Source organism: Agrobacterium rubi TR3 = NBRC 13261, from assembly GCF_000739935.1.
In the GTDB taxonomy this organism is placed as follows: Bacteria; Pseudomonadota; Alphaproteobacteria; order Rhizobiales; family Rhizobiaceae; genus Agrobacterium; species Agrobacterium rubi.
The window spans coordinates 1-112,203 of record NZ_BBJU01000025.1 but is presented as its reverse complement, the minus strand read 5'-3'; the positions used below and the strand labels follow the sequence as shown (position 1 = coordinate 112,203).

The window sequence follows — 112,203 nt, the reverse complement described above, 5'->3', positions numbered from 1 at the left end:
GCACCACTTTCAGGCCAAAAACCAGCCCGGCGCCAAAATCCATATTGCCGTAATAAAAGGTAGCCAGCACACCGCAGATGGATGCGAAGAGCGCTGCTGCGCAATAGGACACCAGAAACACACGTCCCGCATTGATGCCGAGAAGTGACGCAGCGGAAGCGTCTTCCGACACAGCCTTCCAGTACCGCCCTGCGTTGGATTTTTGCAGGACCATATATCCGCCAGCGACCATCATCAGAAAAACCGCCGAATTGATGAGCTGCATCGGCGTCGTGGTAACGATGAAATCCGCGCTTCGCCAAACGTAAATCGGATCGTGCAAAAAGGGCGGTAGCCACAGGGAGCGTGTATTTGCGGCAAGCCGTGCGCTTTCCATCAGCGCAATCAGCGCACCAATGGCAGCGACCGTCACAGCATTGGGCGAGGCGCTGGCAAGCGGGCGCATAACGGCCCGTCCGATAAAGACCCCGGCCCAAAGCCCACCGAAAATGCCAGCCGCCGCCCCGAGCGCCAAAGTCGCAGGCAGAATGAGCCAAAGCTGGTTCCAGCCAAAATCGGCAAATAACAGGCATGTGAGACCGGCGAAGGCGAAGATAGCTCCGTAGGTAATGTCGGCCCGCTTGGTGATGGAGAAGGCGATGGCGTACCCGAAGGCCAGAGCCGCATAAAGCGTCGCTATCGGAACCGCGTTCAAAAACTGTTGCAGAAAGTAAGCCATGCCCACCGCTCTCCCGCCTTAATATAACTGGTAAAATTGATTTTGATAGTTATAATCGCAGCATGGTTTTTAGCTGGACACCACATCGTTTCGTCGGAGGTGCCTTGGCGCTGGATGTCGCCAACAGCGTCATTCTGCGCTTCGACCACGAGAAATCCGTGGATCGATTTGCTGTACCGGAACAGCTGGACAGTTTTTGCGACGCGGCGACCCGCCTTTCGGCTGAGTGCGACAGATTTTCTCTTCTTTCGCCGCCATCTCCTGAAAACCTGGGTCACCTGATCGAACTACGCGAAGCGACCGACCGGTATTTCCGCCAGTTGATCGAGACCGGACAGGACGAAAATGACCTATTGGCCAGGCTTCTCGACGCCTGTGCGGCTGCACTCAAAAACGTACCTGCCAAACACAGCCTTGAGGCTGCAACTGCCCGTTCGGTGTTGAGCCTCATGGCATGCCCCGATCGTACACGCTTACGGATCTGCGGCCATTGTGGCTGGCTGTTCATAGACCGCAGCAAGAACCGCAGCCGCATCTGGTGCGATATGGCCGTGTGCGGCAATCGCCAGAAAGCGGCCAAGCACTACCGGCGCAAAAAGGAGATTGCATCGTGAAGACGGTTGCCATTCTCATCGCTGCGTCCTTCCTCCTAACCGCCTGTCAGCGAGACGAGCAAAGAGAAATCGTCAGCGTGTCCGGCCGCATGTTCGTTTTCAATTATCGCGTGGCAGCGGCAACCTATCTCATCACCCTGCAACCCACAGCGCCGATCAGAGATGGCAGCACCATCGAAGCCAGCTTCGAAAATCCGCGTGGCGGAGATGCGCTTACCGTGACGGAACGGCTGTTTCCCGAAAGCCCGAAAATCACGTTGCAAAGTCCGCCGGTGGAGTGCGTGAAAGAAGGCCGCCCGTATAAAGTCACGATCCAGGTGAAAGCGCCGGACGAGCATGTGATGCAGACGATAGACACAAGCATCATATCGGACACGGATCAGTCGATGCTACCAGCAAAGCCGTTGGTCGTGGGACCGCTTTATACGCCAAACCCGGAGGTGTTTAGGGCGGATGGGAGTATGGATATGAGGTCTCTTGCGGGGTGTCCTGCTCGCTAACTCTTTAGCGTTTTGCCGTGTGGCTCACCCCCTCTGATCTGCCGGCCATCTCCCCCACAAGGAGGGAGATTGGCTGGGCGCGCTGGCGTTGCCTCAATATAAACCGTCAGAAGTGATCGAGGGGGTTGCCACGAGTCGATCACCCCACCTGTGGGGGAGATGGCCGGCAGGCCAGAGGGGGGCAGCCACACGGCACAACACACACAAAAAACGGAGCCTCTCGGCCCCGTTTTCCAATTCATTTCATCACTTTAAGGCAGCGGCCTCACAAACCGATTCCGCCGCTTCAAAAACTGAATCAGCCGACGATTTCGGTTTCTGCGAACCAGTAAGCGATTTCCTGAGCTGCCGTTTCAGGAGCATCCGAACCGTGAACGGAGTTTTCGCCGATGGACAGAGCAAAGCTCTTGCGGATCGTGCCCTCGTCAGCGTTGGCTGGGTTGGTGGCGCCCATGATTTCGCGGTTCTTGAGGATGGCGTTTTCGCCTTCCAAAACCTGAACGATGGTCGGGCCGGATGTCATGCCGTCTACCAGTTCGCCGAAGAAAGGACGTTCCTTGTGAACGGCGTAGAAGCCTTCGGCTTCGCGCTTGCTCATCCAAACGCGCTTGGAGGCGATGATGCGCAGGCCGTTGTCTTCAAATACCTTGGTGATCGCGCCTGTGAGATTACGCTTGGTTGCGTCCGGCTTGATCATCGAAAATGTGCGTTCAATCGCCATGTGTCCGTTTCCTTATTCTTGAAGAAAGTGGGCGGTGTTTAACCGCCCGAAGACCTGAAAACAAGGGGGATGGCTGGATTTGCGCAACAGGCTGTCACATTTCACGCCGCTGTCACACTTCGCCCGCGTGCGCCATGCAGATCGAGGCAGCGCTCGAACCAGTCGCGCACCGGATCGTTTTGGGCAAACAGGTCGACACCGGAAATGACCCGTACCCATTGCAGCGCGCCGAAAACAATATAGTCAGCAAACAGTGGGCTATCGCCGCCGATGAAGGGCTGAAAGCCCAGCATGCGACGGATCGGCTCAAGCTTTGCCGGAAAGGCTGCGATCTCGGCGTCACGATTGGCTGTTACCTCCTCAATCGTTCGTCCAAACAACTTGGTGCGACTGTTACGGAAATAGACCCTGTCCGGCTCATCGAGTGTATCGTGAATATCCACAATTGCGAATTTGGCGATTGCGGGATGAAGTGTCGTCTGCGACCAGCTTTCGACAAAGCGGGCGAGCGACTTTCCGCCCTCGCCGTTGAACAGCGACGGCGCGTCCGGATAGGCATCTTCCAGATACAGCGCGATGTCGAAACTGTCTTTCACCAGTTGATCGCCATCGCGAAGGATCGGCACGGTTTTGGAAAAGCCGTTCTCCACGCCCGGAATGGCCGTGAACGCCAAAGGACGCTCTTCGAAATCCAATCCCTTATGCGCCAGCGACAGCACCGTCTTCCAGCAATGGGGCGAAAACGGGCGGGCATCATCACTGCCGCAAAGCGAATAGAGGGTTCTGGAGGTCATGGTCGGTCCTTTCGAAGCATCTGGATGAGATGCATTCAAACAGGCGATTCCGGCATAATCAAATGATGAAAATTGATGGGACGTATTAATCGTAGACCGGCTGCGCGTCCAACCTTCAGCCTCAGTTGGCGTAAACAGCGCACAAACCTTGGAAACTGTGGCTTTCGCGCTCTTGCCTTCAGACATGAGTTCGGCCAAAACGGCGCCATGATTACCATTTCAGACGTTTCCGCCCGTATTGCCGGGCGCCTCCTCCTTGATCACGCCAGCGTGTCGCTTCCAGCGGGCACGAAGGCTGGCCTCGTTGGCCGCAATGGCGCAGGCAAGTCCACGCTGTTTCGCATCATCACTGGTGACTTAGGCGCCGAGACCGGCGAGGTATTTATCCCCAAGAATTCCCGCCTGGGACAGGTGGCGCAGGAAGCACCGGCAACGGAAGAAAGCCTGATCGACATCGTGCTGGCCGCCGACAAGGAACGTGCCGCCCTGATGCTGGAATCGGAAACGGCAACCGATCCGGGCCGCATCGCCGATATCCAGATGCGCCTCGTCGATATCGATGCCCATTCCGCCGAAGCCCGTGCGTCTAGCATTCTGGCCGGTCTGGGTTTCGATCAGGATGCGCAGTTGCGCCCGGCCTCATCCTTCTCCGGCGGGTGGCGCATGCGTGTGGCACTGGCCTCCGTGCTGTTTGCAGAGCCCGACCTGCTGCTGCTAGACGAACCGACCAACTATCTCGATCTTGAAGGCACCTTGTGGCTGGAAGATTACATCCGCCGCTACCCTTACACCGTCATCATCATCAGCCATGACCGCGACCTGTTGAATAACGCCGTCAACGCCATCGTGCATCTGGACCAGAAGAAGCTGACCTTCTATCGCGGCGGTTACGACCAGTTCGAGCGCCAGAAGGCCGAAGCCGACGAGTTGCAGACCAAGGCCAAGGTCAAGAACGATGCGGCCCGCAAGCATCTGCAAAGCTTCATCGACCGCTTCAAGGCCAAGGCATCCAAGGCCAAGCAGGCGCAGAGCCGTGTGAAGGCGTTGGAACGCATGGGAACGGTGTCTTCCGTTATCGAAGATCACGTTCAGCCGATCACCTTCCCGGAGCCGGAAAAGCAGCCTGCCTCGCCTATCGTTGCCATCAATGGCGGTGCGGTTGGTTACGAGCCGGGTAATCCGATTCTCAAGGGCCTCAACCTTCGCATCGACAATGACGATCGCATTGCCCTGCTGGGCTCCAACGGTAACGGTAAGTCCACCTTCGCCAAGTTCATCTCGGGCCGCCTTGCGCCTGACAGCGGCGACCTGCGGCTAGCCCCATCGCTTAAGATCGGCTTCTTTGCGCAGCATCAGCTGGACGACCTCGTGCCGGAAGAAAACCCCGTCGAGCATGTGCGCAAGCTGATGCCGCAGGCACCGGAAGCCAAGGTCCGCGCCCGCGTGGCGCAAATGGGTCTGGCGACGGAAAAGATGGCCACACCCGCCAAGGATTTGTCGGGTGGCGAAAAAGCACGTCTGCTGATGGGTCTCGCCGCGTTCCACGCGCCGAACCTGCTCATCCTCGACGAACCGACCAACCATCTGGACATCGACAGCCGCCGCGCGCTGATCGAAGCGCTGAACGACTATAATGGCGCCGTCATCCTGATTTCGCATGATCGTCACCTGATCGAAGCCACAGTCGACCGCCTCTGGCTCGTCAACAACGGCACAGTGACGACCTTCGAAGGCGATATGGATGAGTATCGCGACCTGATTGTCTCCTCGGGTAAAAAAAAAGACGAAAAAATTGAAGTCGTAATCGACGGCGCTTCGAAAGCGGATCAACGCAAAGCGAATGCCGAAAAGCGCGCCTCGCTCGCCCCGTTGCGCAAAAAGATCAACGAAGTCGAATCCTTGACGGCAAAGCTTGAGAAACTGATTCAGGCGCTTGATAAGGAACTCGGCGACCCTGCCCTTTACGAAAAGGCACCTGCCAAGGCCGCACTGAAGGTTAAGGAGCGCGGCGAAGCCGCCAGCAAACTGGTCGATGCCGAAGAGCAATGGCTGGCTCTTTCCAGCGAATATGAAGAGGCAATGGCGGGCTAAGTCCCGCCATTGTTTTTAGTTCGAAGCCATCACAATGCGGCCCGATCGCGCAAGCTTGGTCCAGTGCACTTTCTGTCCCACGACATATCGGTAGAGTGCCTTGAGCATGGCGTAGTAAAGCACCTGCCGATAGGCAAAACGTTGCGACAGGTAGGTGACGAGAGGCAAGCGGCTCTCCCGATCATCCAATCCATAGGCGAACTTTCCATATATTATTTCTATTAAAAGTTGCAATGCTAGACAAAAAAAGACGAGCTGGTAGCTGAAGATGTATCCAGAACCGTCTGTTATCCAATTGGCAATGGAGACGCTTAAAACGATCAGGACCGCCACATCTGTCAGCGGCGCTGTTATGGAAGCCGCCACCTGAAACAGCCAGGCCTGTGGGACGGCGATCCATGCGAGACCCCGCGCATATCGGCTGCGATAAAGGCCTCGATGCTTCAACAGACATTGCAGCGTTCCAAATGACCACCGCAAACGCTGCCTGATGAAATCGGCCAAGGTTTCTGGAGCCTCTGTCCAGGCGATTGCCGCCGGTTCATATGCGACGTGCCAGCCAAGACGCTGAATAGCGATGGTCAGATCCTGATCTTCCGCCATCGTCTCTTCGGAAAATCCGCCCGCCTCTATCACCGCCTGTCTGCGCCAAGCGCCCGCTGCACCGGGAACCACCATCATCGCCCCCAATCTGGAAAAAGCGATGCGCTCCATATTCTGCGACGTAACATATTCGACGGACTGCCAGCGGGTGAGAAGATTGTGCGGGTTTCCCACCTTCGCATTGCCTGCGACGGCTCCGATGGCCGGGTTGTCAAAGTGCTTTACCAGGGCGGCGGCAGTCGTTGGCTCGAAATGGGTATCGGCGTCGAGCGCGACGAGAAGATCGGACCGCGCCACGGTCATGGCGAAGTTGAGGGCAGAGGCCTTGCCGCCATTGGGTTTGGAGAACAATCTGACACGTTGATCGCCAGAAAAATCCCGCTCCACACATCTTGCCGTGTCGTCGGTCGATCCGTCATCGACAACGATGATCTCGAAGGACACGTCCCTGCTATCCAACAAGCGCCGGATCGTCGCGGAAATCACCTTTTCCTCGTTGTAGCAGGGCACGAGAACACTAATGGAAACCGGCAACTGTTCCGTCTTGCGCAGTTTTCTGGCCAGCATTGGAGCACTGTATGACCCCTTAGCGTGTGACCACAGACCAAGGGCTGCCATAACGAGAAGCCGACCTGTGCCCAGACCGACAGTCACAACAAAAAACCACTTTAGAACGGTTGCTGCCGATACCAGCGATATGGCTGATGTCTCCACACCAATGCCGTTGCCATCAGTTGCAAAGGCGAGTTCTTTTGCAGCGAGGAAATCGAAGGGCGGTATCGCCAACGCTTTTGGGCTGAAATAGAGTGACGGCGGAATCAATGCTGGCAAAGACCGCGTGATTGATACAGTCATCAACGTCACATAAAGCGCCAACGCAATGAACAATAGAATAGGAAGAGAGAGGATGGATTTCTCCATCCTCAATTTGAAAAAATGCATTTTTAAATACCTTTACTTGATAAAATCTATTTTTAAAAAAATTTATCGGTATCGATCGCACTGTTTCTAAAATACTTACTGTGTGCGTATTCTCTTAAAATCAGTCTATGCTTCAAGTGACGGCAGAAAATTACCGTCACCAAAACCCTACACCCTAAAGGTATAAATATCAATTTTACCCTCTTAAGTTGTATCTATCGATAAATCCTTACGATTCAATAATTTAAGATTTCGTTCATATAAATTTGTTAACCATAAATCCACTAAGGTACAGAAAAGTAGCAGCAATGGCAGGCCGGAAGCGCTTCCATTCGAGCTCAGATTTCGGACGAAACTGGCACGATCTGGCGCTCTGCCTCGTCGTCAGATCCCCCGAAGATATCCCCTATCTGTCGGCTTGCCGCCCATCGGGTTTCTGCTACAAAGATTGAAATCAAGCCCTTTTCAGTGAATCAGCCAAACGGATTTCTTCATGTCAGCCACAAAGCTCGCCATCGTCGGCGTCGGCAAAATCGTTCGCGACCAGCATCTTCCAGCCATTGCCGCTAATCCGGATTTCGATCTGATCGCCACCGCCAGCCGCCACGGCACCGTGGATGGCGTGCCGTCTTACGGCACCATCGAGGCGCTTTTGGAAGCCGTGCCGGATGTCGAGGCCGTGTCGCTGTGCATGCCGCCGCAATATCGTTACACGGCCGCTTATGCCGCGCTGAATGCTGGCAAGCATGTGTTTCTGGAAAAGCCACCGGGTGCGACGCTGTCGGAAGTGCAGGATCTGGTACGCCTGGCCGATTCCAAGGGACTGTCGCTGTTTGCCAGCTGGCATTCACGTTATGCGCCTGCCGTCGAAGCGGCCAAGAGCTTCCTTGCCGCAACCAAGATCAACAGCGTTCACGTCATCTGGAAGGAAGACGTGCGCCATTGGCATCCGAACCAGGACTGGATCTGGCAGGCGGGTGGTCTTGGCGTGTTCGATCCTGGTATCAACGCATTGTCAATCATCACCCACATTCTGCCGCGCGCGCTGTTCATCACAAATGCAACGCTGGAGTTCCCTGAGAACCGCGACGCGCCGATCGCTGCTGACATCCAGTTCTCGGATGTAACGCAGATGCCGGTTCATGCAGAATTCGACTGGCGCCAGACCGGCAAGCAGAGCTGGGATATCGTGGCCGAAACCGAAGCCGGTCAGATGGTTCTGTCGGAGGGCGGCGCCAAGCTTTCCATCGCTGGCGAGCAGAAACTGGCCGAGCCGGAGCGCGAGTACCCTGCCCTTTACGAACGTTTTGCCGAAATCATCAAGGCCAAGACCTCCGATGTCGATCTGGCTCCGCTGATGCATGTCGCCGACGCATTCCTGCTCGGCCGCCACAAATTCGTGGATTCATTCTTCGACTAGCGTCTAAATGGCGCGGCTGACGAACCGGTCGCGCCCGTCTTTCTTGGCCTGATACAGCGCCTCATCCACACTTTGCAGAAGCGTGAGGCAATCCTGGCCCGCTTGCGGTGCAATGGCACCGCCAATGCTGAGCGGTGCATGGACCAAACGCCCATCGATGTTGAACGGTTGGCGGAAGGCTTCCAGCAAGCGCTCTGCCAGGATCGAGAGTTCCTGCGAACCGGCTGGTCGCGGCACGAACACCGCAAACTCGTCTCCACCCATGCGCACGGCAATGTCTTCGGCGCGGATGACATCACGAATACGGCTTGCGGCTTCGTGCAAGACACGGTCGCCAACGCCGTGGCCCAACGTATCGTTGATAGTCTTGAACCCGTCCATATCGAGATAAAGCGCACCGAATGTTTCGTTGGACTGCAAGGCTGCATACATCTGCGAGTCGACCAGCGCGCTCAGCGCCTTGCGGTTATAGAAGCCCGTCAACGGATCAGTCATGGCCGCATCGCGCAAGGCGCGCTCGGCAAGGCTCATGGTGAAGTTGGCCTTTTGTAGCCGCAGGAGCGCCGCCGCAAGGACCGCAAAACGCTTGAGGCTTTCCACTTCGCCTGGCTGCAACTGGCGTGGAGATGTATCGAGAATGCAGAAGGCGCCGACCGTCAGTCCCGGCTCCAGCTCGATGGGTGCGCCAGCGTAAAACCGGAATTTAGGACCGCCTTCGACATAGGGAAAACCGCGCATGTCGGGATGGGCGCTCAAATCCGGAACGATCAAGACATCGTTGGACAGAACAACACGGGTGCAGATCGAAATATCGCGGGAGCACTCGCTAACCTGAATACCGGCCTGATGCGCAATCCGCAGCCAGTCCTCATCGACGATATGGATCGCCGCACGGTCCATATCGAACACGCCTTTCGCGAGTTGGGAAAGCGCGGCCAGTTCCGGCGTCGGGCCAGACGCCAGAGACAAAATGGACCGCACTGCCACAAGACGCTCTGTTTCATTAACAGGCCACGGGGCGGATTGACCCATGTCTCTCTCCTTTATGTCGCGTCCGACGCATCGCTAAACATTTGCTGCATACAGCATTTTCGTTAATGCACCACACTTCAAAGGCCGAACACGCGGTTCGCGGCAGTCTGCACGCGACGTTTTCGGTCTCGGCATTTGTTCGAATGTCCACCATTCGCCCGGTGCGTTCACGCGCAAGCCACTTCACCACGGCCTTTTTCAAACAATCGTGACCACCATTAAACTCAACCGAAAGAATCGCTTAACGCCGCCTTTTGAGACCTGACTTTGCGTTTTTCAGCTTGTTAACATCGCCGGTGCGGCGTATTCACGCAGGGATTGGCGAAAGCCAGTTACCCGTACCAATCCGTTGGAGGAGTGGGGTTGCGAGGGACACTCGGATCTTGACGGGACCTATCGCCGCCTGAAGCCATCATGTGGCTCGCCAGGCATATCGATAGAACCCTTTGCGGAAAGTCATCATGGACAGCATTTCTCTAAGCTCGGCCGATTTTCTTCTGCAGCAGCCTCACCTGGGCTCAAGACACCGTGTCATCTGTCAGCACGGAATCCCTTTCTGCTCGCCAAGAGCGCAATGGCGTTTTGTCTGACTGCCAAATTTAAAACAGGCAGGAACTCTTGATGGTTTACCAACCGAAACCCTTATCCGCACTTTCAAAGATATGGCTGGCATTTCTCGGCCTCGTCATTCTCGCTGCCGGCCTCTTCTTCGCCTATTTTGGCGGCAAGCTCGCCATGGAAGGCGGCAGCCTTTACTTCATCATTTCCGGTGTCGCCCTTGTTCTCGGCGGCCTGCTCATCGCGCTGCGCAAACCGTTTGGTGCCACGCTGTTCGGCCTCGTTTTCATCGGCACGATTGCATGGTCCCTTTGGGAAGTTGGCGTTGACTATTGGCCGCTGATCTCCCGCCTTCTGGCATTGACGGTCGGCGCGACAGTCGTTGCGCTTTCCGTTCCCCTGCTGCGCCGCGCCGCCGGAAAGACACCGGCCTATGCCGGCTCGTTCATTCTGGCCATCCTTCTCGGTGCCGCGTCTGCGGCCGGAATGGCAGGCATGTTCGTGGCGCACCCGACTGTTGTTGCAAGCGGCGACGCCCCGGCGCTGACGCCTGTTTCGGCTGAAACAGAACAGAAGAACTGGGAACATTACGGCAATACCGCAGGCGGCAGCCGCTTCGTGGCGCTGGACCAGATCAACCGCGACACCATCAAGAACCTCGAGGTAGCCTGGACCTATCACACCGGCGACACCCCCATCAGCCCCGGTGGCGGCGGCGCCGAAGACCAGCAGACACCTTTGCAGGTCGGCGACCGTGTGTTCCTTTGCACACCGCATAATAACGTGATTGCGCTGGATGCCGATACAGGCAAGGAAATCTGGAAGAACGAGATCAACGCCAAGTCATCCGTCTGGATGCGTTGCCGTGGCCTTGCCTATTTCGATGCCACCCGTCCGCTCGAGCAGCCCAACCTTCCCGGCTCCACGCCTGTCACCGCAGCAACCGTTGCCGAAGGCGCACTGTGCCAGCGCCGCATCCTGATGAACACCATCACGGCAGAACTCATCGCTCTTGATGCCGACACCGGTGCATTCTGCCCAGATTTCGGCACCAATGGTCGCGTCAATCTCAAGGACGGCCTCGGCAATGCGCCCGACCCAAGCTATGTGCTGACATCGGCACCGACGCTTGCTGGCACCACCGTCGTCATCGGCGGACGCATCGCCGACAATGTGCAGGTGGATATGCCAGGCGGCGTCATGCGCGGTTTCGACGTCATCACCGGCCAACTGCGCTGGGCGTTCGATCCGGGCAATCCCGACATCACGCTGCTCCCGCCTCCGGGTCAGACCTATACCCGCTCGACGCCAAACGTCTGGGCCTCCATGTCCTATGACGCGGCGTCCAACACGGTGTTTATGCCGGTCGGCAGCCCATCGGTCGATCTCTATGGCGCAACACGCACAGAGCTCGATCACAAATACGGCGCATCCATGCTGGCGCTCGACGCCACCACGGGCCGTGAAAAATGGGTCTACCAGACGGTTCACAACGACCTCTGGGACTTCGACGTCCCGATGCAGCCAAGCTTCATCGACTTCCCCAAGGCAGACGGTTCCACCGTTCCTGCTCTGGTGTTCGGCACCAAGGCTGGCCAGCTCTATGTGTTGGATCGCGCAACGGGCAAGCCTTTGACAGAAGTCAAGGACGTTCCCGTCAAGCCGGGCAACATCAAGAACGAGAAATACGCGCCGACACAGCCGCTTTCCGTCGGCATGCCGCAGATCGGCGCGCAGACGCTGACCGAAAGCGATATGTGGGGGGCAACCCCGTTCGACCAGCTTCTGTGCCGTGTTGCTTTCAAAAGCATGCGGTATGACGGTGTCTACACCGTTCCAGGTACCGATCTGGCGCTGAACTTCCCAGGCTCACTGGGCGGCATGAACTGGGGTGGTATCTCCATCGACCCCAACACCAACACGATCTTCGTCAACGACATGCGCCTTGGCCTGTGGATCCAGATGCAGGAAGCGGCACCGACAACGGCCGTCAACAGCGGGTCGGAAGCCACCAACACCGTCATGGGCGTCGTGCCGATGAAAGGCACGCCGTACGCGGTCAACAAGAACCGCTTCCTCTCGGAACTCGGCATTCCCTGCCAGAAGCCTCCGTTCGGAACGCTGACCGCCATCAATATGAAGACGCAAAAGATCAACTGGCAGGTTCCGGTCGGCACGGTTGAAGACACCGGCCCGCTCGGCATCAAGATGGGACTTCCAATCCCCATCGGCATGCCGACACTGGGCGGCACTATGACCACCCAGGGCGGTCTCGTCTTCATCGCAGGCACACAGGACTACTACCTGCGCGCCTTCAGCACGGCGACCGGCGAAGAAGTCTGGAAAGCCCGCCTGCCAGTCGGCAGCCAGGGTGGCCCGATGAGCTACAAGTCACCCAAGACCGGCAAGCAATATGTCGTCATCTCCGCAGGCGGCGCACGGCAATCTCCGGATCGTGGAGATTACGTTATTGCGTATGCGTTGCCTGGTCAGAAGTAAGACTGCGTAGCATCAGGAATGAAAATGGCCGGGGATGACCCGGCCATTTTTTTATGGGGAGTACCTGATTTTTCCAGAAGTCCTCGCATTTGCAATATAATCAAGGTTCAGCGCCGGAGGCCACTTCAGTCACTGATGATCAACTAAAATAAGTTTCTGTCGTCGCTTCTTGGATCACCTTCTATTTGATGAGAAGCATAAAGATTGCTGCGAGCCTTACGCCGCCACGGCCGCGCAAGACTTTCCGGATTGGTTTTGATGTCAGCGATGGCGATAGCAGGCAAACCGCTAGACGGACACTGCGCCTCCCACTGACCATCCGGCGCAGCTATACCCGAGGGAACGGCCGTGCTTTGAGGCACGAGAGTGGAATAGCTGACCCAATAAGTATTGCTTGCGGCATGCCCCAGCACTTCAGCGCCAAATGCCGAAGCGTGAGAGGGACTATCACCTGCCGTAGAGAAGAGGACACAATCAACATTCAGTTTCTCGTACTCGATAAATATTTCGGGGTAGTGTGCTTCCATGCCGAGGGCACAGCCAAAAAGAAGGCCATCCACCTCAAAAGTCACGGCCTTCTTCCCTGGAGAATACATGAACGAGATTTTCGTATTCGATAGAAGTCGCTCATCGTAGCGTGTCACCACCTCTCCACGATTAGAGACGACGTATAAGCTGTTGTGTGGTCGGTGCGGAGGGGTGAGCGGATGGACCGAACCGAATATCGTCCAGAGGCTGAGCTCGCCTGCAAGTCTTCGGATTTCTTCCTGTTCCTCGCGCAAAGTACTCCATTCGAACCGTGTCCAATCGGAAGGCCCGATGTCTCGGGGACCAGTTTCGGACATGATCCGTTTATGTGGCCAGCAGGTTGTACCCTCCGGGAAATGCAAAAGACGAGCACCGGCGTGATGGGCGTCACGCATGAGGCCGCGCATTTCCGTTCCACTAGCACGAAGCGCCGAAACGTCGCGGGGATCATCGAACAAGGATGTTTGGGCCACCGCCATCCGTATCGAACGGCTCACAGGCCGGTCGGTCACCTTGCGAATATGTTGAAGAGCTGCGGTATAAGACTCGCCAGTTTTGGCGGCACGGGCACGCACTCGGCGTTTAAGGTTTCCGTTTTCGGTCATAATCTGGCCTTTCACGTCCCGAACGCAGTCCCCCAGCAACCCGCCCGAAACGATCGGACCAAGACAAGCAGCCTGAGACGGAAGTCCCTTTGCCTCCGTTGAAGACCATGCTGAGGAAGGTCTGGGAGGTTAGGCGATGGCTGCGCCGACGTAAAATTGGCTAGTAGATATTGATTCGTCAAGCGGTGCCCGATGCAACGAAGAGTTACTACCTTGGAACGATCGGCCAGGTAACCACGGCCAAACAAGTGATAACACAGCCCTCAAGCCTTCTTCTGCCAGCGCCCTTCCGGCGATTGCTGCCAATAGGTTAGCGTATGCCCCTCGCCTTTCAGCTTTTTCCACTGCGCGCGTGCGCCTTCCAGCTGGCTGGCATCATATCCATCGAACATGAAGACGATGCGCTCGTAGGGATCGACCGGTGGCGGCTCTGCGCCGTCAACGATGAAGCGGACGTTGGCGGCGTTGGCGTTTTCGGCCGATGTCGTCAGCATCACCGGTTGGACGGCGGTGTTGTCTGATGCGTCTGTGGCATGGGGCATGAAGCTGTCGTCGCGGAAGGTCCACAGGTGGACATCGAGCGCATCACGGCGCTCTTCCGTCACAGCCTGGACCGCGACCTTCCAGCCGCGTTCCAGGGATTTTTCCAGAAGTGGCGGCAGGGCGTCTTCCAGTTTCGATTCCGTCAGATGGTAAAACAGTATCTCTGTCATCGAAACGCCCGTACCGACTTGCTCGTCAAGTTTCAATCCTCATAATGCGCGCGAACGAGTTCGTTGAGCAGACGCACGCCGTAACCAGAACCCCATGACTGGTTGATTTCGGTGAGCGGCGAACCCATCGCAGTTCCGGCAATATCCAGATGCGCCCACGGCGTTTCGCCCACGAAGCGCTTGAGGAACTGCGCGGCGGTGACGGAACCGGCCAGACGACCCGAGCTGTTCTTCATATCAGCAAACTTGGAATCGATGATCTTGTCGTAATCCTTGCCCAGCGGCATGCGCCACAGCTTTTCCTGTGTCGTATTGCCCGCGCTTGTCAAGCGTTCGGCCAGTTCGTCATCGTTGCAAAACAGGCCGGCCTGGAGATTGCCGAGTGCCACGGTGATCGCACCCGTCAGCGTTGCCAGATTGATCATGAACTTTGGCTTGAAACGATCATTGGTGTACCAGAGCGCATCTGCCAGAACGAGACGGCCTTCGGCGTCGGTGTTGATGATTTCGATGGTCTGGCCTGACATGGAGGTGACGATATCGCCTGGGCGCTGGGCATTGCCATCCGGCATGTTTTCGACCAGGCCGATCACGCCGATGACGTTTGCCTTGGCCTTGCGCGCGGCCAGCGTGTGCATGAGGCCCGTCACGGCGGCCGCGCCACCCATGTCGCCCTTCATGTCTTCCATGCCTGCACCGGGCTTGAGCGAAATGCCGCCGGTGTCGAAGACGACGCCCTTACCGATGAAAGCAATCGGCTCGTCTTTCTTCGCGCCACCCTTCCACTGCATGATGGCCAGACGTGGCGGGCGAACGGAGCCCTGAGCAACGCCGAGAAGAGCGCCCATGCCCAGCTTCTTCATCTCCTTTTCGCCAAGGATTTCAACCTCGACGCCGAGTTTCTTCAACTCTTCCGCCTTTTCGGCAAATTCCACGGGGCCGAGAACATTTGGCGGCAGATTGACGAGATCACGCGCCAGAATGACGCCCTGGGCTTCGGCCTCTGCCGTTTCGAAAGCCTTTTTCGCCTCACCATGAACAGCCGTTACGATGGTGACCTCGACGCTTTTTGGTGTCTTGTCGTCGTCGGACTTCTTTTTCGTCTTGTAGGTATCGAAGCTGTAGGCCCGCAGCAGAAGGCCGAGTGCGAAATCGGCTGCTGCCTTGCAATCGACCTCAATGCCGAGCGCGTCGAGATAGACGACGACCTTTTCAGCCTTCTTGAACTGCGCAGCCGCCGTTCCACCCGCGCGCAGCCAGTCATGCGCCGTCAGCTTGGCGGGCTTGCCCAGACCGATCACGACGATTCTGTCGGCATCGGAACCTTGTGGTGCCAGTACATCCAGCACGCTCATCGACTTGGCGGTAAAGCCAGCGACCTTGGTTGCCTTGGCAAGCACACCAGCGGGATCGACCTGCGCCTGGCCGGCGGGCGCATTTTCGCCTGATACCTGCAGCAGAACAGCGCTGGCATTTTCCAGGGAAGCGGAATTGGTAAAGGATATATCGAATTTGGCGGACATGTTCTCGCTCATCACTCTCATTTCAGGATGCGGCGGATCATGGCTCTTTCCGGCTCCGGCGCAAGTCTGCAATCCAATCCTTGCATGTCAATTTTGTGAATCACTTAGGCGAGGATGAGAAAAATCCGCATTAACAAAAAGACACAGGCGTCAGAAAAATTGTCGCACAAGACAGATTTGTGTGCGGTGCGGAGTCGCCATCCGCGATTGTTGCAGCTAGATAAGAGCAGTTCCCGCGGGGGGAACATGCATTGCGATTACGGCATCAGGGACTGAATGACGCTTCTTGAACGATACATATTGCGACGCTCGACGCAGATGTTTCTGGTCGCGCTGTTGCCCGTTCTGGCCATCATCTGGACGATTCAGGTTCTTCAAAGAATCAATCTCGTCACCGATACCGGCCAGTCCATGGGCTCGTTCGTCACGCTGGCAACGATGCTGTTGCCGACGCTCATTCCCGTCGTTCTGCCCTTCGCGCTGGTCATTGCCATCACGCAAACGCTGACGGCGATGAACACCGATTCGGAGTTGGCCATTATCGATGCGTCCGGCGCGTCGCGCTGGATCATCTACAAACCCATCCTGATTCTCGGCGCGGTCTTGAGCCTCGTATCGTTCGGCATCACCAATTTTGCAGAGCCACCCGCCCGCACGGCAGCGCGGCAGATGGTGGCTGCGGCCTATGCGGACCTCTTGTCGTCGGTGATAGAGGAAAAAACGTTCCGCACCATTCAGGACGGCCTTTATGTCCAGATCGGCGAACGCCAGGGGCGTATCCTGCGCGGCCTGTTCGTGGCGGACCGTCGTGATCCGAATTACGACCTCATCTATTATGCCAAGGAAGGCATGATCGATGAAGGCGGCACGTCATTGACCATGCGTGATGGTGAAGTGCAGCAGAAAACACCAGATGGCAAAGTCTCCGTCGTCAAGTTCCTGTCCTATGCCTTCGACCTGTCGACCATGTCTGAAAAGGGAGACGCCGAGCCGTCGATTTCGTCCAGCGATGCGAGTCTGGCTTTCCTGCTCTCGCCGGACGAGACGGTCGAAAGTTATCGGAAGGCACCCGGTGGCTTCCAATCGGAACTGCATCGCCGTCTCGTCGACTGGATGTTCCCGTTCGTCTTTGCGTTGATCTCGCTGGTGGTCGCCGCCGATGCGCGCTCCCACCGTGAGGCGCGGCTGCATCCCATGGTGGCCGCACTGCTCACGGCGTTCATGCTGCGCTGGCTCGGATTTTATTTCACCAATCAGGTCAAGCAGAGTGCTGCCTTCATTCCGCTGGTTTACGCCGTGCCGCTCGTCAGCGGCGGCATCGCAACGTTTCTTTTGATGACGGGCCAGAAACTGCGCATGCCCTGCGCGTTCAGCAATGCCTTGCAGAACCTCCAGAAGCGTATGTCGCCGTCCAAGACCTCCGGCTCGGGAGGGCAAGGCGCATGATGTTTGGGACCCTCGCCCGTTATTTCCTGCGACGCTACGCGATGACCACCTTCTGGTTTTTGCTGGGCGTTTCGGCCATCATTTTTCTGGCCGACTTCAGCGAAACAGCAAGACGTATGTCTGGCCTGCCGGGATATTCCGTTCCCGCCGCGCTCGGGCTGACCGCCTTGCGCCTTCCACTCATTTTGCAGCAAACCGTTCCCTTCATCGCGCTCTTCGTCGGCATGACGACGTTGATCTCGCTGAACCGTCGCTATGAACTGGTGGTCACGCGCGCCGCCGGCATCTCGGCCTGGCAATTCATTCTTCCCTTCGTCGGCGGTGCCATTCTTCTTGGCATTCTGTCCATCGTTGTCCTCAACCCGGTTGCCGCATGGGGCGAAAGCAAATCGCTCGCCGTTGAAGCCGGATGGCGCAACGAAGGTGGATCATCCCGCCAGCAGCAGGTCCTTCCCTGGCTGCGCCAGAGCAGCGGCGGGCAGGATACGATCATCGGCGCCAAGAGCTTCGAGGACAACGGTACCCTGCTCAAGGATGTGGTGCTCATACACCTCGACAAGGACGGCAATATCCTCCTTCGGCAGGATGCACAGTCGGCTAAGTTGGAAGATGGTTACTGGCTTCTTAACAACGTTGCAGAGATCAGGCCGGGCCATGTTCCAACCCGGGAATCGTCTGCTCGAATCAGTACCAATCTGAGACAGGAATTCGTTCAGGAACGCCTGACGCAGCCGGAAACCGTTGCTTTCTTTGATCTTTCTCACAAGATCGAGGTTGCGCAGTCCTTCGGCATCTCTTCAAAGGCGCTGGAAACACAGTACCACTTCCTGTTGTCCATGCCTTTTCTTCTCGTGGCGATGACCTTGATCGCCGCGACTGTTTCATTAAAGTTCAGCCGTTTCGCACAGTCTCGCTCCGTGATTCTGGGTGGAATCGTTTCCGGCTTCGTGCTTTATGTAGTAACCGTGCTCGTAAGGGCATTCGGGAGTAGCGGTGTTGTTCCTCCCTTCGTTGCGGTCTGGGTTCCAGTCGTCGTGGCGTTGGCATTGGGGGCAACTATTCTGCTTCATCAGGAGGACGGCTAGTGGCGGTATTTGACCGCGGGAATATCAGACGGCTTGCGACAGCCCTTCTGACTGGTGCTGCTGTGTGCGCATATGTGGCTACCGCTTCCAGCGTTTTTGCTGAAGACGGTGTCATTGTAGGCGACCCTCAAGACCAATCAAAACTCCTGCTTACAGCAAACGAACTTACCTATAATAAAGATTCCGAACGCGTCATCGCGACCGGCGGCGTGCGCCTGCATTACACCGGCTATCGCATGGTGGCGCAGCGTGTGGAATACAATCAGTCGACCGGTCGGGTGCTTGCCCGTGGCAACATCGAATTGATCGAACCGGGCGGCAATCGCATATATGCGGACGAGTTGGATGTCACCGACGACTTCGGTCAGGGCTTCGTCAACGCCTTGCGCGTGGAAACGACCGACAACACCCGCATCGCCGGCGAAAGCGCGGAGCGTCTTTCTCAAGACGTGATGATTTTGAACAACGGCGTCTACACCGCCTGCCTTCCCTGCGCCGAGCGGCCTGAAAAGGCGCCGTTGTGGCAGGTCAAAGCAGAGCGCGTCATTCAGGACGGCAAGACGCATACGATTCGCCTGGAGAAAGCTCGTTTCGAGTTGTTCGGCAAATCCATTGCCTACCTTCCCTTCATCACGGTCCCCGACAATACTGTAAAGCGTAAGTCCGGGTTCCTGTTCCCTCGCATGAGCGTGACCGACAATCTTGGCTTCGGTGTCGGCGTTCCCTACTTCCAGGTGCTGTCCGATACGTCGGACCTGACAATCACGCCGACCTATTACACCTCGCAGGGTTTGCTGCTGGAGGGTGAGCTGCGCCAGAAATTTGAGTCCGGTTCGCACACATTGCGTGCGGCTGGGATCAACCAGATGAACCCGCAAGACTTCGACCCCAATACAAGCGATTCACAAAACGATACACGTGCGATGATCGCTTCCAAGGGCGAGTTCAATATCAATCCGCGCTGGACCTTCGGCTGGGACGCCATGGTTCAGACAGACAACAACTTCTCGCGCACCTATGATTTGAAAGACTACAACAGCGACGTTCAGACCAACAAGCTGTACCTGACAGGCATTGGCGAGCGTAACCACTTCGATGCGAACGCCTATTACTTCAACGTGCAGGACACCGACGATTCGGAGTCTGAAGAGCGCAAGCAGGCAATCGTTCACCCGGCCGTAGACTACCGTTATTTCCTGCCGGATCCCGTTTATGGCGGTGAGCTTTCGCTGACGACCAACTTCACGAGCCTGACACGGCAAAAGCAGGACGCCTACAATCTGGGCGATTCCATTCGCTACAATGGTCTTGAAGGCAGCTACACACGCCTGTCCACGGAAGCGGAATGGAAGCGTACCTTTACCTTCGACAGCGGTTTGCTGCTGACTCCTCTTCTGGCTGCGCGCGGAGACGCGTTGTGGACGGATATGTCCGCAAACAGCTTTGGTACGTCTCTGAATTACGACGGTACCATCAACAATGATGCCAGCATGCGCGGAATGGCGACGTTTGGCCTTGAGGCCCGTTACCCAATTCTGTTCACCGCGCTTCACAGCAACCATGTGATCGAGCCGATCGCGCAAATCTTCGTTCGACCGAATGAAGGATATGCCGGTGAGCTTCCGAACGAAGATTCCCAGGCATTCGTTTTTGATGCGACCAACCTTTTCGAGCGCGACAAGTTTTCGGGCTTCGACCGCATCGAAGGCGGCACACGCGCCAATATCGGCTTCCGCTACAACGGCACCTTCGACAATGGTTATGGCATTCGCGCGATCGCCGGTCAGTCGTTCCATCTGGCGGGTCAAAACCCGTTTGCCCAGAACGATCTGGTGAATGTGGGTGCGGACTCTGGTCTGGAAACGGATCGTTCCGACTATGTTGCAATGGCCGCGATCGATGCGCCTATCGGCCTGTCGCTATCCTCAAGCCTTCGCTTCGACAAGGACAGCCTGGAAGTCAACCGATCTGAAACGGGCGTCGCTTACACCGACAACCGCGTTTCCGGCAAAGTCAGCTACACGCAGGTCGATGCGCAGCCTGACTATGGCTATGACAGAAAACGCGACATCGTCCAGGCCTCAGGCAAGCTGCGCATGGACGATAACTGGTCGCTGTTTGGCGCCATCAACTACGATCTGAACAACAAATTTTCGAGTGAACGCCGCATCGGCGTTCTCTATCAGGACGAATGCACGATCTTCACGGTCAGCTATTCGGACAAGGGTAACCTCGACACGGTTCGCGAGTCGGCCAATGACTGGTCCATCAACGCCCGCTTGGCCTTCAGAACTCTCGGAGATATCACCGTCGGATCAGCCGGCACCGACTGGGACGACGCCGATATCGGCTGGAAGCCCAACAATTACTAAGGTCTGCGCGCGGCGAAGTGAAAACTTCGCCGCTTTCGTTTTTACGCAAGTGTGAACGCAGGTTTCAACACCACGCCACCGTTTTGCCGCAACATATCTTCAGTGTCGCTTTGCTGTGACGATTGCCGTTCCAATCATTCCAATGATATAGATGTCCGCGTTTACGGTAAAACTGCAACAAAATACAGTTTGTCGGTTGACGGGCGGTGGTATCCGCTTCATCCGATAACCCAGATATTCAAAAAACACGGTCGTAGCGTTGCTCACCGACATATCGACAGGGAGAGAACAGGATGAAATTCGGAAAGACGGCGTTGCGCAGCGTAGCATTCGCCTTTGCGATTTTCGCGGTTCCCATGGTTATCGCGCTGCCGGCGCATCAGGCCTTTGCGGAAAGCGCCGTGAGGGTCGTCGTCAACAAGACGCCGATCACCAGTGACGATATCGCGCGCCGCACGGCATTTTTAAAGTTGCAGCGCCAATCCGGTAATCTGCCACAAAAGGCACGTGAGCAGCTCATCGACGAGGCGTTGAAGCGCGAAGAGATTGCGCGCGTCAAAATGTCCGTCAGCACATCGGATGTCGATGCGTCCTTTGCCCGTTTCGCGTCTACGAACAAGATGACTACCGATCAGTTGACCAAGGTTCTGGCGCAGGCAGGCGTTGGCGCTGAACACTTCAAATCCTTCATCGCCGTGCAGATGAGCTGGCCACGCCTCGTCAACGCGCGCTATGGCGGGCGCAACAAGATGTCGACACAGGATTTTGTGACCCGGCTGAAAGAGCGCGGTCAAAAACCCGTCACGACAGAATATTTCCTGCAGCAGGTTATTTTCGTCATTCCGGAAGCGAAGCGCAAATCCATTACCGGCAAGCGCAAGTCCGAAGCGGAAGCGTCACGCAAGCGTTACCCCGGCTGCGAGCAGGCAAAGACCTTCGCGGCGACCATGCTCGACGTTGCGATCAAGGATCTCGGCCGCATGCTTGAGCCGGAACTGCCCGCCGACTGGAAAGAGCTCGTCCAGAAAACACCTGAAGGCGGGACCACCGGAACGCGTGTCACGGAAAAAGGCGTGGAGTACCTGGCTGTCTGCAAAAAGCAACAGGTGTCGGACGACTATGCCGCTGAGGTGGTTTTCCGTGCTGAAGACCTGACGAAGGCCGAAAAGGGTGAAAACCCCAACGAAAAGAAGTATCTGGAAGAACTGCGTAAGAAAGCCCAGATCACCAGCACCTGATTGTGAAAGCCGAAGTTGTGACATTGCCTGACTTGCCCATCGCGCTCACCCAGGGCGACCCTGCCGGAATCGGCCCCGACATTACGGTCGGTGCCTGGGCAAAACGCCATGAACTCGGCTTGCCACCCTTCATGTTGATCGGCGACCCGGACGTCATTTCTGCGCGTGCGCATTTGCTCGGTCATGATATCACGGTTCAGGCCTGCGAGCCTGAGCAGGCGTTGTCGGTATTTTCAACCGCGCTTCCGGTGCTTCCCATTCCCGTTGGTTTTGAGGTGCAGATCGGCCAGCCGCATGTCGGGACGGCGCTCGCCACCATCAAGTCCATCGAAACGGCCGTTGCTCTCACGGTCGAAAAGCGCGCAGCCGCTGTTGTGACCAACCCCATTGCCAAGTCAGTGCTGTACGAGGCTGGTTTTGGTTTTCCCGGACACACCGAATTCCTGGCGGAACTCGCGCTTAAACTGACGGGACAAACGGTAAAACCTGTCATGATGATCGCGGGTCCAAAGCTTCGCGTCGTGCCGGTGACGATTCATATTCCGCTTAACGACGTGGCAGCCGCGCTGACCGAAGAGTTGATTATTGAAACATGCCGTATCGTGGCTACTGATTTGAGAGATAAATTCGGGCTGGAAGCCCCTCGTCTCGCAGTTGCGGGTTTGAACCCGCATGCGGGCGAAGATGGCACCATTGGCCTTGAAGATCGCGCCGTCATCCATCCTGCCACCATCCAGCTTCGAAAAGAGGGTATTGATGCATTCGGCCCTCTGCCTGCCGACACCATGTTCCATGATGGCGCACGCAAGCGCTATGACGTGGCTATCTGCATGTATCATGATCAGGCTTTGATCCCTGCCAAGGCGCTTGGCTTCGACGACTCGGTCAATGTCACGCTGGGCCTGCCCTTCATTCGCACGTCGCCGGATCACGGGACGGCCTTCGGGATTGCGGGACAGGGCATCGCCAACGAATCAAGCCTCGTCGCAGCCCTGAAGATGGCGGCTGACATCGCTGCGCGTCAGGTAAGCGCATAATGGCAGCCATTGACGGTCTACCGCCGCTGCGTGACGTTATTCAGCGCCACGGTCTTGATGCCAAGAAATCGCTTGGGCAGAACTTTCTGCTCGACCTCAACCTTACGCAAAAAATCGCGCGCACGGCAGGTCCACTCGATGGCGTGACTGTTTTCGAAGTTGGCCCCGGCCCCGGTGGCTTGACGCGTGCCATCCTCTCCTTGGGTGCGAAAAAGGTCATAGCCGTGGAGCGCGATAGCCGCTGCCTCCCTGCTCTGGCCGAAATCGCCGATCATTATCCAGGGCGTCTCGATGTCATCGAAGGCGATGCGCTGAAGACGGACTTCGAGACCATGGTTCCCAAGGGCGAACCGGTCCGCATCATCGCAAACCTTCCTTACAATGTCGGAACGCAGTTGCTGATCAACTGGCTGCTGCCGAAAGAGTGGCCGCCCTTCTGGCTATCGCTGACGCTGATGTTCCAAAGGGAAGTCGGGCAGCGCATCGTGGCTGAACAAGGCGACAATCACTACGGTCGCCTCGGTGTTCTCGCCGGTTGGCGCACCGTGCCGGAAATGGCTTTCGACGTCCCGCCACAGGCCTTCAGCCCACCGCCAAAGGTAACATCGACCGTTGTCCACCTGCTGCCGAGAGACAAGCCCCTGCCCTGCGATGTGGCCAATCTCGAAAAGGTCACCGAAGCCGCCTTCGGCCAACGCCGCAAAATGCTGCGCCAGAGCGTGAAATCCATCGGTGGTGAAGCGCTTTTGGAAAAGGCTGGTATTGATCCAACGCGACGGGCCGAGACCTTGTCTGTCGAGGAATTCGTGCGGTTGGCGAACAGCCTGTAGATAGGCACCCTACGCAACGGTTGATTTTCAGCGGCCACGCGACTATTTTGACCATATATAGTCAATTTGGAGTCACTCATGTCAAGTGTCAGCGTTGCAGAAGCCAAGGCTGGTTTTGCTGGCCTTGTTGACGAGGCTGCCAGTGGAGAATTCGTTACCATAACCCGTCATGGCAAACCCGCGGCGGTACTGGTATCCGTCGAAGCGGCAGATGCTGCCAAACGTATACTCAACAAGAGCCGCCCTAATTTTGGTGATCTTTTACTGAGTTATCCAGGCGGAGCGAACGTAAGTCGTCATCCGTCGGAAATGAGAGAAACCGATTTTGAGTAATGGTTTCCTGCTCGACACAAACATCATTTCGAAATTTGCCCCGGACAAGATAACGCCTTCTGAAGAGGTCCGCGCCTGGTTTCACGAAAAAGGTGAAAACGGAAGCCTCTACCTTTCAGCGATGACAATAGCGGAAATCGAGAAGGGAGCGCGTAGCCTTTACCGTCGGGGTGGAATTGAGCGAGCAGACAGATTGAATAGGTGGCTGGCCGCAATCACCGAAAATTTTTACGAACAAATATTGCCCATGGACATCGTCGTCGCTCGTATTGTTGGAGCCCTGGCCGATGCGGCCACCAGCGCGGGACACAACCCTGGCGTCAGCGACCTGATCATTGCTGCTACGGCAAAGGCGTATGATTTAACGGTCGTGACGGAAAACTTGAAGCACTTCCTTCCGCTTGCGATTAAGGTCGATCTACCGGAGTGCTTCAAATAACCAGTTGAACCGCCCTCACCGCACCGGCAATGCTGGCACCTCTTCCAACAACGCACGCACGAAGTCGAACATGCCATGACGGCGGTCGCGGCGGACGCGTTCGGCTTTGACGATGGCTTCGATGGCTTCGAATGCGGCCTGAAGATCATCATTGAGAATGACGTAATCGTAGTCGCGCCAGTGTTCGATCTCCGAGCGGGAATTGGCGAGGCGGGTCTGGATGACCTCCTCGGTATCTTCGGCGCGGCGGTGCAAGCGTGATTGCAGTTCGGTCATGGTGGGTGGCAGGATGAAGATGGAGACGACATCGGCCTTCATCTTGTCCTGAAGTTGTTCGGCGCCCTGCCAATCGATGTCGAACAGCATGTCCTTGCCCTCAGCCATGGCAGCTTCGACGGGTTCGCGTGGCGTCCCGTAGTAGTTGCCATGAACCTCTGCCCATTCCAGCAACTCTTCACCCTCGCGCATGCGCTCGAAATCGCGCTTGGAGATGAAGTGATAGTGAATGCCGTCGATTTCGCTCTGACGCCGCGCGCGAGTGGTGACGCTGACGGACAGGCTGATATTCTTGTCCTTTTCCAGCAGATTGCGGGCAATGGTGGATTTGCCTGCACCCGATGGCGAAGAGATAACCAGCATCAAGCCTCTACGGGCGATATGGACGGGAGGAATGCTGGCGGACGCCATGGGGTCTACTCCAGATTTTGGACCTGTTCGCGGAATTGATCGATCACGACTTTCAATTCGATACCAGCAGCGGTTACAGCACTGGCATTGGATTTGGAACAGATTGTATTCGACTCCCGGTTAAATTCCTGTGCAAGAAAGTCGAGCTTGCGCCCAACCGGCACACCGCTGGCCAAAAGCTCCCGCGCCGCAGCCACGTGGCCGATCAATCGGTCGATCTCTTCACGCAAATCGGCCTTGGTGGCGAGCAGCACTGCCTCCGCATGCAAGCGGTCGCGATCCAAACCATTGCCATCACCAATCAGCGCGATCTGTGCGGCGAGGCGCGCACGAATTTGCTCGGGTTGGCGAGACGGGTCGGCCTCGATGACTTTGGTCAGCTGCTCGATTTTATCAATATGGCCGGACAGAATGGCAAAAAGCGATGCACCCTCGCGCTCGCGCATGGTAGCAAGGGCTGCTATGGCCACACTGAAACCATCGATAATATCCCGGTTGCGTGCGTCCTGCGCCTCCGAACTTTCCTCCGGCTCTTTGAACTCGACCAGTCCGCGAATAGACAGCAATGTGTCTAGGCTCAAGGGTGCATCGCTGACCACGGCGCCGAGATCGCACTTCAGTGCCAGAACGGCGTCCAGAGCATCGCGGTTGATCACGGCTTCCTGCTTCGCCTCTGTGGCGGACAGGCTGAGGCCTGCCTGAATATTGCCGCGTGACAAGCTTTTCGACGCGATGTCCCTTAATTCTGTTTCGAGCATTTCCATGCCTGTCGGCAGGCGTAGACGCAAATCCAGTCCCTTGCCGTTAACGGAGCGAAGCTCCCACGCCCACCGGTAGCGACCGCACGAACCTTCGCTGCGCGCAAAGCCTGTCATGGATTGCAATGTCATCAAGCATGTCCCCAAACGACCACTGCCGCCTTTTGGGGCAGCAGTGGTATATGACGTCAATTGTTACCGGAAGGCTGTTCGGCCTGCGAACCTGAAGGCTGACCGTCCACCACACCTTCGGGTGTACCGCCCGCGGCAGCCTTTTCAGCTTCGATCTTGCGCCAGCGGCGAACATTGTTGTTGTGCTCATCCAGCGTCTTGGCAAAGGTATGACCGCCAGTGCCGTCTGCGACGAAATACAGGTCGTTGGTGCGCCATGGATTGGCCGTCGCTTCCAGTGCCGCCCGGCCCGGATTGGCAATCGGGTGTGGTGGCAAGCCGCGAATGATGTAGGTGTTAAACGGCGTCTCTTTCTGCAAATCAGACTGGTAGATCGGCCGGTCGGACGGCTTACCCTCGCCGCCGAACAATCCGTAGATGATCGTCGGGTCCGATTGCAGGCGCATGTTCTTTTTCATGCGATTGTAGAATACGGACGCAACATGACCGCGCTCGTCGTCCTTGCCGGTTTCCTTCTCCACGATCGACGCCAATGTAACGAATTCTTCGATGGTCTTGAGCGGCAAGTCCGGGTCACGACGCTCCCAGGTAGCCTCAACCAGACGTGACTGGGCGGCGCGCATCTGGTTGACGACCTCTTCGCGCTTGGTACCGCGTGTAAAGGGATATGTGTCAGGCCGCAGGGAGCCTTCCGGCGGCAGCTGGGCAGGAAGATCGCCCTCCAGCACGGGATCGGTGGCGAGGCGGGCAAACATCTGCTTGACCGTCAGCCCCTCCGGCATCGTCACCGTGTAGAGAATGGACTTGCCGGATTCCAGCAGGCCCAAAATATCCTTCATGGAGGTGCGGGCCTTGATTTCATATTCGCCGGGCTTTGGCGTCTGCCCACCGGCCAGATATTTATCGGCCATCAGACGGAAGATACGGGCGTTCGAGATCGCGCCACTTCTTTCCAGATTGCTGGCGATTTCTGCAAGCCCAGCACCGTTGCGAACGGTGATCGTGGTGTTGGTTTCAAGCGGCCCCGCCTCATGAAACGAATTGAGCATGTAGTAGAAGGCAGCAACGCCGATAATGCAGACGGCGACGATCAACGTCATCAGGAAGTTGAGGAAGATTACCAGCTGGCTATGGGCCTTACGGGAACGCTTGGGTGGAGACGGAACCCTCTCGGGTCTCAGAGCCTCTGTCGGAGATTTCGGAATGATCGGGCCGCCCTTGCTCTCAGTGGAGCCTTCACGTCCTTGAGGGGCCTGATTGTTCTCTCTCGTATCGCTCACCGGCGGTCCTTTTCAGTTCGGCATTACAGCGGCTTATTGAGCAGGCAATGCGGCAAAAACAGGTTCGGCAGGCCATTCTGCACTCGGTAGACAGGGAAACGCCCTACACATCTTCGTTTACAAAGATATCGATGTTTCCGCTCTCGAAAGCTGCCCGGACAGGCAACGTAGACGAATATCCCGGCTGTTACACCGGGAAATGAGAGGGTTTTCTGCGATTCTGGACCAAACGGCAAGAGCCGTTCAACTCAGCCTTCGAAACGACGCAACACCAGCGAAGCATTGGTGCCGCCAAAGCCGAAGGAATTCGACAGAGCGACGTCAACCTGACGTTTGCGGGCCGTATGCGGCACCAAATCGATCGCCGTTTCGACATCGGGATTGTCGAGGTTCAGTGTCGGCGGCACGATGTTGTCGCGAATGGCAAGCACGGCGAAAATCGCTTCGATGGCACCGGCCGCACCCAACAGGTGGCCTGTGGCCGATTTGGTGGACGACATGGAAATCGTGGATGCGGCATCACCGACGAGACGCTCGACTGCACCCAGTTCGATTGTGTCGGCCATGGTGGATGTTCCATGGGCATTGATGTAATCGATATCGGCGGGTGTGAGACCTGCGCGCTTCAGCGCCATGGCCATGCAGCGGTAAGCGCCCTCACCATCTTCGGATGGCGCGGTGATGTGGAACGCGTCGCCGGACAGGCCGTAGCCCACGACTTCGGCGTAAATCTTTGCGCCCCGTGCCTTGGCGTGTTCCAGCTCTTCCAGAACGACGATACCGGCACCTTCGCCCATCACGAAACCATCGCGATCGCGGTCGTAGGGACGCGAGGCCTTTTGCGGGTCGTCATTGTGCTGGGTGGAAAGCGCCTTGCAGGCGGCAAAACCGGCGAGCGAAATTCGGCAAACCGGCGATTCGGCACCGCCGGCTACCATCACGTCAGCATCGCCGAGCATGATCAGACGCGCTGCGTCGCCAATGGCGTGCGCGCCAGTGGAACATGCGGTCACCACGGAGTGGTTGGGTCCGCGCAGCTTGTGGCGGATGGAAACCTGGCCGGAAATGAGGTTGATCAGACGGCCTGGAATGAAAAATGGTGAGATGCGGCGTGGGCCCTTGTCGCGCAATGTGTAGCCGGCCTCGACGATGCCCTCGAGACCACCGATGCCGGAGCCGATCAGCACGCCGGTCATGATCTGGTCTTCGTCGGTGCCGGTCATCGGATGCCAGCCAGCATCGTTCAAAGCCATTTCGGCCGCGGCCATGCCGTAGACGATAAAGGGATCGACCTTGCGCTGTTCCTTGGGCTCCATCCAGTCATCGGCATTGAAGGTTCCGTTGGAACCATCACCGACGGGAATGCGGCAGGCGATTTTCGCAGGAAGATCTTCAACCTCGAACTCGGTGACGAGACGAGCACCATTGTGTCCGGCCAAAAGCCGTTCCCAGGTGACTTCCGTTCCGCATCCAAGAGGAGATACCATGCCGGTACCGGTGATAACGACACGTCTCATCGCCAATGCTCCGCCCTAATCCCAATCATCGCCAGCGCATCGGCCTGAAAATCGGAAGCGATTTCGAAAAGCGGGATGCGTAGATTAAACATATTAAAGCAACTCTTCGCGTGTGGTGGAAGCATGTCGCTCTATGCATCTTGCAGCCCCCGCGCGATGTCGAGTGCTGCAAAATAAAATATTGGCCCGGACAAGCCGGGCCATGTCGGGAAGGCAGAAGCCTTCCCTCATCAGTTCAAGCGATTAAGCCTGAGCCTTTTCGATGAACTTAACAGCATCGCCCACAGTCAGGATCGAGTCAGCTGCGTCGTCCGGAATTTCAACGCCGAATTCTTCTTCGAACGCCATAACCAGTTCAACGGTGTCGAGCGAGTCAGCGCCCAGATCGTCGATAAAGCTAGCGCCCTCAACGACTTTTTCGGCGTCAACGCCAAGATGATCAACTACAATTTTCTTTACGCGTTCTGCGATATCGCTCATGTCGGTTTCCTCGACCTTTATTTTGAAAGGAATGTCTTGTCAGACACCCTGCCCTGTTAAAACCCCCAAGCGCCGTTTAAAGCAAACGCCCTGGGCAAACCCGTTCAACCCGTCTCAAGCTAACCATCGCGCTCAGAAATCGCAACGGTCCCTTTGTTTCCGGGACGACTGTTCACAGTCTTCGCCCGCTTAACACGGTTTTCTGCGGGAAAAAAGCCTTAAAATAGTGCTAAGCATCTTGCTCTACAGGCATTTTTCCCGCCCCGCGTCACGCGGGACGCATATTAAATCATGGCCATACCGCCATTAACATGCAAGGTCTGGCCTGTCATATAGCCCGCTTCGTTGGATGCGAGATAAAGAACGGCCGATGCGATTTCGCTGGCGGTGCCCATACGCTTCATGGGAATGGCACCCATGATCGCATCTTTCTGCTTGTCGTTCAGCTTACCGGTCATCGCGCTTTCGATAAAGCCAGGCGCCACACAGTTGACGGTCACGTTGCGGGTGGCGATTTCCTGCGCCAGCGACTTGGAAAAACCGATCATGCCGGCCTTGGATGCGCAGTAATTCGCCTGGCCCGGATTGCCGGTTACGCCGACGATGGACGTGATGTTGATGATGCGGCCAAAACGGCGACGCATCATCGGGTGCGTCAGTTCGCGCGTCAGGCGGAAGGTGGAGGTGAGGTTCACCTCGATCACATTGTCCCAGTCCTCGTCGCTCATGCGAACGAACAGGCCATCCTTGGTGATGCCAGCATTGTTGACGAGAATATCGACGCCACCCAACTCAGCCTCGGCCTTTTCGCCCAGCGCCTTGACGTCTGCGCGGTCGGACAGGTTGGCCGGGAAAATCTTGACGCGATCGCCAAGTTCGGTGGCCAGTGCCTCCAGCTTTTCGACGCGGGTGCCGTGTAGGCCGACGATGGCGCCTTGGGCATGCAGCGTGCGGGCAATTTCTTCGCCAATGCCGCCAGTGGCACCGGTAACGAGAGCCTTGCGGCCAGTCAGATCAAACATGGTGTTCATCCTTTGCTATATCTCTTGGGCTCAGCCGATAAGGGTTTCAAGCACGGCATCGATATCGGCAGGCGTGTTGACCGCAATGCCGTTCACCGTCTTGTCGATGCGGCGAGCAAGGCCCGTCAGAACCTTGCCGGAACCGATTTCGTAAAGTGTCGTCACATCGTTTGCGGCAAACCATTCGACGGTTTCGCGCCAGCGAACCTGACCCGTGACCTGTTCTACCAGAAGCCTGGCGATTTCATCGGCATCCGATACCGGAGCCGCAAGAACATTGGCAACAAGGGGCACGACGGGGCTGTTCTTCTGCACGCCCGCCAATGCCTCGCGCATGGCATCTGCAGCCGGCGCCATCAGCGCAGAGTGGAAAGGTGCCGATACCGACAGCATCAGTGCGCGCTTGGCTCCCTTTTCCGTCGCCAGACGTGCGGCCTTCTCGACGGCTGGCTTGCCACCGGAGATGACCAACTGCCCACCACCATTGTCATTGGCGATCTGGCAGACGCTTCCCTGCGACGCTTCTTCACAGATGGCAGCAACGTCGCTGTGTTCCAGACCGATGATGGCAGCCATGGCGCCCTCACCCGCAGGCACGGCAGCCTGCATGGCATTGCCGCGAATGCGCAGAAGACGCGCCGTATCCGACAGCGAAAATGTTCCGGCAGCGCACAGTGCCGAATATTCGCCAAGCGAATGGCCAGCGACATAGGACACCTTGTCCGCCAGCTTCAGCCCGCGCGCTTCCAACACCCGCATGACGGCAACGGAAACGGCCATTAGCGCTGGCTGGGCATTTGCCGTCAGCGTCAGTGTCTCTTCCGGTCCGTCCCACATAATGTGCGAAAGCTTCTGGGCAAGCGCCTCATCGACCTCTTCAAAGACGGCGCGCGCCTCTGCGAAATTCTCGGCAAGTTCCTTGCCCATGCCGACGGCCTGGCTGCCCTGACCTGGAAATGTGAATGCAATAGCCATGGGATCCATCCCTTCTCTTCTGTATCGGAACTTCCATTCACACTCCGCCCAGCAGAGTCAAGGCTTTGAGGGGCGGAGGCGGAATGTGTCCACGTCTCACGACGGTGTTTCACGGCTTATCGGGTAAACAGGCCGATAACCTCGGTGATGCACAAAACGATGAACAGCAGCGCCGAAATGCCCAAAAGACCATTCGACAGCCAGCCGCTGCGCCACTCTTTCGGCACTCGCTTCGAATTGAGCAACCAGATCAGCGTCAAGGCCAAGAATGGCATGAAGAAGGCTCCGAGCGCACCATAGATGATAACGAGCAGGAAAGGACGGCCCAGGAACAGCAATGCCATGGGCGGTATTGTCAGCCAGAAGAGGTAGAAACGGAAGGCGGGTGTCTTCTCCAGCCCTTCGCGAGAGCCGGTTTCACCTTTGATGCCGCGGACGAAATCTGCAAACAACATGGACACGCCCTGCCAGACGCCCAGCACCGACGAAATCGCCGTGGCAAAGAAGCCGATCAGAAACAGGGTGGACATGGTACTGCCGAAACGTTCCTCCAGCACCCTGTCGAGATCGAGAAGGCCACGATCACCGGTGGAAAGCGCAATCTGCGATGCGTAGAGCAGTTCCGCACCGATGATGAGCATGGCGACGACGAACATGCCCGTGACGATATAGGCCACGCGGTTATCCAGCCGCATCACACCCATCCACGCAGGGGTACGCCAGCCCTTCGCATTCACCCAATAACCATAGGATGCCATGGTGATGGTGCCGCCCACGCCGCCGATCAGACCCAGCGTGTAGATAGCCGATCCCTCTGGCACGGAGGGTATCAGCCCCACGACAGCCTCTCCGACATTCGGCGAGACCATGATGGCAATGCCGATAACGATGACGAACATGATGCCGATGAAGATCTTCATCACCGTTTCGAACGCATCGTAGCGATTGAAAGCGACAAAGGCCGCGCAGGAAAGTCCCGTCAGCACGGCCCAAATCCAAAGTGGCACGGAGGGAAAAAACACGGCCAGTGGTAGTGCCGTAGCGCTCATCGCCGTCGCGCCGTACACGAAGCCCCAGACCATGATGTAGATGCCGAAATACCAGCTCGTCCATTTGCCAAGGGACCGCCAGCCTTCCAGCATGGTCGATCCAGTCGCCAGATGGTAGCGTGCAGAGCCCTCAGCCAAAGCAATCTTCACGATGCAGCCAAGAACGGCAGCCCACAGAAGCGCATAACCGAATCGGGAACCGGCGATCAATGTGGCGACGAGGTCGCCAGCCCCTACGCCCGTGGCAGCCGCTACAATGCCGGGACCGATCAGTTTCCATCGCCCAGTTGCCGGTGGTACCGCCTTGTCATCAGGAATTCCCTGTGGCGCACTTGCTGTGTTGTCTTTCATTCACGGTCCTCCGCGTCGGTTTGATCATCGAACCCTCAATGCCCAATGTTGAAGTCGGTTGCGCGCAAAAAGGGAAAAGCATCCCCGTTTCTGCAATAGTCAGAGCTGAATTACTACCCTTGGGCGTCAAAAGGGTATTCGTGAAATGAAAGCTGTAGATTTCAGGAATGTTTTTTCTTGCGCCTTCCGGATTCCGGGTTAGTGTCCCTCGCACTTCCCAAGCGATCAGACACAGCACCAGGATATTTCCATGAAACAGAACAGGTTGGGCCGCACGGATATGTCCGTGTCCGAAATCTGCCTCGGCACCATGACATGGGGCACACAGAACACCGAAGCCGAAGCACACGAGCAGATGGATTATGCCGTCGAGCACGGCGTGAATTTCTTCGACACCGCAGAACTCTATCCCACGACGCCGGTATCGGCTGAGACGCAAGGCCGTACCGAAGAACATATCGGTACGTGGTTTCAGAAAACCGGCAAGCGCAAGGATATCATTCTTGCCACCAAGGTCGCAGGCTCTGGCCGTGATTATATCAGGGGCGGTCGCGATATCGATGCTGCCGGCATTCGCGAAGCTGTCGATACCAGCCTTGCGCGCCTCAAGACGGATTATATCGATCTCTACCAGATTCATTGGCCAAACCGCGGTGCCTACGCCTTCCGTGCCTCCTGGACCTTCGATGCCTCGACGCAAGACAAGGTAAAGACGATCGCGGAAATCACCGAAAAACTGGAAACGCTCGGCGAACTCGTCAAGGCGGGCAAAATCCGCGCCATCGGCCTGTCCAACGAAAGCGCCTGGGGCACGCAGAAATTCATCGAGATTGCCGAGGCCAAGGGTCTGCCGCGCGTCGCCTCCATCCAGAACGAGTACAATCTTCTGTACCGCCCCTTCGATCTGGATCTGGCCGAAGTCTCGCACCACGAAGATGTTGGGCTTCTGGCCTACTCACCGCTGGCTGGCGGCATTCTGACCGGCAAGTATCAGAACGGCGCGCGTCCCGAAGGATCACGCGGCTCAATCAACGGCGATATCGGTGGACGCTTGCATCCTTTGCAGGAAGCACCAGTCAAGGCCTATCTGGAACTGGCCTATGAGCACAGTATCGATCCCGCCCAGCTCGCCATCGCCTTTACGCTAACGCGTCCTTTCATGGCGTCCTCCATTATCGGTGCGACCACCATGGAGCAGCTGAAGACAGATATTGCGGCGGCCGATGTCAAACTTTCGGACGAGGTCTTGAAGGGTATCGCCAATATTCACCGTCAGTACCCAATGCCGATCTAACAGCAAGCAAACCGTGCTTTTTCGGGCAGCGCGCTTGCATTACGGTCAGAAATCCGTATAAGCGCGCTGTTCACAACACCCGGTTCAATTGGCTGGTGGCTGAACGGAGGGCTGGTTTCGGCGACGAAACAGCAGGACCATAAGGTTTCCGGCCTCCCGTGTCTCCGCTCTCGACCGTCTCGAACAACGCTTTTCTTGCCCTTGGCTTTTGCCAAACAGGAGCAGTCGTTGAGGCTTAGCGCCGTTGCCGGGTGATGAATGAAACGCAAGAAAGGCAAAGCTTAAATGGCTCTTTACGAACACATCTTCCTTGCCCGGCAGGATATCACTGCCCAGCAGGTCGACGCACTTGTCGAGCAGTACAAGGGCGTTATCGAATCGTACGGCGGTAAGGTCGGACGCGTCGAAAACTGGGGCCTCAAGTCCCTGACATACCGCATCAAGAAGAACCGCAAGGCTCACTACGCTCTCATGGACATCGATGCTCCTGCACCGGCCATCCACGAAATCGAGCGTCAGATGCGCATCAACGAAGACGTTCTTCGTTACATGACCATTGCCGTTGACGCGCACGAAGAAGGCCCATCTGCAATGATGCAGAAGCGCGATCGTGACGACCGTCCTCGCCGCGATGGCGACCGTCCAGACCGTGGCCCGCGCGAAGGCGGCTTCGATCGTGGTCCTCGTCCACCTCGCGAAGGTGGCTTCGGCGACCGTGAAGACCGTCCGCGCCGTCCGCGCGAAGACCGTGCATAAGGAGAATTGACTATGGCTGACGCATCCTCTTCCCAGGCACGCCGTCCTTTCCACCGCCGTCGCAAGACGTGCCCTTTCTCCGGCGCGAATGCACCGAGAATTGACTACAAGGACGTCCGTCTTCTGCAGCGCTACATTTCCGAGCGTGGCAAGATCGTTCCTTCCCGTATTACAGCTGTTTCGCAGAAGAAGCAGCGCGAACTCGCCCAGGCGATCAAGCGCGCTCGTTTCCTCGGCCTGCTGCCTTACGTTCTGACCTAATCGACTAAGGCGAGGCTGCGCATTTGCGCGGCCTCGTTTTCTCCATGACGACATCCTTCCGCGTTGGGCGTGGATCGATCTTGAAATGAAATCCCATGTTGGGGATCGGGTTCTTAAAGAGCCATCCTCTAACTGCTACAGAATTCCAGCAGGACAGCGACGTGCCAAAACTGAACCAGACAGTGCTGATTTCCGGCATTCTTGCCGGCATATGCGCAGCGTTTCTCACGCTCGGCGCAACCGCACAGTCGTCCATGTCTTTCCTACTCTACGCTGCATCCGCCATGCCTGTGCTTGTCGCCGGTCTCGGTTGGGGCAACGCATCGGCCATTGTTGCCGTGCTGTCTGCCGCCCTTCTCGGTGCGCTTGCCGTCTCTCCTGTCTTTGCACTGACGATCTCGATTTTTACGCTCGTTCCGGCAGGCTGGCTTTCCCATCTTGCCAATCTGGCGCGTCCCGCCTCCGAACTCGGCGGCCCCGAAGACCTCCTGGCATGGTACCCGCTGTCCGGCATCGTTTTGCACCTGTGCGGTCTCATCACTCTTTCCGTCATCATTCTCGGCACGATGATCGGCTACGGCCCTGATCTCGTTTCGCAGCTGGTCGATGTGATGATGACCTCGGTTCAGGCGCGTGAAGCCGCGTTTACCCCGGATGCTGCGGCACTGGCGCAGACGAAAACTTTGCTGGTGTTGATGCTACCGATGATCCAGGGCGGTCTCTGGGTCATCATGCTGTTTGCCGCCTATTACTTCGCAAGCCGCATGGTGCGCTCGTTCGGCAAGGGTCTTCGCCCCCGTGAAGACATTGCAGCCGCACTGCGCATGCATCGCAACGCGATCTTCATCTTTCTTGGCGGCATCGTGCTTACCTTCGTCGGTGGCACTGTCGCCATGATCGGCGCGGTTGTCTGCGGCACTTTTGGCGCCGGCTTCCTGATGGCCGGTTATGCCTCGTTGCACCACAAATCCAAGGGCAAGGACTGGCGCTGGCCGGTTCTGGTTCTCAGCTACATTTCAGCGGTCTTCGTCTTTCCGCTGCTCATCATTCTCGTGTTGGGTTTGAGCGACGTGCGCAGCACGATCTCTCTCACGCCCACCCGGAAAACCGACAACAATAACGAAACCAAAAACTAGAAAGGATCAAGAAGATGGAAGTCATTCTTCTCGAACGTATCGCCAAGCTTGGCCAGATGGGCGAAACCGTAAAGGTTCGCGACGGTTACGCACGTAACTTCCTGCTGCCGCAGGGCAAGGCTCTTCGCGCCAACGCAGCCAACAAGACCCGTTTCGAATCCGAGCGTGCAACGCTCGAAGCTCGGAACCTCGAGCGCAAGTCCGAAGCACAGACGGTTGCCGACGCACTGGCTGGCAAGAGCTTCATCGTTGTTCGTTCCGCTGGCGAAACCGGCCAGCTCTACGGTTCTGTTGCAGCCCGTGACGTTGTCGAAATCCTCGGCGCCGAAGGCTTCAACATCGGCCGCAACCAGGTCGAACTCAACACACCGATCAAGACCATCGGTCTGCACAATGTTACGCTTCACCTGCATGCCGAAGTCGAGCTTCAGGTCGAACTGAACGTTGCCCGTTCTGCTGAAGAAGCCGAGCGTCAGGCAAAGGGCGAAAGCCTCACATCTGCCGACGCCATCTACGGCGTTGACGAAGACGCTCTTCGTCCAGAAGACTTCTTCGATCCAGACGCAGACCGTGACGACGAAGGCGACGACGAGTAATCGTCTCAAGCCTGACGGTCGAAAGACAAAACCCCGGGTGGCGACACCTGGGGTTTTTGTTTGTGAGTTTGAGAGATACGGCAAGAGCCATCTTTTAGAAAAGTGACCGAGAGAGCCGCTTGCTCCACCCTCATGCTGAGGTGCTTTGGCCGGAGGGCAAAGCCTCGAAGCATCCGTTGGTTGACGCCCTCCTTCCGCAGTCCTCGTCCTTCGAGGCCCCTGCGGGGCACATCAGGATGAGGACTGCTATCGCCGAGATTCCAGCCGCGCTCTCCCAACTCGAAAATCACCTCACCGCTACACCCTTATCAACCCGCACCACCACCGACATACCAGGAGAAAGCTCGGCCGCCAGTGGCTGGTCCGGATCAATCGATATCCGCACGCCAAGACGCTGGGCGATCTTCACGAAATTACCCGTCGCATTATCCGGCTTGATGACGGCGAATTCCGAACCGGCAGCGGGCGCAAAGCGCTCCACCTTGCCGGTCAGCTTCCTGCGATGCAGGGCATCCACCGAGATCGAAACCACCTGTCCTGCTTCCATTCCAGCGAGCTGTGTTTCCTTGAAGTTAGCAACGACCCAAATGTCATGCGGCACGACGGCCATCAACTGCGTTCCGGCTGCAACATACTGGCCGACGCGGACGCCGACTTCGCCTAGCTTGCCGTCTTTCGGCGCATGAATTTCGGTGTTTTGCAGATCGATCTTGGCCAGTTCGACGGCTGCTTCCGCATTGGCAACCGCCGCCTGTAGAGAGCCACGGTTGATGATGATGGTTTGCAAATCCTGCCGCGACACTTCAAGAGCGGCCTTTGATTGAGACAGACCGGCGCGGGCCTTATCAAGATTGGCCTGCGCCTCCTCCTGCACGCTGGAGGTTCCTGCGCCGCTGCGTACAAGGCTATCCTGACGGTCGGCAGCAAGCTGCGCCTGTTTCAGCGATGCCTGCGCGCCATCCACAGCCGCCTCGCCCGAGGCGATGTTGGCCTTGGCGGCGATTTCCTGCTGACGCGAATTGTCGAAGGCTGCTTTTTGGCTGTCCAGAGATGCCTGCGCCTGTGCCAGTTTCTGGCGGAAGATGCGGTCATCTATTTTCGCCAGCAGATCGCCCTGCTTGACCTCCTGATAATCCTTGACCGGCACATCCACGACATAGCCGCTGACCTGCGGGCTCATGGTCGTGACGTAACCGCGAACATAGGCATTATCGGTCATCTCCACCGAGCTGGAAAAGGGCGGCAGGCGCCATGCGTAAAGGACCAGCGCCACACCGGCGACGCCGCCCAGGAGAACGATGAGAGTAAGAGGCGTGAATGTTTTTTTCAGCATTTTTATATCTCTGGACAATCAGGATTGAGGCGCAGCCACGGTCTCGTCTTCGCCTTTCAGCGCAGACTTGAGACGTAACCATGCAAGATGAAGCAAAAGCATGACAAGAGCAGCAGCGGCGCAGACCGAAATCAGCAGGAACGTGTCGTTATACGCCAAAATATAGGCTTCGCGCGTGACCTGCGCGCCGAGCAGTGACAGTCCCTCGGCCTTCAACAGTGCGGTGTCGGTAATGACGTGGCTGTAACCAGCCGACAGTTGGCTGACTCGCTGCGCCACCTGCGGGTTCTGCAACAGAATGCTTTCCACCAGAATATTCGAGTGGAATTTCTCCCGCAGCGTCACGAAGGAACCGAGAATGCCTGTCGTCAGCATGGAGCCTGTGATCTGCGTGAACAGAAAGATGGTGATGAAGTTGACGAGGTAAGGCGGCCCCTTGGCCAGCGCTGCCCCAAAGCCCTTTGCCATCACGGGAGGCAGGAACATGGCCGCGCCAAACGCAATCATCGCCTGGCTCAAATACATCTGCTCCGGGCGCACCAGATTGGTCGACGTGCTGTCCATGTATGCACCCAGCGCAATCAGCGTCAAAGCGATGACATGCGCGGTATCGACATATTTCGTCAGCATCAGCACAGCACACAGTGCACCACCCAACACGGTCGCCAGAATGATCAGCGCGTAAAGCCCCATCGTCTGTTCATTCAAAATGCCAAGTTGCTGGTACAGGCCGACAGCGGTCGAGGACTGCTCCGAAGAAACTGCGCGGTAGATCAGCAAAATGGCGATGAGGTGCAGATTGGTCTTTGAGAAAATCCAACGCAAATCGAGCATCGGATTTTTCCGGGGAAGTTCGATGATGGTCATGATCGTCAGCAACGCCACCGAGCAGGCCAGCAGCACGCCGAGCCACCAAGTTTCGAACCACCAGTAAAAACGCCCCAGCGTCAGAAACACCGCCAGACATCCGAGGCCGCCTGCAAACAGCAGGTAGCTCAAGATATCGATGCGCTCGATGACCTTCGCCCGTGGCGGCGGCGTTAGCGGCAACAGATAGATGATGGGCAGAACGGCGAGCGACAGCCCGACCTCCATCGAGTAAAGCGCCTGCCAGCCATCAATTTGCAGCAAATCCGGCGACAGAATGCGGGCCAACGGCGATGACAGAAGCGTGCCGGTCAGCGCGATGCTGAGGCCCAGCGTCAGCTTGCGCTGCACGGGAAAAGCTTCGAGAATATAAAGAAACCCGAGCGAAGACAGCGGTGCCGCCGCCATGCCGCTGACGAAGCGCACAACGATGGCCGAGTGCAGATCGGTTACGAACAGGTTTAGGCACGATGCCAGCACGAAACAGATGATGCTGATTTCCGCAAAGGGCCGCAGGCCATATTGCTGGCGGATCTTGAACAGAGCGATGGAAAAGGTTGCGTAAGGCGCCATATAGGCCGCCGACAGCCACGCGACTTCCGCCACCGTCGCCGAAAACTCACCCTGGAGCTGGTAGATGTTGGCCATGACAATGTGCATGCCCATGCCCTGGGTCACGAAGAAGCAGAGTCCAGCGAAGATATAGAGCAGCTTTGCGGAAAATGATTTTTCGGGTGGAGGCGCGGGTGTAGCAGGTGTTTCCGGCACCTTTTCAACCACGTCGCCTGGCTCATCATGGATGTCTGCGATGGCGTTGCTCACGACGGCACCTTTTCGCCAGCAAGGTTTTGCAGATTTGCAGACAGGCGGCGAACCACGTCCAATGCGGCGCTGATATCATCCGTCGAAATATCGGCAGCGATGTCGGCCCGCATGGATTTTGCCTGCATATGCACGTCCTCGAATGTCGTTAAACCATCTGGCGTCATGTGAATGCGCTTTGCACGCCGGTCGATCTCGTCAGAACGCCGTTCGATGAGGTTTTGTTTCTCCATCGCATCCAGCACGCGCACCAGCGTCGGCGTCTCGATTTCCAGCTCTTCGGCAAGCTCCTTTTGCGTCAGCGGGCCGCGACGCGAGAGCGCGAAAAGTGCCCGGGCGCGCGCCAGTGTCAGCCCCTGCTCCGCCACTCTGGCATCGAAGAAGGATCTGAGCTTGCGGTTGAACGCCGCCATCTCATCGAAAAGCTGCTCTTTTTCAGTCGCCCGCGACAAAGTATCTACACCTTATAATTAGCACACTATCTATTTCATGCCTATTTATTTTCGAATGCGCTTAATTGCAAGATGCTTTGTCTGGATGGCAGCCATGACGTAAACTCATGGCGAACCAGAACCGATTCGCAGAACCGCCTATGGCGCTCACGAATCAGCCTGTGGATTACTGTTAACAACACAATTTGTGAGGCCACCTGCCACCGTTCCGGCAAGCCTGTCTGTTACTGTTGCTGCATTGTCCTTGACTGCCGCTGCCTCCAGCTTCAAACCGGCAGGCTTGCGAGAAACGAAGGCTTGGAACGAGCCTCAAGGGAGATCACAGAAAACCATGAACGACGCTGTGAGAAAAATCACCCCCGCCCCGGCTGCTGAACCGCTCTACCGCGAAGCGCCGAACAACATCGAAGCGGAACAGGCGCTGCTGGGCGCCATCCTCGTCAACAACGATGCCTACTATCGCGTTTCGGACTTCCTGAAGCCTGTACATCTCTACGAGCCGCTTCACCGCAAGATTTTCGAGGTTGCCGGCGATATCATCCGCATGGGCAAGACCGCCAACCCCGTGACGATCAAGACCTTCCTGCCCGCCGATGGCAAAATCGGCGACCTGACGGTGGCGCAATACCTTGCGCGCCTTGCCTCGGATGCCGTTTCCATCATCAACGCTGAAGACTATGGCCGCGCGATCTATGATCTGGCGCTGCGCCGAGCCCTGATCCAGATCGGCGAAGATGTCGTCAACATCGCCTATGACGCGCCGCTCGACATGCCGCCGCAGTCCCAGATCGAAGATACCGAGCGCCGCCTTTTCGAACTGGCGGAAACCGGTCGTTACGATGGCGGCTTCCAGTCCTTCAACGACGCCGTGTCGCTGGCCATCGATATGGCCGGAGCAGCGTTCGAGCGTGACGGCAATCTCTCGGGCATCTCGACCGGCATCCACTCGCTGGATGGCCGCATGGGCGGCTTGCAGCGCTCCGACTTGATCGTGCTTGCGGGACGTCCCGGTATGGGCAAGACCTCGCTTGCCACCAACATCGCCTACAATATCGCCGCATCCTACGAGCAGGAAGTGCAGCCGGATGGCTCGTTCAAGGCCAAGAATGGTGGCGTCGTGGGCTTCTACTCCCTCGAAATGTCGTCAGAACAGCTGGCAACCCGTATCATCTCCGAGCAGACCGAAGTCTCCTCCTCGAAAATCCGCCGTGGTGAAATCACCGAGGCCGATTTCGAGAAGCTGGTCGCTTGCAGCCAGATGATGCAGAAAGTGCCACTCTATATCGACCAGACCGGTGGTATCTCCATCGCCCAGCTTTCCGCCCGCGCCCGCCGTCTGAAACGCCAGCGCGGCCTCGATTGCCTGGTGGTGGACTATATTCAGCTGATGACCGGCTCCGGCAAGTCAGGCGAAAACCGCGTGCAGGAAATCACCCAGATCACAACGGGCTTGAAAGCGCTCGGCAAGGAACTCAACGTTCCCATCATCGCGCTCTCACAGCTCTCGCGTCAGGTGGAAAGCCGCGAAGACAAACGCCCGCAGCTCTCCGACCTTCGTGAATCGGGCTCCATCGAGCAGGACGCCGACGTGGTGCTGTTCGTTTTCCGTGAGGAATACTACGTCAAGAACATGGAGCCGCGCGAGATGTCCGACCCGAAATATGCCGAATGGGAAGCGCATTTCGACCGCGTCAAAGGCACCGCCGACGTCATCATCGCCAAACAGCGCCACGGACCGACCGGCACAGTAAAGCTCCAGTTCCAGTCAGAATTCACCCGCTTCGCGGACCTGGCCGACCCCTCGTTCACGCAATATGAAGAGCAATGATTTTCAGACATCCCCGTTTCATCCGAAGCGGGGATGTTTTGTTTTCAAGGCGATAGCGCAAGCAACTCAGAAACCGATTCCGCGTAATCCGGCCACGGATATCACACCGATGGTTGCGGCGGGCAGGAGTGAAAAGCGCGTGGCGGCCAAAGCTGCCACGGCGCACGCAATGGTTTCTGCGAAGCCGCTCGCCAACGCGGTCGGGGTGACGACTGCCATCAATATGGCCGGTGGAACGGCATTGAGCACCCTTTGTGCGCGTTTCGTCATCTGCACATGGCGCACGATAACCAGCCCACCAAAGCGCGTTGCAAGCGTTGCGACCGCCATGGCGAAAATGGCCAGCAGGGTGTTGATGTCGAGGCTCATTCGGGCTGCTCCGGGCTTTCCGTCGCAAACGCTGTTACCGCCAGCCCCGCCAGCGCGCCAGCCGCTATGTACCATGCACCCGGAACGTATTTGTGGGTAATGAAAGCAGCGGCAGCACTTGCCACAAGAACGAAGCCGGTCTCGCGGCCTTTCCAGAACCCCATGAGCAACACGATGAAGACTGCTGTAAAGGCAAAGTCGAGACCTATGACTGTCGTATCACCAATCACAGCACCCAAAAGTGCACCAGTCAGAGTCGATAGGTTCCAGACCACGTAAATCGATAGAGCAGCGGCAGCAAAAAACACTGGTGAGAGCTTTCTGCTCACGCTTCTAAACTCTGCCAACGCCCATGATTCATCCGTCAGGACTGACATGAAAAGCCAGCGCTGCCATGTCTTGAAGTTGCCCATCTTCGCGGCAATGGACGCGCTCATCAAAATATGCCGAAGATTGACGAGAAGTGCGGAAAAGCCTAGGGCGGTCCAACTTGCCGGATGTGTCCACAGGTCCATCGCTACGAATTGCGCACCACCGGCGAAAACGAAGAGCGACATGAGACACGCCTCAAGCGGCGACAGCCCTTTGCTCACGGCAACCGCCCCAAACACGCCGCCAATCGGCACCATGGCGACCAGCAGTGGGGATGCGGCTCTCAAGCCAGCGGTGAATTCTTTACGTGTGTTGGTAGGGGATGTCGTGTGCATGTCCATTCTCCTTGTCAGGAGATGCATCTATGCGGCGGTGACTGTGGCGTATTGAACGAAAGTGATGCGCTTTTCACGACGCTCTGAACTGGCCGGGCGTGATTCCAGTGCGCGATTTGAAATGCCGCGTAAAATGCGCCTGATCGGCAAAGCCGCATTCCAGGGCCACCGAGGCTGGACTATCGCCCATCCTTAAGAGATGGCGTGCGCGACGGATGCGTACGTCTGTCAGGTAAGCATGCGGTGTGATGTGGAACTCGCAGCGAAAAGCGCGGATGAGATGCGCGCGGCTCAAACCTGCAATGACGGCAAGCTCCTCCAGCCCGACATCCGTATCAAAATTGTCGTTCAGATAGTCGCGCGCGGTATAGACCGCCGTCTTTTCCCGCGTCTCGACGGGCAGAATAATAGTACTACCGTGCCGCAAGAAGAGTTTTGCGAGAACGCAGAACATACCTTCGTCCGCCTCCAGTGCCCCCACCCCGTTCTCGAGTCTGCGATGTGCAGATTGAAAGGCGAGCGCCATTTCTGGATCGTGTGGCAGAAAACGCGGAAAGGATGGCGTGCCATGGTAGACGCGACCCGTCACGTCTTCGATCACTTCGGACAAAAGTGCCACGTCCGGATATATCATGCGATAGCGATATCCATCACTACCTGGCGCACCGTCATGTACCTGGCCTGGGTCGATGAGATAGAGATGACCGGGGCCGGTCCGCTCAGTGGTGCCTTTTATGGTGGATATTTGCGAACCGTTTTCGATCGCACCTATGGAAAAGGTATCATGCGCATGGGGCGAGAACTCATGCGTCAAAAACGTCGCCGTCATGCACTCCATGCCTTTGAAGCGTCGATCACGCCAAAAACGAGTGATTTCGGCGCGCGAAAGCGGCATATGCTCGGTGGCCTGTTCTTGCGAAACATTGTGCATGGACAAAGTTTAGCCCACTCCGTCATGACCGTCTTGAACAAAAGTGATAGAGGATTGCTATCTTCTCCAGCGGTGCAGGACCATGACAGACGCGTTCGACGAAAGCTTTTACGATACTGAAACCGATGCGTTCGACACCGCGCCGCTCCGCGTCACCGTTGACCTCGGCGCGCTTGCCGACAATTGGCGTGATATGGCCAAACGCTCCGGCAAGGCTCGCACCGCTGCCGTGGTCAAAGCGGATGCCTATGGTATGGGCATCGAGGATTGCGGCGCGACGCTGTATCATGCGGGCGCACGGGATTTCTTCGTGGCGACCGTTGCCGAAGGCGCAACCCTTCGCCCGCACGCGCCGGAGGCCCGTATCTTTGTTCTCTCCGGCATCTGGCCCGGCCAGGAGCAACAGGTTTTCACCAACGACCTCGTTCCCGTCGTCGCTTCCGAAGAACAGCTTTCCTTCTGGATGCGGCTTATGGCAGAGCGTGGCGATCACCCTTTCGCGCTGCATGTCGATACCGGTTTCAACCGGCTCGGTCTGCCGCTGGACGACGCATTGTTTCTGGCCGATGACGTGACACGTCCTGCCAGTTTCGATCCGGTGCTGGTGCTCTCTCATCTGGCCTGCGCCGACACACCGTCCTCACCAATGAACAAGGCACAGCTTGAATCATTCCGGCAGGTTAGCGTCGCTTTCGAAGGCATCGAATCAAGCCTTTCGGCTTCCGCTGGCATTTTCCTCGGCCCCGATTATCACTTCGATCTAACCCGCCCCGGCATCGCGCTTTATGGTGGGGAAGCGGTCAACGGCATGGCAAACCCCATGCGCCCTGTCGCGAAAGCAGAAGCCCGCATCATCCAAATCCGCGAGGCGGGTGAAGGCCAGACTGTCAGTTATGGCGGCACCCACGTGCTGAAACGCGCCAGCCGGTTGGCAATCGCTTCCGTCGGTTATGCTGATGGCTATCACCGCTCGCTCTCCGGCTCCGGCATTCCGCTGCGCGATATGGGCAATGGCGGCGCATACGGCTTTATCAATGGTTACGAGGTGCCGGTTGCGGGCCGCGTGACGATGGACTTGACGATTTTCGACGTCACAGATGTTCCCACTGGGGCCATCCGCGCTGGCGACTACATCGAACTCTTTGGCCCCAACGTGCGCGTGGACGACGTTGCCCGCGCGGCAGGAACCATCGGTTACGAAATGTTGACCGGGCTTGGATTGCGCTATGAGCGACAATATCTGATCGAAGATGATTGACGCTTTTCTTGGCCCTTGGAAAGCGCTGAAGACCTGTGCTATACGAGAACAAAAGGAGATCGAAATGACCGAAATCCATCTCAGCGAGCAGGATCGCAAGTTTATTGATGAGCAGGTCGGTGCTGGCATTTATAAAAGTGCCGACGACGTAGTGGCCGCAGGCTTACGGCTTTTGGATAGCAAAGAGGGCAAGCTTGTTGAACTTAGGCGGCTTGTTCAGGAAGGACTAGATGATGTTGAGGCCGGGCGCCTTCACTATTATGAATCCGGCGATGATTTACTAAAAGACATCAAGCGTATGGCCGTAGAACGCAATATAAAGACGGGGACGGACAATTAAACCGCGCAAACCTTTCTGGACGACCGCTGCCCGTGAAGACCTTTTCGACGACCATATTTACATTGCTGTTGAAAACCCGGCGGCAGCTGACCGTTTCGTTTTCGATCTAGAAGCGAAGGTCAGAGCTTTTGCAGAGCGCGGCCTTACGGGCGTCAGACGCGATGAACTCGGGCGAGGCCTTCGAAGTTTTACATATCAGAAACGCATAGTTGTTTTTCAGGCAACCGAAGAAGAACTCATCGTGTTGCGCATTTTGCACGGCCATCAAGACCTTAGCGCGATAGACTTCAAACAAGAAGAAAACTGACATTTATGGCCAAAGCCAAGACACAATTCATCTGCCAGAACTGCGGCACGGTGCACACCCGATGGGCGGGAAAATGCGAGGGCTGTGGTGAGTGGAACACCATCGTCGAAGAAGACCCGATGGGCGGTATCGGCTCTGGTCCGGGCAAGACGCCGAAGAAGGGCAGACCCGTTACCCTCACCTCGCTGTCCGGCGAGATCGAGGAAGCACCGCGCATCCCGACCGGCATGAGTGAACTTGACCGGGCAACCGGCGGCGGCTTTGTGCGCGGGTCTGCGGTGCTGATCGGTGGCGATCCCGGCATCGGCAAATCGACGCTGTTGATGCAGGCGGCAGCGGCACTGTCGCGGCGCGGACATCGCATCGTCTACGTATCGGGCGAAGAGGCGGTGGCACAGGTGCGGCTGCGCGCGCAGCGTCTGGGGGCTGCCGATACCGATGTTTTACTTGCAGCGGAAACCAATGTCGAGGATATTCTGGCAACGATCTCCGAAGGCAAGCGCCCTGATTTGATCATCATCGACTCGATCCAGACGCTTTGGAGCGACACGGCTGATTCTGCGCCCGGAACCGTCACGCAGGTGCGCACCGGCGTGCAGGCCATGATCCGTTTTGCCAAGCAGACGGGCGCGACCATGGTGCTCGTCGGCCATGTCACCAAAGACGGACAGATTGCCGGACCGCGCGTCGTGGAACACATGGTGGATGCCGTGCTGTATTTTGAAGGCGATCGCGGCCATCACTATCGTATCCTGCGCACCGTGAAGAACCGTTTCGGCCCCACCGATGAAATCGGCGTGTTCGAAATGTCGGACAAGGGGTTGCGGGAAGTCTCCAACCCGTCCGAACTGTTTCTGGGCGAGCGCAACGAGAAATCACCGGGTGCCGCCGTCTTTGCGGGCATGGAGGGCACACGCCCCGTTCTGGTGGAGGTGCAGGCTCTGGTCGCGCCCACGTCGCTCGGCACACCACGCCGTGCCGTCGTCGGCTGGGATTCGTCGCGACTGGCCATGATCCTTGCCGTGCTCGAGGCCCACTGCGGCGTGAAGCTCGGCAGCCATGATGTTTATCTCAATGTCGCAGGCGGATATCGCATTTCGGAGCCTGCGGCAGATATGGCAATCGCCTCTGCACTGGTTTCATCGCTTGCCGGTCTTGCCCTGCCTGCCGATTGCGTCTATTTCGGCGAGGTCAGCCTTTCTGGCGCTGTCAGGCCTGTGTCTCACACCGGCCAGCGGCTGAAAGAGGCTGAGAAACTTGGCTTTTCCACCGCATTTCTGCCTTCGGCTTCTGCTGAGTTGCCGAAAGCCTCAAAAGGGCGCTGGACTGAAATCGAGAGCCTGCCGGATTTGGTCTCGCGCATTGCGGGGTCGGGCAACCGGTTCAGACAGGTTCAGGAAGACGAATAATGATCCTTTCGTTGGCTAAACGGCTAGTGTAAGAGGATCGCAAATTGGCACAGTGGCACGTTCAAAGGTGTCGCGACCTCCGGAGTTGGTAAATGCCCATCACGATTTTCGACGGCATCGTTATCGCCGTTGTCCTGTTCTCCGCCGTTCTCGCCATGGTGCGAGGTTTTTCGCGCGAGATCCTGTCTATCGCAAGCTGGGGTGGTTCGGTCGCAGCCGCTTATTATCTCTACCCGGTCCTGTTGCCCTATGCGCGCAACTACACGGATGATGACAAGATCGCGATTGCCGGTTCGGCTGGCGTCATCTTCCTTATTGCGCTGATCATCATTTCGTTCATCACGTCGCGCATTGCCGATTTCATCATCGACAGCCGCATCGGCGCGCTGGATCGCACGTTGGGCTTCCTGTTCGGTGCGGCCCGCGGCATCCTGTTGCTGGTGGTCGCGGTCGCCTTCTGGAACTGGCTGGTCGACGTTAGAACCCAGCCTGAATGGGTGACGCAGGCCAAGTCCAAGCCATTCCTCGACGGCCTCGTGGCCAAGCTTGAGGCGGCACTGCCGGATAATATCGAGCCGCAGATCAGGGCGCGCATCCTCGGCAAACCGCCTGAGGGCGCCACGGAACAAACCCCTGCCGACGATGCCCCGGCAACAAATTCGCCTGCACCGGCAAACTGACGTCAATGCGCGTCTTGCAATACATGCAAGGCGCGCTATTTGTGCTAGATATTCAATATAGGCAGCAGACAGACCCCACTGGCGCACCACCCGCCGGAGCGGTTTTTGTTTTTGGCAGTTAAGCAAAGGCAAGCCAGATGAATGAGCCGCTTTCGCAGTCCACCTTCAACGACATCATCGATGGCGACACTCTGCATGAGGAATGCGGCGTGTTCGGCGTTCTCGGGCACCCCGATGCGGCGGCCCTGACGGCCCTCGGTCTGCATGCTCTTCAGCATCGCGGCCAGGAAGCGGCGGGCATGGTGTCCTTCGATGGCAAGCGTTTCTACCAGGAACGTCATATGGGCCTCGTTGGCGATCATTACACCAACCCTGTCACGCTTGCCCGCCTGCCCGGCTCCATCTGCATCGGCCACACCCGTTATTCCACGACCGGCGAAGTGGCGTTGCGCAACGTGCAGCCGCTGTTTGCCGAGCTGGAAGAAGGCGGCATTGCCGTTGCCCATAACGGTAACTTCACCAACGGTCTGACGCTGCGCCGCCAGATCATCGCGACCGGCGCCATCTGTCAGTCCACGTCCGATACCGAAGTCGTTCTCCACCTCATCGCCCGCTCCCGTCATTCTTCCACGGCAGACCGCTTCATCGACGCCATCAGGCAGATGGAAGGCGGCTATTCGATGCTGGCGATGACACGCACCAAGCTGATTGCCGCCCGCGACCCCACGGGTATCCGCCCGCTGGTCATGGGCGATCTCGATGGCAAGCCGATCTTCTGCTCGGAAACCTGTGCGCTCGATATTATCGGTGCGAAGTTCGTTCGCGATGTGGAAAATGGCGAAGTCATCATCTGCGAAATCCAGCCGGATGGTTCCGTGACCATCGATGCGCGCAAGCCGGTCAAGCCGCTGCCGGAGCGCCTCTGCCTGTTCGAATATGTCTATTTCGCCCGTCCCGATTCCGTCGTCGGTGGCCGCAATGTCTATACGACCCGCAAGAATATGGGCGCCATCCTTGCCAAGGAAGCGCCGCTCGAAGCCGATGTCGTGGTGCCCGTGCCGGATGGTGGAACGCCAGCAGCGCTCGGTTTTGCGCAGGAAAGCGGCATTCCGTTCGAATACGGCATCATCCGCAACCATTATGTTGGTCGTACCTTCATCGAGCCGACGCAGTCGATCCGTGCGCTCGGCGTCAAGCTGAAGCACTCGGCCAACCGGGCGATGATCGAAGGCAAGCGCGTCGTTCTGGTGGATGACTCCATCGTGCGCGGCACGACCTCGGTCAAGATCGTTCAGATGATCCGCGAGGCCGGTGCGAAGGAAGTTCATATCCGCGTCGCCAGCCCGATGATCTTCCACCCGGATTTCTATGGCATCGATACGCCTGACGCAGACAAGCTGCTGGCCAACCAGTATGCCAACGTCGAAGACATGGCGAAATTCATTGGTGTGGATTCGCTGGCATTCCTGTCCATCAACGGTCTCTACCAGGCCGTTGGCGGGGTTGACCGCAACGATGCGCGTCCGCAGTTCACCGATCACTATTTCACCGGTGAATACCCCACCCGCCTGCTCGATAAGAACGGCGAGTCCATGGGCAACAAGATTTCCATGCTGGCCAGCAACGGCTGATCCACCCTCGCCCGCGCGTCCTGCGCGGGCTTTCGGTCGATTGCGGCACGAACACATCATTCTCGGGGGAGACAATGACGACAGACCTTAAAGGCCGCATCGCGCTCGTCACAGGCGCATCCCGTGGCATTGGCTATTTCACGGCGCTGGAACTGGCAAAAGCAGGCGCGCATGTCATCGCCTGCGCCCGCACCGTGGGTGGCCTCGAAGACCTGGATGATGCCATCAAGGCTGCGGGCGGCACGGCGACGCTGGTGCCGTTCGATCTGGCGGATATGAATGCCATCGATGCGCTGGGCGCTTCCATCAACGATCGTTGGGGCAAGCTGGATATTCTTGTCGCCAATGCTGGCGTTCTCGGCGTCATCTCCCCTGTCGGCCACATCGAGGCGAAGGTCTTCGAGAAGGTGATGACGATCAACGTCACCGCGACGTGGCGGTTGATCCGCTCGGTGGAACCGCTGTTGCTGAAATCCGATGCTGGCCGTGCGCTTATCCTCTCCTCCGGCGCGCCACACTCCTGTCGCCCGTTCTGGGGTGCCTACTCCACCTCCAAGGCTGCCGTCGAAGCACTGGCCCGCACGTGGGCGGCGGAAACGGAAGCAACGGCACTGCGCGTCAACAGCATCAATCCCGGCGCCACCCGCACGGCCATGCGCGCACAGGCGATGCCGGGCGAAGACCCTGATACCCTGCCCCATCCATCCGAAGTCGCTGCCGCTATCCTACCGCTGGCTTCACCGGACGCTACGGAAACGGGCAAGATTTACGTCGTCAGGGACAAAAAATTCGTCAGTTACCGGATGCCTGAATGACGATGATGATCGGTGCGGTGTCACGCACCAATCGCTCTTGACCAAATCGGCCTGCCGTTTCATAACGCAAGCCATGAAAACAACGATCTGCTGCTGTTGCTGAGTTAAATTTTGCTGGTCTCACACCCGGCCAGATCGTTTTCGTCTCCCGAAAGGTCAAAAGCAGACAAACGTTCCGGCTGGGGAAACTGATTGCCCCTGAGGAAAACCCATGTCCTTGCGCCTGAAACTCCACAACACACTGACCCGCGAAAAGGCTGATTTCCAGCCGATTGATGCAAATAATGTGCGCATGTATGTCTGCGGCCCGACGGTCTATGACTTCGCCCATATCGGCAATGCGCGCCCCGTCATCGTGTTCGATGTGCTCTACCGTTTGCTACGCCATGTCTATGGCGATGCGCATGTCACCTATGCCCGCAACATCACCGACGTCGATGACAAGATCAATGCACGCGCCCTGCGCGACTACCCCAACCTGCCGCTCAATGACGCCATCCATGCCGTGACGAAAAAGACGGCGCAGCAGTTTCATGACGATGTCGCCATGCTCGGCTGCCTTGAGCCAACCGTGGAACCTCGCGCCACCGACAATATCTCCCAGATGATCGAGATCATCGAAAAGCTGATCGCGCGCGGCCACGCCTATGTCGCCAGCGGCGAAGTGCTGTTCGACACCAAATCCATGGGAGATTACGGCCAGCTTTCCAAGCGCCCGCTGGATGAGCAGCAGGCCGGTGCGCGTGTCGCGGTCGAGGTCCACAAGAAAAGCCCCGGCGATTTCGTTCTGTGGAAGCTTTCCAGTCACAACGAGCCCGGCTGGGAAAGCCCATGGGGTCGCGGTCGTCCGGGCTGGCACATCGAGTGCTCTGCCATGAGCGAACGATACTTGGGCGAAACCTTCGATATTCACGGCGGCGGGCTGGACCTGATCTTCCCCCACCACGAAAACGAAATCGCCCAGTCCCGTTGCGCCCACGGCACCCATGTCATGGCCAATGTCTGGATGCACAACGGTTTCGTGCAGGTCGAAGGCCGAAAGATGTCGAAATCCGACGGCAACTTCATCACCATTCACGAACTGCTGCACACGGAAAAATTTGGCGGACGGAATTGGCCGGGTGAAGTGCTGCGTCTGGCGATGCTGATGACGCATTATCGCGAACCGATCGATTTTTCGGTGAAGCGGTTGGAGGAAGCATACGCCACTTTGTTGAACTGGAAAGAAGCCATGTTGAATAAGGGGCTGTCTTGGCAGGATGGGAGTAGCGATTATTATGCTGATATTCCACCCTCTTCCAAGTTTATTGAAGCCTTGGCAAACGATCTCAACAGCAGTGCCGCGATCGCTGAACTTCATAGGCTTTCCAAGTCAAACAGTATTGAAGATGGTCACGCGATGTTCGCTAATTTGTCGCTCGTGGGAGTGATCGATTTCGAAAGTATGCAAGTGTGGGAAGTCGAAGAAGAACGAAAGAGCGTCGCTGGCAGCCCGCTTTCTTCAGCTGTGGACGCGCTTGTCGCCATGCGTTTGGAGATGCTGAAGGCGAAGAACTTTGCGGAGGCGGATCGTATTCGTGATGAGCTTTCGGGGAAGGGCATTCAGTTGAAGGACGGCAAGGACAAGGACAGCGGCGAGCGCGTGACGACCTGGGAGATCAAGCGGTAGGGTTTGGGATGTTTCCCACGAGGGGTCGGAGGGTGTGGCTTACCCCCCTCTGTCCTGCCGGACGTCTCCCCCACAGGTGGGGAGATAGACTCGCGGCGACCTTTCGGCCATCTCTCGCGTCGAGAGTGAAGTGATGTCGGAGCGCCCAGCCGATCTCCCTCCTTGTGGGGAGATGTCCGGCAGGACAGAGGGGGGTGAGCGGCAACCTCCGACCTATCGGTAGGGCACAGACGCTCCAAACAAGAATACAATCGACTTGCGATTTCGGGCTCGTTCGACCAATCTCTGATCGAACCAACACTGCGAGCTAATCATGCACCACGCAGACGTGAAACCGCAGCATTGCGCTTACGCGCGGCAGATGCGAAAGGCGATGACCGATGCGGAGCTTAAACTCTGGAATGCTATTCGTGCGCACCGCTTGGAAGGGATGAGTTTCCGGCGGCAAATGCCGATTGCAGGATATATTGTCGATTTCGCTTGCTCAGATCATCGCCTCATTATCGAGATAGACGGCTCTCAACATACACAGAACGCGGCAATTATGTATGACGATGAAAGAACCGCTCGGCTTCAAAAAGACGGCTGGACCGTCATCCGCTTCTGGAACGATGACATCCTGCGCGATATCGATAACGTCTGTCTCCACATCATCAGAACAATTGGGGAGCATCAGCCATGACAACTCACACCGGCGGCTGCCAATGCGGCGCTATCCGTTTTCGCGTCGAGGGTGATCTGACGGACAGTTCCATCTGCCATTGCCGCATGTGTCAGAAAGCGTTCGGAGCCTATTACGCGCCGTTGGTTTCCGTGCGTGGCACCTACTTCACCTGGACGCGGGGAGAGCCGAAGCGGTTCCAGTCTTCCAATCATGTGAAGCGCGGCTTTTGCGCCGAGTGCGGCACGCCGCTCACATATGAGGCACCTGATGGCATCGCGGTTGCCGCTGGCGCCTTCGATACGCCCGCTCTCTATCCTCCAACCAAACAGTGGGGTACAGAGGCCAAGCTGGATTTCGTCGATCAGCTATCCAACTTGCCCGGGCACGACACTCCCGACGATTTCGAAGCGGTCCCCTTCCTCGCCGATCTGACATCCTATCAGCACCCAGATCACGACACGCAGGTACGGCCACAGGAGAGAGACAGACATGAGTAATGCGGGTTATTCCGGCGGATGCCAGTGCGGCGCGGTGCGGTTTCATGCGGGCAAGCTAGGTCGCCCCTCCATCTGCCATTGCCGCATGTGCCAGAAACATTTCGGCAATTTCTTCGGCGCGCTGGTGACGGCGGATCAGGCGCATCTGACGTGGACGCGCGGGCAGCCCAGCCTCTTCCGCTCATCGGCTAAAATCCATCGCGGCTTTTGCAACAAATGTGGCACGCCGCTGACCTATCATCATCCCGGCGGCGTGGAGATCGCCATCGGCGCCTTCGATCACCCGCAGGAGATCGAGCCGCAGGTTCAGGTGAACACGCATATGCAGATGCCGTGGATCAAGGCGCTGTTCGACAAGCCAACTGCGGAGCAAAGTCTGGATGAAAGCTCCATGGTCTCTTTTCAGCACCCGGACCATGATACTGCGGTTTGGCCGCCCGAAGACAATGTGAATTGAGGAATACAGAATGAGTGACGCCCTGCGCAGCTTCTACCCGGAAATCGAGCCCTTCGAAACCGGCATGCTGGATGTCGGCGATGGCCATGTGATCTATTGGGAGCGGGTCGGCACCAAGGGCGGGAAGCCTGCCGTCTTCCTGCATGGCGGCCCCGGCGGCGGGGTTACCCCGACCCAACGGCGGGTCTTCGATCCCGCGCTTTACGATGTCATCCTGTTCGACCAGCGTGGCTGCGGGCGCTCCACGCCGCATGCGTCTCTGGACGCCAACACCACGTGGCATCTGGTGGCCGACATGGAGAGGCTGCGGGAAAAATTCGGCTTCGAGACATGGCAGGTTTTCGGTGGCTCATGGGGTTCGACGCTAGCGCTTGCCTATGCCGAGACTCATCCTGAGCGCGTGAGCGAGCTCGTGCTGCGCGGCATTTACACGCTGACCAAGCCGGAGCTGGACTGGTACTACCAGTTCGGCGTGTCCGAAATGTACCCGGAGCGTTGGGAAACTTTTATCGCACCCATCCCGGAGACCGAGCGCCACGAGACGATGGTGGCCTATAACCGTTACCTGACCGGCACGGACGAGAAAAAGAAACTGGAATGCGCCAAGGCCTGGAGCCAATGGGAAGGCGCAACGATCTCGCTGGTAACGGACCAGAGCCGCGTGGAAGAATTCGGCGAAGACCAATACGCCATCGCCTTCGCGCGCATCGAAACGCATTACTTCGTCAATGCCGGGTGGTTCGAGGACGGCCAGTTGCTGCGCGATGCCTATAAGCTGAAAGACATTCCCGGCGTCATCGTGCATGGGCGCTACGACATGCCCTGCCCGCTGAAATATGCCTGGCAGCTTTCCAAGGCATGGCCGAAGGCCGATCTGCACATTGTCGAAGCCGCAGGCCACGCGCTCAGCGAACCCGGCATTCTCGATCAGCTGATCCGCGCGACGGATCGCTTTGCGGGCAAGTAATGCCAATATTTACAATACCATAGCTGCGCCGCCTGATATTGTGAGTCAGGTGGCGCATCCATTTTTTCAGCAAATGAAACTTTTTTCATCACATCCTTCACGCAAATGAATTGGTATATCACGTAAAAGTGGAATAGGCCGGTGCTTTCACATTGAGATTGGCAGTTCCCATGGCCGTGAACCAGACAACAGATACATCGCAACTCGGCGATGGCGCGCGTGGGTTCGCTTACGCTTTTACGGCCTATATTCTGTGGGGTTTCCTCCCGTTTTACATGAAGGCCGTGGCGCATGTCTCCCCGCTGGAGGTTATCGCGCACCGTGTCGTCTGGTCGGTGCCGATAGCGGCGGCTGTGCTCATCATTCTTGGCCGAACCGCAGATATCAAGAAGGCGCTGACAACGCCGCGCATGCTGGCCATGGCCTGCCTCACGGCTGCGCTCATCACCTTCAACTGGGGCGTCTATATCTGGGCCATAGCCAGTGGCCGTGCACTGGATGCCGCGCTGGGCTACTTCATCAACCCGCTGTTCAGCATTTTCCTGGGCGCCGTGCTGTTGAAGGAAAAGCTCAGCCGCTTCCAGATTTCGGCCATCGTCCTTGCCAGTCTCGCTGTCGCCCTGCTGACGTGGCACGCGGGCAGCCTGCCGTGGGTTTCCGTCGCTTTGACCGTGTCGTGGGGCTTTTACGCCTTTTTCCGCAAGACATTGCCGATCGGCCCGACGCAGGGCTTTCTGCTGGAAGTGCTGCTGCTGACCCCGCCGGCGCTCGCCTTCATCGTCTATCTCATGAGCACCGGTCAGGCGCATTTCTTGGCGGGAACGCCGACCGATACATGGCTGCTGATCGCCAGCGGTCTCGTGACGGCTACTCCGCTCATCCTCTACGGCAATGGTGCGAAACTGCTGAAACTCTCCACCATCGGCATCATGCAATATATCGCGCCGTCGATCATCTTCATCATCGCCATCTTCGTCTTCCACGAACCGTTCGATACGGTGCGGCTCATCGCCTTTATGATGATCTGGACGGCGCTGCTGATTTATACCGTGCCGGGCCTGATCGGCAGCCGGAAAGCGAAGTAAACCTCACAATTGTGAGATGACGGACGGATCGCCTTCCGGGTTCTGCTGGGCTGCGGCGCGTTCGATAATAGCGGGAACGATGTTGTCCACCGCATCGATCACCAAAGGGTTGAGCAGATGGGCGCGGTGGATGAAGCCCTGATCGCGCATATGGCGGATCAATTCCAGCATCGGGTCCCAGAAGCCGTTGATATTGGCAAAGACCATCGGCTTTGCATGGCGACCAAGCTGCGCCCAGGTCATGATCTCGACGATCTCTTCCAGCGTGCCGATGCCGCCGGGCAAAGTCACGAAGGCATCCGAGCGTTCGAACATCATGTGCTTGCGCTCATGCATGTCCTTGGTGATGATCAATTCGTTCAATTGTCCGAGAGAGTGGCGGGTGGCCTCCATATCCACCAGAAAATCCGGTATGATGCCGGTCACCTCTCCGCCATTGGACAGGACACCGCTTGCCACGGCACCCATGATGCCCTTGGTGCCGCCGCCATAGACGAGGCGCAGGCCGTTTTGGGCGATGGATTTGCCAAGCGCGCGGCCGGCTTCCATATAGGCGGGGTCACGTCCGGGCTGGGAGCCGCAATAAACGCAGATGGATCGAATCGATGTATTTTCTTCGTTCATGGGACGAAGGAACATCGGGGCAGCTGATCCGTCAAGAAAATTTGGGGACTGAGCGCTCGGAAACGCCGGTTTTACAGGGGTGCCGCTTGTGCGCGCACGACTTAGACGCTAGCTATCGCAACATAAGACAAGAACGTTACCCGGAGAGTGACAATGAACAATAAAAGGGCCGGACTGCTGGCGCTTATCGTGCTTGGCGTCGCGACGCTGCTCATGGTCTTCTTCGTTCTCCCACGCATGTCCAGCGACGACAAGCCGATCGGTGACGCCATCAACGATGCTGGCAACGCCGTCAAGAACAGCGTGGAGATGGGTGGCGAAAAAGCAGGTGATCTGCTGTCGGATGCCGCCAAGGATACCGAAAACGTCGCCGACAAGGTCGGTCGTCTGGCGGAATCCGCTAACAAGTCCATCAAGGACATGACCGGTCGCTTCGCCGACAACAAGGTGCCTTCCAACGAAGAGTTCACGGCCGCCCGCAAGAAGGTCGAGGACTCGCTGAAGGAACTGGAAACCATCGATATTCCAGAAGCACTCGATGAGAACACATCGCGGCTGATCACGACAGCACGCTCCGCTGCCGAAAGAACCATTGCCTTCCTGCGCGGCCTGCCCGCCGACGCTGCTGCTGCTGCGGCCCAGGTTCGCCGCCTGCCGGGCGTCTTTACCGGCACGGATGATGGCGCGCCGCGCCCGCAACCCGCAGCGCCTGCCGCTCCGGCAACGGCTCCCGCCTCCCCAACGCCTGCCCCGACCGATGCCGCGCAGCTGCCGACATTCGATGTTCTGCGCGTCGAGCCGGATGGCTCCGCTGTCATCGCCGGCAAAGCGGCGCCGAACACGACGCTTGAAATCGTCAACAACGGTCAGGTCATCGCCAAGACGCCGGTTGAAGGCAGCGGCGACTTTGCCGCCGTGCTCGACAACCCGCTTCCGCCGGGTGATCACCAGATCATTCTTCGGGCAACGGGCAAGGACGGCAAGATTTCCCAATCTGCGGAGACCGCGACCGTTTCCGTACCGACACAAAAGAGTGGCGAGCTTCTCGCCATGGTAACGACACCGGGCAAGGCAAGCCGCGTTTTGACCATGCCGACAGCGGCACCGGATGCGCTGCAAGCGCAGGCAACACCGCCAGCCAATGGTGCAGCGGCACAGCCGCAGTCGCAAACACAGGCACCGGCTGCGGGCGCTGCCCAGAACGGCTCTGCCGCGACACCGACAGTTCCAACAAACAATGCCCCGTCGCAGCCTTCCTCCGAGGCGGCAACCATCCGTGTCGTGGCCGTGGAGTTTGAAGGGTCGAAGATTTTCGTTGCGGGCGCGGCACCGGCGAACGCTGCCGTGCGCGTGTTGGTCGACGACAAACCGATCGGCAATGGCAAAGCGGAAGCGTCTGGCAGCTTCGTCATCGAAGGCAATGTCGATCTGTCCGTCGGCAACCACATCGTGACCGCTGAAGCGCTGGATGCTGCTGGCAACGTGACCGTTCGCGTTCGAGTCCCGTTTGCGCGTCCTGCGAACGATCAGGCAACCGTTGCTGCTCAAAAGGCGCCTGTCGCTCCCCAGCCGCCAAGCGCTGACAGCGCACCACAGACCCAGGCGCAGACAGAAGCGCCGAGCGCAACCAGCGACCGCGCGGTTTTCGAATCGCTGCGTGAGGAAGTTTCCAAGGCCTTTTCCATTCTGTCCAACCTCTACACGGACGGTGCGACACCGCGCCTGGAAGAGGTTGCGGCCGCGAAATCTGCGACAGCCATTGCGCTTCGTTCGCTGTCTGAGTTCCGTACGGCTGCAACGGCGGATGCTGATTTTACCACCTTTGTCAGCGGCATTTCAGCCAAGGCCCGGTCACTGCTATCGGTGATCAATGGCCTGCCAGACGATGTCGCGATGATCGGCAAGAGGATTGCAGGGCTGGCCGATCGTTTTGCGGAACTGAATGTGGCTGTCCCAGGTCCCGCCGAAGCGACACCACCTCAGGCTCAGGCTCAAACACAGCCGCAGGCGCCTGCAGAAACCGGCCCGAAAACCTTCGAGCAGGCACCCCTGTCGCATAGCGAAGGTGCGGTCATCATTCGTCGCGGCGATACGCTGTGGCAAATTTCGCGCCGCGTTTACGGACAGGGTGTGCGATACACCACGATCTATCTCGCCAACCAGGATCAGATCAAAAATCCCGACCTGATCGAGCCGGGCCAGATCTTCGGTGTTCCCGACAGCGCGCTACCGAATGCGGAAGAAATCCATCGCAAACGTTTGATGGGTCGTTGATCGCAAGGCCAATCGGCATTGCATGAAACGGCTGACATGATTATCTAATACAGAACGGCGGCGCACATCAGGGCCGCCGTCTTGCTGTCTGCGTCCCGGCAGACATCGGAGCAGAGCATGAGCGATCCCAACAAAACGATTTCCGCGGATTCCAGCAATCCGCTGCGCACCCTCGTCAATCTGTGGCCCTATATGTGGCCACAAGGCAGGCTAGACCTGAAGATGCGCGTCGTCTGGGCAACCTTCTTTCTCATCATCGCAAAGCTGGTGCTGATTCTGGTCCCCTATTTCTTCAAATGGGCGACCGATGCGCTGAACGGCAAGATGGATATGGCCGGGCTGATGCCGACCTTCCTGCTGGGTGCGGTGGCTTTGGTCGTGGCTTACAATCTGGCCCGCCTCGTTCAGATCGGGTTCAACCAGCTGCGTGATGCACTGTTTGCCAGTGTCGGCCAGCACGCCGTGCGGCAATTGGCCTACAAGACCTTCGTCCACATGCACCGGCTGTCGCTGCGTTTCCATCTGGAGCGCAAGACCGGCGGTCTGTCGCGCGTTATCGAGCGCGGCACCAAGGGCATTGAGACAATTGTCCGGTTCACCATTCTCAATACAGCACCCACCTTCATCGAGTTTCTGCTGACCGTCGTCATCTTCTGGGCGTCATACGGCTTCTGGTATGTGCTGGTCACGGTGCTGACCGTGTGGGCCTATATCTGGTTTACCGTGCGGGCCAGCAACTGGCGCATCGCCATTCGCCGCTCCATGAACGACAGCGACACCGACGCCAACACCAAGGCGATCGATTCGCTGCTCAACTTCGAGACCGTGAAGTATTTCGGCAATGAAGACATGGAGGCTCGCCGTTTCGATGCCTCCATGTCAAAATACGAGAAGTCCGCAACGGCCATCTGGACATCACTGGGTTGGCTCAACTTCGGTCAGGGTGTTATTTTCGGCCTCGGCTCCATGGTCATGATGGTCATGTCGGCCATGGCCGTGCAGCGCGGCGAACAGACCATCGGCGATTTCGTCTTCATCAACGCGCTGTTGATGCAGCTGTCCGTACCCCTCAATTTCATCGGCTTCGTCTACCGCGAAATACGCCAGGGCCTGACAGATATCGAAGAGATGTTCGATCTTCTGGAGGTGCAGGCAGAGGTGGTTGATGCGGCCGATGCCAAGGCGTTGCAGATCGGGGCCGGTGCGCTCTGTTTTCGCGATGTGCACTTCGCCTATGATGCGGAGCGCCCTATCCTCAAAGGCATTTCCTTCGATGTTCCCGCTGGCAAGACGGTGGCCATCGTCGGCCCATCAGGGGCGGGCAAATCGACGCTCTCGCGTCTGCTTTATCGCTTCTACGATATTCAGTCCGGCTCGATCACCATCGATGGGCAGGACATTCGAAAGGTCACGCAGAAAAGTCTGCGCGCCGTCATCGGCATGGTGCCGCAGGACACGGTGCTGTTCAACGACACGCTGGCTTACAACATCCATTATGGCCGTCCGGGTGCGAGCGAGGCGGATGTGATGGCAGCCGCCAATGCCGCACAGATCAGTGGTTTCATCAGCAAGCTGCCGCACGGCTTCGAGACCAAGGTGGGCGAGCGCGGCCTGAAACTTTCCGGCGGTGAAAAGCAGCGCGTTGCCATTGCCCGCACCATTTTGAAGGCACCGCCCATTCTCATTCTCGACGAGGCGACGTCCGCTCTCGATACGCATACCGAGCAGGAAATTCAAAGCGCGCTGGATATCGTGTCCAAAAATCGCACGACGCTCGTCATCGCCCATCGCCTGTCGACCGTCATCAGCGCCGATGAGATCATCGTGTTGAAGGACGGCACGATTGCCGAGCGTGGCACCCACCAGTCTCTCATCGATGCGGGTGGTCTCTATGCCTCGATGTGGAGCCGTCAGCGCGAGGCCATTCAGGCGGAAGAGCGGCTGCGAGAAGTCCGCGAAAAGGACGATCTTGGTGTCGTGGATCGCGGTGAGCCCGCGCATTGACGGGTATAAGCTGCGCCAAACATCGGAACACATTGCCGTTTAAACGATTTGCCTGTAGTCACCAATGCGTGTTTTGTCGCGTGCGACCATGAAATCGGTCGCCAAGTGACTATATGCAGCAGGTGTGCCAGAAACGGTTGACCGTTTTTGTGCAAGACGCTGTAAATAATGGCTAAAGACGCGGGCACGCTGATCTCAGGATCGCGACGCATCCAAGGCAGGCTGAAAAGATAAACTCGGAGACGAAAGAGCAATGAACCTGTTCGACACCATTCGCAACACCATCGTGCCGGTCCATAAGGAAGGCTATGTTTTCGTTGCAGCCTTCTTCGTGGCTTCCTTGGTGCTTGGCTGGATAGCCGAACCTCTGTTCTGGGTCGGCCTCGTTCTCACCCTCTGGTGCGCCTATTTCTTCCGCGATCCAGAACGCGTGACGCCGCAGGATGACGATCTCGTCATCAGCCCTGCCGATGGCAAGGTATCCGCAATCCAGACGGTCATTCCGCCACTGGAGCTGGAACTCGGCAAAGAACCGATGGTCCGTATCTCGGTTTTCATGAACGTCTTCAATTGCCACGTAAACCGCGCCCCTGTGCGTGGCCGCATCATCAACGTCGCCTACCGCCCCGGCCTCTTCCTCAATGCCGAAGTGGACAAGGCGTCGGAAGACAATGAGCGCAACGGCCTCGTCATTGAGACCGCACATGGCAAGGTTGGCGTCGTTCAGATCGCCGGCATGGTCGCCCGCCGCATCGTCTGCTGGGTGAAGCCAAACGAGCCTGTCGATGCCGGTGAGCGTTTCGGCCTCATCCGCTTCGGTTCGCGTCTCGACATCTTCCTGCCGGAAGGTTTCCAGCCACGTGTCTCCATTGGCCAGACAGCGATTGCCGGTGAAACGGTTCTGGCCGAATTCGGCTCTGCCAAGGGTGCGGTCGTCAGCCGCCGCGGCTAATCCAACAGGAGACCAGCGCCATGGACACGCCAACGCCAGAGCCCAGCACAAACGGCAAGCACGAGATCGCCAATGACAGCGGACGTGGACCGCGCCTGCGCGAGATACCGTTCCGTCTCGTCATTCCCAATCTCGTCACCGTTCTTGCCATTTGTGCGGGTCTCAGCGGTGTCCGTCTTGCCTTCGAAGGCCGGTTCGAGCTTGCGGTCGGCATGGTGCTCTTGGCAGCGTTTCTAGATGGCGTTGATGGCCGCCTGGCGCGGATGATGAAAGCAACATCGAAATTCGGTGCGCAAATGGATTCGCTTGCCGATATCGTCAACTTCGGCGTTGCACCAGCGCTTGTCGTCTACGCCTACCTGTTGGACGACGTTCGCTCCATCGGCTGGATCGCCGCCCTCATCTACGTCATCGCCGCTGGCCTTCGCCTCGCCCGCTTCAATGTCATGATCGACCGGGAGGTCAAAGCCCCCTGGCAGAGCGAGTTCTTCGTCGGCGTCCCCGCCCCCATGGGCGCCATGCTGGTGCTTTTGCCGGTCTATCTCGGCTTCATGGGCATCGAAGCCGGCAAGACCTTCGCCTATATCGCCAGCGCCTACACCGTGTTGATCGGCTATTTCCTCATCAGCCGACTGCCCGTCTGGTCCGGCAAATCGGAAAGCCGGATCCGCCGAGACCTAGTCCTGCCCGCCATCTTGATCGTCGTGCTCTATGTCGCACTGCTGATGAGCTTCACCTGGGAAATTCTGGTTCTGACGGTTCTGGCCTATCTGGTGTTCCTGCCGTTCAGCGCCCGCATCTGGCACAAACGCTACGGCACATTGACCATTGATGATGACCATGGCGATGGTCTGGATCGCGGCCTGTAAAGGCCGACGATTATGGCGCTTGGCATTGTGGCTTTTTGCAGTGCCAGGCCGAACACGAGATGTCGCAGTCTGCAATTTTCAAGTGATTAAAATTGCCTCGAATTTGTCACGATTTCCCATGAGAGAGGTTTTCAGCAACGACGTCAGATCGACGCGTTCAAGGGGAACTCCGGAGACAGATATGAGCGAGACACAGACAACCGAAGCGGCTGCAAAGCCCGACCTGAAAAGCCATTACCGACCGCTCGGTTTGAAGGCCGTCGCCGCAGCTGCGATGATGTTGACACGCAAGCCCGCTCAGCCAAAGACAGCCTGATTTTACATATCTTCAGGGGCAGACACGGAAGAACAGAAACGGCGCTCAATGCGCCGTTTTGCATGTCCGGCTCATCCCTTCAGAACAACGACATTTGCGCGTCATCTCTGGAGGCCGCTTTCGGCGCTGGCGCAAGCGCTTCCTCCACCGCATCCAGCACATCCGCACCCGTGTTGGCGACCTTGTTGACCTTGTCTGAGATAGGGATCATTTCGAAGAAATCCTCGTCTGCAGCCTTCATCAAATCAAGGATGTAGCGCGGTTCCTGCGTTTTGCAGTCCAGCCAGCGGCTGAAATCCTCCGGCGAAATCACCACTGGCATCCGGTCGTGGATGCGCGCAATGGAGCGGTTTGCGGATGTGGTGAGGATTGCGCCGGTATCGACTTCAGAGCCATCGGCAGAAGACCAGGTTTCCATCAATCCGGCAAAAGCGACGATCCCACCCTTTTTCGGTTTGATATAATAGGCTTGCGCCTTGCCGCCCTCTTCTTTTGGCGGCCTGCGCCATTCGTAAAAGCCGGTCGCGGGTATGAGAATGCGGCGATGGCGCATAGCGGCGCGAAACGACGCCTTGCCGATGGCCGTTTCGGATCGCGCGTTGATCAGCAACGGAAAGTCTTTCGGGTCTTTCACCCAGCCGGGCATGAAGCCCCAACGCACCAGCATCGCCTGACGGTTGGGCAGATTGCTGCCGGGTTCAGGCCGCGCACCCTCTAGCACGATGAGAATCGGTTGCGTCGGGGCAATGTTGAAGCGCGCCGGAAAATCCTCCAGACCGATCAGGTCGAGATAGTCCGCCACCTCTTCCGGTGTCGCATTCAACACAAACCGCCCGCACATGGTCTAACCTCTCGGTCCAAATAAAATGATCGAAGCACCGGCCAGACAGACAACGCCACCCGCCACATCCCATCGGTCAGGCACATGACCCTCCATGCTCCACAGCCAGATCAACGACGCAACAATATAGATGCCGCCATAAGCCGCATAGGCGCGACCCGCCGCCTCGCTTGGCACCAGCGTCAGCAACCACGCAAAAGCCGCAAGCGACACCATGCCCGGCAACACCCAGCCGACAGACTTACCCATCCGCAGCCACGCCCAGAACGCAAAACATCCAGCGATCTCGGCAAGGGCTGCAGCTGCGTAGATGAGGTAGAGTTTCATGCTTTCTGGCTTGGATCCGATTCTGTCATGAAATCATAATGCGTTGTCGCTTGCTGGTACACCACCCTCGGCATCTGGCAAATATGCGCTAATGGTGGTAAGAATTACCACCAAAACCATGGAGAGCCGAATGGCAAACGTACGGAAGATCAGCATTTCGATGACGCCCCAACACGCAGAAATTCTGCGGGATGCGGTTGAGAGTGGTGCCTATGCCAGCGGAAGCGAGGTCGTGCGCGAAGCATTGCGGGACTGGGCTTCCAAATGGACCCAGAGGCGTGGTGATATCGGCAAGCTGCGCGACATGTGGGCCGAAGGCAAAGCCAGTGGGGCCGCAACGGACATTGATTTCGATGAGGCACTCGACGAGGCACGTGCCGAAGCTGCACGCCCGCAGAAACCATGACAGTCAAGCTCGTCTGGACACCTCTTGCACGCGCAGACGTCAAAAAAATCTATGTCGAGCTCGCCAAAGTAAACCCTCAAAGCGCAGAACGCTACTTTCAGCGGTTTCGGGCTCGTGCCGAACTTTTGGTGGATCATCCACGCGCTGGAGAAAGACGCCCGGAGATATTTCCGACCGCCAGAATGCTTGTGGAAGCGCCATATGTCATCCTCTACGAGACGATGCCGGATGCCGAGGCGGAAGACGTTGTGAAAGTGCTGATGGTCCGGGTTATTGACGGTAGGCGAGATTTGACCGCTTTTTTCGAGCAATAAACCCACTCGCCACGTTTCCTGCAAGGTTGAGGGCATAATTGGTTTCTATTGCATAAGGATACCGCATGCCCCTTCCCCAACCTGCCTCTTCCGCAATCGTTCGCCGTGGTGATCGTTTGCTGCTCGTTCGGCGTATCAATGCGCCGTCGCAGGATATGTTCGCCTTTCCGGGTGGTCGTGGCGAGCCTGGGGAAACGCCAGAGGAGACGGCGTTGCGGGAACTCGAGGAAGAGACCGGCATCGTTGCCCGTCATCCACAGCTTTTCGCGACCTATGATTTGCCCAGCTATGACGCTGACGGACAATTGACCAGCCACTTTTTTCTGTCGGTCTATACTGTGGAAGCCGATGCCGAAGCGGCTGTGCTGGCAGCAGACGATGCGGCAGAGGCGGGCTGGTACACGCTTGAAGACATTCGCAGCCTGCCCGCGCCAGACAGCGTCGTGGAATGCGCCGAACGTTTGCTGGGCCAGTTGCAATGCTGAGCAGAATCGCGGCTAGTTGCCTCCAAGCTGTTGAAACGACATGGCGGGTAATGCGTAAACTGATGAAAAGACGGATTTGGCTCTCACTGCTTCTCGGCCTCTGCACGCCTTTGCCATTGGCGTCGCAGGTTGCTGCACAGCCAGCCGTGAAGTCGGTCGCACCGCCCCAAGAAGAAAAGCCTGCGCCCTATGATAACCAGATGGCGAGGCTGTCTGAAATCCTGGGTGCGGTTCAGTATCTTCGCACGCTGTGCCCGGCAACGGGCTCGGAAGAATGGCGTAAGTCCATGAGCGATCTTCTGGCGGCAGACACCGCCAGTGAACCGCAGCGCAAGCAACGCATGACGGCTGCCTTCAACCGTGGGTATCGCACATTCGCATCGGTTCACACAGCCTGCACACCAGCGGCAATCGCAGCGGAAGAAAAATACCGTATCGAAGGGGCAACACTGGCACAAGAAATTGCCTCAAGGTTCGGAAATTAGAGGTTTATTAACCTCTTTTGACCGCAGGCCGTGCCGTTTTGATAAAAGACTGTTAGAGTTGTTAACAGGGTGGTAACGAGTTGCCTGCCTGTCGAGGATGAAAGATGCAAACAAGCCGTAACGAAATCCACGATATGATCGTGCATGAAAAAATGCAGGTCGCTCTGGAACATCAGAACGAAGCATGGGCCGATGGTATGGCCGATGGCATCGAGCCTGAGATCATCGCGGATGCCGCTATTGCGCTGGCCATGCGCGAAACCATCCGTATGCACGGCGAGTCAGGCGCGGAAGCCATGCTCGAATCGCTGCGCCAGCGGATGCTCGAGGGCGAATTTTCTCCTCATCGCATTATTCAGTAAGCTGGAGTTCTGTCATGTCTTGCTCTCGCGAACGGCTGTTGCGGTCGTCTGCCGCTCTATCGCTCATGCTGTCCCTGACGCTCGGCCTCGTCAGCTTTACCCATAACGCCTATGCGCTGTCTGAGCTGAGACCAGCCCAAGACCCGACAAGCAGCGAAAGCGAAAAGCCTGCGGACATGCAGCAACCGGTCGAGCCCGATTCAGTCGAGGGTGATTCCGACGGAATTCCCCTGCCCGACCCGCTGGTGAACCGCTCGTCCGGCCAGCAGGCAACGTCCGACCAGAACGACGCGCCTCAAATCTCCGCACAGATCGAACACGATATCAGCAAGGCACCAGAGCCGGTTCGCCGTCTGCGCCAGCTCATCATCGATGCGGCATCCACTGGCGACATTGAAAAACTGCGTCCGCTCGTCAACACCGGCCCCAATCAGGCCCGCGTGGATGGCGACAGCGGTAACGACCCGATTGCAGCCCTCAAAAGCTTTTCCGGTGACCCTGACGGGCTGGAAGTGCTCGCCATCATCATCGACCTCTTGTCGACCGGCTACGCCAAGGTCGATGCCGGTACGCCGGATGAAATGTATGTCTTCCCTTATTTCGCCGGCAAGTCTCTGACCACGCTGACGCCGCCGGAAAAGGTAGAGTTGCTGCGCATCATTACCGCAGGTGATCTGGCCGACATGCAGGAATATGGCAATTACAGCTTCTACCGCATCGGCATCTCGCCGGATGGCCAGTGGAAATTCTTCACAGCAGGCGACTAAAGTCACCGTGGTGACTGAGGTCACCACGCTTGCCGTTGGCGTTCAAAGCCCCTAACACTTCAGGTTAAACCAACCTGAACGGTATCGCATATGCCCTCCGCCTTCTTGACCGACCGTGCCTTCATCCATGTCTCCGGCACCGGAGCCATGGATTTCCTGCAAAATCTTGTTACCCCCGATCTCGAATCGTTGACTGAAGGTGAAGCGCGTGCGGGCGCGTTGCTGACACCGCAGGGCAAGATCATGTTCGAATTCCTCATCTGGCGGGAGGGTGATGGCTATGTTCTTGAAACGGGGGCGGATCAACAGGATGCGCTTTTGCGCCGCCTGACCATGTACAAGCTGCGCGCGCCTGTGGATTTGAAAGCGGGCGAGACCAAGGGCGTCAGCGTATTCTGGGACGAACCCGCACCGGAGGGCGCGATCAAGGATAGCCGCTTTGCCAAGGCAGGTGTTGAACTCCATCGGTTACCCGGCCCCTCTGCATCGGGCGAAGCATTAGCCTATGATACTCTGCGCATCGCCAACGGCATCGTGGTCGCCGGTATCGATTACCCGCTGAGTGACGCGTTCCCCCATGATGTGCTGATGGATGTGAATGACGGCGTATCCTTCAAGAAAGGCTGCTACGTCGGACAGGAAGTCGTATCACGCATGAAGCACCGTGGCACGGCACGTCGTCGCGTGGTAAAGGTTACAGCAGAGGCTGATCTGCCCGCTACTGGTACTGACATCCTCGCGGGCGGAAAGCCCATCGGCACGCTCGGCAGCGTTGTCGGAGCGAACGGCCTGGCCATTATCCGCACGGATCGCGCCGCAGAGGCAATGGCATCGGGAACCGATATTACCGCATCTGGCATTACCGTGACAGTCGCCCTGCCCGTATGGACAGGTCTCAGCTTTCCCGCGGTCGACCCGGCCGCCAACGCAGACGATTGATCGTGGCGACCTTAAAGACACCGCGCGCATGGCAACGCATGCTCTCCGGCAGGCGGCTGGATCTGCTGGACCCCTCACCGCTCGACGTTGAGCTTGCCGATATTGCGCATGGCCTTGCCCGGGTCGCACGCTGGAACGGCCAGACGCGCGGCGATCATGCCTTTTCGGTAGCCCAGCACAGCCTGAGCGTCGAATCCATCTTCTGCCGCATGAATACGGCTTCGACACCGGATCAGCAGTTGATGGCGCTGCTGCATGACGCGCCGGAATACGTCATTGGCGACATGATTTCACCTTTCAAATCTGTGGTGGGCGGCGGATACAAACTGGTCGAGAAGCGGCTGGAAGCGGCTGTGCATCTGCGTTTCGGGCTTCCTCCCCATGCGAGTTCCGACCTCAAAGACCGCATCAAGAAGGCCGACACGGTGGCGGCCTATTTCGAGGCGACGGAGCTTGCCGGATTTTCCATGGCGGAAGCGCAGAAGTTTTTCGGTCTGCCCCGCGGCATTACCAGAGACATGATCGAAATCGAGCCCGTGCCAGCCATCGAGGCGCAAAGCCGGTTCATTGCGCGCTTCGAGGCCATCGAACTGCTTCGGAAGGGCACATCATGACGGCTATCGTGGTTTCACCGCTGTCTCGGATCGCAGAAATGGCCGTGCGCCACAAGTCGCGCGAGATGGTGACGCTGATTGCCAGGGAACAGGCGTTTCACCGACCCGCCGTGATTTCCGCAGATCGGCATCTGACACTCGAGATGAACGATATTACCTTCAAAGGCACCGACAAGCTGATTGCGCCTGACGATCTGCACGTTAGACAGTTGATTGATTTCGCGCATGGCTGGGACCAATCCGCCCCACTTTTGATCCATTGCTGGATGGGTGTTTCACGCTCACCGGCTGCGGCCATCATTGTTGCCCTTGCGGTACAGCCAAACCAGGAAGATGCCGCCCTCGCTGCGCGGCTTCGCACTGTGTCGGCTTATGCAACGCCAAATGCGCGCATCATCGCCATTGGAGATCGGCTTCTGGGCCGCGGCGGCGCGCTGATCGCGGCGATCAAGACAATCGGGCGTGGCGCCGATACCGATGGCAACGTTCCCTTCGTGTTGCCGCTTCAGGCATAATCCCAAAAAATCGGAACTCACCTCTTCGTCATTCGTTACGAAAACGAACATCTTTGAACTGGATTGAACAAGGGCAGTTTTATGGACCAGCAGGCTACAGATATTCTCGTCGCATCCCAGGCGGCACTTCGCCAGGCAAGCGCGCTGATGGTTCAATACTCCTTCTCGATCGTCGGCGCCCTCATTCTGCTCATCATCGGCTGGGTTGCAGCGACACTCTTGCAGCGCTGGTCCTATGAGGGATTGTCGCGCATTCGCGGATTCGATGAAACGCTGGCACGTTTCTTTTCGGGCATCGTGCGCTACGTCGTCCTCATTCTCGTACTCGTCATGGTGCTGGGCCAGTTCGGCGTCCAGACCGCCTCCATTCTTGCCGCCCTTGGCGCCGCAGGTTTGGCAGTGGGTCTCGCTCTTCAGGGAACATTGCAGAATATCGCCGCCGGCATCATGCTTCTTGTGCTTCGCCCGTTTCGCGTCGGCGAGTACATCGAAACGAGCGCTGTCACCGGCACCGTTGTGGAAATCGGCCTGTTTGCTACAGAACTGAAGACGAGCGACGGCCTCTACCGCCTCGCACCAAACTCCACGCTCTGGAACGTGCCGATCACCAATTACAGCCGTTTTCCTTCACGCCGCCACGAACTTTCCGTCACCGTGCCGAAGGGCGAAAGCACTGCCGATACACAGGCCATGCTGATGGACGTCGCCCGCTCCGACAGCCGCGTCCTCCTCGACCCGGCCCCGACCACCTTCATCGATACCGTAAGCAATGACAGTGCGACGGTGAAACTGCGGTACTGGGCGCGAAGCGAAAACTGGTTTGCGACGACGCGTGATGTGACGAAGGCGCTGAAGGCGGCGTTTGATAAGCGGGATATGCAGGTGAGCGAGCAACCCGCGGAATAAAATCGAAAAAGGGCTGGTGCAAACCGGCCCTTGTTTTTGTTGTCAGGTTTACTGCCCCATCGTAGATCGATGCGCCCACCCGGTCATGCGTCTTTCGATCCACGCCATCACCGCATACATGGCGATGCCTTCGACGGCGAGCATGAGAAGCCCCGCGAAGACGAGCGGCACGTTGAACTGGCTTTGGGCCGAACTCATCATGTTGCCGAGGCCATAATTGGAGGCGACGGTTTCGGAGACGACGGAGCCGACGAAGGCCAGCGTTATGGCGATTTTCAGCGAGCCGAAGAAATAGGGCATGGAGCGGGGAATGCCGACTTTCAGCATGATGTCCATCTTCTTCGCGCCCAGCGCCCGTAGGACGTCTTCGGTTTCCGGCTCGATGGTGGCAAGGCCGGTCGCGACATTGACGACGATGGGGAAGAAGGAAATCAGAAAGGCCGTCAGCACCGCAGGCACGGTGCCGATGCCGAACCAGATGACGAGAATGGGAACGAGCGCGACTTTAGGAACGGCGTTGAAACCGATCATCAGCGGGTAAAGCCCAGCATAGATGGATTTCGACCAGCCGATGAACAGACCGATTCCCAGCCCCGCAACCACTGCCAGCGCAAAGCCTAGCGTGGTCGTGTAAAGCGTTTGCAGCGAGTTCTTCCAGATCGGCGACCAGTATTGCACGATGGCCTGACCGACCCGGATGGGCGATGGCAGGATGGTCGGTGGCATTTTCAGTGCGTAGACCAACAGTTCCCAGGACAGGAAAAGAGCAAGCGTGTAAAGCCACGGGGCGGCCTTGACCCAATTCACGCGGTCGATCAGTGGCTGGTGCGGCTGTTTGGTCACGCGGCTGTCTACAACCGCGCTCATGCCGCCACCCTCGCCTTGGCGATTTCACCGTGCAATTGCTGAACCATATCGTTGAAGCTCTTTTCGTACATTAGATCGAGTTGACGCGGGCGTGCGAAAGGCACCTTGTGCTCGGCCAAAATTCTGCCCGGCCGTGCGCTCATCACGAATATCTTGTCGGCCAGGAATGTCGCCTCGCGCAGATCATGTGTCACGAGAACGATGGTCACGCGTTTGGCGGCGTGAAGATCGCGGATGACGCACCACAATTCCTCGCGGGTGAAGGCATCCAGCGCGCCGAACGGCTCGTCCAGCATCAGCAAGTCTGGCTCATGGATCAAGGCACGGCAAAGATTTGCGCGCTGTTGCATGCCACCGGACAGTTGCCATGGAAACTTGGAGCCGAAGCCCTTCAAACCGACGATTTCGAGCAGGCGCTCGGCCTTTGCGACATATTCCGCCTTGTGCGCGCGTAAACGGTGGCGATGCTTTTCGACGATTTCCAGCGGCAGCAGAATGTTTTCGAGCGTGGTGCGCCACGGCAGCATGGTGGGGTTCTGAAACGCCATACCGACGATCGACACCGGCTCCGTAACCTGCTTGTTGGCGACGATGACATTGCCCTTTTGCGGAATGTGCAGGCCGGTGACGAGCTTCATCAAGGTCGATTTTCCACAGCCGGATGGGCCGACAACGGCGGCGAACTGGCCTTTTTTGACCTTGAGATCGAGGCCTGAAACGGCAAGCGTACCGGATGCCCCGCCATAGCGCATATCGACGCCATCGATTTCAACCAGATGAGGCATGCTTATTTCCCGTCTTCACTTTCTCGGAGAGCCCTTCTTTTTCCTGTCTCTCCGGCCTTGAGCCGGAAGCCAGCATCAGCGCTCCCGCGCCACATAGAGGGTCTTACTTGATCGCCCTGGACCCCGGATCAAGGCTGGGGTGACGGCGGTCCTGTAATCGCTTGGTGACCATCAAGGCAGCAGGCGCTCGTCCTTGGGCGGCAGGTAACTGGCGTCGAAAACCTGTTCAGCTTTCACATTGCCCTTGAGGCCCACGGAGACTTTCAGCGTTTCAATGGACGCCGCCAGACGTGCAGGGTCCACACCGCCCATACCGTTCTCCACCACGTACGGCGTCTTGATGTTCATGGCGTTGGCCATGGTCAGGCGCTGCAATTCGATATCGCTGCTCAGCGTTTCATTGCGCTTCAAAACGGCCGCTACACCCTCTTCCGGGTTCTTGACCGAGTCGGCAAAGCCCTTGGCTAGCGCCTTCAGGAAACCCTTAACAGCTTGTGGGTTTTTCTCTGCAAAATCAGTGTTGACCAGCACGGCGTTGCCATAGAGATTCAAGCCGTGTTCGGCCATCAGAATGGTGGCGATATCGTCGTCTGCAATGCCCTGCGCCTTCAGGTTCAGGATGACGGAAAAGGCAAAGCCGAATACGGCATCGACATCGCCTTTTGCCAGCATCGGCTCGCGGACCGGAAAGCCGATGGACTGGATATCGATCTTGCTGTCATCGATATTGGCAACCTGTTTGAACGCCTTCCACTGTGCAAAGGCACCATCCGGTGGCGGTGCGCCCAGCTTTTTGCCTTCCAGCGACTTCGGATCGTCTGTGATACCCAGCGACTTGCGGCCAACGACGGCAAAAGTCGGGCGCTCATAGACCATGTAGACGGCCTTCACCTTTTGGGTTGGGTCTTCGTCCAGAAACTTCATGACGGAATTGATATCGCCGAAACCCATCTGGTAGGCGCCGGTTGCGACACGCGGGATGGCCTCGACCGAGCCATTGCCGCTGTCGATTGTCACATCAAGCCCTTCGGCCTTAAAGTAACCCTTATCCAGCGACAGCAGAAAACCGGCGGACGGACCTTCAAATTTCCAATCGAGCGTGAATTTTATGGGTGTTTCCGCGAAGGCTGGCAACGGTGCAGTCACAATTATAGACAAACCGATAGCGGCCAAAGCCGCTGTTTTTGAAAACAGCCTTCGCGTCAACATTCTGATTTTTTCCCTCTGGAGATTTTTATCTCGTTGAGGCCATAAAAAACAATTTAAACCCTTATAGCAAGTAAAAATCGCACATATTTTGCTCAAAAATACTATCGCTCAAAATATAATCAATTGACGTAAATCTTTCGTGCAAGGCGCGTAATTTGCAGGCAGCCACGTCAGCTTTCACACGATTGTTCACTTCAGGAACACTTCGTTCTCAACTGGCGGCATTGCCAAAGCCGTGCTGGCGAAGAACATAGGAATACGACAAGAACGACCAGGAGAGACCCCATGACATCGGCGCTTGGCATCCACCACATCACCATGATCACCCGCAAGGTGCAGGCCAATGTGGATTTCTATGTCGGGTTTCTGGGTTTGCGTCTGGTGAAGCGTACCGCCGGTTTCGAAGACGCCATGCAGCTTCATCTGTTTTACGGCGACCATGCCGCCTCTCCCGGTTCTCTCCTGACATTTCTCGTCTGGGAGGATGGTGCGCAAGGCCGTGTCGGTTACGGCCAGACGCTGGAGGTGTCGCTCGCCATCGATCCCGCCAGCATCGGCTTCTGGCTGACCCGCGCTCTTTCGGCGGGGATTCGCACCGAAGGGCCGATGGAGGAGTTCGGCGAACCGGTCATCCGCCTGAAAGACCCGGACGGCATTATCCTGAAACTGGTCGGCACCCGCGCCTTTGCGGAGGCAACCCCACATGAAGTACCCGATATTCCCTTGGAACATGCCATCCGCCGCATCCGCGGCGCGACGATGCTGAGCGAAGTGCCGGAGGAAACAGAGAGCTTTCTGGCCAGTCACTTCAACTATACAAGGCTCAGCCAAAATGGCTCCATCCGCCGCACGGTTTCCGCATCCGGCGATATCATCGATGTTCGAGACGCGACCGGCTTCTGGTCCAGCGCGCCCGGCACCGGCACGGTGGATCACATCGCCTTTCGCGCCGCAGACATGGACGAACTGAACGAGACGCTCCTCAGGCTGAAATCCCTCAACTCCTCAACGACCAATGCGCATGATCGCAAATACTTCCACTCACTTTATGTACGCGAACCCGGTGACATTCTCATCGAAATGGCGACGGATGCGCCCGGCATGACGGTGGACGAACCGGAGGAGACATTGGGCGAACATCTGTTCATCCCCTATCTCTTCATGCGCGATGAAGAGGATGTGCGCGTGGCGTTGCCGCAATTTTCGCTGCCGGGTGAAGAGCGCGTCATCTACCGCGACCTGCCCTTCGTGCATCGGTTCTACACACCGAACGATCCCGATGGCAGCACCATGATTCTTTTGCACGGCTCCGGCGGTAGCGAAACGAGCCTGATGGCACTTGCTCACACAGCCAACCCACACGCCACGCTGCTGGGCGTGCGCGGGCGCAGCACCGAGGAAGGCATCGCCCGCTGGTTCCGTCGGTTTTCTGATCTCAGCTTTGACGAAAAGGACATCGCTTTCGAAGCGGACGCGTTCGCCGCATTTCTGGAAGAGGCCGTCCGTGTCTACGATATCGACCAGACGAAACTGAGCTTCATCGGCCATTCCAACGGCGCGAATTTCATTGCCGCCGTCTTCGCGCTCCATCCGCCCTTTGCGACAGATGCTCTGCTGTTTCGCCCCATGCCGGTGCTGGAACATTGGCCACTTGTGGACCTCTCCGGCAAACGCTTCACACTCGCGGCTGGCGAGACCGACCGCCATAAAGACCGGGCTGAGGCATTGAAACAGCATCTCGTCGAAAACGGTGCGGATGCGCAGGTGACACTCCTGCCACTTGGCCACGAATTAGGACTGGAGGATGTGGAGCTCGCCAAACGCTGGGCGAAAGGGTTGTCCACAGCCAGCCTTGCCTAATCGACCGAAAAAGGCTTAAAAAACAGGATCATATTTGGGGTTCTTATGACATCGTTCCTGTTGCTGCTCATATTCGGCTACATCGTCGCGTTCTTCTATACGCTCAACGCCAGCATCAAAAACTCACGGCGACTTGAGGTTGTCGAGGCGGAGCTGAAAGACCTCAAGGCGAAAGTCGCAGCTGGTGTGGTGGCGGTTACTGAACCGGCGCCAATCGAAGATATGTCTGCCGAAGACGATGTGCTGGCCACAATGCCTCAAGCCGATACGGCTCCGGCGGCAGAAGATGTGGAATTGCCTGTCGCAGCGCGGGTTTCGACAGAGGAAAGCATCAGGGACGACATTGCCGCTGCGGTCTTCGCCCCCACTGCGCCCCGCAAGACGGAAAGCTTCGAAAGCCAGCTCGGCGCGCGCTGGGCGGTGTGGGCCGGTGGCCTGGCACTGGCGCTGGGCGGTATTTTCCTCGTCAAATATTCCATCGAAAGCGGCCTTCTCAGCCCTGCCGTGCGGCTTGGCATGGCGGCCGTCTTTGGTCTTTTGCTGGCGGCAGCCGGTGAAGCGATCCGCCGCAAGGCGGTGCCCAGCATCGCCAGCGCCTACTCCAATGCCATGATCCCCGGCATATTAACGGCAGCGGGTGCGGCGACCCTGTTCGGCGTGACCTACGCCGCATATGGCATTTACGAGTATATCGGGCCAACGACGGCCTTCATCTTGCTGGCGCTCGTCGGCTTTGCCACAATCGCTCTGTCTCTGCTGCATGGGCAGGCGCTGGCCGGTCTCGGCCTTCTCGGCTCCATGGTCACGCCTGCGTTGATCTCAAGCGAAAGCCCCAATATCTGGGCGTTGTTCAGTTTCCTCACCGTCTCGTGGCTCGCCACGGCTGCGGCTTCGCGCCGACAGCACTGGCATGTCGTTCCGGCTCTCGCCAATATCGGCCTTGGCCTATGGGCGATCAGTTACATGGTGTTTGCACCGTTGATCGAAGCAGAACCCGTCGTCGCCAGCCTCATCGCCATGATTGCCGGTTCGATCTGGATCTGGCCTGGAAAATACACCAGTCAGCCGCGCGATATGGCCGTTTACGGCCCGCGTTCGGACAGCTATTTCCCTGTGATTGCAGAATTGCTGGGTCGCCCACCGGCAAGTCTCAACGTCACCCTGGCGCTCGCCATCGTACTTCCAGCGCTCGCATTCTCCGTCATCGAAACCGGCATAACCATGCATCCGGCCTTTGCGATGGCGGTTCTCGTTCTGGGTCTGGCAGCTATCGGTGCCGGACGTAACCACGCCGTGTGGCCTGCCATTTTCGCGTCGCTAGCGGCGCTGGGTTGCGCCAATCTATTGGCAGGCTTTGGTGTCAACTATTTACCGTCGCTAGGGGACGGCAGCACCTTGCTCTCCTCTGTCGGCATCAACGATGCAGCACAGGCGCCGGTGACCCGGATCATGGGCATCCTGTTTCTGCTTTTTTCCTTTGAGGCCGTCCGCAGAAAGACCTCCAGAGACCCTTCTTTCGGCGCGCTCTGGGCATTTATAGGCTCGGTCGTTCCACTCGGTCTCGGCATCATCAGCTTTGTCCAATACGGCAACCTCACACGCGATTGGCTGCACGCTGCCTATGGCTTGTCGATCGGCCTCGTTCTGCTGGGCAGCGCTTACCGGTTGGACCGGAAACGGGATGCCGCCTTTGTCACGCCGATCAACATCATGGTCATCGGCTCCTTCCTGGCCTTCATCTTTATCGCCCACACACTTACATCGGGGCTAGCCACCATCATTCTCATCCCCACCATTGGCTTTGCCTATGTGCTGGGTACACGGCGCAGCTCTTGGGCCGCCCTGCCCTGGACCATGGCGCTCGCCTGCCTCTTCGTACTTGGCCGCATCGCTTGGGAACCGACCATCGTCGGGCCGCAGAACCTTGGCACGACGCCGGTCTTCAACGCGCTGCTGCCCGGTTACGGCATTCCGGCTCTGCTCGCCATCGCATCCGCTTGGCTGCTGCGCGATTGGCCGGGCGCGCGGGTGAAGAACTTCCTGCAAGCCATTGCCAGCCTTATGGGCCTGCTGGCCATCGCCATCCTCGTACGTCATGCGATGAATGGCGGCGTGTTGAACGCTGCGACACCGACGCTGGGTGAACAGTCGATCTACACGCTGCTGACCATCGGCATGTCCGGTGTGCTGATGACACTGGATCTGAAAAGCCCAAGCCCCGTCTTCCGTTACGGCTCGATGGTGGCGGGTGTGATCGCCATGTTCAATGTGCTGTTTGCACATTTCTACGGTCTCAACCCTTACTTGACCGGCGAAAGCACCGGCCCATGGCCGTTCTTCAACCTGTTGCTGATCGGCTATCTGCTACCGGCCATCGCCTATGCCGGGCTGGCTTTGTATGCGCGCGGCAAACGTCCCGCGCTCTATGTCACGCTGCTCGCCTTATCCGGCGCCGCACTCGGCTTTGCCTGGGCGACGCTGTCGGTGCGCCGGTTCTGGCAGGGCGAGAACATCGCGGACTGGAAGGGCTTCCTTCAGGGTGAAACCTATAGCTATTCCGTCGTGTGGCTGGTTATCGGCGTGGCGTTGCTCGTGCTGGGGTCTCGCTTTAATGCAAAAAGCCTGCGGCTTGCCTCGGCGGCTCTGGTGTTTCTGGCCGTCGCAAAGGCCTTCCTTATCGATATGAGCAATCTGGAAGGCGTGTTGCGTGCTTTGTCCTTCATCGGTCTCGGCGTCGTGCTGATCGGCATTGGCCTGTTCTACCAGAAGATATTGACCTCGCAGCCGAAGCAGCAGGAGGCGCAAGGGTGATTGCGCCGCCTTATTCCCGCGTCTAAACAGCAACCGTTCAAACCGGGGGAATCACATGCAATCGCAGGCTTTCGCACCGTTCGAGGCATTGGCTGAAACGTTGATACTGCATGCGACCGAAGGTGATGACGGTTCGCATGATCTGGCGCATATCCACCGCGTGTTCCGCAACGCCATGCGCATTCACGCGCAGGAGGGCGGCAACGGCACGGTGTTGGCGGCGTGCGTTTTGCTGCATGATTGCGTGGCTGTGGAAAAGAACTCGCCGCTACGTGCTGAGGCGTCGCGACTGGCGGCAGAAAAGGCATCCGGCATTTTGGCCAGCCTTGGCTGGGGCGATGCAGATATCGACGCCGTGGCTCACGCCATCCTCACGCACAGCTTTTCCGCCAATATCGCGCCGGAAACGCTGGAAGCAAAAATCCTGCAGGATGCGGACCGGCTGGATGCCATCGGCATGGTCGGTGCTGCCCGCTGCTTCTACATCGCGGGACGCATGGGTTCTGCCCTTTACGATCCCGAAGACCCGCTCGCCAAAAACCGCCCGCTCGATGACCGGCGTTTTGCCATCGATCATTTCGAAAACAAATTGTTCAAACTGGCCGACGGCTTCCAGACCGGAACGGGACGGCAAATCGCTCGGGAACGGCACGAACGCCTGCAACAGGTCCTCACCCTGTTTCTGGATGAAATATGAGACCTGCCATGCGTATCACCCACCTCAACATCTACCCGCTGAAAAGCGCCCGTGGCGTTTCGCTTGCCGAGAGCCTTGTCTCTCCCGAAGGGTTGCCGGGCGACCGCCGCCTGATGCTGGTCGATCCCTCCGGGCAATTCATCACCCAGCGCGAATTACCTGATATCGCAACCATCATTGCCCGCGCTGAGCCGGGTGGCTACCAACTTTCCATCGATGGCAAGGGGCAGGTCCTTGCCATCCCCTCGAACACCCGCATCGATACAACGGTGTGGAGATCGGTGGTCGATGCAGCCGTCGCCAATGACGATGCCAATGCGGCGCTGTCGAAATGGCTGGGGCGGGAAGTGAAGCTTGTCTTCTTCGATGATCAATCGCGCCGCAGCGCCAATCTCGAATGGACCGGCAACGAAACCCCCGTTACCTTTTCGGATGGCTACCCGATTCTCCTCACCACCACGGCGTCGCTTGCTGCTCTTAATCAGGATATGGAAGCCCACGGCGAAGGCAGCGTCGGCATGGAGCGCTTCCGAGCCAACATCGTGTTGGATACCGATGAGGCGTGGGCCGAAGACCGCTGGGCCGCCATCAACATCAACGGCATCCGCTTCGATCTCGTCAAACCCTGCACCCGCTGCATCATCACCACGCAGGATCAGACCACCGGCTCCCGCGACGCGCCCTCGCCCATGAAAGCCATGGGCCGCATCCGCATGTCCGCGGACCGCCGGGTACCCGGCGTCCTATTCGGCTGGAACCTCACACCACGCGGCGAGGGATCGATTGCGGTGGGGGATGAAGCGAAGGTTGTGGAGGAGCGAGTAGAGGGTTGGGCGATCACGAGGCGGTGAGCGGTAGTGTGGGGAAGAAGTGGTAGGTTGGCGGGTGTGGTTCACCCCCCTCTGTCCTGCCGGACATCTCCCCCACAAGGAGGGAGATTGGCTGGGCGCTTGCTCACCACTCTATCCGCAGCCTTATAGATGCGCGAGACGTCTCTGCGATTCGATCTCCCCACCTGTGGGGGAGATGTCCGGCAGGACAGAGGGGGGCAAGCCACACGCTCTGCCATCAATTCTGCAGTCTCCCAAACAAGCACCCTCACCTTTCTAGCAACACCCATCAACCTCGCTCATATCCCCGTCAAGAAAAGTCGTTGGCGAAAGACGTTTGCAAACGGTAATAATATCTCACTGTCTGGAGATCATTCCCGTGTCCCGAATCGCCACCTCTTCCACCAACCCCATGCCATGGTTCATTATCGTCGCTGGCTCCCTCATAGCCGTGCTGACCTTCGGTCCGCGCTCTGCCATGGGCTTCTTCCAGCTACCTATGCTGGCCGATACCGGTTGGGATCGCTCCACTTTCGGGCTGGCCATGGCGTTGCAGAATCTGTTCTGGGGGCTTGGGCAGCCGGTTTTCGGTGCGCTGGCGGATAAGTATGGAACTGGACGCGTTCTGGTCCTCTCCGGCTTCATCTATGCGGCTGGTCTTGTCTGCATGTCCGTGGGCACATCGCCGCTTTGGCTGCATCTGGGCGGCGGCGTGCTGGTTGGGCTTGGCGTTGCGGCGGGGTCTTTCAGCGTGATTCTCTCTGCCTTTGCCCGCCACGTCACGCCGGAGCAGCGGACGATGGCCTTTGGCATCGGCACCGCGGCGGGTTCTGCCGGTATGTTCGTCTTCGCTCCCATCAGCCAGGGACTGATCTCCACCTATGGATGGTCGGATAGCCTCGTTTGGCTGGGCGCCATGATGTTGATCGTGCCGCTTCTGGCGTGGCCGCTGCGCGGTAACTCCTCGTCCGGCACGCAGTCTCAGACGCAGTTCAAGCAGACCGCCGGGCAGGCTTTGAAAGAAGCGCTGGGCCACAAGAGCTATCTGCTACTGACGACAGGCTTTTTCGTCTGCGGCTTCCAGGTGGCCTTCATCACTGCGCATTTCCCCGCCTATCTCGGCGATATCGGCATCGAACCACGTTATGCGGTCATCGCCATGGCGCTAATCGGCTTCTTCAATATTGCGGGGTCGCTGGCCGCCGGTTTCATCGCCCAGCGTTACTCCAAGCCCTACCTGCTGGCTTATATCTATATCGGTAGGTCCATCGCCGTCACCGCGTTCCTGCTGTTGCCGCAATCACCGACGTCGGTGATCATCTTTGCCGCCACCATGGGAATCCTCTGGCTCTCCACCGTGCCGCCAACCAACGGCCTCGTCGCCATCATGTTCGGCACGCGCCATCTCGGCATGCTGGGCGGCGTCGTGTTTCTGTCGCACCAGATCGGGTCGTTCCTCGGCGTCTGGCTGGGTGGCTTCCTCTATGACAAGCTCGGCTCTTACGATCTCGTCTGGTGGCTGGGTGTCGCCATGGGCCTGTTTGCCGCCGTCGTGCATTGGCCGATAGAGGAACGGGCCGTGCTTCGACCGGCAGCAGCGTAAGGCACGCGATCAGCTAGCCTTGTTCAACGCCTTCAATGCCGCCTGTACGAAACCATCACGGGTGGAGTTTTCATCCAGGCCGCGCGGCTCATAGACGTGCCGATGCAGAAAATGACCGGTTAGCCTGAACGCCGCTGCGAGGCTTTCGCTGTCGGCCGCCTTTGAGTTTTCCTTGCTCAGAAACTGCGGCAGCGCCAGCATGCGCGCGGCATAGGGCGCGCCAGCATGACGCGAAACCGCCCTGCCCGTCTTTGGCGAGACATAGATGAGGTCATCGCGAAGACCCGTGGCTGCGCATTCGTTGAGATCCAGCCCGAAGCCGAGATCGTTGAGCACCGCCAACTCGAAGCGCACGAACAGCTCTCCCGCGTCGGCGGGATCGGAGAGATTGTCGAGGATGACATCCAGCGCTTCAAACAGATGCGGATGCGGATCCCGCTCCGGCAAGAGACGCAGCAGTGCCGCCATGGCCTGAACGCCGTAAACGGCGGTTGCCGTTTCCATCAATTGCGCTGCGCGCAATTGCAGCGGTTCGATACGATATTCCCCCAGGTGATCGTGCAGACGCGCGCGCCACGTCACATCAACTCGGTTGCCAGGTTGAAGAACGGGCTGCATGCTGCGCGAACGACCTGAGCGGACAAGTCCCAGATATCGCCCACGGGTGCGCGTCATCAGCTCGGCAATGACGCTGGTCTCACCATGGCGCTTTACGCCGAGAATAATTGCATCGTCCTGCCACTGCATGGATGGTTTGCTCGATCTGCCAGTCTAAAAGCCAGATATAGCCGATCCGGCGCATCAGCGCTTGGTTTTCACAGCCCCATGATGCGCGAGACGAAGGATTTAAGCTCGACCTCGCCGAAAGGCTTATCCAGAAGGTGGGAATCGGCGAAATCAGGCGGGAAACCACTGGTATCGCCGTAACCGCTGACAAAACCGAAAGGAATCGAATGCTCGCGTAAATGGCGTGCAAGCTCATAGCTCATGCCATCAGACAGGCTTACATCGAGAAGAACGCAGTCGGGTCTTGCCCGCAGAAGTGATTCCTTGGCCTGAAACAAAGTGGTCGCAATGTCGATAGTCTGGACACCCATGGCCTGAAGGGAAGTTTCCACATCCATGGCAACTAGATATTCGTCCTCTACGATGAGAACCCGTTGAGGCAACATTTTTTATCTTTCTCTGGCCGCAAGCAATAACGCGGCATCAAAAACATCCGTGAACATTCACAGAACCAATTCCTATGACATCGCAGATCGGGTTCACGCCGTCATTTAAAAAAGACATAGCAAATTAATCAGAAATTACATCAGAAATTTCTAAATGAATGGTCGCGCGTTGCGCAAATCCGCTTCCCAGCCAGCCGTCTGGGCCAATCCGGCGTCATCCAACACGATGCATCCCTTATCGGTCCAGCGAATCAACTCTTTGTCCGCAAGCTTACGCAGGGTCTTGTTCGTGTGGACAATGGACAGTCCCAGCGTATCGGCCACGTGCTGCTGTGTCACCGGTATCGGACCGTTGGGCTCCAAAAGACCAACCCTAACGGCCTTGTTGTAGAGGAACGCCAGTAGATAGGCTGCCCGCTCCAGCGCCGTACGTCGCCCGATGCTCAGCAAGTGGTTGTCCAGCATGCGCTCTTCGCTGGCAGCAATCCAGGTGATGTCATAGGCGAGCGACGGATGATCGCCAAAGAGGCTGTGCAATCGGCTGCGTTCGAAAACGCACAGGGTAATGGGAGACAACGCCTCGACCGAGTGCTGCATCTCTCCCATCACCGTGCCTTGCAGACCGACGAGATCGCCCGGCATCAGGTAATTGAGAATCTGGCGGCGCCCGTCTTCCAGCGTCTTGTAGCGGAATCCCCAGCCTTGCAAAATCGTATAAAGATGCGCGCTGTGCGAGCCCTCCATCAGCACGATGGCGCCCGGCTCCACCGAGAGTTCACCGGTTTTGAAGCGGGAGACGAAATCCAGTTCCGGAGCCGTGAAATCGCGGAAATATTTGAGGCCACGCAAAGGGCACTGCTCGCAGGGCGTGGTCGACATTCCGTTTGGCTTCTTCGGCGACATGATCATCCATAAACAACAAAATCGACAATGTTATCAGCGCATTCACCCGGCAACCGAAACGGTCACGTCGTCTATAATCAGTTTCGCGGGAACTCCAGGCCCATCTCGCGGAAGCGTTCTGGATCATCGCCCCAGTTCTCGCGCACCTTCACAAACAAGAAGAGGTGAACGGTCTGTTCGAGAATGGCCGAAAGTTCCTTGCGCGACGATGACGAGATGGCCTTGATGGCATCGCCATTCTTGCCCAGAGCGATCTTCTTCTGGCTGTCGCGCTCGACATAGATGACCTGCTCGATACGAACAGACCCATCCTTGCGCTCTTCCCACTTCTCGGTCTCGACGTGGGATGCGTAAGGTAGCTCCTGATGCAGGCGCAAAAACAGCTTTTCGCGGGTAATTTCGGCCGCAAGCTGACGCATCGGCAGATCGGAGATCTGGTCTTCCGGGTAATACCACGGACCCTCCGGCAGTTCATCCGACAGATAGTTCATTAGGTCGTCACAACCCGAACCGTTGGTGGCAGAAATCATGAAGGTGCGGTCGAAATTGACGATCTCGTTGGCGGTAGACGCCAGCGTCAGCAAATCCTCGCGCTGAACCTGGTCGATCTTGTTCAGGCAGAGAATCTTCGTCTGCTTCACATCCTTCAGGCCCTCGAGGATGGTTTGTGCGTCGCCCTTCAGTCCACGCTCGCTGTCGATCAGCAGCAGAATGATATCGGCGTCCTTGGCACCACCCCACGCGGATGTGACCATGGCGCGGTCCAAACGACGGCGCGGTTTGAAGATACCGGGCGTATCCATGAACACGATCTGTGCGTTGTTGTGAATCGCAATGCCGCGCATCACGGCGCGCGTCGTCTGCACCTTGTGGCTGACGATCGACACCTTCGCGCCGACGAGATGGTTGACCAGCGTCGATTTGCCCGCATTGGTCGGGCCGATCAGCGCAACGAAGCCGGAATGGGTCGGTCTGGTTTCAACGATTTCGTCTGACGGCGTGGCGTCGAGTTCATGTTCGGTCATGGGGTATCCAATCAATTTGCGGCAGACGATTTCTGCCAAACGCCTTCGCGTTCCAATAATTTCGTCGCGGCCACCTGCTCGGCAGCGCGCTTGGAGCGATCAACGCCCGTTTCCGGCGCAACGCCGGGTACTTCCACCGTCACCGTGAAGCTTGGATCGTGGTCCGGTCCGGTGCGGTCGTCAATCCTGTAATGCGGGGTCGCAGCAAATTTTGCGTGCGCCCATTCCTGCAATTCCGTCTTGGCATCGCGTCGTCCCGCATCCACGCGGGTGGCGCGCTGGTTCCAGTATTTCAAAATGAAGCTGCGTCCGGCCTCCAGCCCGCCATCGATGTAGATGGCGGCAATCAGGCTTTCCACCACATCGGCACGCACATTGAGCATCGCCTTGCCGGTCAGCTTCTTGACATCGGCACCGGTGCGAATGAACAGATGCAGACCCATTTCGTCAGCAATGGCGGCGCAGGATTCGGCACTCACAAGCTGATTGAGGCGCACGGAAAGCTCACCTTCAGTGGCGTTGCGAAAAGTGGTGAACAGCAGTTCGGCAACACACAGGCCCAGCACGCGGTCGCCGAGAAACTCCAGACGCTCGTAATTGCCGGTTTTTCCGGCACTGGCGCTTGCATGGGTCAAGGCCCGGTCGAGCCGGGCCTTTTCCTTGAACTCATATCCGATAAGAGCTTCCAGACGGCCGATTTCGTCTGCCGAAAGCGACTTCACCTTGCTCATTGAACGACCTTGAACAGGCGGTCCCAACGCATGTTGGCGGGCCAGTCCCAGACGCGGCTGAACGGCGTGTCGTTGCCCAGCGAGAAGAAGATCACGCTTGCGCGGCCGATCAGATTTTCAGCAGGCACGAAACCAACGTCGAAGCGGCTATCCAGCGAATTGTCGCGGTTGTCGCCCATCATGAAATAATGGCCTTCGGGAACGATGAACTCGCGGGTGTTGTCGCCGCGGGAATCAGGCGACTGGTCGAGCGTGTCGTAGGTCACGCCATTATCCAGCGTTTCGCGGAAGACGGGAACGTTTGCACCGGGATCGGCACGGTAATCCGAGGTGAAGACGCCATCGGGCTGCTTCGGCACGGGCTGGCCGTTGATGAGCAGCACGCCGTTGGTCACCTGGATGCGATCACCCGGCAGGCCGACGAGGCGCTTGATGTAATCGACTTCAGGGTTTGGAGGCAGGCGGAAGACGACGACATCGCCACGCTTGGGCTCGCTGAACTCAAGGATGCGGCCGGAGAACAGGTCTGGCGAAAACGGCAGCGAGTATTTCGAATAGCCGTAGGAGAATTTGTTGACGAACAGGTAATCGCCCACCAGCAGCGTCGGCATCATGGAGCCGGACGGAATGGTAAAAGGCTGGAAAAGCACCGTGCGGATGACCATGGCCAGGAGCAACGCCTGGACGATGACCTTGACGTTTTCCCAAAGGGCGCTCTGCTTCTTTTCAGCTTGTTCGGACACTTAAAGACCTGCCTGCTCGTTCTTCGATTTCGACGGACTTCTCTAGAACCTTTCAAGGGTAAAGGGAAGCGTTTCCATCGCGTGTGGCAGGTCTAAACCGGCTTGGCGGCGGAATTTGACGTTATTTGGTTACCGCGACGGCCTCGATGATCACAAAGGCCTGCGCATAGGGAAACTCGTCAGTGATGGTCAGATGGATGACCGCTTCGTGCCCGGCGGGCAAAAGCTTGGCAAGGTGCTCTGCCGCGCCATTGGTCAGCCGCATCGTCGGCTTGCCGCTAGGCAGGTTTACGACACCCATGTCCTTCCAGAACACACCCTGCGCCAGCCCCGTTCCCAGCGCCTTGGAGCAGGCCTCCTTGGCTGCGAAGCGCTTGGCGTAGGACGCTGCCCGGTTCTTGCGACCATCGGATTTCTTCTGCTCGACCTCGGTGAAGCAGCGGTTGGTGAAGCGATCGCCGAAGCGTGAAATGGAGGTTTCGATGCGCCTGATGTCGATGAGGTCGCTGCCCATTCCGATAATCATTCGGTGGTCCCTGCTGCTAGATTGGCATCGGATTTGCGAGCTGCCGCGTCGGCGATGTGCTGCACCAGCAGCTGATCTTTACGCGTTCTGAAGCCGCGAATAACTACGTAGACGCTGACATAGGCCACGACGGCCGACAAAGCTGCGGGGATGAGCGCGCCGATGGTCATCGGTTCCAGAACCGGCTGCCAGAGCTGAAGGAAGTTCATGTGGCTGAAAATCTGGGAGAAATCCACGTGGGACGAGACATTCTGATCACTGCGCCCCAGAAGCAGATGACCGAGTTCCCAAGTCGAAGCCCAGATCAGAGGAAATGTCAGGGGATTGGCAAATGTCGTGCCGAGCGCGGCGGCCACGAGGTTGGCTCTGAGCACGAAGGCCAGTGCCATGGCAATCAGGATATGAATGCCAAGAAAGGGCGTCCATGCGACCGCCACACCCACTGCCACACCCGCCGCCACGGAGTATGGGGATGCGGACAGCCGCACGAGCCTCAGCTTCAGGTAACGAAGCGAACGGCGAAAGCCCATGCGCGGCCACAAAAGGGCGCGCAGTCTTTCAAGATGGCCAGCAGGTTTACGGCGACGAAACGGCATAGGGGGAACTTATTGCATCGTTTCGATCACGCCAAGGGCGAAACCGCGGCTTGTGTCCAAAGAGCGCACTTTCGAATGCGCCCATAACATCATACCGATATGGCCGGTATGCAATTTTGCATTAACGGCGGAACATGCCGCGATCGATTTCGCGCTGACGGAATTCAAGGTCGACGCGCGATACGGAGTCGCTCAAATAATCGAATTCACGTTCCTGAACAGACTTACCACGAACGGCGCGGGCTAGCTTGCGAATTGGTCCAAACATCTTCTTTTCCTTTTCCAGATACATCGGCCTCACAACATCGGATCGTGTCCGGCTGGCCGTCTGCTTGCTCTTGATTTCTGATGTGAAGATAGGTCGGAAAACGCTAATTGACTACAGACAGGACAAGGCCGCTGCTATGCACTCAATGCATAACAGCGGCCCTGATGATGATATTTAGAGCAATATTGCCTTAATCGAAGGCGCGTTTGACCGTGGAAACGCAATCCAGGTCTTTCAGCTGCGACAACAGCTGGCTCAACTGCCGTAAATCCCAGACTTCGATGTCGAGCGCCAGTTCGGAAAAGTCCGTTCCGATACGCACCATGTTCAACCCACGAATGTTCACGTCCAGCGTGGCAATGGATTGGGCGACCGACGCCAGCGTGCCGGGCTCGTTCAGCGCATTGATCATAACCCGCGCCATGAAACGAGATTTGTTGGCCTCATCCAGATCCCAGCGCACATCGATCCAGCGTTCCGGCTCGTCGTCAAAGCGTTGCAGTGCCGGCGACTGGATCGGGTAGATGGTGATGCCCTTGCCTTTTTCCATGATGCCGACGATGCGGTCTCCCGGAACGGCACCTGCCGCACCAAAATGCACCTCGACATTGTCGGACAGACCGCGAATGGGCAACGGGTCGGGACCATCGATCACTTCGGTCGCGCCATCGTCTTCCAGCACCGAGCGGGATTTACCCGGTATCTTGAAGATCATGCCGGATGCGCTGCGCATGTTGAACCAGCCATCGTCGCCGGTCATCTTCACGGTGACTCGCTCGTCCTGATAATCGGGATGAACGGCGCGCAACACATCCAGAGACGAGACTTCACCGCGCCCGACGGCGGCAATGGCGTCTTCGACGTCTTTCTGCGCTAAGCGGTGCAGCACGGGCTTCAGCCCTTCACGCGAAAACGGCTTTCCGGCGCGCTCGAAGGTGCGCTCCAATATGCGATAGCCGAGACCAGCATATTGCTTGCGAATGGCCATGCGGGTGGCGCGGCGAATGGCCGAGCGTGCCTTGCCGGTCACGACCACCTCTTCCCATGCGGCAGGCGGAACCTGCACACCAGAGCGGATGATCTCGACTTCGTCACCATTGTTCAGGCGCGTGACCAGCGGCATGATCCGGCCGTTGATCTTGGCACCCACGGTCGTGTCGCCAATATTGGTGTGAACGGCATAGGCGAAATCGATGGGTGTCGCACCGCGCGGCAACGCGATCAGCTTGCCCTTTGGTGTAAAACAGAAGACCTGGTCCTGGAACAGTTCGAGCTTCGTGTGCTCCAGAAACTCTTCCGGGCTGTCCCCTTCTGCCAAGGCCTCGATGGTATGGCGCAGCCAGGAATAGGCGTTGGATTCCGGCGACAACACATCGCCATCGCGGATTTCGCCGTCCTTATAAAGCGAATGCGCGGCAATGCCGTATTCGGCGATTTCGTGCATGCGCTTGGTGCGGATTTGCAGCTCGATACGCTGGCGCGACGGACCGACGATCGTGGTGTGGATTGAGCGGTAGTCGTTCTGCTTCGGCGTCGAGATGTAGTCCTTGAACCGACCGGGTACGACGCGCCAGCGGGTGTGGACGATGCCGAGCGCCCGATAGCAAGCGGGCAGATCCTGCACGAGAATGCGGAAACCATAGACATCCGACAGCTGCTCGAAGGACAGCGACTTTGACTGCATCTTGCGAAACACGGAGTGTGGCTTCTTCTGACGACCCTTGACGTAAGCGCCCTCCACACCATTGGCGATGAGCAATTCGCGCAGCTCATCCTCGATCTTTTTGATGAGGCCCTGGTTCTGTTCTTCAAGCCCCTGAAGACGTTTTGTGACCGTCTCGAAGGCTTCCGGGTTGAGGTAGCGGAACGAGAGGTCTTCCAGCTCGTCGCGCATGTCCTGCATGCCCATGCGTCCGGCCAGCGGCGCATAGATTTCCATCGTCTCTTCGGAAATGCGGCTGCGCTTGTCCTCCGGCATATGCTCCATGGTGCGCATATTGTGAAGACGGTCTGCCAGCTTCACCAGGAGAACGCGCACGTCGTCGGAAATCGCCAGCAGCAGCTTGCGCAGGTTTTCAGCCTGCTTGGCTTTCTTGGTAACGAGATCGAGCTTCTTGAGCTTGGTCAGGCCTTCGACCAGTCGGCCAATGTCTTCACCGAAGAGATCATCAATTTCCGCGCGGGTGGCGCTGGTGTCTTCGATCGTGTCATGCAGCAGGGCGACCGCGATGGTCGATTCATCGAGATGCATCTCGGTGAGAATGGCCGCGACTTCCAGCGGATGCGAAATGTAGGGATCGCCGTTAGCGCGTTTTTGCTGGCCATGTTTTTGCATGGCATAGACATAGGCCTTGTTCAGCAAGGCCTCGTTTGCGTCTGGCTTGTATTTTTGAACTCGCTCGACGAGTTCATACTGTCGCATCATGTATGGGATGCCCCGAAAAAGAAAGCGCGCCAATCGTTAGATCGGCGCACAATGTGGTATAATCTGCGTTCAGATTATGACGATAAAGATTTACAGAGCGTAACCGGAGATTTTTCCGGCGTACATCCGAAAATCAATAATCGTCGTTCTTTTCAGGCGGCACAAGACCTTCGATACCGGCCAGAAGATCTTCTTCCGTCATCTGGTCGAAGTTGACGGTCTCTGGCGCATCGTCGTCCTCTGCGTCGCTGGAAGAACCGGCGGCCGCAATCGAGACTGGATCGGGTTCTGGCTCGTCCACTTCCACATGCTTCTGCAGCGAGTGGATCAGGTCTTCCTTCAGGTCGTCAGGAGACAGGGTTTCGTCAGCGATTTCGCGCAGCGCAACAACAGGGTTCTTGTCATTGTCGCGATCGATGGTGATCTGCGACCCTTGCGAAATCTGGCGCGCACGATGGCTGGCCAGAAGAACCAGTTCGAAGCGGTTGTCTACTTTATCGATGCAATCTTCTACGGTGACACGGGCCATTGCCTGTCCTTTGCGGTCTTAATGTCGCGGATTACCCGTCCCGATACAGGCATTGACGGAAGATTTCAAGTTTTTCCTGATCGGCACCTTCTATAGGCATAAGAACGTCGCATTTCTGTCAAAAAGACTGAACCTTGTGCAAAAATCCTAAAAATGGGGCTGGACTGCCAAAGCATGGCACTTATATGAATGGTTAATAATGTACCGTGCCCGGCAGATATATTCTCGACCGTGTTGCTCTTTTGATTGTTGGCGGCTCGCCCGTCGAGAAAGGATTTTGTTTTTATGTTCGACCCACGTGAGAAAATTGCACTCTTCATCGACGGGGCCAATCTCTATGCCGCATCCAAAAGTCTCGGTTTTGATATCGATTACCGAAAACTTCTGAAGGCCTTTCAGAAAAGAGGCTATCTGCTGCGCGCGTATTATTACACCGCATTGATCGAAGACCAGGAATATTCCTCCATTCGTCCGCTGATCGACTGGCTGGATTATAATGGCTACAAGGTCGTGACGAAGCCCGCGAAGGAATTTACCGACGCGATGGGCCGACGCAAGATCAAGGGCAATATGGACATCGAACTGGCCGTCGATGCCATGGAGCAATCCGAGACGGTTGATCACCTCGTGCTGTTTTCCGGCGACGGCGATTTCACCACGCTGGTCGACGCGCTTCAACGTCGTGGCCGCAAGGTCTCCGTTATCTCGACCATGTCCACGCAACCGCCGATGATTGCCGACGATCTTCGTCGTCAGGCCGACCACTTCATCGATCTGCTGTCGTTGAAGGCTGAAATCGGTCGCGATCCAAGCGAACGCGCTCACCGCGTCGTGGAAAACACCGAAACGGTCGAGTAGACTTTAGCCACACCGACGAAAGCGCGGGCGTCTGAAAAGGATGCGCCGCGCTTTTTCGTGCGCGCATTTCAGGCTTCCGCCCATTCCCGGCATCCGCACATCGAGAGAGAACGACGCCCGTTGCACGTTATCACATCGACACCGACCGGTCCCTTATGTTGCCGTGGCATTCGAACCATTTTGATCGCCCAGTTTTTTATGATGGTAATGAGCACTGTTTTGTATCAAATACACGATATGATCGGCTTTTTTCGCCGACGCGCCAGTGTGACCATTAAAATAAAACAGGCCCATGGAAGCTATTACGTCGGAAGAGCAGCGTCGCCTTGCAGCGCTTGAAAGCTACAACATACTCGACACGCCACGTGAGCAAGATTTCGACGATATCGCAGCGTTGGCAGCGTCACTGTGCGACACGCCCATTGCCGTCGTTAATCTCATTGGCGATGGCCGACAGTTTTTCAAAGCCGAAGTTGGCCTGGGTGTCCGCACGACGCCTTTGGACACATCGTTTTGCGCCCATGCCATACTTGAGCAGGACCTCCTCATCATTCCAGATACGCTGGAAGACCCCCGCTTCAACTGCAATCCTCTTGTTACGTCCGAACCCCATATCCGCTTTTACGCGGGCGCCCTGCTGAAATCCGATGACGGACTGCCGATCGGGACGATCTGCGTGCTGGGCCATGAGGCGAAGGAATTATCGAAAGCCCAGAAAACCGGGCTGCAAGCGCTAGCCCGTCAGGTCATGTCGCTCTTGGAGCTCCGCCGCAACCTTCACACCATGTCTCACGATCTGGCCCTGGAGCGCCGTCTTTCTGCCAAAAGGCAGATACGCGCCAGCAAGGCAGATGCGAAGGCCGAAGAGCTGCTGGTCAATGATGCGCGCTCGAAAGCGGCCCATGATGCGGGCAGGATCGGCATTTTCGAGGTCGATATTGCCACCAACGACATGATCGTGTCGGAAGAATTCTGTCGCATCTACGGCGTTCCGGTACAGCGGCAATATTCGACCCAAGTCTTTCAAAACCTCATCATCGATGAGGACAAGAAGCTTGCATCGGAAGCCATCAGCCAAGGTGATGGCACCGCGCCTTTGAGTGTCGAATATAGGATCAGGCGCGGCAACGACCAACGGGTGCGTTGGGTTGCGCGGCGTGCGCAATTTATCGAAGACGAGACCGGCAAAAGCGTCAAGATCATCGGCATCATCATCGATGTCACAGATTCCAAGCGCAAAGATGCTCGCATCGCAGCACTTCTAACCTTGGGCGACCGGTTGCGCGTGGGCAAGACGGTGGAAGACATTTCCCGCATAGCCTCGGAAATCCTGGCCGAGGGTCTCGCCGTAAACAGGGCCGGATACGCGACCGTCAACAGTGCCACGAGCGGGTTGTTCGTGGAGTATAATTGGCTCGCGAGCGGCGTTAATTCGATCGTCGGTCATCACACGCTTGGCGACTTCAGCGCCACGATCGAGCGGCTCGAAATGGGCGACACGCTGGCGGTCCCCAATATCAACGCGGCAAGCTGGCTGGACAAAGACGCTGCGTCCTATTCGGCAATCGGTGTGCGGTCTTTCGTCAAGGTTCCCGTTATCGACCGCGGCAGCCTTGTGGGCATTCTTTTCGCCCATGATTCCAAGCCGCGCTTCTGGAGCAAGCTGGAACTCGACTTCGCTTGGGGCGTGGCCGACAGAGCCTACGCCGCCATTGCCCGGTTGAATGCGGAATCCGAGCAGCGGCTTCTCAATCAGGAGCTCAGCCATCGTCTCAAGAACACATTATCCATCGTACAGGCCATTGCGGCGCAAACCCTGCGCAATGTGACAGAAAAGGATGCGGTTGCCGCATTCAACGGTCGGCTGCATGCGCTTAGTTCTGCGCATGACGTTTTGCTGCAGCAATCCTGGTCCACGGCACGGCTGCGCGACGTAATCCGCAAAGTCATGCACCTGCACGCCAGCAGCGAGAAAGTGCTGATCTCAGGTCCAGAAGTGCCACTCGGCCCGAAGGCTGGACTTTCCCTGTCTCTGCTGCTGCACGAACTGGGTACCAACGCCATAAAATATGGCTCGCTTTCCACGGATACAGGCGTGGTCGACATCAGCTGGGACGTTTCGGAGGAAACTGAAAAACCTATGCTGACGCTGAAGTGGGAAGAAAAAGGCGGCCCCCCTGCCCGTGAGCCGCAGCGCAAAGGATTTGGCTCACGCCTCATCCGCATGGGCATTGCAGGCACGGGAGATGTGGACAAGCATTTTACCAATAGCGGCCTGATCGCTACGTTCCGGGCACCATTGTCGCTGGTGACAGAACTGGGCGAGTAATCGCTTTGTTTCACCAGTCGGTAGAGGCTACTTAAGCAGCACTGCCCTTCAAGATACGCGATTTCTGGCGGTTCCAGTCGCGTTCCTTCTCCGTCTCGCGCTTGTCGTGCAGCTTTTTACCCTTGGCAAGCGCCAGCTCCAGCTTTGCGCGGCCCTTTTCGTTGAAATAGATTTTCAACGGCACCAGCGTCATACCTTCGCGATTGATACCGACGCGCATGCGGCTGATTTCACGCTTCGACAACAGCAGTTTTCGGCGGCGGCGTGGCTCGTGATTGAAGCGGTTGGCCTGGAGATATTCCGGCAGATGCGAATTGATCAGCCATATCTCGTTGCCCTCATCCGACGCATAGGATTCAGCGATATTGGCCTTGCCCTCGCGCAGAGATTTGACCTCGGTGCCGGTCAGCACGATACCTGCCTCGTATGTGTCGAGGATTTCGTAATTGAAGCGAGCCTTGCGGTTTTCCGCAACGATCTTGTTCACAACGCGCTGACTGCCTTTGGGGGCCATTTTTCAATCCGTTTTCATTCACCCGCAAACTGTCTGCGGTTCGGCCCCTATGTAGGGACAAAGGCGCCTAAAGTGAAGATGCGCCGTCGCCAGCGCATCTCAGGTTCATCTCAGTTGATCAGACCGGCATGCTTCAGCGCGGCATCGATTGCAGCTTCCGTCGCCGGTTCCAGCGTATCCATCAGTGGCGAACGGACCGTGCAGTTGCCGTTCCGCGTCCGGGACAGCGCATATTTCGTGCCGCAAACGCCTGGTTCGATGAAGATGGCCTTGTGCAGCGGCATAAGGCGGTCTTGATAGTCCAGCGCCAGCGCATAGTTACCAGCCAGCGTTGCCGCCTGAAACTCTGCACACAGACGCGGCGCGATGTTGGCCGCCACAGAAATGCAGCCGACGCCGCCATGGGCGTTGAAGCCAAGGGCTGTCGCATCTTCGCCCGACAGCTGAACGAAATCCTTACCGCAGGTGATACGCTGCTCAGACACACGATCGATCTTTCCGGTCGCGTCCTTGACGCCGACGATGTTCTTGTGGGCCTTGGCCAGCGAGCCCATGGTCTCCGGCGTCATGTCGATGACGGAGCGTGGCGGGATGTTGTAGATGATGATCGGCAGCGTCACCGCCTCGGCAATCGCGGAGAAATGCGCGAAAAGACCCTTTTGCGTCGGCTTGTTGTAGTAGGGCGTGACCACCAGCAGCGCATCCGCGCCGACTTCCTGCGCATGTAGCGCAAGCTCAATCGCCTCACGCGTATTGTTGGAGCCGGCACCTGCGATGACCGGAACCCGTTTTGCCGCCGTTTCCACGCACAGTTCAACGACGCGTTTGTGCTCGTCATGGGACAGGGTTGGAGATTCCCCCGTGGTCCCGACAGGCACGAGGCCGCTGCTGCCTTCGGCAATCTGCCACTCCACATGGGCGGCAAACGCCGTTTCGTCCACGGAACCATCGGCGGTGAACGGCGTGATGAGGGCGGGAATGGATCCCTTGAACATGCAAAACTCCTAGCGGCGAGCCAGTCCATGCTTCAGCCGCATTCCATGATTAAAACGGTGTCACATTAGTGTGGCCCAAAGCGACCGACAAGCTGTTAACACCGCCTTTTGACCTGAGACATACAAAAAGTTTGGACGAAAAGAGCGGCAAACGGGCCAAGCGCCTAGTGATGCGGCAAAAGCTTGTAACGCGACCATTCTGACCTAAATTTGATCTGAAGCGATGGAGTTCATTAAGGTTTCGTTAATGCTGAAAGCGGCTAATGGAAGACGTATTGTCCGCCCGCTTGCCAAATCGGAAAATCCGGTATGGCGTTTGACGTGGTGCCTGAACTGTAACCTGACGTGGCCCGGGCGAGCCACCCTCACATCGCGAGTAGGGGCATGAAGAAAACAGCTTTTGGCCTGCTGGCAGCGGGTCTTGCCGCAACCGTCTGGAGCGCTTGGGCAGGCCCGTCACCAGATGGCGTGGCGCCCCTGCCCTATGTGAAGCCGAACGCTCCTGCGGTTCCGGCGTTCTTGCCAGCCAGCCCCGATGTGACCGGCTCCATCATTCGCCCCAACATGCCGCTCGATGTGTCCGACCTGAAAGCGGGCCTCGACGCCTTGTCGAGCCGCGATGCCGCGCGTGCCATGAGCATTCGCAATGCCCTGCCCGTCACCAGTTTGGACCGGCATATCTTGACATGGGCGATTGCGATTTCCGGCCAGAGGGATGTTCCATCAAGCGAAATCACAGCCGCTCAGCGTGTCTTGAACGGATGGCCAGGGATTGCGACGCTTCGCGCAAACTCCGAACGCGCGATGTTGCGCGAAAGCCTTCAGCCCTCTGACGTCATCGCCTATTTCGCAACGACCACGCCCGAAACGCCGGAAGGCACCTTGGCGCTGGCCACCGCGTTCAATACGTCAGGCCATAGCGATCAGGCGCAAACGCTGATCCGCCGTATCTGGACGAGCGAGACCATGGATACGGGTCTGGAAGATCGCGTCCTAAGCCAGTTCTCCGGCCTTCTCTCCGTTGCAGATCACAAGGCGCGGATGGACTACCTGATGTATCGCAACCGGGTCAGCCAGGCCAAGCGCTTCGCCGATCTCGGCAAGGTGCCACAGCTCTACACCGCCTGGGCAGCCGTTCTGCAGAAATCAAAGACGGCGGCAGTAGCGCTCAACGCCGTTCCCGCCGCCATGCGCAACGACCCGGCTTACCTGTTCGCGCGCATTGAAAATCTGCGGCATCAACAAAAATACGAAGAAGCTGCAGCACTTCTTGCGCAGTCGCCGAAGGACCCGGTACAGCTGGGCGATCCCGGGGAATGGTGGAACGAGCGGCGCATCGTCGCGCGCGGTCTGGCGGATCTCGGCGATTTCAAGGAAGCGTACAATATTGTCGCAAACCATTCCGCCACCTCTGCCGTGGATATTGCCGACGCCGAATTCCACGCGGGCTGGTATGCCTTGCGGGCGCTGCAAGACCCGGCCTCGGCGGCCAAACATTTCAATGCACTTCTGCAAGCCTCCAACCGCCCGCTTTCGGCCTCGCGCGCCTATTATTGGCTCGGGCGGACGGCTGAGGCAGGTGGGCCGGGCGATGCGCGCGACTATTTCACCAAGGCTGCCGCCAATCCCGGCACGTTTTACGGCCAGCTTGCTGCCGCGCGAATCGGCACGACGACGATCAACGTGACCTACCCGTCTCCAACAGACAATGATCGACAGCACTTTGCCGACCGTGAGGCCGTGCGTGCCATCGAACGACTGGAAGCGGCGGGTTATAGCTGGCGGGCAGACAGTCTTTACCGTGCTCTCGCCGAGCAGATGGACAGTCCCGGCGAGTTGGCAATTCTTGCGACGCGAGCGGAAGCCAACAATAATCATCAGGTTTCGCTGCAAATCGGTAAAACGGCGTTCAGTCGCGGCATCGATGCGGCGGCACTCGCCTACCCTATCGGTGTCATTCCTGGCAGTGCGAATATTTCCGGCTCCGGCAAAGCTTTGGCCTACGCCATCGCCAGACAGGAGAGCGCCTTCAACCCAGCGGCCGTCTCTCCCGCCAATGCGCGCGGACTGCTACAACTTTTGCCTGGGACTGCCAAAGGCGTGGCCAGCCGTCACGGCATGGATTTTACCCAGGCCAAGCTCACCACGGATGCCGGCTATAACGCCACACTCGGCGCGCATTATCTGGGCGAGCAGATCGACAGCTTCGGCGGCTCCTACATTCTGACTTTCGTCGCCTATAATGCAGGTCCCAAGCGCGTGCCGGAATGGATTGCCCGTTACGGCGACCCGCGCGGCAAACCCATCGACGACGTCGTCGACTGGATCGAGCGCATCCCCTTCCCCGAAACCCGTAACTACGTGCAGCGGGTCATGGAAAATTACCAGATCTACAAAACCCGTCTCGGCCAGAAGGCCGACATCGTCACCGACCTGCGAGACGGCAGACCCGGCTGAGTTCAAGCGATACCATCATAAAACAAAAAGCGCCGATCCCGGCGCTTTTTTTGTGCCTGTTCAAACCTGCTGCACCAACAAACCATCACAAACGAAAAAGCCCGGCTCGAGAGCCGGGCTTTCCTGAATGACTTGGAAAGTCAGATCAGATTAGAAATCGCGCTGAAGGCGAACGAAACCGGTAACCTGGTCGTCAGCGTTGTCTTCGTCGATGTAGTTAGCTGTAACCTTTGTGCTCAGGCCGTCTGTGATTTTGTAATCAACAGTCAGACCAGCTGTCCATGCATCGTTGCTTGTGAAGTCAGCATTTGGGTTAACCGGCGTGAAGCCAATCGGAGCAGACAGGTTGCCGAGGTATTCAGCAGCTGGCGTGATAGTCAGCTTGTCAGTTGCCTTGATTGCGTATTCTGCAGCAACAGCCCATTCGGAAACGCCATAGTAGGAGTTTACGCCAGAAGCCCATACGCCAGACAGGCCGAGTGTGCCTGGACCAACGTCAGCAAACAGGATACCGCGAACGGCACCGTCTTCGAGGTCTGTGTCGTAGCTGCCAACGATTGTTGCAGTAACCGCACCAAACTTCGCGCCAACCACACCGGTAACACCGACGTTGTTGTCGTTGGTGGAGAACGTGCCTTCAAGCTCGTCAACAGAAACGTTGGCGTAGAAAGAACCAGCGTCGTATGTGTAACGAACAGAGTTGAACAGCGTGTTGGAGGACAGGATGTCCGTTTCGCCGTTCAGATCGTTATCCCACTCGCTGTAGAACTTACCGACCTTAAGGCCGCCGAGTTCAATAAATGCCTGCTGAATGTTGAGGCCGGAATCGCCAGCACCGTTTTCAGCGTCGCCACGGAATTCGATGAAGCCACGCAGAGCGCCGAGTTCGGTGTCTGTGCGTGTGTCAACGTTGAACTGTGCGCGTGTGAAAGAGTTCCAATCAGACGTGCCGGATTCATCACGACCGATGTCTGTCTGGAAACGGATGTAACCAGAGAACTTCAAGCATGTTTCAGTGCCAGGGATGTAGAAGAAGCCTGTGCCGAAAGCGTCGCAAACGCGAACGTATTCCAGTGGCTCAGGTTCAGCAGCGACGATTGCGTCTGCAGCCTGTGCGCCAGATACTGCTGCGAGTGCTGCAGCGGAGCCGATCAAAAAGCTCTTAATGTTCATGGTGACCTCCAAGTCAAATGATGAGAAACAGCGGATGGGAGTGATGCTGTCCTTGGAACCGATTAGAGCCATAAGCGGAGAGTCGCGCAACCGCGAAAAGAGCAAATGAGCGCTAAAGTCGAACCGTTGCCGTCATGCTGTTGCAACTTCGTCACAAATCAACCGCAGGATGGCCGAAGTGTTAATGAAGCATTACCGGAAAAAGCCGCGATCCTTTCGCATTAGACGTTTGAAATTCATCGGATAAAACGAAAAAACCCGGCTCGAAAGCCGGGTTTTCCATCACTGACAAAGTCAGATCAGATTAGAAGTTGCGCTGCAGGCGAACGAAGCCAGTGACCTGATCGCCACGGCCGTCTTCGTCGTAGTAGTTTGCAGTGAGCTTGGTGGTCAGGCCATCGGTGATTTTGTAGTCAACCGTTACGCCAGCAGTCCATGCATCGCGGTCAGACCAATCGTTGCCAAGGCGCAGTGTCGTAGAGTCGCTGGAGATAGCTGTCCCAAGAGCGCCAGTACCGTTCGTACGTACGCCATCAGCAACGCTACCGAAGTACTGAGCAGCAGGCGTGATCGTCAGCTTGTCAGTTGCCTTGATTGCGTATTCAGCAGCAACAGTCCACTCAGAGCGTGCCCAGTATGCAGAACCACCGGATGCCCAAACGCCGGCCAGGCCAAGCGTGCCAGGACCGATGTCAGCTGTACCCATGAGGCGAACTGCGCCTTCTTCCTGGTCGACGTCGTAGCCGCCGATCAGCTGAAGGGTGAAGCCAGCGAGCTTCGTGCCGACGCCAGCAGAAATACCAACATTGTTGTCAGCTTCCTGTGTAGCAACGCCGTTTTCGATGCGAGCGAGACGACCATTCAGGCCTTCGAGTTCGTCAACCGAAACGCCAGCCCAGAAAGAGCCTGCATCGTAGGTGTAACGAACGGAGTTGAACAGTGTAGCAGAGTTCAGGTAGTCAGTTTCGCCAGAAAGGCTGTCGCCCCACCAGTTGTAGAACTTACCGACCTTCAGGCCGCCGAGTTCGATGAAAGCCTGCTGAATGTTGAGGCCAGCAGAGTCTGCTGTGTCAGCATCGCCGCGGAATTCGATGAAACCACGAACGGCACCGAGTTCGGTGTCTGTCTTGGTATCAACGTTGAACTGAGCGCGCGTGAAAGAGTCCCAATCAGATGTGCCAGACTTGTCGCGACCGATGTCTGTCTGGAAACGAACGTAACCAGAGAACTTCAGGCAGGTTTCGGTACCAGGAATGTAGAAGAAGCCTGTGCCGAAAGCGTCGCAAACGCGAACGTATTCCATTGGTTCTGGCTCAGCAGCGACGATAGCGTCGGCAGCCTGGGCGCCAGATACTGCTGCGAGAGCTGCAGCGGAGCCGATCAAAAGGCTCTTAATGTTCATGTTGACCTCCAGTCAAGTTTCAAAAGGGTCTGGGTTCTTAAGCTGAAGGACAGCATTCCCTGCCCCATTCCCGTGTTCTCGAAAACGGACGATCCACCGCCTCGCTTCCGTCGCTGAAAATACGGAAGGTTCGTGCGCTTGCAATCGGCAAACGCAGTTATGACACCTTTACTCACCCGCTTCGTTTTAAGATGTTGCTTAAAAAACACATTTCGCTGTTCGCAGCGAACCAAGAGTTTACAAATTGTTAAAAAATACGTTTTGAATCCGTTACTTATACTGACTCCGCACCCAACGCGTTCTGCATCTACTCCCTGTAACGAGCCTATTTTGCAGGACTTATGCATGTGCAAGAGCGTGCCATGATGAGACAATGTATCATTGCCGGAAAGCGCGAAGGCGTCGACTTCGACATGGGCCAAGAGAATCGCGCGCACCACGATTCGCTCTTTTCGATTCGATAAACAACGATGGCTCCCTGCACCTTGAACGGGTCGGTGGAAAACACGCGCTATAATGGGTCTTTTTCGCCTCTTTATAGAAAAGGCCTTGCATTCGATTTTTTTACACAATAATCAGGCGGCACCGGAGAGGTGGCCGAGTGGTCGAAGGCGCTCCCCTGCTAAGGGAGTATACGTCAAAAGCGTATCGTGGGTTCGAATCCCATCCTCTCCGCCATCAGCCAAACAATCCTATACATCCTCGACACATCGATATCGCATCTGCGCGGAACATTCGTGCGGTTACTGCGTTACCACCTCGACCAACAGCAAGAGGTGATTTCAAATGGCTCAGACCAAATTGAACGTTGTGGAAGACACAGTCGAGAATCAGATTGCGGAACTGCGCTCGCAGATTTCGTCGCTGTCCAAGTCCGTATCGGCACGCGCAGGCGTCCTTTCAGACGACGCTTCCGAGTTTGTCGATGAAGCACGCGGCAAGGTACAACGCGTTGCTCAGTCGGCAGCACAGACCGTCAAGGCACAGAGCCACAATGTGGTCGAGGCCGTGAAGGAAAATCCAGGCACGGCAACGTCGCTGCTGACAGTCGTCGGCGCGCTTGGTTTTGCGCTCGGCTACTTCGTGGCAACCGCCGCGCAGGAGCAGAAGAGCAGCAGCATTTACCGCTGGCGCTAAGCTTTCAGCCTATCAGATATGAGGCAAGGAGTGTCAACTCCTTGCCTTTTTTGTATATGGAGGACAACAATGAGCTTTCCCGAAGACCTGGAAGTGGCACTGACAGCTTTTTCACGCGACAACGGTTTGCAGCGCGAAGCGGCAATCGAACGCATCTTGAGAGACCGGTTGCTGCATGAGGGGCTGATCACGTCCAAGCAGAAGGGTATTCCACCGGAAAAGCTGAATGCCAGCAACGACGATTGATGAGACTTAATAGCTTGAAGGCTTAAGGGTCGCTCCACCCTTGTAGCGGCTCGCCAATGATCGCAATGCGCTGGAAAACTCCGTGACATCTGCTCCCACCGCTACGAATGACGCTCCAAGCTCCAAATAGCGCTGATTAAATGTCTCGTTAAACGTCAGAATACCCGCCGCCTTGCCAGCCGCAACGATCTTGCGAATCGTCGCTTCGATCGTGTCCTGAACTTCCGGCTCCTCGATTCGCCCGAGATAGCCCATATCGGCTGCGAGATCGGCTGGGCCGATGAAAATGCCGTCGATGCCATCGACCCTCAATATATTATCGAGATCAGCGATGGCCGCGCGGTTTTCCACTTGCACCAGCAGGCAAAGCCCGTCTGCGGCTGTTTGGGAATAATCTTCAATCATGTTGAACGCGGATGCGCGTGCAACGGCGGCACCCATGCCGCGAATACCGCGCGGTGGATAATGCATGGCTGAAACAAGCGCTTCAGCCTGGCTTGCCGAATCGACCATCGGCACCAGCAGCGTTCGTGCCCCTGCATCGAGCAGTTGCTTGATAATCCAGCTTTCGCCTGTCGGCACACGCACCACAGGTTCCGCAGATGACGTGGCCAACGCTCGTAATTGCTCAATGATGCTGCGCAGATCGTTCGGGCCGTGCTCGCCATCGATCACCAGCCAGTCGAAACCTGCTGTTCCAGCGATCTCTGCTGTGATCGCCTCGCCCATATCCAACCACAGGCCGATCTGCGGCTTGCCCTGGTGAATGGCAGTCTTGAAGCGATTTTCCGGCACGGGCATGGAGCAATCCTCAGGCGAGCAGCAATTTCAGGTCAGCGGCGTGGTCGGTCAGAACCGCACGGTTGGGTTCCTTGCCGGTATCGAGCAGCTTTTTGCCGCTGACGTAGGCTTTCGCGTCATTGATGGCATCCACCGCAACAAAACGACCCTGTTTGAAATACCAGACCGAGTGGCTGCCTTCGCGCTGGCCGGGCCGCACCAGCGTTTCGTCATAACCATGGTTAAAACCGGCAATTTGCAGTTTCACATCATACTGATCAGACCAGAACCACGGCTTGGGCTGATAGGGCTTTTCGTCTCCTGCCAGAATGACAGCAGCTGCTTCCGCCTGATCGACAGCATTCTGCACCGATTCGAGCCGCACATCGGCGTCGTTGAAGGGCAGCAGCGCGCAATCGCCCATGGCGTAAATATCAGGGTCCGACGTGCGGGTGAATTGATCGACCAGAATACCGTTTCCGACATCAAGGCCCGATTCGCGTGCCAGCCGGTCGTTGGGCGTCACGCCAATGCCAGCGATAACGAAATCGACATCCAGCAACGAACCGTCAGATAGTTCCGCTGCGCTGACGCGCCCGTCTGTGCCGATCAGCCGGGTCAAGCCGGTTTTCTCGCGGATCGAAACACCATGGGACAGGTGAATGTCGCGGATGATCGCGGCTGTTTCGGGCGCTGCCACCCGTTGCAGAATACGGTCCGCCATTTCGATCAGGGTAACTTCAAGCCCCAACTGTCTGGCTACGGCTGCGGCCTCCAGACCGATATAGCCACCACCGATCACCAGCAACCGACGACCGGGCTGCATATCGTCCATCAACCGATCGGCGTCCCGCTTGTCGCGCACGGTCAGCACCCCGTCCAGATCACCGCCAACGCCTGCGGGCAAGAGACGCGGGGAAGCGCCCGTTGCCAGGGCCAGTTTGTCATATGCAAGCGTGCTGCCATCCTGCATGCGCACGGTTTTCGCAGCGCGGTCTATCTCTTCGACCCATGTGGACAGGCGTATCTCGACATTGTTTTCGGCAAACCATTCGGCAGACCGGAATTGCAGGCGATCAAAACTCATCTCGCCCATCAGATATTTCTTGGACAGCGGCGGCCTCTGGTAGGGCGGAACGTCTTCCGAGCCGATGATGACGATCGGCCTTTCATCCTTCAACGCCCGCAGTTTGGCGGCAAGGGCAAAGCCGGCCTGCCCCGCACCGACGATGACGAGTGTGCCTGCCATATGCTGCTCCATCAGTCCAAGAATATGCTCAAGGCCTAAAGCGAAGGAGGCAGCGCGTCAACCAAATTGAAAGGGGGACGGCGTCGCTCAGGCCAACCTGAGCCAGCCTTGCGCAACCTTCTGTCCTTAAACACGTTTTGAGAATGCGTTTCGTCCGAAAAACGTAAAATGCTGTGGCAAAACAGGCCAAAAAAGCTAGAAATGTTGCTGATATGTTCAGTTTTTGGCAAGGAAGCGAGCGTAAGATTGTGTTCAACCCAAAAGGCAATCGGGGAGGTTGTCATGGCGCTAAACGTTAATATCAGTGTGAACGATGCCGTCCCGCAGGACGAGATGTATGAGAAATATGCCGTCGATCGTCCCGGCAAGATCACCTTCATCGGCCACCATCTCAGCACCCGAAACACCATGCGTTGCCTCATTCGCAATATCTCGCTTTACGGCGCGGATATCGAAGTCAGCCCGCATCTGGATCTGCCGACGAATTTCTATCTCGAAGTTCTCGGTATCCGGGACGAGATCGGCTGCACGCTGATCCGGCGCGAGGAAGAGCAGGCAACTGTCGCGTTCAACATGCTGATTGATGCCGAGTTTCTCCACCATGTTCGCCGCCTGAGTTTTGAGACAGCACTCTGACACGTCTGGACGGCAGAAAAACAGTGTCACAACCACCGCATTTGTAATGGCCCGCCTTGCGCGGGCCAATTTTGATTCTATGGTGAAGCCGTTTCTTGCAACGGATAACGGAACTTCCTGAAATGTCCGCATTTTCGCGCTTTACCTCGCTCTCCGCTTCGCTCCCCTCTTCCGTGCCGTTCGTTGGGCCGGAGGCGATAGAGCGTAACCGCAAGCTTGATATCAAAGCGCGCATCGGCGCGAATGAAAGCGGCTTTGGCCCGGCCCCATCGGTTATCGACGCTATGCACAAGGCAGCAACTGAAACATGGATGTATGCCGATCCCGAAAATTTCGAGCTGCGGGAGGCACTCGCCATCCATCACGGCATTTCTCGCGGAAACATCGCCATCGGCAACGGCGTGGATGGTTTGCTGGGCGAGATCGTGCGGTTGGTGGTGGAGCCCGGAACGCCTGTTGTCACGTCCTTCGGCGGTTACCCGACCTTCAATTACCATGTGGCCGGGTATGGCGGACGTCTGGTGACGACGCCCTATCTAGATGACCATGAAAACCTCGACGGCTTGCTGGACCTCGTCAAAAAGGAAAACGCGCCGCTCGTCTATTTCGCCAACCCGGATAACCCGATGGGCAGCTGGTGGGACGCGAGCGAAGTGTTGACCTTCGCAAAGGCGCTGCCGGAAACCTGTCTGCTGGTGCTGGATGAGGCCTATTGCGAGACGGCACCAGAAAGCGCTGTCCCCAGCGTTCGCGCCATGATCGGCATGCCCAACGTGCTGCGCATGCGCACCTTCTCAAAGGCTTACGGTCTGGCAGGCGCGCGCGTTGGCTATGCCATCGGCACGCTGGGCAATGCGCAGGCCTTCGATAAAATCCGCAATCACTTCGGCATGCCCCGCGTTTCAATCGCCGCAGCACTCTCCGCACTGAAGGATCAGGCGTATCTGCGCGATGTGGTCAAGCGCATCGCCAACGCCCGAGAGCGCATCTCCACCATCGCCCGCCAGAACGGCCTTTCGCCCCTGCCCTCCGCCACCAACTTCGTCACCATCGATTGCCACAAGGACGGCGCCTACGCCAAAGCCATCGTGGATGGGCTGATGGACCACGGCGTCTTCATCCGCATGCCCGGGGTGGAGCCACTCAACCGTTGCATCCGCGTCAGTGCCGCCCCGGACGCGAAGCTGGATTTGTTTGCAGACGCGCTGCCGAAGGTGTTGAAGGCGTTGAGCTGAGACGTCAGTTGGACTCAAACAGCAACGCTTTGGGATAAGGAAGTGCGAGTGGCGGCATCTCGTGTTGCGAAAAATATCTGATTGATTTCGTCTCGCTATCAGATGGTGCCGAAATGTGCTTTTCAATACGGCACTTAAACAGCGTTACCACGTATTCGACCTGATCACCGTTGGGATACACATATCGAAAATCCTCGCCGCCAAACACGTCGATGATTCTCTCCACGCTGACATCAAAGCCGGTTTCTTCTCTGACCTCTCGCATGATCGCCTGTCGCGGCGTTTCTCCCAGCTCGATTGCGCCTGCCGGAAGGCTCCAAGCCTCGCCTGAAGATTTTTCCTGAAGTAATATCCGCCCGTCGGCGTCATGAATGACGGCAGCGACAGAGGGGAGAATGAGAAGTTCGCATCCGATCTGCTGGCGGAGTGCCTTGATATAGGTCGACATGGGTAAGCGCTGAGCCTCGTTTCGTGTCATGCTACCCGGTAATCAAACTTTTGGGATCATAATCAGACAAATAAAAAACCGTGCCAGCCTTGTTTCTGCTGGTCACGGTTTGATGTGTCGGCGTGGATCTGGCCGCTTGCCTTTTGAGGCTTATATTTTGTGCCGACCGGGACTGGAGGATACCGGTTGGGAGGGGAATGGCGGACTTGAGCCCGCTCTGTCTTTTTGATCTGTCCTGTAAAAGTCTCGCCTGAACTCAGTGCGAAGTCATCCAGTCGCGGGCGGCGCGTAGTGCCGTTGCGAGGTCTGCCTTGCTCATGTTGCGGGCCAGATCGGCGCGCAGTGAAACCGCCCGTTCCGAACCCTTGATGGCGGCGATGTTCAGCCACTTGTGGGCAGCAATGAGGTTCACCGGGCAACCACGGCCTGTCGCATAGATAAGGCCGAGGTTGCAGAAGACGTCCGCGCGGCTTTGGCCACCGGCGACTGCCATTTCGATATCGCGAACTTCAAAGCGTGCCATTTTCTCTATCCTGTTTGCCCGTTTTTTCTCTCTGTCTTCGCCCCTCTGCGGGAGCTTTGGCGGATGGGGCCTTACCGTCTTCTGCGGCTTGTTCTGGCCTTGTCCGTCGGCAGATTTGCTCTGCTCTTTCGATGTCCCCACTATGCCAAACGGGCTTCAACGGGCACTTAAAATCCATGATTAATAGGGGGCAAACAAAGTCCAAACGATTGGTAAAGTTGGGTTTTTGTTAAATATCACAAGCCCCGGAAATTAAGGACTTTGCAGACAATTTTACGAAAAGTTTACGGATGGAATTCAACCCTTTCGTAACCACGTCTCAACTCGGCATTTTTGGATGGATGATTTTCAGCGGCGCAAAGAGCTGAAAATCGCTGAATTTTGCCTCCGCCCATATTTCCTTTTACGTCCACGTAAACTATAAATCTGCGTATTCGCATGAGGAGATGCGAGAGCGAACCTTGAACACTGCAAGGTTCAGCCAAAGCTGGATTGGGAGGTCCCTATGAAGAGAATGACGATATTTGCCGCCGCCGCATTTTTGATGGGCAGCAGCGCCTTTGCTGCAGAAGCCATCGAGGGCAACTGGAAGACGGCCAGCGGCGAGACCGCAGCGATCACCCAGTGCGGCTCTGCCTATTGCGTGACCCTGAAGACCGGCAAGCATGCCGGAAAGCAGATCGGCAAGATGAGCGGTAAGGGCAACAGCTATTCCGGCGAAATCACCGACCCCGCCAACGACAAGACCTATGCCGGTACTGGCACCGTTTCGGGCAGTTCGCTGAGCATGAAGGGCTGCGTGCTGAAAGTGCTGTGCAAATCCCAGACCTGGACACGGCTCTAAACCCCCGCCTGTTCTTTCCCGCAGATAAAAACCTCATGTGGTCAACCACACCACATGAGTTGCGTTTGCAACGGGAGCGACGGCTTAGTCATCTGCGTCGGACACGATGTGCCCGGCCTCCGCAAGCAGCGAAACAGCCTTTTCTAAGTCGCTGGCTTTGACCAGCAGATGATCTCCATCGAACGTGGAGACGACAAAAATTCCAAGACCATTTTCCGATAGCGGCCTGATGACGGACAGGACGATGCCCGTCTCTCCGAATTCGAAGGGGCCGAGAAGTTTGAGGCAGGTCCAGCCCGCATCCTTGCGAGCGTTCTGCGGTACCCTGCCCTCGACGCAGACGATCGACAGTTCGTCATCTGTGCGACTGATGCTGACAAAGCCTGCTCCGTCCGCCCAATCCGGTATTGCTGCCTCCGGGTCCAGACGCGCAATGGCATAGGCCTGCGGAAGAATTTTCAGTTTGATCGACTTGCCCATAGCACTGCTCCACGAAACTCCGGCTGGACCATGCCTAACAAAATGAGCGACATAAGAACATATACCCCTATGATGTAGCGGTAGCTGCAATCAAAGATTGTTTTGTTGGATTCCCTCCGTCATATCGCTGTAATAAACCCTCTTTAGTTGCCCTGTCTGGAAGTATTCCAAACAACGAGCGGATGGAGAGCGCTATGACAAAGATCGACACGAGCAAGCTGAGCTGGGATGAGTGGGACGAGCTTCAGAACCCGCCACCAGCGGTGACCGATTTCAACCGTGTGGTCGAATCGGCGATTTCGCGTCGTGGCTTCCTTAGCGGCGTTCTGGCCTTCGGTTCTGCTGCCGCCGCACTCGGCACGCTCGGCAATCTGGCGTCTTCCACATCGGCACAGGCGCAGGAAGCCGCATCGCGCTTTCCGTTCAAGCCAATTGCGGCCACCACCGACAACACCATTCACGTGCCCGAAGGTTATAGCTGGAAGCCGGTTGCCAAGTGGGGCCAGCCTCTGTTTCCCAACGTGTCGGATATCGACCCGGTCAAGGGTGTCAGCCTTGAGAACTCGGACAAGGTTTTCGGCGAAAACACCGATGGCATGGAGTTGTTCGTGGTCGGCAGCCATCAGCTGATTGCCGTCAACCATGAATATGTGAACAACGAAACCAATCTGCCCCACCGCGAAAAGGGCATGCCTGCCAATCTGGACGAGGTGAAGATTCTTCAGCACATGCAGGGCGTGACCGTCATGGAAGTAGCGGAAGGCAAGGATGGCTGGGAGATCGTGGTCGGCAGCCCGTTCAACCGCCGCATTCACCACAACACGCCGATGAAGCTGTCCGGCCCCGCCGCAGGCTCCGAACTGGTCAAGACCAAGACCGATCCCAACGGCATCGACTGTCTTGGCACCTTCAACAATTGCGGCGCGGGCCGCACACCGTGGGGCACCTACCTGACCTGCGAAGAAAACTTCAACGGCTATTTCGGCTCCACCGACGCCGCCTTCAAGATGCCTGACGATTACAAGCGTTACGGCATCGCGGCCGAAACCCGCTACGGCTATGAGCTATTCGATGAGCGTTTCGACGTGTCCAAGCACCCCAACGAGCCGCGTCGCGCCGGTTACGTCGTGGAAATCGACCCGTCCAACGCATCCTCAACGCCCATCAAGCGCACGGCCCTTGGCCGCATCAAGCATGAAAACGCCGCCGTCGTCATCGCGCGCGATGGTCGCGTGGTCGTCTATATGGGCGACGACGAGCGTGGCGAGTTCCTTTACAAGTTCGTCTCCAACGGCATTTATGTGCCGGGTGGCGATACATCCAAGCTCTTGGACGAAGGCACGCTCTACGTTGCCAAGTTCAACGATGACGGCAATGGCGAGTGGGTGGCGCTGACGCCTCAATCCACCGGCATGAAGATGGACGAGATTTGCGTCTTCACCCGCCAGGCCGCTTCCAAGGTGGGCGCCACCACCATGGACCGCCCGGAATGGGTCGCCATCAACCCCGTCGCCATCGAAGCCTATTGCGCACTGACCAACAACACCAATCGCGGTGTTATGAAAGACGGCAAGCTTCGCGCCAATGGCGGCGGCGATGCCATGGCTATCAACGCGGCAAACCCGCGCGAAAAGAACGAATACGGCCAGATCGTGCGCTGGTATCCAGAAAATGATGACCACGCGGACGCCAAGTTCAAATGGGACCTGTTCTGCATGGCCGGCAACCCGGATGTTCACAAGGATGCCTATGCGGGCTCGTCCAACATCAACTCCGGCAACATGTTCAACTCGCCCGATGGCATGATGTTCGATTCGACCGGTCTGCTCTGGATTCAGACGGATGGCGAAGACAGCAATGACGGCCAATATGCCGGACAGGGCAACAACCAGATGCTGGCAGGCGACCCCGTTACCGGTCGCATCGAGCGCTTCCTGACGGCACCGAAGGGCGCGGAAGTCACGGGCCAGACATGGTCTGCTGACAAGCGCACCCATTTCGTCGGCATTCAGCACCCCGATGCGCCCTTCCCGGATGGCGAAGGCAAGCTGCCGCGCTCGGCCCTCATCGCCGTCAAGCGCGATGACAACGCCATGATCGGCTGATTGTCTTGCTCAATAAAAAAGGCGCCGTTCACGCGGCGCCTTTTTGATTCTGCTTCAGGCCTTTAAAAACCGGTCAAATCCAGTCGTTGCTGCCACCAGCACTGCAGCCAAGCGGCGGCACAGCGTTGCCGAAGGTCTGGTGCAGCTTGTCGCAACCCCATTTTCTGATTGGCGCTGGCATGCGGCTGTTCAACTCGATACCGACTTCGTTGTACGGGCTCTCGGTGTTGGTGACGTAGCTGTACCAACGGTAACCGAAGATCACGACGGCGAAGATCACAACCATCGTCAGCACTCTTATAATTTTCACAGTATGTCCTTACGCGTCTCATGAATGTCGACCCGCGCCACAGCTCTTTCGCACGATTTGCATGAGAGCCGCCCTTGCACGGGCCAGGCCCGGTCCTAGCCGGGAAAGCCGGTTTCAGCAAGCAACCTGATCTTTATGCTCACCCCGCCAGTGCGCAGTTGAAAAGGCAGGGTGCATCTGTCAGTTTCGGGCCGGGGGTAACGTAATTTGGAGGACATATTTTCATGCGCATGCTTTTGCCTTGCATCCTTTTGGCCAGTTGCATCATGACCGCACCCGCTTTCGCTGCCGAACCACCCGCATCGCCACCGGCAGACCGACCGTTGAACGAATTCGTCACCGCCGTCGAAAAGGACGGATCGATCACATTCCGCCTCTTCGCGCCAACGGCCAAGGCGGTATCGGTCGCTCTCGGCACCAATGCACCACTGGAAATGAAGCGCGCAGAAAACGGCGTCTGGAGCGCAAAGAGCGATGTGCTGAAGCCCAATCTCTATGAATATTATTTCAACATAGACGGCTTCCGCAGTATCGATACCGGCACCAATTATCCCAAGCCGCAGCGGCAGGTGAACACGAGCCTCATTCTGGTTCCCGGCAGCATTCTCGATGTGCGCGATGTGCCGCATGGCGAACTTCGCCTCGTCACCATTCCGTCCAAAGCCTTGAAATCCCAGCGCGCAACCTATGTCTACACGCCGCCGGGTTACACGGATGCGTCCGAACCTCTGCCAGTCATGTATCTCTACCACGGCTTTGGCGACACGGTTGCCTCCTGGGTTGCCCAGGGCCGCGCCCCGCAAATCCTCGACAATCTCCTGGCCGAGAAGAAAATCGAGCCGATGATCGTGGTCATTCCCGATACCGAAGCCGACATTCCCGAGGCCATCGCCGAAAACTTCCCCGGCGCCGACCGTCGCAAGAACTTCTATCCCATCAATGCCGATGCCATCGACCGCGAACTGGTGGAAGACCTCATCCCCTACATGAAACAGCACTATAAGGTGCGTGACGATGCCGATGGCCGCGCCGTTGTCGGCCTCTCACAGGGCGGCTACCAGTCCCTCGTCTCCGGCCTCACCCACTTGGGCACCTTCGGCTGGGTCGCCACCTTCAGCGGCGTTACCACCACAACGGTGCCGAACAAGGCGGTGGACACAGCCCTGAACGAGCCCGACAAGATCAACAAGGCGCTTCGCAACCTCACCGTTACCGTCGGAACAAAAGACGTCGTCACCGGCAAGGACATCGCAGGCCTCAAAGCCACGCTGGACGAAAAGAAGATCGATCACGACTACACGGATTATAAAGACCTAGGCCACGAGATGGACGTGTGGCGCCCATCGTTCGAGGCGTATTTGCAGAAGGTGTTCAAGAAGTAGGGGCTGAAGCGAACTGCCGCCTTGTCTTGGAAGAGATAAGGCGGCGGGTTATCGCGTAACTTTGTTGGATCCAGCAGCATATTTCCGCGGCGAGGCTCCCATAACCCGCTTGAACGCCGTACTGAACGCGGCCTCCGATTCGTAACCCAATGACAGGGCGATAGCGGCAACTGGCTCATGCCCGTTTGCCAAGCGCTCTTTGGCAAGAAGCATACGCCACCGCGTCAGGTAATCAATGGGCGAAGACCCGGCAATCGCCTTGAACCTCAGCGCGAATTTAGAGCGGGACATCCCGGCTCTTTCCGCCAACTTCGGCAAAGTCCAGCGCGCGCCGGGATGTGCATGTATCGCACTGATAGATGCTGCAATCCTCGGATCGCCAAGCGCAAACAACCAGCCAATACCCTGTCCCAGCCCATGGGAAAGGAAGAGCCGCAATGCTTGCACCAGCAGAAGATGCGCAAGATGTTGCACGACAAGGGCGCTACCCGGCTGCTTTTCGACAAGTTCCTGTCTCATTCGATCCAGCGCCCAGCGTAGACCCAGTTTATCGCTGTCGTCTCGCAAACGGACAATCGGCGGCATAGCCCCGAGCAACATGTCGATATGCGTATCCGAGAACGCAAAGTGCCCTCCGAGCAACATCGCCTCACCGCCGCCCCCAACACTGGCAATGCCACCGTTCCAATCTGCTTCTCGCAGTTCCTCGAAGGCAAGTGGTGTGAAGGCAAGGTCTCTGGCAATCACAAACCGCCTTCCATGCGGCAGCAGAACGCAATCGCCCGCATCGAGTGCTATTGGATTGGCCTCACCTTCAATCGCGATCCACGCGGTTCCAGACACAAGGGCAAAATATTTGACGCCGCTGTGGACATTGAACGCGATAGACCACCTCCCCCCGAGATCATATCCGCCAACGACATATGTATCAGGCTTGAGAAGTGACAGGACATCGGAAAGCGGATCTGATGACATTAGAGATAATCGCAAAAGAAATTGGGACTATCTCACATAGTTCATCCCTCTTTCAGTTGCTATCACCAAATGCACCGGGCGCTGACGACCGATGTTCATGAAAAGAGGGAGTTTTCCATGATCAAGATTATTTTAGGTTTCAAACGCCGACAGGAAATGGGATTTCAGGAGTTCAAGAACTATCGCCGCGACGTTCATGCGCCCCTGCTTTTTGGCATCCCGGAAGCAAAGAAAATTCGCAGATTCGTCGTCAACTATTCCGTTCAGGCTCCAGACTTCCCGGAACCCACCTATGATGCGGTTGTCGAGGCATGGTTCGATAATCTCGAAGACTTGAACACGCTCTATTCCTGCGAAAATTTCGTGACGCGAGTCGATCCAGATCACGTGAACTTCATCGACTTGTCTTCGGTCGGAAGGGTCATAGTGGAAGAAGTCGTATTGGTTGAGTAGCGCAGAAGCTGTGTCTATCGGAGGCCTTTAGTTTGGCTTTAAAACGAGCGAATAGGCCGCCTTGTCTCGAAGAGAGCTCTGGCCGCAATG

Annotated in this window: 113 protein-coding genes and 1 tRNA gene (1 of these 114 only partly in view); 64 read left to right on the top strand and 50 right to left on the bottom strand. The window is 57.4% G+C overall.

What is annotated here, in order from left to right; all coding sequences use genetic code 11:
• A protein-coding gene (locus RRU01S_RS19390) for a branched-chain amino acid ABC transporter permease (protein ID WP_045231852.1) crosses the window boundary here: on the bottom strand, positions 1-718 show its 5' portion. 179 nt of this gene lie to the left of the window's left edge; 718 of the gene's 897 nt are visible here — the first part of the coding sequence; the start codon lies at positions 716-718; its stop codon lies beyond the left edge, outside the window.
• Positions 719-780: 62 nt separating this feature from the next.
• Here RRU01S_RS19390 and RRU01S_RS19385 point away from each other — a divergent pair, with 62 nt between their 5' ends.
• Both RRU01S_RS19385 and RRU01S_RS19380 read left to right on the top strand, forming a co-directional pair.
• The gene (locus RRU01S_RS19385; protein ID WP_045231851.1) at positions 781-1,332 is read left to right on the top strand and encodes a CGNR zinc finger domain-containing protein; all 552 of its coding nucleotides are present in this window, start codon (positions 781-783) and stop codon (positions 1,330-1,332) included.
• Positions 1,329-1,832 carry a hypothetical protein gene (locus RRU01S_RS19380; protein WP_045231850.1) on the top strand — a complete coding sequence of 168 codons (504 nt, stop codon included), beginning with the start codon at positions 1,329-1,331 and terminating at the stop codon, positions 1,830-1,832. Before RRU01S_RS19385 ends, RRU01S_RS19380 begins: the two co-directional genes overlap by 4 nt.
• Before the next feature lie 298 nt (positions 1,833-2,130).
• On the opposite strand, the gene ndk is transcribed toward RRU01S_RS19380, so the two are convergent.
• Entirely contained in the window at positions 2,131-2,553 is a 423-nt protein-coding gene (gene ndk / locus RRU01S_RS19375) for a nucleoside-diphosphate kinase (RefSeq protein WP_045231849.1), read from the bottom strand.
• A gap of 101 nt (positions 2,554-2,654) precedes the next feature.
• Positions 2,655-3,347 carry a glutathione S-transferase family protein gene (locus RRU01S_RS19370; RefSeq protein WP_045231912.1) on the bottom strand — a complete coding sequence of 231 codons (693 nt, stop codon included), beginning with the start codon at positions 3,345-3,347 and terminating at the stop codon, positions 2,655-2,657.
• Positions 3,348-3,554: 207 nt separating this feature from the next.
• On the opposite strand from RRU01S_RS19370, the gene RRU01S_RS19365 reads away from it, so the two are divergent.
• Entirely contained in the window at positions 3,555-5,438 is a 1,884-nt protein-coding gene (locus RRU01S_RS19365; protein WP_045231848.1) for an ABC-F family ATP-binding cassette domain-containing protein, read from the top strand.
• A 15-nt stretch (positions 5,439-5,453) separates the two neighbouring features.
• On the opposite strand, the gene RRU01S_RS19360 is transcribed toward RRU01S_RS19365, so the two are convergent.
• Positions 5,454-6,896, bottom strand: a complete 1,443-nt coding sequence (locus RRU01S_RS19360; RefSeq protein WP_165572248.1) for a glycosyltransferase family 2 protein — start codon at positions 6,894-6,896, stop codon at positions 5,454-5,456.
• A gap of 559 nt (positions 6,897-7,455) precedes the next feature.
• Here RRU01S_RS19360 and RRU01S_RS19355 point away from each other — a divergent pair.
• The gene (locus tag RRU01S_RS19355) at positions 7,456-8,382 is read left to right on the top strand and encodes a Gfo/Idh/MocA family protein (protein ID WP_045231847.1); all 927 of its coding nucleotides are present in this window, start codon (positions 7,456-7,458) and stop codon (positions 8,380-8,382) included.
• 3 nt (positions 8,383-8,385) lie between these two features.
• Here RRU01S_RS19355 and RRU01S_RS19350 read toward each other — a convergent pair whose 3' ends face one another.
• Positions 8,386-9,414, bottom strand: a complete 1,029-nt coding sequence (locus RRU01S_RS19350; protein ID WP_045231846.1) for a sensor domain-containing diguanylate cyclase — start codon at positions 9,412-9,414, stop codon at positions 8,386-8,388.
• Between the two features lie 621 nt (positions 9,415-10,035).
• Between RRU01S_RS19350 and RRU01S_RS19345 the strand changes: the two genes are divergently transcribed.
• Positions 10,036-12,471, top strand: coding sequence for a glucose/quinate/shikimate family membrane-bound PQQ-dependent dehydrogenase (locus RRU01S_RS19345; protein WP_045231845.1), 2,436 nt, complete (start codon positions 10,036-10,038; stop codon positions 12,469-12,471).
• Between the two features lie 143 nt (positions 12,472-12,614).
• On the opposite strand, the gene RRU01S_RS19340 is transcribed toward RRU01S_RS19345, so the two are convergent.
• From RRU01S_RS19340 to RRU01S_RS19330, 3 genes are all read right to left on the bottom strand, one after another.
• On the bottom strand, positions 12,615-13,604 hold the full coding sequence (locus RRU01S_RS19340; protein ID WP_045231910.1) for a carbon-nitrogen hydrolase family protein: 990 nt from the start codon (positions 13,602-13,604) through the stop codon (positions 12,615-12,617).
• Between the two features lie 263 nt (positions 13,605-13,867).
• On the bottom strand, positions 13,868-14,317 hold the full coding sequence (locus tag RRU01S_RS19335) for a DNA polymerase III subunit chi (protein WP_045231844.1): 450 nt from the start codon (positions 14,315-14,317) through the stop codon (positions 13,868-13,870).
• 32 nt (positions 14,318-14,349) lie between these two features.
• The gene (locus RRU01S_RS19330) at positions 14,350-15,840 is read right to left on the bottom strand and encodes a leucyl aminopeptidase (RefSeq protein WP_045231909.1); all 1,491 of its coding nucleotides are present in this window, start codon (positions 15,838-15,840) and stop codon (positions 14,350-14,352) included.
• A 276-nt stretch (positions 15,841-16,116) separates the two neighbouring features.
• Here RRU01S_RS19330 and lptF point away from each other — a divergent pair, with 276 nt between their 5' ends.
• The 8 genes from lptF (at position 16,117) to RRU01S_RS19290 (ending at position 24,620) form a co-directional block, all read left to right on the top strand.
• Positions 16,117-17,286 (top strand): LPS export ABC transporter permease LptF, encoded by a 1,170-nt coding sequence (lptF, locus tag RRU01S_RS19325; RefSeq protein WP_045231843.1) that lies wholly within the window; start codon positions 16,117-16,119, stop codon positions 17,284-17,286.
• Positions 17,283-18,371, top strand: a complete 1,089-nt coding sequence (gene lptG, locus RRU01S_RS19320) for an LPS export ABC transporter permease LptG (protein WP_045231842.1) — start codon at positions 17,283-17,285, stop codon at positions 18,369-18,371. Before lptF ends, lptG begins: the two co-directional genes overlap by 4 nt.
• Positions 18,371-20,743 (top strand): LPS-assembly protein LptD, encoded by a 2,373-nt coding sequence (locus RRU01S_RS19315; RefSeq protein ID WP_045231841.1) that lies wholly within the window; start codon positions 18,371-18,373, stop codon positions 20,741-20,743. Before lptG ends, RRU01S_RS19315 begins: the two co-directional genes overlap by 1 nt.
• A gap of 293 nt (positions 20,744-21,036) precedes the next feature.
• On the top strand, positions 21,037-21,981 hold the full coding sequence (locus RRU01S_RS19310; RefSeq protein ID WP_045231840.1) for a SurA N-terminal domain-containing protein: 945 nt from the start codon (positions 21,037-21,039) through the stop codon (positions 21,979-21,981).
• Between the two features lie 17 nt (positions 21,982-21,998).
• Positions 21,999-23,018, top strand: a complete 1,020-nt coding sequence (pdxA, locus tag RRU01S_RS19305) for a 4-hydroxythreonine-4-phosphate dehydrogenase PdxA (protein ID WP_045231908.1) — start codon at positions 21,999-22,001, stop codon at positions 23,016-23,018.
• A complete protein-coding gene (rsmA, locus tag RRU01S_RS19300; RefSeq protein ID WP_045231839.1) occupies positions 23,018-23,848 on the top strand; it encodes a 16S rRNA (adenine(1518)-N(6)/adenine(1519)-N(6))-dimethyltransferase RsmA in 831 nt (276 codons plus the stop codon). Before pdxA ends, rsmA begins: the two co-directional genes overlap by 1 nt.
• A gap of 78 nt (positions 23,849-23,926) precedes the next feature.
• Positions 23,927-24,181 (top strand): type II toxin-antitoxin system Phd/YefM family antitoxin, encoded by a 255-nt coding sequence (locus RRU01S_RS19295; RefSeq protein WP_045231838.1) that lies wholly within the window; start codon positions 23,927-23,929, stop codon positions 24,179-24,181.
• On the top strand, positions 24,174-24,620 hold the full coding sequence (locus RRU01S_RS19290) for a type II toxin-antitoxin system VapC family toxin (protein WP_045231837.1): 447 nt from the start codon (positions 24,174-24,176) through the stop codon (positions 24,618-24,620). The genes RRU01S_RS19295 and RRU01S_RS19290 overlap by 8 nt, the downstream gene beginning before the upstream one ends.
• A 15-nt stretch (positions 24,621-24,635) precedes the next feature.
• Here the strand turns inward: RRU01S_RS19290 and gmk are convergent, their stop codons facing one another.
• The 8 genes from gmk to RRU01S_RS19250 all read right to left on the bottom strand — a co-directional run bounded on the left by gmk (position 24,636) and on the right by RRU01S_RS19250 (position 32,871).
• Positions 24,636-25,307 (bottom strand): guanylate kinase, encoded by a 672-nt coding sequence (gene gmk / locus RRU01S_RS19285; protein WP_045231836.1) that lies wholly within the window; start codon positions 25,305-25,307, stop codon positions 24,636-24,638.
• Positions 25,308-25,312: 5 nt separating this feature from the next.
• The gene (locus tag RRU01S_RS19280) at positions 25,313-26,197 is read right to left on the bottom strand and encodes a YicC/YloC family endoribonuclease (RefSeq protein WP_045231835.1); all 885 of its coding nucleotides are present in this window, start codon (positions 26,195-26,197) and stop codon (positions 25,313-25,315) included.
• A 56-nt stretch (positions 26,198-26,253) separates the two neighbouring features.
• Entirely contained in the window at positions 26,254-27,477 is a 1,224-nt protein-coding gene (mltG, locus tag RRU01S_RS19275) for an endolytic transglycosylase MltG (protein WP_045231834.1), read from the bottom strand.
• A gap of 248 nt (positions 27,478-27,725) precedes the next feature.
• Positions 27,726-28,994, bottom strand: a complete 1,269-nt coding sequence (gene fabF, locus RRU01S_RS19270) for a beta-ketoacyl-ACP synthase II (protein ID WP_045231833.1) — start codon at positions 28,992-28,994, stop codon at positions 27,726-27,728.
• Positions 28,995-29,237: 243 nt separating this feature from the next.
• Positions 29,238-29,474 (bottom strand): acyl carrier protein, encoded by a 237-nt coding sequence (locus RRU01S_RS19265; protein ID WP_006727438.1) that lies wholly within the window; start codon positions 29,472-29,474, stop codon positions 29,238-29,240.
• A gap of 284 nt (positions 29,475-29,758) precedes the next feature.
• Entirely contained in the window at positions 29,759-30,496 is a 738-nt protein-coding gene (gene fabG, locus RRU01S_RS19260; RefSeq protein ID WP_045231907.1) for a 3-oxoacyl-[acyl-carrier-protein] reductase, read from the bottom strand.
• Between the two features lie 30 nt (positions 30,497-30,526).
• Complete coding sequence (gene fabD, locus RRU01S_RS19255; RefSeq protein ID WP_045231906.1) at positions 30,527-31,471, bottom strand: ACP S-malonyltransferase; 945 nt, start codon at positions 31,469-31,471, stop codon at positions 30,527-30,529.
• A 116-nt stretch (positions 31,472-31,587) separates the two neighbouring features.
• Complete coding sequence (locus RRU01S_RS19250) at positions 31,588-32,871, bottom strand: Nramp family divalent metal transporter (protein ID WP_045231832.1); 1,284 nt, start codon at positions 32,869-32,871, stop codon at positions 31,588-31,590.
• Positions 32,872-33,121: 250 nt separating this feature from the next.
• Between RRU01S_RS19250 and RRU01S_RS19245 the strand changes: the two genes are divergently transcribed.
• From RRU01S_RS19245 to rplI, 5 genes are all read left to right on the top strand, one after another.
• Entirely contained in the window at positions 33,122-34,165 is a 1,044-nt protein-coding gene (locus tag RRU01S_RS19245; protein WP_045231831.1) for an aldo/keto reductase, read from the top strand.
• Between the two features lie 285 nt (positions 34,166-34,450).
• Entirely contained in the window at positions 34,451-34,921 is a 471-nt protein-coding gene (gene rpsF, locus RRU01S_RS19240) for a 30S ribosomal protein S6 (RefSeq protein ID WP_045231830.1), read from the top strand.
• A gap of 12 nt (positions 34,922-34,933) precedes the next feature.
• Positions 34,934-35,182 (top strand): 30S ribosomal protein S18, encoded by a 249-nt coding sequence (gene rpsR, locus RRU01S_RS19235; RefSeq protein WP_045231829.1) that lies wholly within the window; start codon positions 34,934-34,936, stop codon positions 35,180-35,182.
• Between the two features lie 161 nt (positions 35,183-35,343).
• Positions 35,344-36,318 carry a hypothetical protein gene (locus RRU01S_RS19230; protein WP_045231828.1) on the top strand — a complete coding sequence of 325 codons (975 nt, stop codon included), beginning with the start codon at positions 35,344-35,346 and terminating at the stop codon, positions 36,316-36,318.
• A gap of 14 nt (positions 36,319-36,332) precedes the next feature.
• Entirely contained in the window at positions 36,333-36,914 is a 582-nt protein-coding gene (gene rplI, locus RRU01S_RS19225; protein ID WP_045231827.1) for a 50S ribosomal protein L9, read from the top strand.
• Positions 36,915-37,200: 286 nt separating this feature from the next.
• Here rplI and RRU01S_RS19220 read toward each other — a convergent pair whose 3' ends face one another.
• Genes RRU01S_RS19220 through RRU01S_RS19210 form a run of 3 tightly spaced genes read right to left on the bottom strand, consistent with a single transcriptional unit; the run spans position 37,201 to position 40,388 of the window.
• Positions 37,201-38,247 (bottom strand): HlyD family secretion protein, encoded by a 1,047-nt coding sequence (locus RRU01S_RS19220; RefSeq protein WP_045231826.1) that lies wholly within the window; start codon positions 38,245-38,247, stop codon positions 37,201-37,203.
• Positions 38,248-38,265: 18 nt separating this feature from the next.
• Positions 38,266-39,936, bottom strand: a complete 1,671-nt coding sequence (locus tag RRU01S_RS19215; RefSeq protein WP_081880126.1) for an MFS transporter — start codon at positions 39,934-39,936, stop codon at positions 38,266-38,268.
• Positions 39,933-40,388: a MarR family winged helix-turn-helix transcriptional regulator gene (locus RRU01S_RS19210; RefSeq protein WP_045231825.1), complete on the bottom strand. Its 456-nt coding sequence runs from the start codon at positions 40,386-40,388 to the stop codon at positions 39,933-39,935. The genes RRU01S_RS19215 and RRU01S_RS19210 overlap by 4 nt, the downstream gene beginning before the upstream one ends.
• 331 nt (positions 40,389-40,719) lie before the next feature.
• Here RRU01S_RS19210 and RRU01S_RS19205 point away from each other — a divergent pair, with 331 nt between their 5' ends.
• Complete coding sequence (locus RRU01S_RS19205) at positions 40,720-42,216, top strand: replicative DNA helicase (RefSeq protein ID WP_045231824.1); 1,497 nt, start codon at positions 40,720-40,722, stop codon at positions 42,214-42,216.
• A gap of 66 nt (positions 42,217-42,282) precedes the next feature.
• On the opposite strand, the gene RRU01S_RS19200 is transcribed toward RRU01S_RS19205, so the two are convergent.
• The 3 genes from RRU01S_RS19200 to RRU01S_RS19190 form a co-directional block, all read right to left on the bottom strand.
• Positions 42,283-42,585, bottom strand: a complete 303-nt coding sequence (locus RRU01S_RS19200; RefSeq protein WP_045231823.1) for an AzlD family protein — start codon at positions 42,583-42,585, stop codon at positions 42,283-42,285.
• The gene (locus RRU01S_RS19195) at positions 42,582-43,292 is read right to left on the bottom strand and encodes an AzlC family ABC transporter permease (protein ID WP_045231904.1); all 711 of its coding nucleotides are present in this window, start codon (positions 43,290-43,292) and stop codon (positions 42,582-42,584) included. Before RRU01S_RS19195 ends, RRU01S_RS19200 begins: the two co-directional genes overlap by 4 nt.
• Positions 43,293-43,365: 73 nt before the next feature.
• Positions 43,366-44,223: an AraC family transcriptional regulator gene (locus RRU01S_RS19190; RefSeq protein ID WP_045231822.1), complete on the bottom strand. Its 858-nt coding sequence runs from the start codon at positions 44,221-44,223 to the stop codon at positions 43,366-43,368.
• Positions 44,224-44,305: 82 nt separating this feature from the next.
• On the opposite strand from RRU01S_RS19190, the gene alr reads away from it, so the two are divergent.
• The 13 genes from alr to rarD all read left to right on the top strand — a co-directional run bounded on the left by alr (position 44,306) and on the right by rarD (position 56,002).
• Positions 44,306-45,481, top strand: a complete 1,176-nt coding sequence (gene alr / locus RRU01S_RS19185) for an alanine racemase (RefSeq protein ID WP_045231821.1) — start codon at positions 44,306-44,308, stop codon at positions 45,479-45,481.
• A gap of 64 nt (positions 45,482-45,545) precedes the next feature.
• Positions 45,546-45,821, top strand: a complete 276-nt coding sequence (locus RRU01S_RS19180; RefSeq protein ID WP_045231903.1) for a type II toxin-antitoxin system ParD family antitoxin — start codon at positions 45,546-45,548, stop codon at positions 45,819-45,821.
• Complete coding sequence (locus RRU01S_RS26775) at positions 45,817-46,128, top strand: type II toxin-antitoxin system RelE/ParE family toxin (RefSeq protein ID WP_081880131.1); 312 nt, start codon at positions 45,817-45,819, stop codon at positions 46,126-46,128. The genes RRU01S_RS19180 and RRU01S_RS26775 overlap by 5 nt, the downstream gene beginning before the upstream one ends.
• Before the next feature lie 5 nt (positions 46,129-46,133).
• Positions 46,134-47,537 carry a DNA repair protein RadA gene (gene radA / locus RRU01S_RS19170; protein ID WP_045231819.1) on the top strand — a complete coding sequence of 468 codons (1,404 nt, stop codon included), beginning with the start codon at positions 46,134-46,136 and terminating at the stop codon, positions 47,535-47,537.
• Positions 47,538-47,629: 92 nt separating this feature from the next.
• Positions 47,630-48,217, top strand: coding sequence for a CvpA family protein (locus RRU01S_RS19165; RefSeq protein WP_045231818.1), 588 nt, complete (start codon positions 47,630-47,632; stop codon positions 48,215-48,217).
• Positions 48,218-48,354: 137 nt separating this feature from the next.
• The gene (gene purF / locus RRU01S_RS19160; protein ID WP_045231817.1) at positions 48,355-49,848 is read left to right on the top strand and encodes an amidophosphoribosyltransferase; all 1,494 of its coding nucleotides are present in this window, start codon (positions 48,355-48,357) and stop codon (positions 49,846-49,848) included.
• Positions 49,849-49,922: 74 nt separating this feature from the next.
• Positions 49,923-50,663: an SDR family NAD(P)-dependent oxidoreductase gene (locus RRU01S_RS19155; RefSeq protein ID WP_045231816.1), complete on the top strand. Its 741-nt coding sequence runs from the start codon at positions 49,923-49,925 to the stop codon at positions 50,661-50,663.
• A gap of 211 nt (positions 50,664-50,874) precedes the next feature.
• Positions 50,875-52,332 carry a cysteine--tRNA ligase gene (cysS, locus tag RRU01S_RS19150; RefSeq protein ID WP_045231815.1) on the top strand — a complete coding sequence of 486 codons (1,458 nt, stop codon included), beginning with the start codon at positions 50,875-50,877 and terminating at the stop codon, positions 52,330-52,332.
• A 313-nt stretch (positions 52,333-52,645) separates the two neighbouring features.
• A complete protein-coding gene (locus tag RRU01S_RS19145) occupies positions 52,646-53,014 on the top strand; it encodes an endonuclease domain-containing protein (protein ID WP_045231814.1) in 369 nt (122 codons plus the stop codon).
• A complete protein-coding gene (locus RRU01S_RS19140) occupies positions 53,011-53,493 on the top strand; it encodes a GFA family protein (protein ID WP_045231813.1) in 483 nt (160 codons plus the stop codon). Before RRU01S_RS19145 ends, RRU01S_RS19140 begins: the two co-directional genes overlap by 4 nt.
• Positions 53,486-53,950 carry a GFA family protein gene (locus RRU01S_RS19135; RefSeq protein WP_045231812.1) on the top strand — a complete coding sequence of 155 codons (465 nt, stop codon included), beginning with the start codon at positions 53,486-53,488 and terminating at the stop codon, positions 53,948-53,950. Before RRU01S_RS19140 ends, RRU01S_RS19135 begins: the two co-directional genes overlap by 8 nt.
• A gap of 10 nt (positions 53,951-53,960) precedes the next feature.
• Positions 53,961-54,917, top strand: a complete 957-nt coding sequence (gene pip / locus RRU01S_RS19130; protein ID WP_045231811.1) for a prolyl aminopeptidase — start codon at positions 53,961-53,963, stop codon at positions 54,915-54,917.
• A gap of 170 nt (positions 54,918-55,087) precedes the next feature.
• Positions 55,088-56,002, top strand: coding sequence for an EamA family transporter RarD (rarD, locus tag RRU01S_RS19125; protein WP_045231810.1), 915 nt, complete (start codon positions 55,088-55,090; stop codon positions 56,000-56,002).
• A gap of 3 nt (positions 56,003-56,005) precedes the next feature.
• Here the strand turns inward: rarD and RRU01S_RS19120 are convergent, their stop codons facing one another.
• Positions 56,006-56,626, bottom strand: a complete 621-nt coding sequence (locus RRU01S_RS19120) for an LOG family protein (RefSeq protein ID WP_045231902.1) — start codon at positions 56,624-56,626, stop codon at positions 56,006-56,008.
• A gap of 153 nt (positions 56,627-56,779) precedes the next feature.
• On the opposite strand from RRU01S_RS19120, the gene RRU01S_RS19115 reads away from it, so the two are divergent.
• The 5 genes from RRU01S_RS19115 to RRU01S_RS26710 all read left to right on the top strand — a co-directional run bounded on the left by RRU01S_RS19115 (position 56,780) and on the right by RRU01S_RS26710 (position 63,041).
• Complete coding sequence (locus RRU01S_RS19115) at positions 56,780-58,900, top strand: LysM peptidoglycan-binding domain-containing protein (RefSeq protein WP_045231901.1); 2,121 nt, start codon at positions 56,780-56,782, stop codon at positions 58,898-58,900.
• 117 nt (positions 58,901-59,017) lie between these two features.
• Entirely contained in the window at positions 59,018-60,904 is a 1,887-nt protein-coding gene (locus RRU01S_RS19110; RefSeq protein WP_045231809.1) for an ABCB family ABC transporter ATP-binding protein/permease, read from the top strand.
• 253 nt (positions 60,905-61,157) lie between these two features.
• On the top strand, positions 61,158-61,856 hold the full coding sequence (locus tag RRU01S_RS19105) for a phosphatidylserine decarboxylase (RefSeq protein ID WP_045231808.1): 699 nt from the start codon (positions 61,158-61,160) through the stop codon (positions 61,854-61,856).
• A 20-nt stretch (positions 61,857-61,876) separates the two neighbouring features.
• Positions 61,877-62,725 carry a CDP-alcohol phosphatidyltransferase family protein gene (locus tag RRU01S_RS19100; protein ID WP_045231807.1) on the top strand — a complete coding sequence of 283 codons (849 nt, stop codon included), beginning with the start codon at positions 61,877-61,879 and terminating at the stop codon, positions 62,723-62,725.
• A gap of 181 nt (positions 62,726-62,906) precedes the next feature.
• Entirely contained in the window at positions 62,907-63,041 is a 135-nt protein-coding gene (locus tag RRU01S_RS26710) for a hypothetical protein (protein WP_268753576.1), read from the top strand.
• A gap of 79 nt (positions 63,042-63,120) precedes the next feature.
• Here RRU01S_RS26710 and RRU01S_RS19095 read toward each other — a convergent pair whose 3' ends face one another.
• Positions 63,121-63,882 (bottom strand): SOS response-associated peptidase, encoded by a 762-nt coding sequence (locus RRU01S_RS19095; protein WP_045231806.1) that lies wholly within the window; start codon positions 63,880-63,882, stop codon positions 63,121-63,123.
• A gap of 3 nt (positions 63,883-63,885) precedes the next feature.
• Entirely contained in the window at positions 63,886-64,209 is a 324-nt protein-coding gene (locus RRU01S_RS19090; protein ID WP_045231805.1) for a YnfA family protein, read from the bottom strand.
• A gap of 130 nt (positions 64,210-64,339) precedes the next feature.
• Between RRU01S_RS19090 and RRU01S_RS19085 the strand changes: the two genes are divergently transcribed.
• The 10 genes from RRU01S_RS19085 to RRU01S_RS19040 all read left to right on the top strand — a co-directional run bounded on the left by RRU01S_RS19085 (position 64,340) and on the right by RRU01S_RS19040 (position 70,002).
• Positions 64,340-64,615: a type II toxin-antitoxin system ParD family antitoxin gene (locus RRU01S_RS19085; RefSeq protein ID WP_045231900.1), complete on the top strand. Its 276-nt coding sequence runs from the start codon at positions 64,340-64,342 to the stop codon at positions 64,613-64,615.
• Positions 64,612-64,929, top strand: a complete 318-nt coding sequence (locus tag RRU01S_RS19080) for a type II toxin-antitoxin system RelE/ParE family toxin (RefSeq protein ID WP_045231804.1) — start codon at positions 64,612-64,614, stop codon at positions 64,927-64,929. The genes RRU01S_RS19085 and RRU01S_RS19080 overlap by 4 nt, the downstream gene beginning before the upstream one ends.
• Before the next feature lie 65 nt (positions 64,930-64,994).
• Positions 64,995-65,414, top strand: coding sequence for an NUDIX hydrolase (locus RRU01S_RS19075; protein WP_045231803.1), 420 nt, complete (start codon positions 64,995-64,997; stop codon positions 65,412-65,414).
• A gap of 62 nt (positions 65,415-65,476) precedes the next feature.
• The gene (locus tag RRU01S_RS19070; protein WP_081880130.1) at positions 65,477-65,899 is read left to right on the top strand and encodes a TIGR02301 family protein; all 423 of its coding nucleotides are present in this window, start codon (positions 65,477-65,479) and stop codon (positions 65,897-65,899) included.
• 104 nt (positions 65,900-66,003) lie between these two features.
• A complete protein-coding gene (locus RRU01S_RS19065; protein WP_042618408.1) occupies positions 66,004-66,261 on the top strand; it encodes a hypothetical protein in 258 nt (85 codons plus the stop codon).
• A 14-nt stretch (positions 66,262-66,275) separates the two neighbouring features.
• Positions 66,276-67,028, top strand: coding sequence for a hypothetical protein (locus tag RRU01S_RS19060; protein ID WP_045231801.1), 753 nt, complete (start codon positions 66,276-66,278; stop codon positions 67,026-67,028).
• A 90-nt stretch (positions 67,029-67,118) separates the two neighbouring features.
• A complete protein-coding gene (gene ygfZ / locus RRU01S_RS19055; RefSeq protein ID WP_045231800.1) occupies positions 67,119-67,967 on the top strand; it encodes a CAF17-like 4Fe-4S cluster assembly/insertion protein YgfZ in 849 nt (282 codons plus the stop codon).
• Positions 67,968-67,969: 2 nt separating this feature from the next.
• Complete coding sequence (locus tag RRU01S_RS19050; RefSeq protein WP_045231899.1) at positions 67,970-68,581, top strand: YfbR-like 5'-deoxynucleotidase; 612 nt, start codon at positions 67,970-67,972, stop codon at positions 68,579-68,581.
• Positions 68,578-69,096, top strand: coding sequence for a tyrosine phosphatase family protein (locus RRU01S_RS19045; RefSeq protein WP_045231799.1), 519 nt, complete (start codon positions 68,578-68,580; stop codon positions 69,094-69,096). The genes RRU01S_RS19050 and RRU01S_RS19045 overlap by 4 nt, the downstream gene beginning before the upstream one ends.
• Before the next feature lie 81 nt (positions 69,097-69,177).
• Positions 69,178-70,002, top strand: coding sequence for a mechanosensitive ion channel family protein (locus RRU01S_RS19040; protein WP_045231798.1), 825 nt, complete (start codon positions 69,178-69,180; stop codon positions 70,000-70,002).
• A 48-nt stretch (positions 70,003-70,050) separates the two neighbouring features.
• Here RRU01S_RS19040 and RRU01S_RS19035 read toward each other — a convergent pair whose 3' ends face one another.
• The 3 genes from RRU01S_RS19035 to RRU01S_RS19025 all read right to left on the bottom strand — a co-directional run bounded on the left by RRU01S_RS19035 (position 70,051) and on the right by RRU01S_RS19025 (position 72,863).
• Positions 70,051-70,869 carry an ABC transporter permease gene (locus RRU01S_RS19035; RefSeq protein ID WP_045231797.1) on the bottom strand — a complete coding sequence of 273 codons (819 nt, stop codon included), beginning with the start codon at positions 70,867-70,869 and terminating at the stop codon, positions 70,051-70,053.
• The gene (locus RRU01S_RS19030) at positions 70,866-71,654 is read right to left on the bottom strand and encodes an ABC transporter ATP-binding protein (RefSeq protein WP_045231796.1); all 789 of its coding nucleotides are present in this window, start codon (positions 71,652-71,654) and stop codon (positions 70,866-70,868) included. The genes RRU01S_RS19035 and RRU01S_RS19030 overlap by 4 nt, the downstream gene beginning before the upstream one ends.
• A gap of 171 nt (positions 71,655-71,825) precedes the next feature.
• Positions 71,826-72,863 carry an ABC transporter substrate-binding protein gene (locus RRU01S_RS19025; protein WP_045231795.1) on the bottom strand — a complete coding sequence of 346 codons (1,038 nt, stop codon included), beginning with the start codon at positions 72,861-72,863 and terminating at the stop codon, positions 71,826-71,828.
• Between the two features lie 285 nt (positions 72,864-73,148).
• On the opposite strand from RRU01S_RS19025, the gene RRU01S_RS19020 reads away from it, so the two are divergent.
• The 5 genes from RRU01S_RS19020 to RRU01S_RS19000 all read left to right on the top strand — a co-directional run bounded on the left by RRU01S_RS19020 (position 73,149) and on the right by RRU01S_RS19000 (position 80,664).
• Complete coding sequence (locus RRU01S_RS19020; protein WP_045231794.1) at positions 73,149-74,723, top strand: VOC family protein; 1,575 nt, start codon at positions 73,149-73,151, stop codon at positions 74,721-74,723.
• 45 nt (positions 74,724-74,768) lie between these two features.
• Positions 74,769-77,534: a DUF2339 domain-containing protein gene (locus RRU01S_RS19015; protein WP_045231793.1), complete on the top strand. Its 2,766-nt coding sequence runs from the start codon at positions 74,769-74,771 to the stop codon at positions 77,532-77,534.
• 55 nt (positions 77,535-77,589) lie between these two features.
• Positions 77,590-78,231, top strand: coding sequence for an HD domain-containing protein (locus RRU01S_RS19010; protein WP_045231792.1), 642 nt, complete (start codon positions 77,590-77,592; stop codon positions 78,229-78,231).
• 8 nt (positions 78,232-78,239) lie between these two features.
• Complete coding sequence (locus RRU01S_RS19005) at positions 78,240-79,082, top strand: MOSC domain-containing protein (protein ID WP_045231898.1); 843 nt, start codon at positions 78,240-78,242, stop codon at positions 79,080-79,082.
• A gap of 391 nt (positions 79,083-79,473) precedes the next feature.
• A complete protein-coding gene (locus RRU01S_RS19000) occupies positions 79,474-80,664 on the top strand; it encodes an MFS transporter (protein WP_108722684.1) in 1,191 nt (396 codons plus the stop codon).
• A gap of 9 nt (positions 80,665-80,673) precedes the next feature.
• Here RRU01S_RS19000 and recO read toward each other — a convergent pair whose 3' ends face one another.
• From recO to rpoZ, 11 genes are all read right to left on the bottom strand, one after another.
• Complete coding sequence (recO, locus tag RRU01S_RS18995; protein ID WP_045231791.1) at positions 80,674-81,411, bottom strand: DNA repair protein RecO; 738 nt, start codon at positions 81,409-81,411, stop codon at positions 80,674-80,676.
• Positions 81,412-81,479: 68 nt separating this feature from the next.
• Entirely contained in the window at positions 81,480-81,836 is a 357-nt protein-coding gene (locus tag RRU01S_RS18990) for a response regulator (RefSeq protein WP_045231790.1), read from the bottom strand.
• 150 nt (positions 81,837-81,986) lie between these two features.
• Positions 81,987-82,739: a Crp/Fnr family transcriptional regulator gene (locus RRU01S_RS18985; protein ID WP_045231896.1), complete on the bottom strand. Its 753-nt coding sequence runs from the start codon at positions 82,737-82,739 to the stop codon at positions 81,987-81,989.
• A 77-nt stretch (positions 82,740-82,816) separates the two neighbouring features.
• Positions 82,817-83,764 (bottom strand): GTPase Era, encoded by a 948-nt coding sequence (era, locus tag RRU01S_RS18980; RefSeq protein ID WP_045231789.1) that lies wholly within the window; start codon positions 83,762-83,764, stop codon positions 82,817-82,819.
• 11 nt (positions 83,765-83,775) lie between these two features.
• Positions 83,776-84,495, bottom strand: a complete 720-nt coding sequence (gene rnc / locus RRU01S_RS18975; RefSeq protein ID WP_045231788.1) for a ribonuclease III — start codon at positions 84,493-84,495, stop codon at positions 83,776-83,778.
• Positions 84,492-85,238, bottom strand: a complete 747-nt coding sequence (gene lepB / locus RRU01S_RS18970) for a signal peptidase I (protein WP_045231787.1) — start codon at positions 85,236-85,238, stop codon at positions 84,492-84,494. Before lepB ends, rnc begins: the two co-directional genes overlap by 4 nt.
• Positions 85,239-85,359: 121 nt before the next feature.
• Positions 85,360-85,764, bottom strand: a complete 405-nt coding sequence (gene acpS, locus RRU01S_RS18965; RefSeq protein ID WP_045231786.1) for a holo-ACP synthase — start codon at positions 85,762-85,764, stop codon at positions 85,360-85,362.
• Complete coding sequence (locus tag RRU01S_RS18960; protein WP_045231785.1) at positions 85,761-86,360, bottom strand: DUF2062 domain-containing protein; 600 nt, start codon at positions 86,358-86,360, stop codon at positions 85,761-85,763. The genes acpS and RRU01S_RS18960 overlap by 4 nt, the downstream gene beginning before the upstream one ends.
• Positions 86,361-86,481: 121 nt before the next feature.
• Complete coding sequence (locus tag RRU01S_RS25520) at positions 86,482-86,628, bottom strand: DUF3563 domain-containing protein (protein ID WP_065698469.1); 147 nt, start codon at positions 86,626-86,628, stop codon at positions 86,482-86,484.
• Between the two features lie 190 nt (positions 86,629-86,818).
• Complete coding sequence (locus RRU01S_RS18955) at positions 86,819-89,053, bottom strand: RelA/SpoT family protein (RefSeq protein WP_045231784.1); 2,235 nt, start codon at positions 89,051-89,053, stop codon at positions 86,819-86,821.
• A gap of 133 nt (positions 89,054-89,186) precedes the next feature.
• Positions 89,187-89,582 carry a DNA-directed RNA polymerase subunit omega gene (gene rpoZ / locus RRU01S_RS18950; RefSeq protein WP_045231783.1) on the bottom strand — a complete coding sequence of 132 codons (396 nt, stop codon included), beginning with the start codon at positions 89,580-89,582 and terminating at the stop codon, positions 89,187-89,189.
• A 285-nt stretch (positions 89,583-89,867) separates the two neighbouring features.
• Here rpoZ and RRU01S_RS18945 point away from each other — a divergent pair, with 285 nt between their 5' ends.
• A complete protein-coding gene (locus RRU01S_RS18945) occupies positions 89,868-90,440 on the top strand; it encodes a LabA-like NYN domain-containing protein (RefSeq protein ID WP_045231782.1) in 573 nt (190 codons plus the stop codon).
• A gap of 292 nt (positions 90,441-90,732) precedes the next feature.
• Positions 90,733-92,769 carry an HWE histidine kinase domain-containing protein gene (locus tag RRU01S_RS18940; RefSeq protein WP_045231781.1) on the top strand — a complete coding sequence of 679 codons (2,037 nt, stop codon included), beginning with the start codon at positions 90,733-90,735 and terminating at the stop codon, positions 92,767-92,769.
• Between the two features lie 31 nt (positions 92,770-92,800).
• Here RRU01S_RS18940 and smpB read toward each other — a convergent pair whose 3' ends face one another.
• Entirely contained in the window at positions 92,801-93,283 is a 483-nt protein-coding gene (gene smpB, locus RRU01S_RS18935; protein ID WP_045231780.1) for an SsrA-binding protein SmpB, read from the bottom strand.
• Positions 93,284-93,393: 110 nt separating this feature from the next.
• Positions 93,394-94,278, bottom strand: a complete 885-nt coding sequence (dapA, locus tag RRU01S_RS18930) for a 4-hydroxy-tetrahydrodipicolinate synthase (protein WP_045231779.1) — start codon at positions 94,276-94,278, stop codon at positions 93,394-93,396.
• A 384-nt stretch (positions 94,279-94,662) separates the two neighbouring features.
• On the opposite strand from dapA, the gene RRU01S_RS18925 reads away from it, so the two are divergent.
• Entirely contained in the window at positions 94,663-96,735 is a 2,073-nt protein-coding gene (locus RRU01S_RS18925) for a lytic transglycosylase domain-containing protein (protein WP_045231778.1), read from the top strand.
• A 150-nt stretch (positions 96,736-96,885) separates the two neighbouring features.
• Here the strand turns inward: RRU01S_RS18925 and RRU01S_RS18920 are convergent, their stop codons facing one another.
• On the bottom strand, positions 96,886-97,908 hold the full coding sequence (locus RRU01S_RS18920) for a porin (protein ID WP_045231895.1): 1,023 nt from the start codon (positions 97,906-97,908) through the stop codon (positions 96,886-96,888).
• 304 nt (positions 97,909-98,212) lie between these two features.
• Entirely contained in the window at positions 98,213-99,310 is a 1,098-nt protein-coding gene (locus RRU01S_RS18915) for a porin (protein ID WP_045231777.1), read from the bottom strand.
• 587 nt (positions 99,311-99,897) lie between these two features.
• Here RRU01S_RS18915 and RRU01S_RS18910 point away from each other — a divergent pair.
• The 3 genes from RRU01S_RS18910 to RRU01S_RS26255 all read left to right on the top strand — a co-directional run bounded on the left by RRU01S_RS18910 (position 99,898) and on the right by RRU01S_RS26255 (position 100,693).
• Positions 99,898-99,988, top strand: a tRNA-Ser gene (locus RRU01S_RS18910).
• A 108-nt stretch (positions 99,989-100,096) separates the two neighbouring features.
• Complete coding sequence (locus RRU01S_RS18905; RefSeq protein WP_045231776.1) at positions 100,097-100,447, top strand: hypothetical protein; 351 nt, start codon at positions 100,097-100,099, stop codon at positions 100,445-100,447.
• A 69-nt stretch (positions 100,448-100,516) separates the two neighbouring features.
• Positions 100,517-100,693, top strand: coding sequence for a hypothetical protein (locus RRU01S_RS26255; protein ID WP_164470670.1), 177 nt, complete (start codon positions 100,517-100,519; stop codon positions 100,691-100,693).
• 6 nt (positions 100,694-100,699) lie between these two features.
• Here the strand turns inward: RRU01S_RS26255 and RRU01S_RS18900 are convergent, their stop codons facing one another.
• Both RRU01S_RS18900 and RRU01S_RS18895 read right to left on the bottom strand, forming a co-directional pair.
• Positions 100,700-101,494 (bottom strand): aldolase/citrate lyase family protein, encoded by a 795-nt coding sequence (locus tag RRU01S_RS18900; RefSeq protein ID WP_045231775.1) that lies wholly within the window; start codon positions 101,492-101,494, stop codon positions 100,700-100,702.
• A gap of 10 nt (positions 101,495-101,504) precedes the next feature.
• A complete protein-coding gene (locus RRU01S_RS18895; protein ID WP_045231894.1) occupies positions 101,505-102,722 on the bottom strand; it encodes an NAD(P)/FAD-dependent oxidoreductase in 1,218 nt (405 codons plus the stop codon).
• A 282-nt stretch (positions 102,723-103,004) separates the two neighbouring features.
• Here RRU01S_RS18895 and RRU01S_RS18890 point away from each other — a divergent pair, with 282 nt between their 5' ends.
• Together RRU01S_RS18890 and RRU01S_RS18885 are read left to right on the top strand one after the other, a co-directional pair.
• Positions 103,005-103,358 carry a hypothetical protein gene (locus tag RRU01S_RS18890; RefSeq protein ID WP_045231774.1) on the top strand — a complete coding sequence of 118 codons (354 nt, stop codon included), beginning with the start codon at positions 103,005-103,007 and terminating at the stop codon, positions 103,356-103,358.
• 122 nt (positions 103,359-103,480) lie between these two features.
• Positions 103,481-104,593 carry a pyridoxal phosphate-dependent aminotransferase gene (locus RRU01S_RS18885; RefSeq protein ID WP_045231773.1) on the top strand — a complete coding sequence of 371 codons (1,113 nt, stop codon included), beginning with the start codon at positions 103,481-103,483 and terminating at the stop codon, positions 104,591-104,593.
• A 4-nt stretch (positions 104,594-104,597) separates the two neighbouring features.
• On the opposite strand, the gene RRU01S_RS18880 is transcribed toward RRU01S_RS18885, so the two are convergent.
• Together RRU01S_RS18880 and RRU01S_RS18875 are read right to left on the bottom strand one after the other, a co-directional pair.
• Positions 104,598-105,041, bottom strand: coding sequence for an NUDIX domain-containing protein (locus RRU01S_RS18880; protein WP_045231772.1), 444 nt, complete (start codon positions 105,039-105,041; stop codon positions 104,598-104,600).
• A 256-nt stretch (positions 105,042-105,297) separates the two neighbouring features.
• Positions 105,298-105,564: an SEL1-like repeat protein gene (locus tag RRU01S_RS18875; RefSeq protein WP_045231893.1), complete on the bottom strand. Its 267-nt coding sequence runs from the start codon at positions 105,562-105,564 to the stop codon at positions 105,298-105,300.
• Between the two features lie 505 nt (positions 105,565-106,069).
• On the opposite strand from RRU01S_RS18875, the gene RRU01S_RS18870 reads away from it, so the two are divergent.
• Complete coding sequence (locus tag RRU01S_RS18870; RefSeq protein ID WP_045231771.1) at positions 106,070-106,408, top strand: DUF2147 domain-containing protein; 339 nt, start codon at positions 106,070-106,072, stop codon at positions 106,406-106,408.
• 84 nt (positions 106,409-106,492) lie between these two features.
• On the opposite strand, the gene RRU01S_RS18865 is transcribed toward RRU01S_RS18870, so the two are convergent.
• Positions 106,493-106,888, bottom strand: a complete 396-nt coding sequence (locus RRU01S_RS18865) for an ACT domain-containing protein (protein ID WP_045231770.1) — start codon at positions 106,886-106,888, stop codon at positions 106,493-106,495.
• A gap of 194 nt (positions 106,889-107,082) precedes the next feature.
• Here RRU01S_RS18865 and RRU01S_RS18860 point away from each other — a divergent pair, with 194 nt between their 5' ends.
• Entirely contained in the window at positions 107,083-108,993 is a 1,911-nt protein-coding gene (locus RRU01S_RS18860) for a PhoX family protein (protein WP_045231769.1), read from the top strand.
• A 73-nt stretch (positions 108,994-109,066) separates the two neighbouring features.
• Here the strand turns inward: RRU01S_RS18860 and RRU01S_RS18855 are convergent, their stop codons facing one another.
• Positions 109,067-109,279, bottom strand: coding sequence for a hypothetical protein (locus RRU01S_RS18855; RefSeq protein ID WP_045231768.1), 213 nt, complete (start codon positions 109,277-109,279; stop codon positions 109,067-109,069).
• Positions 109,280-109,569: 290 nt separating this feature from the next.
• Between RRU01S_RS18855 and RRU01S_RS18850 the strand changes: the two genes are divergently transcribed.
• A complete protein-coding gene (locus tag RRU01S_RS18850; protein ID WP_234936077.1) occupies positions 109,570-110,685 on the top strand; it encodes an esterase in 1,116 nt (371 codons plus the stop codon).
• A gap of 48 nt (positions 110,686-110,733) precedes the next feature.
• On the opposite strand, the gene RRU01S_RS18845 is transcribed toward RRU01S_RS18850, so the two are convergent.
• The gene (locus RRU01S_RS18845) at positions 110,734-111,660 is read right to left on the bottom strand and encodes an AraC family transcriptional regulator (RefSeq protein WP_045231766.1); all 927 of its coding nucleotides are present in this window, start codon (positions 111,658-111,660) and stop codon (positions 110,734-110,736) included.
• A gap of 117 nt (positions 111,661-111,777) precedes the next feature.
• Here RRU01S_RS18845 and RRU01S_RS18840 point away from each other — a divergent pair, with 117 nt between their 5' ends.
• Complete coding sequence (locus tag RRU01S_RS18840; RefSeq protein WP_045231892.1) at positions 111,778-112,113, top strand: EthD domain-containing protein; 336 nt, start codon at positions 111,778-111,780, stop codon at positions 112,111-112,113.
• Positions 112,114-112,203: the final 90 nt, after the last annotated feature.

Excerpts from the sequence above, each read along its gene's own strand:
- RRU01S_RS19385 (WP_045231851.1), top strand. The coding sequence starts at position 781 with ATGGTTTTTAGCTGGACACCACATCGTTTCGTCGGAGGTGCCTTGGCG.
- ndk (WP_045231849.1), bottom strand. The coding sequence starts at position 2,553 with ATGGCGATTGAACGCACATTTTCGATGATCAAGCCGGACGCAACCAAG.
- RRU01S_RS19370 (WP_045231912.1), bottom strand. The coding sequence starts at position 3,347 with ATGACCTCCAGAACCCTCTATTCGCTTTGCGGCAGTGATGATGCCCGC.
- RRU01S_RS19365 (WP_045231848.1), top strand. The coding sequence starts at position 3,555 with ATGATTACCATTTCAGACGTTTCCGCCCGTATTGCCGGGCGCCTCCTC.
- RRU01S_RS19360 (WP_165572248.1), bottom strand. The coding sequence starts at position 6,896 with ATGACTGTATCAATCACGCGGTCTTTGCCAGCATTGATTCCGCCGTCA.
- RRU01S_RS19355 (WP_045231847.1), top strand. The coding sequence starts at position 7,456 with ATGTCAGCCACAAAGCTCGCCATCGTCGGCGTCGGCAAAATCGTTCGC.
- RRU01S_RS19350 (WP_045231846.1), bottom strand. The coding sequence starts at position 9,414 with ATGGGTCAATCCGCCCCGTGGCCTGTTAATGAAACAGAGCGTCTTGTG.
- RRU01S_RS19345 (WP_045231845.1), top strand. The coding sequence starts at position 10,036 with ATGGTTTACCAACCGAAACCCTTATCCGCACTTTCAAAGATATGGCTG.
- RRU01S_RS19340 (WP_045231910.1), bottom strand. The coding sequence starts at position 13,604 with ATGACCGAAAACGGAAACCTTAAACGCCGAGTGCGTGCCCGTGCCGCC.
- RRU01S_RS19335 (WP_045231844.1), bottom strand. The coding sequence starts at position 14,317 with ATGACAGAGATACTGTTTTACCATCTGACGGAATCGAAACTGGAAGAC.
- RRU01S_RS19330 (WP_045231909.1), bottom strand. The coding sequence starts at position 15,840 with ATGTCCGCCAAATTCGATATATCCTTTACCAATTCCGCTTCCCTGGAA.
- lptF (WP_045231843.1), top strand. The coding sequence starts at position 16,117 with ATGACGCTTCTTGAACGATACATATTGCGACGCTCGACGCAGATGTTT.
- lptG (WP_045231842.1), top strand. The coding sequence starts at position 17,283 with ATGATGTTTGGGACCCTCGCCCGTTATTTCCTGCGACGCTACGCGATG.
- RRU01S_RS19310 (WP_045231840.1), top strand. The coding sequence starts at position 21,037 with ATGAAATTCGGAAAGACGGCGTTGCGCAGCGTAGCATTCGCCTTTGCG.
- rsmA (WP_045231839.1), top strand. The coding sequence starts at position 23,018 with ATGGCAGCCATTGACGGTCTACCGCCGCTGCGTGACGTTATTCAGCGC.
- RRU01S_RS19295 (WP_045231838.1), top strand. The coding sequence starts at position 23,927 with ATGTCAAGTGTCAGCGTTGCAGAAGCCAAGGCTGGTTTTGCTGGCCTT.
- gmk (WP_045231836.1), bottom strand. The coding sequence starts at position 25,307 with ATGGCGTCCGCCAGCATTCCTCCCGTCCATATCGCCCGTAGAGGCTTG.
- RRU01S_RS19280 (WP_045231835.1), bottom strand. The coding sequence starts at position 26,197 with ATGACATTGCAATCCATGACAGGCTTTGCGCGCAGCGAAGGTTCGTGC.
- fabF (WP_045231833.1), bottom strand. The coding sequence starts at position 28,994 with ATGAGACGTGTCGTTATCACCGGTACCGGCATGGTATCTCCTCTTGGA.
- RRU01S_RS19265 (WP_006727438.1), bottom strand. The coding sequence starts at position 29,474 with ATGAGCGATATCGCAGAACGCGTAAAGAAAATTGTAGTTGATCATCTT.
- fabG (WP_045231907.1), bottom strand. The coding sequence starts at position 30,496 with ATGTTTGATCTGACTGGCCGCAAGGCTCTCGTTACCGGTGCCACTGGC.
- fabD (WP_045231906.1), bottom strand. The coding sequence starts at position 31,471 with ATGGCTATTGCATTCACATTTCCAGGTCAGGGCAGCCAGGCCGTCGGC.
- RRU01S_RS19250 (WP_045231832.1), bottom strand. The coding sequence starts at position 32,871 with ATGAAAGACAACACAGCAAGTGCGCCACAGGGAATTCCTGATGACAAG.
- RRU01S_RS19245 (WP_045231831.1), top strand. The coding sequence starts at position 33,122 with ATGAAACAGAACAGGTTGGGCCGCACGGATATGTCCGTGTCCGAAATC.
- rpsF (WP_045231830.1), top strand. The coding sequence starts at position 34,451 with ATGGCTCTTTACGAACACATCTTCCTTGCCCGGCAGGATATCACTGCC.
- rpsR (WP_045231829.1), top strand. The coding sequence starts at position 34,934 with ATGGCTGACGCATCCTCTTCCCAGGCACGCCGTCCTTTCCACCGCCGT.
- rplI (WP_045231827.1), top strand. The coding sequence starts at position 36,333 with ATGGAAGTCATTCTTCTCGAACGTATCGCCAAGCTTGGCCAGATGGGC.
- RRU01S_RS19220 (WP_045231826.1), bottom strand. The coding sequence starts at position 38,247 with ATGCTGAAAAAAACATTCACGCCTCTTACTCTCATCGTTCTCCTGGGC.
- RRU01S_RS19205 (WP_045231824.1), top strand. The coding sequence starts at position 40,720 with ATGAACGACGCTGTGAGAAAAATCACCCCCGCCCCGGCTGCTGAACCG.
- RRU01S_RS19200 (WP_045231823.1), bottom strand. The coding sequence starts at position 42,585 with ATGAGCCTCGACATCAACACCCTGCTGGCCATTTTCGCCATGGCGGTC.
- RRU01S_RS19195 (WP_045231904.1), bottom strand. The coding sequence starts at position 43,292 with ATGCACACGACATCCCCTACCAACACACGTAAAGAATTCACCGCTGGC.
- RRU01S_RS19190 (WP_045231822.1), bottom strand. The coding sequence starts at position 44,223 with ATGCACAATGTTTCGCAAGAACAGGCCACCGAGCATATGCCGCTTTCG.
- alr (WP_045231821.1), top strand. The coding sequence starts at position 44,306 with ATGACAGACGCGTTCGACGAAAGCTTTTACGATACTGAAACCGATGCG.
- RRU01S_RS19180 (WP_045231903.1), top strand. The coding sequence starts at position 45,546 with ATGACCGAAATCCATCTCAGCGAGCAGGATCGCAAGTTTATTGATGAG.
- radA (WP_045231819.1), top strand. The coding sequence starts at position 46,134 with ATGGCCAAAGCCAAGACACAATTCATCTGCCAGAACTGCGGCACGGTG.
- RRU01S_RS19165 (WP_045231818.1), top strand. The coding sequence starts at position 47,630 with ATGCCCATCACGATTTTCGACGGCATCGTTATCGCCGTTGTCCTGTTC.
- purF (WP_045231817.1), top strand. The coding sequence starts at position 48,355 with ATGAATGAGCCGCTTTCGCAGTCCACCTTCAACGACATCATCGATGGC.
- RRU01S_RS19155 (WP_045231816.1), top strand. The coding sequence starts at position 49,923 with ATGACGACAGACCTTAAAGGCCGCATCGCGCTCGTCACAGGCGCATCC.
- cysS (WP_045231815.1), top strand. The coding sequence starts at position 50,875 with ATGTCCTTGCGCCTGAAACTCCACAACACACTGACCCGCGAAAAGGCT.
- RRU01S_RS19145 (WP_045231814.1), top strand. The coding sequence starts at position 52,646 with ATGCACCACGCAGACGTGAAACCGCAGCATTGCGCTTACGCGCGGCAG.
- RRU01S_RS19140 (WP_045231813.1), top strand. The coding sequence starts at position 53,011 with ATGACAACTCACACCGGCGGCTGCCAATGCGGCGCTATCCGTTTTCGC.
- RRU01S_RS19135 (WP_045231812.1), top strand. The coding sequence starts at position 53,486 with ATGAGTAATGCGGGTTATTCCGGCGGATGCCAGTGCGGCGCGGTGCGG.
- pip (WP_045231811.1), top strand. The coding sequence starts at position 53,961 with ATGAGTGACGCCCTGCGCAGCTTCTACCCGGAAATCGAGCCCTTCGAA.
- rarD (WP_045231810.1), top strand. The coding sequence starts at position 55,088 with ATGGCCGTGAACCAGACAACAGATACATCGCAACTCGGCGATGGCGCG.
- RRU01S_RS19120 (WP_045231902.1), bottom strand. The coding sequence starts at position 56,626 with ATGAACGAAGAAAATACATCGATTCGATCCATCTGCGTTTATTGCGGC.
- RRU01S_RS19115 (WP_045231901.1), top strand. The coding sequence starts at position 56,780 with ATGAACAATAAAAGGGCCGGACTGCTGGCGCTTATCGTGCTTGGCGTC.
- RRU01S_RS19110 (WP_045231809.1), top strand. The coding sequence starts at position 59,018 with ATGAGCGATCCCAACAAAACGATTTCCGCGGATTCCAGCAATCCGCTG.
- RRU01S_RS19105 (WP_045231808.1), top strand. The coding sequence starts at position 61,158 with ATGAACCTGTTCGACACCATTCGCAACACCATCGTGCCGGTCCATAAG.
- RRU01S_RS19100 (WP_045231807.1), top strand. The coding sequence starts at position 61,877 with ATGGACACGCCAACGCCAGAGCCCAGCACAAACGGCAAGCACGAGATC.
- RRU01S_RS26710 (WP_268753576.1), top strand. The coding sequence starts at position 62,907 with ATGAGCGAGACACAGACAACCGAAGCGGCTGCAAAGCCCGACCTGAAA.
- RRU01S_RS19095 (WP_045231806.1), bottom strand. The coding sequence starts at position 63,882 with ATGTGCGGGCGGTTTGTGTTGAATGCGACACCGGAAGAGGTGGCGGAC.
- RRU01S_RS19090 (WP_045231805.1), bottom strand. The coding sequence starts at position 64,209 with ATGAAACTCTACCTCATCTACGCAGCTGCAGCCCTTGCCGAGATCGCT.
- RRU01S_RS19085 (WP_045231900.1), top strand. The coding sequence starts at position 64,340 with ATGGCAAACGTACGGAAGATCAGCATTTCGATGACGCCCCAACACGCA.
- RRU01S_RS19080 (WP_045231804.1), top strand. The coding sequence starts at position 64,612 with ATGACAGTCAAGCTCGTCTGGACACCTCTTGCACGCGCAGACGTCAAA.
- RRU01S_RS19075 (WP_045231803.1), top strand. The coding sequence starts at position 64,995 with ATGCCCCTTCCCCAACCTGCCTCTTCCGCAATCGTTCGCCGTGGTGAT.
- RRU01S_RS19070 (WP_081880130.1), top strand. The coding sequence starts at position 65,477 with ATGAAAAGACGGATTTGGCTCTCACTGCTTCTCGGCCTCTGCACGCCT.
- RRU01S_RS19065 (WP_042618408.1), top strand. The coding sequence starts at position 66,004 with ATGCAAACAAGCCGTAACGAAATCCACGATATGATCGTGCATGAAAAA.
- RRU01S_RS19060 (WP_045231801.1), top strand. The coding sequence starts at position 66,276 with ATGTCTTGCTCTCGCGAACGGCTGTTGCGGTCGTCTGCCGCTCTATCG.
- ygfZ (WP_045231800.1), top strand. The coding sequence starts at position 67,119 with ATGCCCTCCGCCTTCTTGACCGACCGTGCCTTCATCCATGTCTCCGGC.
- RRU01S_RS19045 (WP_045231799.1), top strand. The coding sequence starts at position 68,578 with ATGACGGCTATCGTGGTTTCACCGCTGTCTCGGATCGCAGAAATGGCC.
- RRU01S_RS19040 (WP_045231798.1), top strand. The coding sequence starts at position 69,178 with ATGGACCAGCAGGCTACAGATATTCTCGTCGCATCCCAGGCGGCACTT.
- RRU01S_RS19035 (WP_045231797.1), bottom strand. The coding sequence starts at position 70,869 with ATGAGCGCGGTTGTAGACAGCCGCGTGACCAAACAGCCGCACCAGCCA.
- RRU01S_RS19030 (WP_045231796.1), bottom strand. The coding sequence starts at position 71,654 with ATGCCTCATCTGGTTGAAATCGATGGCGTCGATATGCGCTATGGCGGG.
- RRU01S_RS19025 (WP_045231795.1), bottom strand. The coding sequence starts at position 72,863 with ATGTTGACGCGAAGGCTGTTTTCAAAAACAGCGGCTTTGGCCGCTATC.
- RRU01S_RS19020 (WP_045231794.1), top strand. The coding sequence starts at position 73,149 with ATGACATCGGCGCTTGGCATCCACCACATCACCATGATCACCCGCAAG.
- RRU01S_RS19015 (WP_045231793.1), top strand. The coding sequence starts at position 74,769 with ATGACATCGTTCCTGTTGCTGCTCATATTCGGCTACATCGTCGCGTTC.
- RRU01S_RS19010 (WP_045231792.1), top strand. The coding sequence starts at position 77,590 with ATGCAATCGCAGGCTTTCGCACCGTTCGAGGCATTGGCTGAAACGTTG.
- RRU01S_RS19005 (WP_045231898.1), top strand. The coding sequence starts at position 78,240 with ATGCGTATCACCCACCTCAACATCTACCCGCTGAAAAGCGCCCGTGGC.
- RRU01S_RS19000 (WP_108722684.1), top strand. The coding sequence starts at position 79,474 with ATGCCATGGTTCATTATCGTCGCTGGCTCCCTCATAGCCGTGCTGACC.
- recO (WP_045231791.1), bottom strand. The coding sequence starts at position 81,411 with ATGCAGTGGCAGGACGATGCAATTATTCTCGGCGTAAAGCGCCATGGT.
- RRU01S_RS18990 (WP_045231790.1), bottom strand. The coding sequence starts at position 81,836 with ATGTTGCCTCAACGGGTTCTCATCGTAGAGGACGAATATCTAGTTGCC.
- RRU01S_RS18985 (WP_045231896.1), bottom strand. The coding sequence starts at position 82,739 with ATGTCGCCGAAGAAGCCAAACGGAATGTCGACCACGCCCTGCGAGCAG.
- era (WP_045231789.1), bottom strand. The coding sequence starts at position 83,764 with ATGACCGAACATGAACTCGACGCCACGCCGTCAGACGAAATCGTTGAA.
- rnc (WP_045231788.1), bottom strand. The coding sequence starts at position 84,495 with ATGAGCAAGGTGAAGTCGCTTTCGGCAGACGAAATCGGCCGTCTGGAA.
- acpS (WP_045231786.1), bottom strand. The coding sequence starts at position 85,764 with ATGATTATCGGAATGGGCAGCGACCTCATCGACATCAGGCGCATCGAA.
- RRU01S_RS18960 (WP_045231785.1), bottom strand. The coding sequence starts at position 86,360 with ATGCCGTTTCGTCGCCGTAAACCTGCTGGCCATCTTGAAAGACTGCGC.
- RRU01S_RS25520 (WP_065698469.1), bottom strand. The coding sequence starts at position 86,628 with ATGTTTGGACCAATTCGCAAGCTAGCCCGCGCCGTTCGTGGTAAGTCT.
- RRU01S_RS18955 (WP_045231784.1), bottom strand. The coding sequence starts at position 89,053 with ATGATGCGACAGTATGAACTCGTCGAGCGAGTTCAAAAATACAAGCCA.
- rpoZ (WP_045231783.1), bottom strand. The coding sequence starts at position 89,582 with ATGGCCCGTGTCACCGTAGAAGATTGCATCGATAAAGTAGACAACCGC.
- RRU01S_RS18945 (WP_045231782.1), top strand. The coding sequence starts at position 89,868 with ATGTTCGACCCACGTGAGAAAATTGCACTCTTCATCGACGGGGCCAAT.
- RRU01S_RS18940 (WP_045231781.1), top strand. The coding sequence starts at position 90,733 with ATGGAAGCTATTACGTCGGAAGAGCAGCGTCGCCTTGCAGCGCTTGAA.
- smpB (WP_045231780.1), bottom strand. The coding sequence starts at position 93,283 with ATGGCCCCCAAAGGCAGTCAGCGCGTTGTGAACAAGATCGTTGCGGAA.
- dapA (WP_045231779.1), bottom strand. The coding sequence starts at position 94,278 with ATGTTCAAGGGATCCATTCCCGCCCTCATCACGCCGTTCACCGCCGAT.
- RRU01S_RS18925 (WP_045231778.1), top strand. The coding sequence starts at position 94,663 with ATGAAGAAAACAGCTTTTGGCCTGCTGGCAGCGGGTCTTGCCGCAACC.
- RRU01S_RS18920 (WP_045231895.1), bottom strand. The coding sequence starts at position 97,908 with ATGAACATTAAGAGCTTTTTGATCGGCTCCGCTGCAGCACTCGCAGCA.
- RRU01S_RS18915 (WP_045231777.1), bottom strand. The coding sequence starts at position 99,310 with ATGAACATTAAGAGCCTTTTGATCGGCTCCGCTGCAGCTCTCGCAGCA.
- RRU01S_RS18905 (WP_045231776.1), top strand. The coding sequence starts at position 100,097 with ATGGCTCAGACCAAATTGAACGTTGTGGAAGACACAGTCGAGAATCAG.
- RRU01S_RS26255 (WP_164470670.1), top strand. The coding sequence starts at position 100,517 with ATGAGCTTTCCCGAAGACCTGGAAGTGGCACTGACAGCTTTTTCACGC.
- RRU01S_RS18900 (WP_045231775.1), bottom strand. The coding sequence starts at position 101,494 with ATGCCCGTGCCGGAAAATCGCTTCAAGACTGCCATTCACCAGGGCAAG.
- RRU01S_RS18895 (WP_045231894.1), bottom strand. The coding sequence starts at position 102,722 with ATGGCAGGCACACTCGTCATCGTCGGTGCGGGGCAGGCCGGCTTTGCC.
- RRU01S_RS18890 (WP_045231774.1), top strand. The coding sequence starts at position 103,005 with ATGGCGCTAAACGTTAATATCAGTGTGAACGATGCCGTCCCGCAGGAC.
- RRU01S_RS18885 (WP_045231773.1), top strand. The coding sequence starts at position 103,481 with ATGTCCGCATTTTCGCGCTTTACCTCGCTCTCCGCTTCGCTCCCCTCT.
- RRU01S_RS18880 (WP_045231772.1), bottom strand. The coding sequence starts at position 105,041 with ATGTCGACCTATATCAAGGCACTCCGCCAGCAGATCGGATGCGAACTT.
- RRU01S_RS18875 (WP_045231893.1), bottom strand. The coding sequence starts at position 105,564 with ATGGCACGCTTTGAAGTTCGCGATATCGAAATGGCAGTCGCCGGTGGC.
- RRU01S_RS18870 (WP_045231771.1), top strand. The coding sequence starts at position 106,070 with ATGAAGAGAATGACGATATTTGCCGCCGCCGCATTTTTGATGGGCAGC.
- RRU01S_RS18865 (WP_045231770.1), bottom strand. The coding sequence starts at position 106,888 with ATGGGCAAGTCGATCAAACTGAAAATTCTTCCGCAGGCCTATGCCATT.
- RRU01S_RS18860 (WP_045231769.1), top strand. The coding sequence starts at position 107,083 with ATGACAAAGATCGACACGAGCAAGCTGAGCTGGGATGAGTGGGACGAG.
- RRU01S_RS18855 (WP_045231768.1), bottom strand. The coding sequence starts at position 109,279 with ATGGTTGTGATCTTCGCCGTCGTGATCTTCGGTTACCGTTGGTACAGC.
- RRU01S_RS18850 (WP_234936077.1), top strand. The coding sequence starts at position 109,570 with ATGACCGCACCCGCTTTCGCTGCCGAACCACCCGCATCGCCACCGGCA.
- RRU01S_RS18845 (WP_045231766.1), bottom strand. The coding sequence starts at position 111,660 with ATGTCATCAGATCCGCTTTCCGATGTCCTGTCACTTCTCAAGCCTGAT.
- RRU01S_RS18840 (WP_045231892.1), top strand. The coding sequence starts at position 111,778 with ATGATCAAGATTATTTTAGGTTTCAAACGCCGACAGGAAATGGGATTT.